The sequence below is a fragment of the Mesorhizobium sp. P2_B5 genome, from assembly GCF_056404775.1.
On sequence record NZ_JBFUDJ010000006.1, the window covers coordinates 222,118 to 332,670 of the forward strand.

Consider the following 110,553-nt stretch of genomic DNA (forward strand, 5'->3'; position numbering starts at 1 on the left):
CGCCCTGGCAGCGCCGGCGGGGGCCTGGTCGAACGCGACGAGGCGCTGGCGATTGCCGATGTCGTCATCGACTTCACCACGCCGGCGGCCTCCGTCGAATTGGCAAAGGCCTGCGCGGCCCGCGGCGGCCCGGCACTGGTCATCGGCTCGACCGGGTTCGAGCCGGCCGAACTCGCCGCCATCGCCACTGCTTCGAAGTCCGTCGCCATCGTGCGCTCAGGCAGCTACTCGCTCGGGCTCAACATGCTGGCCGGGCTGGTCGAGCAGGCGGCGCGGGCGCTTGGCCCCGATGCCGACATCGAAATCCTCGAAGCGCATCACCGCTTCAAGGTCGATGCGCCGTCTGGCACGGCGCTGATGCTGGGCGAGGCGGCGGCGCGAGGGCGCGGCGTGATCCTCGACGATGTGGCGAGACGCGCTCGCGATGGCGTCACCGGTCCGCGCCCTGCCGGTGAGATCGGCTTTGCCGTGCTGCGCGGCGGCAGCATCGTCGGCGAGCACAGTGCGAGTTTCCTCAGCCAAGGCGAGACGCTCACGCTCTCGCATTCAGCCGGCGACCGCTCGATGTTTGCGCGGGGCGCCATTGCAGCGGCACTTTGGGTGGTGGAACGCCCGCCCGGCGAATACGACATGCGCGACGTGCTGGGTTTTACCGCCTTTTGAGATGCAATGGTAACGGCAGCGAGGGGCGGTTACGATGGTCCTTGAGCCGCCTAATCAGTCGAGATACTAAAGAAGCCGAACCGTTCGGTTCGATTCACTTTGACGCACTGTATCGTGATCGATGAACGTCGACTCAACGAGTCGCCGCGCATTATAGCAAGTGCTATAATTTAACTATTTGATATCACTGTAGAAAATTGCAACCGCCGCGTCATTCGGTGGATTTCAAGATCGAACTGAACGGTTCGGTTCACACATTTTAGTGATTGGAAATGGCAGCAAGACAGGCCCATCTCGGGGTGGTCCGAGCGACGCGAATTCCTCCCAAGGCACGCCACTAGACGGACAGGACCAGATATCTGGAGTACTTAAAATGACCAAGATCGCTCTTACCGCTGCTGCTCTCCTCGTTGCCACCGGCACCGCTTTCGCAGGTAGCGACCACTACGGCTCTGACGGTGTCAACCAGCCTGCTGTGACCGCGTCGACCGCTCCGGCCGGCAACATCGACCACAGCTATACGGCCTCGATCGGCAAGCCGGCCACCTTCGGCGGCTTCACGATCAAGCCGGACTCGAACCAGCCGCAATCCGGCCAGGGCATCTGGGGCCGCTAAGCCGGCTCCGACCCGAACCGATCAGACCGTCAATCTCAGATCAGGAGCATTTAAAAAATGACCAAGATCGCTCTTACCGCCGCCGCCATTCTCGTCGCCACGGGTTCCGCTTTCGCGGGCAGCGACCACTATGGCTCGAACAATGCCAACCAGCCGGTTGCCAGCCAGTCGACCTCCGTCGACCACATGTTCATCGGCTCGATCCTGAAGTCCGAAAAGGCACAGGCTGACGCCAATGCCAAGGTTCCCGGTGAATCCGGCCAGGGCATCTGGGGCCGTTAATTTCCAGCGAGATTTACGACCACAAAGAGCGGTGGGCTTGACCCGCCGCTCTTGTTTTTTGTGCAGCCGGCTGGGTTCCGCGAGGAATCCGTTTCGCCCGGGAATAAAACCGGGCGGTTCCGGGTCTTGTTGACAGCGGACCATCCTCCCAAGGCGCCCGCGCAATGAAACGACAGACAAGGAACACTGAAATGACCAGGATTGCATTCGTCGCAGCCGCAATGCTTGTCGCTGCCATGGGCAGCGCCTCTGCCGGCAGCGATCACTATGGCGCCGACAACGCTAACCAGCCGACCGCCGGCGTCGACCGCAGCTTCACCGCCTCGATCCGCAAGCACAGGATGGCCAAGCCTGCGGCTAACGTCGATACGACAACGGGATCGGCAGGATCGAAAGCCTCGCCGGATCTGGCCAGGGCATCTGGGGCAATTGATCATTTGCACCAAAAGCGGCGGGCGTGGTCCGCCGCTTTTGATTTGGACAGCATCAGCCCAAATCCTTCGGCCTGATGCAATGCGTCAGCCGGGCTGTGCCGAAGGCGAGGTCTGCCCAGTCACCGCCGACGACAAAGCGGGCAAGGGCGCCGGTCGGGAATTTCTCTTCAAGCTTCCTCAGAGTTCCGGAATCCGATCGCGGACCGGCAAGCCTGCGCGCAAAATCCTCCAGGCCGGGATTATGGCCAAGCACCAAGAGACAGCCGGCCGATGCGATTGCCTGTTGCACCTCGGCCAGAATGTCGCCAGCCGTGGCCTCGAAGAGCCCCTCGGCAAACTCCACCGGCACTCTCGCCGGCAGTTCTGCCGAGACCAGCCGCCATGTCTCGCGCGTGCGCAGTGCCGGTGACACCAGCGCCAGGTCAGGCAGCCAGTCGCGCCTGGCCAGTTCGCGCCCCATCAGCGGCGCTGCCTTCAGTCCGCGCGGGGCAAGCGGCCGGTCGAAATCGGCAAGCGCCGGATCGTCCCAGCTCGACTTGGCGTGGCGCAGCAGGAGCAGCTGTTTCATAGGTTCGGCTCGTTGTGGGTCTAGGCCCTCAAGGCGTGATCCGCGCCAGATGCTCGAGGTCGCGTTCCTCGCGTAGCGGGTCAGGCGCCATCACCACAGACGTTCCGTTTTCGGCGTCGTCGGCAAAGTGCGCAAGCACGGTGCGGCCGCCTTCCATGCGCGCCTTGCCGTCGGCGACGAGGCCGAGCGCCAGCGCATAGAGCCGGTGTTCGGCCTTCAGCACGCGCGCGGCCAGCGTGTCCTCATTGTCGCCGACCATCACCGGCACCGCGGCTTGCGCTATGATCGGGCCGTCATCCATCTCGGGCGTGACGAAATGCACCGTGCAGCCATGAATGCGCATGCCGGCCCGCAGCGCGCGCGCATGCGTGTCGAGCCCCTTGAAGGCCGGTAGCAGGGCAGGGTGGATGTTGAGCATGCGCCCTTGCCACTTCTCGACCAGGCCACGGGAAAGGATGCGCAAATAGCCGGCCAGCGCCACGATCTCGGCGTTGAACGCAACCAGTGCGGCGTCGATCGCCGCATCATGGGCTTCCTTGCTGGCATGGTCGGAGCGCACGATGACCTTGGTCGGGATGCCGCGCGCGGCTGCGATGCCGAGGCCGGCGGCGTTCACCCGGTCGGAAATGACGCCGACGATTTCGGCGGGATAGGCCGGATCGCTCGCCGCCGCGATCAGCGCCGTCATGTTGGAGCCGCGTCCCGAGATCAAGACAACCGTGCGTTTCCTGCTCATAGGCCGATCGAGCCCCGATAAATGACGCCGGCGTCGCGGCGCGGTACGATGCGGCCGATCGGCGTCACCGTCTCGCCGGCCTCCTGCAGCACGGCGGCGACCTGCGCGGCTTGGCCGGAGGCGACGACGAGGATCATGCCGATGCCGCAATTGAAGGTGCGCATCATCTCTTCCGGCGTCACGCCGCCGGTTTTCGCAAGCCAGGAAAAGACCGGCGGCACATCGATGGCATTGAGGTCGAGCTCGGCGGAGAAATCCTTCGGCAGCACGCGCGGGATGTTTTCGGGGAAGCCGCCGCCGGTGATATGGGCAAGCGCCTTGATGCCGTGCGTGTTGCGGATCGCCTTCAGGATCGACTTCACATAGATGCGCGTCGGCTCCAGCAGCGCCTCGGCCAGCGTCGCCTCATCGTTGAACGGCGCCGGATCGCTCCAGGCAAGCCCACTGACACCAACGATGCGGCGCACCAGCGAAAAGCCGTTGGAATGCAGGCCTGAGGAAGCCAGACCCAGTAGCACGTCACCCTCGACAATATCGTCGGTCGGCAGCAACTGGCCGCGTTCAGCCGCGCCCACGGCAAAGCCGGCAAGGTCGTAATCGTTGCCATGATACATGCCGGGCATTTCGGCCGTCTCGCCGCCGATCAGCGCGCAACCGGCCTGCCGGCAGCCTATTGCGATACCGCCGACGATCGCTGCCCCCTGGTCGGGGTCGAGCTTGCCGGTGGCGAAATAGTCGAGGAAGAACAGCGGCTCCGCCCCTTGTACGACAATGTCGTTGACGCACATGGCGACGAGGTCGATGCCTATCGTGTCATGCTTGCCGGCGTCGATGGCGATCTTCAGCTTGGTGCCGACGCCGTCATTGGCGGCAACCAGCACCGGGTCCGTGAAGCCCGCGGCCTTCAGGTCGAACAGGCCGCCAAAGCCGCCGATCTCGCCATCGGCGCCCGGCCGGCGCGTCGCGCGCACCAGCGGCTTGATCTTCTCGACCATGAGGTTGCCGGCATCGATGTCGACACCCGCCTCGGCATAGGTGAGCCCGTTCTTGCGCTTGGCCCGGTCGCCCTTGCTCATCGTCGGCGCATCCCTGTTTCCTTTGCGGGCTCTTCGCATGAATGGTTTCGGGGGGCAAGGAGGGTGACAGCCAATCTCCCCCACAAGGGGGGAGATCAGGTGCTTCGCCGCCTTGCGACTTGCGCCCACCCGCCATCTCCCTCATCTATCTCCCAACAAGCAAAGCGGGACATGCCTTTGACCATTCCCAACCTGATCACCATCATGCGCTTCGTGCTGGTCCCGGCCGTGGTGCTGGCGATGCTGAACATGCGCTGGGACTGGGCCTTTGCCGGCTTTCTCGTCGCCGGCATTTCCGATGGCGTCGATGGCTTCATCGCCCGCCGTTTCAACCAGCATTCGAAACTCGGCGCCTATCTCGATCCGATGGCCGACAAGGTGCTCCTGGTCTCGGTGTTCGTGGTCATGGGCTTCATCGGGCAATTGCCGCTATGGCTGGTGGTGACCATGGTGTCGCGCGATGCGCTGATCATCTGCGCCGTGTTGTTGTCCACCGTCATGGCGCATCCGGTCGAGATGAAGCCGCTCTATGTGTCGAAGGCCAACACCGCCGCCCAGATCGTGCTGGCGGCCGTGGTGCTGGGTGAACTTGCCTTTGGCCTCCACCTCGACCCGCTCAGGCCCGCGCTCATATTGCTGTCCGGGGTCTTGACCGTGGCTTCGGCCGCGGCCTATCTCGTGGCTTGGCTGAGGCATATGAGCGGCTATGGCGAAGGCTCCACCCCGGGCACCTGATCGAGAATCCATCGAAGTTGCGGCCGAGGCAGCGGCCGCCGGCGAAGCTGCGTCCCTGGCGTTCCGCCGCCAGATCTTTTTCTGGCTGGGCACCGCCGTCTTCCTGGCGCTGTTCCTCTACATCTTCTCCGGCATCCTCTTACCCTTCGTCGCCGGCATGGTCCTGGCCTATTTCCTCGATCCGGTCGCCGACCGGCTGCAGCGCCTCGGGCTCTCCCGGCTGATGGCGACGGTGGTAATCCTCATTACCTTCATCGTCTTGCTGGTGCTGGCCTTCGTCATCCTGGTTCCGGTGCTGGCGACGCAGATGGCCGACTTCGCCAGCAAGCTGCCGGAATATCTGACCCGGCTGCAGTCGTTGATCACCAGCTTCGATCCGAAATGGCTGGAGCAGAAATTCGGCGTCAACGCCAATGGCCTGCGCGATGGTCTGAATTCGCTGCTCACGTCAGGCTTCGGCCTGCTGAGCACCGTTTTTACCTCGATCTGGAGTTCCGGCGTGGCGCTGGTTTCGGTGGTCAGCCTATTCGTGGTCACCCCGGTCGTTGCCTTCTACATGCTGCTCGACTGGGACCGCATGGTGGCGGTGGTCGACAGCTGGGTGCCGCGCGATTATGTCGGGACGGTCAGGGCGATCTTCAGGGACATCAACACCGCGACCGCCGGCTTCGTGCGCGGCCAGGGCACGCTGTGCCTGGTGCTTGGCGGCATGTACGCCACCGGCCTGACGCTGACCGGGTTGAATTTCGCCATCCTCATCGGCTTGTTCGCCGGGCTGATCTCCTTCATCCCCTATGTTGGCTCGCTGACCGGCCTGGTGCTGGCCGTCGGCGTCGCCTTCGTCCAGTTCTGGCCGGACTGGACCATGGTGGCGTTGGTCGCCGGCGTGTTCTTCATCGGCCAGTTCATCGAAGGCAACATCCTGCAGCCCAGGCTGGTCGGCAAAAGCGTCGGCCTGCATCCGGTCTGGCTGATGTTCGCGCTGTTTGCCTTCGGCGCCCTGTTCGGCTTCGTCGGCCTGTTGATTGCCGTGCCGGCCTCGGCGGCGGTTGCCGTGCTGGTGCGCTTTGCCATCGCCCGCTATCTCGAATCGCCGCTCTACAAGGGCCACGCCACTGAGCCCGTCCCGCCGCTCCCCGCCGATCGCGGCGGGGGCCACCGCTCGCCACGCAGCTGAACGTGGCTGATCAAAAGACCGAACCGCCACGCCAGCTGCCGCTCGATCTCGGCCACGGCACCGGCTATTCGCGCGACGAGTTGGTGGTGTCGGCCACCAACCGTGAGGCGGCGGCCCTAGTCGACCGATGGCCGGACTGGCCCTCGCCGGTGATCGTGCTGGCCGGCCCGGCCGGTTCCGGCAAGACACATCTGGGCTCGATCTGGCAGGCGCGGGCCAACGCTGTGGCGGTCGATGCCCTGCGCATCGGCAATGCCATCGCCGGGCTCGGCGGCAGGCCGGCGCTGATCGACGATGTCGACAAGACCGCCATCGACGAGGCGGGCCTGTTCCACCTCATCAATGAAGTTCGCGGCGCCGGGTCCACCTTGCTGTTGACGGCGCGGCGCTTCCCCGCCGCGTGGGGGGTAACGCTGCCCGATCTCGCCTCGCGGCTGAAGGCGGCGGCGACGGTCGAAATCCACGAACCCGACGACCTGCTTCTGGCCGGCGTCATCACCAAACTGTTCGCCGACCGCCAGGTCGAGGTCGAACAGCATGTCGTGCAATATCTCGTGCGCCGCATCGAGCGCTCGCTGGCCACCGCCATGCGAGTGGTCGAACGGCTGGATCGCACCGCGCTCGAACGCAAGACGCCGATTACAAGGGCACTCGCCGCCGAGATCGTCAGTGCGATGGACGAAGGGCAGGGCGAGTTCGAAATTTAGGCAGTGGAAGGAGAAGACTCCGCTCCTGTCCCATTTCGAGAAAAAACCTCTGGCATCCATCTTGCAGCATTACGCCTGCCGGCTGACCCCGGTCCTGATCGCGTTCCTGATCGGGTTGTAGGCTCGCCGGGAGTGATGATTGGGGTTCTCGCCCGGCGAGCTTACCTTCAGGCAGAATGGTCGCCAGAGTGCCTAAAAAGGGCGCCCGCTCCTGTCACGCCCACAACGGGGCCAGATACCGGACCAGCAGGTAGACCGCCGTATGCGCTGCCACGTAGCAGGCGGCAACGACGACAAAGAATGTCAGGCTGGCTGGCCATGAGCGGGGAGCACGCTGCCTCTTGCTCGGCCGGTTGTTCCAGATCCATAGAGCAGCACAAATAATGGCCCAGACGACCACGAACGGAATCGCGATGCCGATATAGGCGAAGTAGGCAGGGCCTATCAGCGACAGCCATGCCTCGAGACCAAGCATCCAGAATCTCCCCTTTGCCAAAGTCTAGACCGACGGCAGCGATGGAAGCGATGGATTATCCGAGCGGAGCGCTTTGCGTCAAATCTTCAGCACCACCCGGCCGAACGGGCGCTCCTAGGCCGTCGGCGGCATCCTCCAGCGCAAAGACCTTCGCCACGACCGGCTTGACCTTGCCCGATACAAGCAGGTCCGATATGACTGACCCGGCTGCTTGTCTGGCTGATGCGCTTTCGGTGAGCAGCAATAACCCTTTGATGCCAGTGCGGCGTTCAAAATCTTACGCCGATGCCGTCCATGACGGCGCCATGGCCTTCGCTGATACGATTGAACCCCTCTGCCCAAATGCGGATGCTCGACGCCTTCAATGGGCAGGATAGCATTCTCGGGAAATGGCAAGCGGACGATCAAGGGCGCACCAGCCTTGGCGAAGGTGGTGCGGCCCTCATTGCCGGCGCCTAGGTCAGCCTGGCGCTCCGGCCGGCAACCGACCGGAGCGGGTCTGCGACAATCGGATCAACCGCAGACCCTGACCTGCTCGATGACCCTGTGATGATGGCGCCAATGCTTGACCAGCTCGATATGGCAGTGGTGGTGGCGCCACTGACCGTCATTGCCCTGATTGTCGCTATATTCATCGTCGTCGTAGACTCTTTGGCGTTCGTGATAACGGCGAATTTGTATTTGATCGTTGTCGGGTGAATATTGATCGCCGTCATCCGGCTGGATGATCACGCTGGCGGCTTGCGCCGGTGCAATCAAAACTGCCGTTCCGGCAAAAGCGATCATGGAAGCGATTATCAGGGTTTTCATTATATCTCACCTTGGGTCGAATAATACTCAAATCGCGGGGAGAGCTTCGCGTTCCAATGCAAATTGCAGGGTAACCGATGCAGGCCTGCGGGGTGCGAACGCGCACCGCCATGCGCCGGCGGCGAGGCCGCCGTTGGCGACCTTTGACCACAAACAAACTTTGCAGGGAGAAAAATGGTCGGAGTGGAGAGATTCGAACTCCCGACCCTCTGGTCCCAAACCAGATGCGCTACCAGGCTGCGCTACACTCCGAGGCCCTGCGGCGTATAAGGTTCCGGGCCCTGCCGCGCAACCCCTAAAACGTCAAACCGGACTCGGCGGTTTGCGCTCCCGCGCAATCCTGGCAGCGATCGCCTTGGCCTGGATGCGGGCGTTGGCGAAGCAGCCGCGGATGCTCGGCCGCATGCCGGTGAACCACAGGCCCGGCAGTTTCGGGTCGCTGTCGGCGCCGTTGAACAGCGGCACGCCCTTTTTGTCGAGCACGCCGAGCTTGCCCAACATGGCCTCGAGACCGGTGCGGTAGCCGGTCGCGGCGATGACGATATCGGGCTGGATCGTCACGCCATTGTCGAAAATGACCGTGTCGCGGGTGAATTCCCGCACCGTCGGCACGACGATGATCCTGCCGTCCTTGATGGCGTCGACGGCGCCGTCATCGGCGGCGATGGCGGTATAATCCGACGCCAGCCGGCTTGCCCCGCCCGAGGGCGTCGGCGGCAGGCCGAAGGCGGTGAGGTCACCGAAGACCAGCCGCTGCGTCGCTGCCATCACCGCATCGGCAAGCTTGAACGGCAGCCGCGCCAGAATCGGCGAAAAGCGGTGGACAGCGATCTGGCCGATGCGCTTGGGCAGCAGCGCCGGGCCGTTTCGCGCTGATAGCCAGATCTGCGCCGTATCCACCCGCGCCAGATGGTTGAGCGTGTCGAAACCGGAATTGCCGGCGCCGACGACCAGAATCTTTCGGCCGGCATAGTCATTGGCGTCGCCGAACTCAGCCGAATGGATGACGCGCCCGGCAAAGGCCTTCATACCTTTCCAGGCCGGAATGACGGGCTGCCGGTCGCGCCCGGTGGCGATGATGACATGGCGCGCCAGTCGAGGCCCGGCGCTTGTCTGCACAAGCCAGTGGTCACCGTCGAAGGCGATCTCATCGACCGAGACGCCGAACTCGACCGGCAGCCGGTGCATGGCGCGGAATTCGTTGAGATGGCGGATGATTGCGCTTCGGTGCGGAAAGGCAGGGGTGCCGGCGGGAAACGCGACGCCCGGAAGTGCCGAGAGATCGCGATGCGTGTTGAGGTGAAGCTGTGGGTGGCGCCGGTGCCATGGCTCGGCCAGCCGGGCCTCCTTTTCCAACACCATCACTTGTACGCCGGCCTTGAGCAGCGCATGGGCTGCGGTCAGCCCGGCCCCGCCGGCGCCGATGACGATCACGCCGTTGAAAATCGCTTGTTGGCCGGTCTCGGCGTGCAAAATCCCTGCGTCCATGCCTCTCTATGTCGCCATCATGACCATGACTTTTGATGCCACGCCAGTGTATCGGGCCTATGCCGCTTCCGAAGCGGCGCGGTTGCAAGCCGCTTCGGCCTTGCCGTCGGCAGTGTTGCACAGTATTGACTGAAATAAGGCGGCGCTACCGCCAACGCAGCCACGAGGTGCCCATGTCCGCGCGTATTTTCAGCCCAGCCAAAACCGCGATGCAATCCGGCAAGGCCAAGACCGGCCATTGGGTGCTGGAATTCGATCCCGCCCAGCGTAAGAAGATCGACCCGCTGATGGGCTACACCACATCGGGCGACATGCTGAGCCAGATCCGGCTCACCTTCGACACCAGGGAAGAGGCGGTGGCTTATGCCGAAAAGCAGGGGCTGACCTTCCGCGTCGAGGAGCCGAAGGAGACCAAGCGCCGGCAGATTTCCTATGCGGAAAATTTCCGCTATGACCGCAGGATACCCTGGACGCATTGACCGGCATCGCCGGGCAGCGTCCGGCACATAGACATCAGCCGGCCAAGATATCAAATGGCTTGTCCGGCCAGCGGTCCCGTAGCTCAGCTGGATAGAGCACCGGCCTTCTAAGCCGATGGTCACAGGTTCGAATCCTGTCGGGATCGCCAACAATTCAACGGTTTAGCTCAGGCGCTGCTCCAAAGTTCCAACATCTCACCCTGTTTCCGCGGGGCGAGAAGTGGACGTCAGCGTCATCCCTGCGTGCTGCCTGAAAGCAGGTCGCCGGCAGATATCGTTATGGTCTTGTAGAAGCAGATATCGTTATGGTCTTGTAGAAAGAGCGCAGCGCTGATAGTCTTTGGTCTGACATTGGCTAGGACTTTGGTCTGATGATTCTGACTGGAGTCTTGGCTTATGCCGACTGGAACTTGGCGCTGGTTTTCACCGCATAGGTCGCCTCGGTTGAGTGGGCGAGATGCGACGAAATCATCGCAACGGTGTATCCAAAGGTCGCGTTTGGCACGGCGCCGGGTGAGCGCGAAAGTAAAAGATCTGGAATCGATGATTTCGAGAACACTTGCCGCCAATGCAGAAACTGTCGCCGCGTTTCTCAACTTGATGGGAAATGAGAAGCGGCTTTTGATCATGAACCACCTGGCCGGCGGCGAACTTTCGGTCGGTGTTCTTGCCGAGAAAGTTCTGCTGAGCCAATCGGCCCTGTCGCAGCATCTTGCCAAGCTCCGCGCCTTCGGCCTTGTCGACACCCGTCGCGACGGCCAGATGGTCTACTATTTCTGCTCGTCCGGTGCGGCGCGCGAACTGCTTTCCATGCTGGATGGCTTCCTGGCGACCGAAAGACCGCTCACGGGGCCAGGCCCGCATTACGTCGCCGAAAGGCTGCGCCGGGCGCGAGCAGCCTGAGGGCAGGCATCGGCCTGGATTGGTTGACTCTTAGGCCGGACTTCATTGTCGTTAACGCGAAGTCGATGTCGGCGCCATACCGGCGCTGATCGCCAGTATTTTCAACGTTTCTGCGCCTCTCCAGCGTTGGGTCGTCCATGCCGGCCAGACCGCACGTCGTTGGGCGCCAACATGGGCGCAGCACCGGTCCGTGCAAAACTTGCGCGATTTCTAATATAAGAGCACAGTTCGAAGCGTTGGGGGGAGAACGGCTCACAGACAAAAAATCGGGAGGAAACCATGGACAGCATGAGCCTCACCACGCTTGAACGCGGCAAGACGACCGTCGACGCTGCGGTCCTTGAAGCGCTTTCGGCACAATTGCGCGGCACACTGCTTCAGGCGGGCGACGCCGCCTACGACGAAGCGCGCACCGTCTGGAATGCCACGGTCGACCGGCGCCCCGGTCTCATTGTGTGTTGCGTCGGCGCCTCCGACGTCATCAGTGCCGTGAATTTCGCCCGGGAAAACAGGCTTCTCGTCTCCGTGCGCGGCGGCGGCCACAACATTGCTGGCAGTGCCGTCTGCGATGGCGGCCTGATGATCGATCTATCGGCGATGAAGTCGGTGCGGGTCGATGTCGCGGCGCGGCGGGCATGGGTCGGGCCTGGCGCCACGCTCGTCGATGTCGACCGGGAAACACAGGCTTTTGGCCTGGTGGTGCCGACGGGCATCAACTCGACCACCGGCATATCAGGCCTGACTCTGGGCGGCGGCTTCGGCTGGATCACCCGCAAATTCGGCCTGACCATCGACAATCTTGTTTCAGCCGATGTGGTCACCGCCGATGGCAAGTTGCTGCGCGCCAGCCAGAAGGACAATCCGGACCTGTTCTGGGCGCTGCGTGGCGGCGGCGGCAATTTCGGTGTCGTCACGGCGTTCGAGTTCCAACTCCATCAGATGGGTCCGCAGGTTCTGTCGGGGCTCGTCGTCCATCCCTTCGCCGATGCCGAAAAGGTGCTGCGGGACTATCGCAAGGCGCTCGAAACCGCGCCCGACGAACTGACCTGCTGGGTGGTCATGCGGCAGGCACCGCCGCTACCGTTCCTGCCGACCGAATGGCATGGCAAGGAGGTGCTGGTTTTGGCCATGTGCTATTGCGGCGACATCCAGGCGGGCGAAAAGGCGACGCAGAAGCTTCGCGCCATCGGCACACCGATTGCCGATGTCGTCGGCCCCAACCCGTTCACCGGCTGGCAGCAGGCCTTCGACCCGCTGCTGGCGCCCGGCGCCCGCAACTATTGGAAAAGCCATGACCTGACCGGGCTTTCGGACGGCGCGATTGGTGCCACCACTGCGGCGATTACCAGTCTTCCAGACCCGGAATGTGAAATTTTCTTCGGTCATGTCGGCGGCGTGGCGGGCCGTGTGGCGGCAGATGAAACGGCGTTTCCGCAGCGCAACTCGCATTTCGTCATGAATGTCCACGCCCGCTGGCGCGAACCGGCAATGGACAAGGCCTGCATCGATTGGGCTCGTGGTATCTACGAGGCGACCAAGCCCTATGCCGCCGGCACGGCTTACGTGAACTTCATGCCGGAGGACGAAGTCGACCGGGTCGAAGCGGCCTATGGCGGCAACTATCGCCGGCTTCTGGAAATCAAGCAGCGCTACGACCCTCTGAACCTGTTCCGCATGAACCAGAATCTGCGCCCGAAAGAAAGCCAGCGCGCTGCTTGAGGTGGCAGCGCGTGATCCCGAACCGGAGATCCGTGCGTGCGAATGTCGGAATAGATTTTGCTGCATTGACCTTCGGTTCGAAGCGGGTTGAGGCCTGGTTGTCGCCTATGGCGCCGGCCTGGACGGCCGGCCTCAAGCTGATTGGCACAAGTTCGAATCCTGTCGGGATCGCCTTTTTTCCTGCGGCCCTTTTGTCAGGAGCTTCAGCTGACCGCTGGAACGTGGCTCGCACTCAGGTGTTTATGGGAGATGGCACCGAACACTCCGACAATCGCCCGCATCTGGCGCGGCAGAACTTTGCCTGACAGAGCAGACGCCTACGAGCGCTACAATTACGAGGTCGGCATCAAGCCGCTGATCGAGAAAGCGCTCGGCGTGCAGACCTTTCGCGAGGACGCGCCGGCGCATTCGGAATTCGTCACGATCTCCTATTGGAAGAGCGTCGAGGCGATGGCGGCCTTTACCGGCGGCGATCCGAGGGATATCCACCATCTCGACCGCGACAAGGAGTTCCTGATCGAATTGCCGAAGGGTGTCCAGGTTCTTCGCATCCGCTCCAGTCACGGCATGGTCGGCGGCGACTGATGTTTTCGGGCTTTGGCGCCAGAACCGTTCAAGTGGAGGAGACATCGATCTTCGTCAGGGTCGGTGGCTCAGGGCCGCCTCTGCTGCTTCTGCATGGCTTTCCCCAAACGCATGTGATGTGGCGCGACATCGCCGTGGCATTGGCGTCACGCTTCACCGTGGTCGCCGCCGATCTCAGGGGTTACGGCCGGAGCGGTTGTCCAGCCTCCGACATCGATCATGCGGCCTATTCCAAACGCACCATGGCGCGCGACATGGTGCAGGTCATGGGCGTACTCGGCTTCGAGCGTTTCATCGTTGCCGGCCATGATCGCGGCGGCCGGGTCGCCTATCGGCTGGCGCTTGACCATCCCGGAAAAGTGTCGAGGATCGCCGTCCTCGATGTCATCCCCACCGCCGCCGCCTGGGATCGCGCCGATGCCAGACTGGCGCTTGGCTTCTGGCCATGGAGCCTGCTTGCCCAGCCTCAACCATTGCCGGAGCGTCTGCTGGCCGCTGCGCCTGACGCCATCGTCGACAATGCGATCACGCAGTGGGGATCGGCTGGGAACGCCTTCCCCGAGGAAGTCAGAGCCGCCTATATCGATGCGCTGCGCGACGCCGCTCATATTCACGCCATCTGCGAGGAGTATCGCGCCGCCGCCGGCGTTGACCGCGAGCACGATGCGGCGGATCAAGCCGTCGGCCGTCGCATAGCATCCCCGGTGCTTGCGCTGTGGAGCGGCGAAGGCGGGCTGGAAAACTGGTATGCGCACGAGGGCGGCCCGCTGGCGATCTGGCGGCAATGGGCCGACAGCGTCGAGGGTGGCGCTGTCGAGGGCGGGCACTTTTTCCCGGAGGAAAACCCCGACGGGACGGCGAAAATTCTGTTGAATTCCTTCGCTGCGTGAGGCCCGGTTGGGCGAAGCGGCGACCAGGCCGACGGTTGCAGGTTCGAATCTGCCAGGATCGCCTGTGCTGCCCGAGGGGTTATTCCGGCCACATTTGAAGGTCAGTATTCGCCATGCCTTCACGGCTCCCGCCCGCCCGCTCGTCCGATCCGATCGCGACCGCAGCCGGGCTCGGCTGCGGCATCGTCCGCGTCGAACCGTCGGAGCCTTGGCTGCCGCAGACCACAGCTCGGCGGTCGGCCTCGAAGGCAGATGGCGGCCTGAAGTCGCAATGAGAGACGTGACCCGTCTCCTGAAGGAAAAGCGCAGCTTTTCCCTGGGAAACTCGTCGGGCACTTGGAGACGGGGCGGGCCCCATGGAGCGGGCTGTCGCCGAAACCGAAGCAAGATGCGAGGTCGAATACGATGCAGTCGAACGGAACTCCGGTATCCATCATCATCCCGAATTACAATTACGCGCGCTTCCTCAACCGCAGCATCGACAGCGCCTTGGAACAGGACTACGGCGACGTCGAGGTCATCGTCGTCGACGATGCATCGCAGGACAATTCCACGACCATTATGGAATCCTATGGCGACAGGATCGTCGCCTGCCCGCGAGCGCAAAACGGCGGACATGCGGCGGCGTTCAACACCGGTTTTGCCGCAAGCTCGGGCAGGATTGTCCTGTTCCTCGACGCCGACGACTATCTCTATCCGCCTGCTGTCTCCAAAATCGTCGACACTTGGGATCCGGCAACCGCCCAAGTGCAATCCAGGCTGCATATCGTCGACGAACAACAGCGCATCAAGGACGTCTTTCCGCCACCCGAACTGCCCTTCGACAGCGGCGACGTCAAGCCGAAACTCCTGCACAAGGGGCGCTACCAGACGACCGTGACCAGCGGGCTGGCTTTTGACCGTGAGACCCTGGAAACGATCATGCCGATTCCCGAGCCGGATTTCCGCCAGGGCGCCGATGGCTATCTGGCAACGTTGGCACCCTTCCACGGACACGTCCAATCCATCGACGAATGCCTCGGCGCCTACCGGATTCACGGCGCGAACCATTCGATATTCGGCGAGCAACTCGCCGAGCGGGCGCGTTGGCGCGTAAGGCACGATTTCCGCCGCCTGGAGGCGTTGTCGGAGCAGGTCTCCGGGACCGGCCTGACGGTTGTCCCGTCGGATGCCGTCCGCCGCGATCCGATCCATCTGGAGGAGCGGCTGGCATCACTCTGCGCGGACAGCCACCAGCATCCGGTGGCCGACGATTCGCGGCTGGCGCTGGCGGCGGCGGGTGCCGTCGCCAGCCTGGAGATGACTGCATCCTTGCGGCGGCGTGCCGTCCTTGCCGCCTGGTTCCTGTCGGTAGGCATGTTGCCGCCCAAAATGGCCATGGCCGTGCTGTCGTGGAAACTCGACGCTTCATCCCGGCCGGCATTTCTTACCCGCCTGTCCAAGACCATCCGCAACGCAATGGGATAGCATCTGGCGGCGCTGCGCACCGCCAGCACGGTGATGACGATCGGGATCACCGAAAGGGCGGCGCTCGCCGGTGCGCAGGCTCGTCGGTATTTGCCGGCACGCGCCTCAGAGATGCCCGAGCGACTGCAGGATCAAAGTGCTCGAAAGACCAAGCAGGGCGATGCCATACAGGCGGTCGATCCAGACGGCGTTTGGCCCAGCCAAAAGCCTCGTCGCCCGCGAGCCAAGCATCGCGTAAAGCATCAGCATGAGGACATCGGCAAGCGCGGCGATAGTGGCCAGGATCGCATATTGGATTGCGATCGGCTCATCTGCTCGGACAAAGTGCGGTAGGATTGCGGGAAACAGCAGCCAGGCCGCCGGATTTGTGACCGCCACCAGAAAGCAGCGCCCAATGAGGGCCTTGGCTGAATGGTGTGTTTCGGGAAGGTTCGGATTGAACGCAGGCCGAGATGCGTTGCGCAGGGTGCCGATGGCGGCGAAGAGCAGATAGAAGGCGCCGAACATCCTGAGTGCCGAGAGATAGAATTCCGAGGCCAGCAGAAGGGCGCCGAAGCCGAGCGCGACGATGCTGATGAGGACAAAATCCGACAGCACAACGCCGGCAATGCCGAGAAATGCGTGTCGAGCCCCGTAGCCCGTTGGTGATGGCGAGCACAACGTCCGGTCCCGGAACCGCCATCCCGAGCACCGATACGAAGGCGAGTGTCACCAGCGGCAGGTTTCCCATGCCGCTGCGTAATGTGCCCCGCGCTCTCCGTCGGTAACGTCGTTCACACAGCTGTTGTTGCTACTTGGCTTGGTGCCCGCCGCGTACCTTGACCACGACGCTGCGCAACGCCAGCACCAACACGGTGATGATGATCAGGATTACCGAAAGGGCGGCGATTGCCGGGTCGATGTTGTCGCGCAGGCCCATCCACATTAGCCGCGGCAGCGTGATGGCGTTGACCGAGGTGATGAACAGGGTCACGCCGATCTCTTCCCAGGACAGCACGAAGGACAGCAGGGCAGCGGTGACGATGCCGAACTTGATGTTGGGCATGATGATGCGCGTCGCGCGCTCCCACACGCTGGCGCCAAGACCGCGCGCGGCGAGGTCGATGCGGCGGTCGAGCTGGCTGAGCGAGACCAGGATCAGGACCGTGGCGAAGGGCACCGTCATCACCGAATGCGCCATGGCGACGCCGAGCCAGGTGTCGTAGCCGAAGAACGAGCTCATGCCGGAGATCGAGGTCAGCAGGAAGTAGAGCGTGATCGCCGACACCACCGGCGGCACCACCATCGGCAACAGCACAAAGCCAACGAGCGCTGCGGTAAAGCGCGGCTGGAACATCCAGACGCCAAGGCTGAAGCAGAGCGCCAGCACGGTGGAGATGACGCTGCTGACGATGCCGATGCGGATCGACAGCAGGATGGCGTCGAGCCAGCGCGGATCCTCGATCAGCGAGCGGTAGTGGCGCAGCGAGAGTTCTCCCGTCGGCATTGCCAGCATGCGGCTTGGCGTCAGCGACACCGGGATGACCGCCAGCAGCGGCAGCAGCAGGAACAGCGCCACCAGCACGGCGAGGATCAGCGAGACGGGACCGGGGCGATAGGTCGGCATCAGATCAGCTGCTTCGGTCTGACATAGCGGAACAGCACAGCCATCAGCGCGCCGACGAACAGCACCAGCACGACGCTGATTGCCGCGCCCAGCCCCCAGTCGGGGCTCTGGAAGATCCTGAGATAAATCAGTTCGGCGATCATCACGCTGCGGCCGCCGCCGAGGATCGCCGGCGTGACGAAGAAGCCGAGCGAGAAGACGAAGACGATCATCGCCGAACCGATGATGCCCGAGCGCGTCATCGGCACGAACACCGTCCAGAAGGTGCGCATGCGGCTGGAGCCGAGCCCGCGCGCCGCAAGCAGCACACGCTCGTCGAGGCTGCGCATGGCCGACGCCAGCGGAAACACCGCGAAAGGAATGAGGAAATGCGTCATGCCGACGATGACGCCGAATTCGTTGCGCACCAGCGCCAGCGGCTCGGAGATGAAGCCGATCGATTGCAGCCAGGTGTTGATCAGGCCGCGGTTGGAGAGCAGCGCTACCCAGCCGAAGGCGCGCGTCAGCACCGAGATCCAGAAGGGGACGAGAATGCAGAATTCAGCGACTATGCGCTGCGCCGGGCTGCCGCGCACCCACACCACGGTGATCGCATAGGCCGCCGCGACAGACACGACGGTGACGATCAGCGCAATGCGCAGCGTGCGGATGAACACCGACTGCACCAGCGCGTCGGTGGCGAGCGCGCCATACTGGCCGAGGCCAGGCGTCGGCAGCGTAACGCTCCATTTGACGACGCCGAGGAACGGCCAGGCATAGGCCAGCACAAGAAACAGGAGCAGCGGCGCCATCAACAACGCCGCGCCCATCCTGTCTGAGAGGGTGCCTCTCATCTGGGGGTCACACCCGGCTTGGTCAGGCCGAGATGATCTTGGTGTATTCGTCGAGCGCTGCCCCGTAATTCTTGGCGTACCAGTCCATGTCGAGTGCGATCTGCTTCTTCATGTTTTCGGGGTCGACCGGGTTGATGCGCTTCTTGTCGGCGGGGATCAGCGCGTCGGCGGCCGGATTGGCCGGACCTTGTCCGAGCTTGTCGAACATCACCAGCTGCTTTTGCGGGTCCTGGGCGCTGGCGATGAATTTCATCGCCGCGTCCTTGCCGCCAGGGTTGCCCTTGAGCACGGCCAGCGCGCCGGGTGAGATCAGGCCCTGGTCCCAGATGAACTTGATCTTGCCGCCCGAGTCCTGCTCGATCAGCGAGGCACGTGTCGACCAGACGATCGCCATCGAGGCTTCGCCATTGAGCAGCACGCTCTGGCTCTCGGCGCCGCCGCCCCAATAGGCCACGACGTTTTCCTTGAAGGCGGCGATCTTGTCATGCGCGCGCTTCAAATCGAGCGGATAGAGCGAGGCCGGCGCAATGCCGTCGGCAAGCAGTGCGGCTTCCCAGCTCGACACGCCCCATTTGTAGAGCGAGCGTTTGCCCGGGAATTTCTTCACGTCGAAGAAATCGGCCATGCCGGTCGGCGCGTCCTTGCCGTATTTCTCGGAGTCATAGGCGATGACATAGGAGAAGAAATAGGTCGATGCGGCGTATTCCCAGCCGAAGCCCTCACGCATCTTCTTCTTGTCGACGATGGTGTAATCGATCGGCTCGAGCGCGCCCTGGGCGCCGAGCGTGATGGCCGAGAACGGGTCGACGTCGACGAGGTCCCAGGTCGGGGCGCCGCTCTTGAACTGCGCGGCAATCGCGCCCTCTGTCGGGCCTGAGCCGTCCATCTTGACGGTGATGCCGGTCTCCTTGGTGAAGGCCTGGCCATAGGCAGCATCGTAAGCCGTGATGGCGTCGCCGCCCCAGTTCACCAGCACCAGCTCCTTGGCCGCGGCCAAGGCTCCGGTCGAGCGCAAGAGCATCGGCGTGCCGGCCAGCACAAGTGCCGCGAGCTGCGTGAATTGCCGGCGCGAAATCTCGCCGCGTCCGGCTCTGGCGGACAGGCCGTCCATGGCTTGTTTCTTGGTTTCGTTTGTCATGTCAGTTCCCCTTTTTTCGTTGATAGTTCCGGTGGTTGTGGCGCGCTCCAGATTCTTTGCTGGAAGACTTCGCCGGTTTGGTCGTCATCCTCCGTCCGGAAGGAGGAAACCTTTTTCCGCTGGCCAGGTCAGCCAGACGGAGTTGCCTTTGCTCAGCGCCGCTGCCGCGACCTCGTTTGGCACCGACACCGTCACCTTGGCGCCCTGGCGCGTTGTCAGGTCGAGCTTGGTCGCCGCACCGAGATAGGTCGAGCCGACGGCGGTTGCGGCAATGCCGTTCTCGCCGACGGCGGCTTCGCGCGCGATCGACATATGCTCGGGGCGGATCGCAAGGATGGCGTTGCCGTTCACCGCCTCGGCATTGCCGCGCAGCGTGATCGCGCGGTCCTCGCAGAGTGCGGTGGCGCCATCATCGGCGCGCTTCACGCCCTTCAGCGGCAGCATGTTGATCTCGCCCAGGAACTCGGCGACGAAGCGGTTGGCAGGACGGTCATAGACCTCGTCCGGCGCGCCGACCTGCAGCAACTTGCCATGGTTGAAGATGGCGACGCGCGACGACAGCGCCAGCGCCTCGCTCTGGTCGTGGGTGACGAAGACAAAGGTGGTGCCGGTCTCCTGGTGCAGGCGCTTCATCTCGGCCTGCATCTGGCCGCGCAGGCTCTTGTCCAGCGCCGAGAACGGCTCGTCGAGGAGAAGCACGCCCGGCTCGAACACCAGGGCGCGGGCCAGCGCCACGCGCTGCTGCTGGCCGCCGGAAAGTTGCGCCGGCAGCTTTTTCTCGTGGCCCTTCAGCCCGACGCGCTCGACCATCTCGGCGACGCGGCGCTTGATCTCGGCTGCCGATTTCTTGCGCACCTTGAGCGGGAAGGCGATGTTGGCTTCCACTGACATATGCGGAAACAGCGCATAGCCTTGGAACACCATGCCGGCCGCGCGCTGCTCGGCCGGCCGCTCGGTGATGTCGACGCCGTCGCTGAAAAGCTTGCCCTCGGTCGGCTGCACGAAGCCGGCCAGGATCATCAGGAAAGTGGTCTTGCCGGAGCCGGAGGGACCGAGCAGGGTCAAAAACTCTCCGCGGCCGATGTTGAGCGACAGATTGTCCAGTGCACGGAACGAGCCGAAGCTCTTGCCGATCCCGATTGCCTTGATCTCTGCGGCCCGGCCGGGTTGCTGCATCCTGCCTCTTCCTTGGTCGTGGCTTGAGCGTAGGGCAGTGCGGCGGCTCACCGCAACCGAATAGTTTTCGCCTGATCGGCAAATTTGATTCACGGATGGGGGGTAGGGCGGCGGCGATGGAGCGCTAATCTCCCCCCTTGCGGGGGAGATGCCCGGCAGGGCAGAGGGGGTGCTGTCCCGCCAGCCTCTCAGCTTTGCCCGGCCAAGACCTTCGTTACAATTCCTTTGGTAAGGGAGTCAAAGGTCGGCGTTCCGTCACACCCCCCTCTGGCCTGCCGGCCATCCCCCCCGCAAGGGGGGAGATCAGCAGTTCCGCGCGCCGCCTCAATACGCCCCAACCCCGTCCTTCGACAGCTTCGACCGCAGCCACCCCGCAAACGCCTCCAGCACCGGGTGGCTGGCCTTGGCATGCTCCGAAACCAAAAAGTAAGAGCGCGGCGAGGGGATCGCGATGTCGAACGGCTTCACCAGCCGGCCTTCGCTGAGCGCCCGGCGGCTGGTCAGCTCGTCGCCCATGGCGATGCCCTGGCCGGCGATTGCGGCCGAAAAAACGAGGTTCATGTCCGAGAAGAAAATGCCGCCTTCGGTGTCGGGGTTTTCCACCTTGGACAGCGCCAGCCAGCGCGCCCAGTCCTCGGTGTCGCCGAGATGCAGGAGGTTGGCGCGCAGAACGTCGGCCGGTTTGGAAAAGCCGCCGACCTTGTTGAGCAAGGTCGGGCTGCAGAGCGGCGTGAATGAGATTTCGCACAGCAACTCCACCGCCCGGTTCGGCCAGTTGCCAACGCCGAAGGCGATGAAGGCGTCGGCGTCGGGATTGCTGACATCGTCCAGCCGCCTTGGTGTCAGGATCGACAGCGCCACATCCGGATACATCTGCCGGAATTCGCCGATATGGGTGCATAAAAACAGCGAGGCGAAGCCTGGCGTGCAGGAGACGGCGAACGAGCCGCCGAGGCCGGTGCCGGCCTGGCGTGTCACCGCGTCGCCAAGCACGGTCAGCGCCTTGCGCACGTCAGCGGCATAGCGCTGGCCGCGTGGCGTCAGCGCGACGCCCTTGCCGATGCGCTCAAGCAGGTCGAAGCCGAGGTCGCGTTCGAGCAGCCGCAACTGATGGCTGACCGCGCTGCGGGTCAAGTGCAGTTCGTCGGCGGCGCGCCAGACGCTGCCGTGGCGGGCAAAGCTATCAAGGGCGCGCAGCGCCTGTGTGGAGGGTATTCGCAAGAGGCCTCAGGTGAACCGAATTTGCACGAACCGGGAAAACATATCACTTTTTGGAAAGCCGCTTCACTGCTTTCTTGGGCCGCATGGAGAAACCGGTGACGACCTCGGCGCAAGCCACCGCGCTTGCCTGTCTCGATGGCATCCAGCCGTCGCTGTCGGCGTGGACGCGCACCATTTTCGATTTCGGCGAGACCGCCTGGCGCGAATACCAGTCGGCCGCCTGGTATGTCGCGCGTCTGAGGCATGAGGGCTTTTCGGTCGAAGAAGGCTCGGCCGGCATGCCGACCGCCTTTTGCGCTCATTGGACGAATGGCCCGGGGCCGACCATCGGCATGTACGCTGAATACGACGCCGTGCCCGGCAATTGCCAGGATGCGGCGACGGTGAAGCGGCCGCGCCCAGGTCTTGGCAGCGAGGCCGGCGGCCATACCGATCCGCATTCCGGACTTGGCGTCGCCAGCCTCGGCGGGCTTCTGGCCACCAAAGCAGCAATGCAGCGCCACGGCATCGAGGGCACGCTGCGCTTCACCGGTGAGCCGGCCGAAAAGGTGAGGGGCTCAAAGCCGATCCATGCGGCCAAAGGTTATTATGATGGCCTTGCCGGGATGATCTCCTTCCACCCCTTCTATATGCTGCCGCTCTGCAACACGGCGCGCTGGGACACGCATTGCGGTGCCGCTTATGCGATGATCTACCGTTTCGTTTGCGACGAACCCGAAAACTGGGTGCGCGCGGGTGATGGCGCGCCGATCCCGCAGGCGCATTCGGCCGTGCGGGCGCCCGGCGCCAACGATGCGCTGATGACGATGTACATGGCCTCCAAGGCGCTGCGCGATTCCATGCTGCCGCACCAAGGCGGCTGGTCGATCAGCGAGGCGATCCTCACCGCAGGACAGGCGACGGCCGACAATCTGCCGGCGGGGCTCTCCGAGATCCAGTACATGATCCGCGTGCCGACCATTGCCATGGCCGAACAGGTTACCGCCGTGCTCGACCGCAACGCACAAGCCGCCGCTGCGATCAGCGGCTGCCGCTACGAGCGCCACTGGGTGTCGAAGTCGCGGCCGGGGCTCGCCAATCACGCCATGGCCGGGATTGCCTATGAAGCGCTGTCCACGGTCGGCCCGCCGCACTGGGATGAGGCAGCGAAGACGGTCGCCCGCGAAGTGCAGGTCAATGCCGGCGGCACGGCGAGCGAAAACCCGTTCATCGACGAGATGGAGCGGCTGATCACGCCGCAAGACGCCGAGGCCATCCTGCGCCGCGATTTGCCGCCCTCGCAGATCAACTCCACCTCCGACGATTACACCGACATGTCGTGGCACGCCCCGACGGCCCGCTTCTATGTCGCCCGCCCGGCGCTGCGCTCGGCGGACGGCCACGCCTATCCGTCCTGGGCGATGAATGCGCTGGGTGGCATATCGGCCACCATCGATCCGATGGTCATGTGTGCCGCCAAGACGGTTGCGCTTGCAGCCCTCCGCTTGCTTGAAGACAAGACCGCGCGCGATGCGGCGATGGATGAATTTACCACCCGCACCGGCGGCGGCATCGGCGGCTCGAACTGGATCGCGCCGCTTTGCGACTACGACCCGCCGATCAATTTCCGCTGGCCGGAATATGTCACCACCGCGCGCGGGCTCGACTGGTGGATTCCGTCCGCCGGCACCGCATGATCGACCACCGATATCACCAAGAGGAGAACCCCATGACCGTCCATGACCGCATCGTCGCCGAACCGTTCTCGCTGCAGCGCCGCAATCCCGCCGGCGGCACCAAGCCGCTCACTGCCTGGGGTTTTGCCAACGAGACCGATGTCTTGACCGACGTGCTGCTCGGCTCGCCGAATTTCCTGCGCCATCTGTCGACCAGCTCGCTGTCGCGCAAACATCTGCGCGAGGCGCCCTGTAACGTCCAGATCGCGCAGGCGCAGCACAAAGACCTTGTCGCCGCCTACGAGCATTTCGGCGTCAACATCCACTGGCACGAGCCGACGCCGGAACTGCCGATGCAGGTCTATTCCCGTGATTCCAGCGTCATGACACCTTATGGCGCCTTCATCACCGCTATGGCCAACTGGTGGCGTCGCGGCGAGAACTATGCCGCCATCCGCACCTATGAAAAGCTCGGCATTCCGATCTACGACATGGTCACTGCCGGCACCTTCGAGGGTGGCGACTTCAATGTGATCGAGGAGGGCGTCGTGCTGATCGGCTGCGGCGGCGCCCGCACCCAGGAAGAGGGCGCCCGCCAGGTGCAGGCCTGGTTCGACAAGGAAGGCTGGGAGACACGGCTAGCCTTCATCGACGAATACTACGTCCATATCGACCTGATGGTCGTGCCGATCGCGGAAAAGCTGACCGCCGTCTGCCTCGCCTGCACCGAGCCAGGCATCGTCGACTGGCTGAAAGGCAAGGGTCACGAGATCATCGACGTTCCATTCCAGGACACGATGGCGCTCGGCTGCAACTTCATGTCGCTGGGCAAGGACAGGGTGATCGCGCCGACGTCGAGCCAGACGCTGATCGGCCAGCTCAAGGCGCGCGGCTTCGAGGTCGCGGCCGTCGACATGAGCGAAATCTCCAAGACCGGCGGCGGCATTCATTGCATGGCGCAGGCACTGAAGCGCGAGCCGGCGTAGGGCCGCATTTGACAAAACAGGCCCGAGCGGGGAAATTGATTCGATCAATTGAAGGGGGATTCTGTGAAAAAAGCCTACGAAAAGCCGAGCCTGGCCAAGGCAGGAAAGCTCGGATCGGTGGTCGCTTCAATCTCATCGAAGCCCGCTCCCTGAGCGCTTGCGGCCGCTGCAGGCCGAAATTCGGCTGTCCTGGCTAGCGACAACCGGATCGAATTGCATGATTTGATGCCAGCCCGCCGGCTTTCGAACGGCGGGCTTTTTGCGTTGGGCGAGAGCGCTGTTGCGCAAAGCCACTCGCGGCGCGTCAGCCGACTAGTCCAGTCTTCCCGAACCTGAATTGAATTTACGCCGGGCGTTTTCCAGATGCGCGCGCATCGCCTGCCCGGCGGCTTCCGGGTCATGGCGCTCGATCGCCTCGAACACCGCCTGGTGGCCGGCAAAACTCTTGCGATTCTCGATCTCGGTGTTGGCCATGTGGATGCGCTGATTGATCAGCCACTCGACCAGTGCCTCGTGCGCGGCGAGGAAGATCGGATTGCCGGGGATGACGGTCAGGACGCGGTGAAACGCGACATCGGTGACGGCGAAAGCCCGCGCCCGGGGAATGGCACGCTCGTTTTCGGCCAGTGCGGCGGCCAGCGCGTCGATCTGTTCGCGGGTCGCCACCTCGGCGGCATGGCGCGCGATCGAGACCTCGAGAAACAGCCGCAATTGCTCGAAATGGCCGATGCCATCGGGCTGGTCCATCAAAAGATGCGCCGTACCCGTCAGCTGCTCCAGCATGTTCTTCGGCGTCGGCCGCGTCACCTTCGGGCGCTCGCCGCTGTTGATGCGCACCAGCCCCATCTTCTCCAGTGCAAACAGCGCCTCGCGCACCGACGGGCGGCCGACGTCGAACATCGACATCAGGTCGCGCTCGGACGGCAGCGAGGCGCCGACCGGATAGACCTCGTCGCGGATCATCGCCTCCAGGCGAAGGCGAACTTCATCCGACAATTTTTTTCGAACTGGCATATTGTGCATGGTCTACCTTTTAAGCTATTAGACCAGTCGCTGCAAGCGATGACTTGGTCGTTCGGTTGACGTGGCCGGACCCCGCAAGGCGCGATCTCAAGGGTTGGAGGCAGTCGCAACGCGCTGATGGGTCTGGACCCTGTACCGCCCGGAGGAGGGCACCCCGATATTCGGCCAAGACCGACAAAAGGCCGGCAGGAAGAACGCAAGGGAGGAGAATTCCATGAGAAGACTGTTGATGAGCTTCCTGTCGGCACTGGCGCTGACGTTTGCGGCCGGCGCCGCGAAGGCCGCGGATGGCGGCACGTTCCGGTCGGCGATGCGCACCGGCTGCATCGAGATGGGCACGCTGCACACCACCTGCGGCCACCGGCTCGATGAGACTGTGCTGCAAGGCCTTGTTCACATCAAATGGACGGGCGACGGCGTGCAGCCGATGCTGGCCGAGAGCTGGAAGACGCCCGATGGCGGCAAGACCTACATCTTCAGCTTGCGCCATGGCGTCAAATGGCATGACGGCGCGCCCTTTACCGCCAAGGACGTGGTGTTCAGCCTCAACCTCTACGCCAACCCCAAGGTCGGCTCGCCCTGGGCGCAGAAGCTGGGCGCGGTCGCCGGATACAAGGCTTTCCAGGATGGTTCGGCCTCCTCGCTTGCCGGAGTGAAAGCACTCGATGACATGACCGTCCAGATCGAGCTCGACAGCGCCAAGCCGCTCTGGGTCGAGCTGCAGCTTATCGCCATCAGCATCTTTCCCGAACACATTCTGGGCAAGGTCGCACCCGGCGACATCAAGGGTAACACCTTCTGGGTCAACCGTGTCGGCACCGGCCCGTTCATCTGGAAGAAATACGAGAGCGACCAGTATGTCGAGGTCGACCGCAATCCCGACTATTTCCTCGGCGCGCCCAAGCTCGATCGCATCATCTACCAGATCTACAAGGACGTGCCGCCGATCATCGCAGCACTCGAGACGCAGGAGGTCGACGCCATGTCCTATGAGGGCGGCGGCGTGCCGGTCTCCGAACTCGCCCGCCTGCAGAAGCTCGACTATCTCACCGTGCTGCCGAAGTTCTCCGCCGGCCTGCCGACCTACCTGCAGTTCAACCTGGAGAACAAGCGCTTCGCCGATGTGCGCGTGCGCCAGGCGATGCTCTATGCCATCGACCGCAAGGCCATTATCGAGACGGTCAAGCAAGGCGCCGGCGAACTCCTGAACACGCTGTTCCCGCAGGACTGGGCGCGCGCCAAGGACCTCGAAGCCTACGACTACAATCCCGACAAGGCCAAGCAGCTGCTGACCGACGCCGGCTGGGACGCCAGCCAGCCGGTCGATTTCATCTACTACTATTCCGACCAGATGAACGTCGACACCGTCACCGCCATCCAGAGCTATCTGGCCGCCGTCGGCGTCAACATCCAGCCGCGCCTGCTCGATCCGGCGGCGATCAATCAGGTCTATGCCGACGGCAGCTTCCAGATGGGCTTCTTCGCGCAAGGCATGGGGCTCGATCCCTCGCTCGGCTCGCCGCTGGTCGTCTGCGGCGCCAAGCCTCTCGCCATGGGCTATTGCAACCCGAAGGTCGACGAACTCTTCAACAAGGGGCTGGAATCCAACGACCGCGCGGTGCGCGCCGCGAGCTATCAGGAAGCCTCGCGCATCCTTAACCAGGACCTGCCAAAAGCCTGGCTGTGGAACGAGGTGCGGCCGCTGGCCTTCAACAATCGCATCGTCGGCCTGGCTCAGCACTTCAAGGAACAGCCGCTCGTGATCTTCAATCACCCGGTCTACAACGAAGTCGAGAAGTGGGAAGTGGCGAAATAGTCACCGCCCTTGCCGATCGTGAGGCTCTGCCCGAGCCTCACGATCTGATGTCTCAGAACCGCCTTCAACTATAGGAGAGGCCGGTGCTCAGCTATCTCCTGCGAAAACTGCTGTTCAGCATTCCGGTGCTGTTCGGCGTCACCGTGATCGTCTTTGCCATCGCGCATGCCATGCCGGGCGATGCCGTGCTGGCGATGATCACGGCGGAGGCGCCATCGAGCGAGGCGCTGATCGCCATGCGGCGCGGCGAACTCGGCCTCGACCAGCCGCTTTACGTCCAATACCTCAACTGGATCGGCCAGATCCTGCACGGCAATCTCGGCCGCTCCTTCGTCAATGGCCGCAGCGTCGGCGAGATCATAGGCGAGCGCTTGCCGATGACGCTGGAGCTGATGGGCGTGGCGCTGCTGATAGCCTTCCTCCTCGGGACCACGCTCGGCGTGATCTCGGCACTGCGGCAATACAAGCTCACGGACTATTCGCTGACGCTTGCCGGCTTTGTCGGCGTCTCCATCCCGGACTTCTTCATGGGTCTGCTGCTGGTCTATGTTTTTGCGCTGGAGCTGCGCTGGCTGCCGTCGTCGGGCATCTCGACCGCCGGCGACAGCTTCTCGTTCATTGACAATCTCAAGCACCTGATCCTGCCGGCGGCGGCGCTCGCTTTGTTCCGCGCCGCCATCTTCATGCGCTATGCCCGCGCCGGCATGCTCGAAGTGCTGAACCAGAGCTATATGCGCACCGCCAAGGCCAAGGGCTTGCGTCCCAGCACCATCACGCTGCGCCATGGCCTGCGCAATGCGCTGATCCCGCTGGTCACCGTCTTCGGCCTGGCGCTGCCCACCTTGTTCGGCGGCTCGGTGGTGATCGAGACCATTTTCCAGTGGCCGGGCATCGGCCTGATGTTCATCGATTCCGTGGTCAACCGGGATAGCCCCGTCATCATGGGCTACGTGCTGATCACCGCCATCATCGTCATGCTGGCCAACCTCGCCACCGACCTGGCCTACAGCGTGCTCGACCCCAGGGTGAGCTATGACTGACGCCACCGCCGCCGACATCTCGGTCACTGCCGGCGCCTCGCGCGGCCTGTGGGACGAGGCGGCGCGCCGCTTCCTGCAGCACCGTCTGGCGACGCTCGGGCTGATCATGCTCGCCATCATCGTGCTCGCTTGCGTTTTGGCGCCGCTGATCGCGCACTACGGGCCAAACGATATCGACCTCAGGGGCCGCAACCAGCCGCCCGGCGGCATGCATTGGCTGGGCACCGACGGCACCGGCCGCGATATCTTTGCCCGCATCCTCTATGGCGGCCGCATCTCGCTGACGGTCGGCTTCGTCGCCGTGGCGATCTCGGCGGCGATCGGCATTTTCATCGGCTGCGTCGCCGGCTATTTCGGCGGCAAGGTCGACCTGTTGCTGATGGGCCTGATCGACATGGTGCTGACCTTTCCTCGCCTGGTCATCATCATCGCTTTCGTCGCTGTCGTCGGACCGAGCATCTTCAACACCATGGTGGTGATCGGGCTGCTCAGCTGGCCGTCCATCGCCCGGCTGACGCGTGGCGAGATCCTGGCCTTGCGCAACCAGGAATTCATTCTCGCCGCACGCTCGCTCGGCACCTCGCCATCGGTCATCATTCTCGAACACATATTGCCCAATGTGCTTAGCCCGATCCTGGTCGCGATCACGCTCGACGTGGCGACCGTCATCCTGCTCGAGGCGTCACTCTCCTTCCTTGGCCTCGGCGCGCAGGCGCCGGCGGCGAGTTGGGGCAACATGCTGCGCGATGCGCGCACTTTGTCGATCCTGGAGAGCCAGCCCTGGATGTGGATCCCGCCCGGCGCCATGATCGCCATGGCCGTGCTCAGCATCAACTTCGTCGGCGATGGCCTGCGCGATGCGCTGGACCCGCAGCACATTATGGGCGGGGGCGGCAAATGATGGGCGCCGACGCACTTGCCGTTGAAAGGACCACCAAGGGGATCGGACAGCAGTACGTGCTTTCCGTGCAAGGGTTGAGCGTCGAGTTCGGTCCGCAAGGCAGCGCCGTCTACGCCGTCAACGACGTCTCCTTCGAGCTTGCCGAAGGCGAGTCGCTGGCCATTGTCGGCGAAAGCGGCTCGGGCAAATCAGTCACCGTGCAGACGCTGATGGGCCTGATCCGCAAGCCGCCGGGACGTGTCACCGCGGGACGCGCGCTGTTTCGTGGCCGCGATCTGCTGGCCATGCCCGACAGTGAGTTGCGCCAGATCCGCGGCCGCGACATCGCCATGATCTTCCAGGACCCGATGTCGTCGCTGAACCCGGTGCTGACCATCGGCCTGCAGCTCACCGAGGCGTTGCGCGAGCATCAGGGATTGAGCGAGGCCGAGGCCGAACGCCAGGCGCTCGACATGCTGGATCTCGTCGGCATCGCCAACGGGCCGCAGCGCATGCGCGCCTTTCCGCACCAGTTCTCCGGCGGCCAGCTGCAGCGCATCGGCATCGCCATGGCGCTGGTCTGCAAGCCGTCGATCCTGATCGCCGACGAGCCGACGACGGCGCTCGACGTCACCATCCAGGCCCAGATCGTCGAGCTGGTCGCCCGCCTGCAAAAACAGCTCGGCATGGCGATCATCTGGATCAGCCATGATCTCAGCCTGGTCGCCGGCTTCGTCGACCGCGTCGCCGTGATGTATGCCGGCTCGATCGTCGAATGCGCTGACGTCGATGACCTCTTTTCGGCAACGACGCACCCCTACACGATCGGCCTGTTGAACTCGATCCCGTCGCTGACGGCTGAGAACACCAGGCTGGTGCCGATCAAGGGCGCCCCGCCCAATGTCACGCTGCCGCCGACCTTCTGCGCCTTCGCGCCGCGCTGCGACTATGCCGAGGCGCGCTGCCGTGAGGCGAAGCCGCCGCTGGAAGCGGTTGGCGCCGGCCACGCCACGGCCTGCTGGCGCTGGCGCGAGGTCGACCATTTGCCACGATCGCCCGCCGCCGCTCAAAGCGTGAAACCGGCTGGTGCGGCCGGGCAGGAGGCGCTGCTCACCGTTACCGATCTCAAGGTGCATTTCCCCATCCGGCGCGGCGTTTTGCGGCGGCAGGTCGGCGCGGTGCATGCCGTCGACGGCGTCAGCTTCGAAGTGCTGCGCGGTGAGACACTGGCGCTGGTCGGCGAGAGCGGTTGCGGCAAGTCAACGACAGGCCGTGCCGTGCTCGGTCTCGAGCGGCCAAGCGCCGGCAGCATCGTGTTCGAGGGCAGGGACTATGCCGGTGCGACGGGCGAAGAGCTGAAGCAGCGCCGCCGCGACATGCAGATGGTGTTTCAGAACCCGTTCGGTTCGCTCAATCCGCGCATGACCGTCGGCCGCATCATCGGTGAGGGCCTGCGTGCGCAGAAGATCGGCACCCGCGCCTCGCGCGATGCAAGGGTCAGCGAGTTGCTGGCGCTGGTCGGTTTGAGGGAAGCGCTGCGCAACCGCTACCCCTTCGAGCTCTCCGGCGGCCAGCGCCAGCGCGTGGGCATTGCTCGCGCGATTGCCACCAATCCGAAATTCATCATTGCCGACGAGCCGATCTCGGCGCTCGACGTCTCGATCCAGGCGCAGATCGTCAACCTGCTTGACGACCTGAAGGTGCGCCTCGGCCTGACCTATCTGTTTGTCGGCCACGATCTGTCCATGATCCGCTATCTCAGCGACCGCGTCGCGGTGATGTATCTCGGCCGCATCGTCGAGATTGGCACCACGGCTTCGGTGTTCGGCAGCCCGCTGCACCCCTATACGCGCGCGCTGCTGTCGGCGATTCCGGTGCCCGACCCGAAGGCCGGCGGCACGCGCCGGCGCATCGTGCTCGGCGGCGGCGTGCCCGATCCGTCGAAGCCACCGTCCGGTTGCCATTTCCATCCGCGCTGCCCGAAGGCAACCGACATCTGCGGCAAGGTGGATCCGCAACCGCGCGATTTCGGATCGACTACCACAGGGCGGCATCTGGTCGCCTGCCACCATGCCGGGGAGGCCTAGCCAATGCCTCCGAACCCAAGTCGGCGGTCGAAAAGATCATGCTGAAACAACGCCATAGAGCCGGAACCGGAATCAGTGGTTCAGGCGCCGATCTCCCCGAGACAATCCTGACAGCACCGAGGGCTTAGCAATGACCAGAGAATTGGCGGGCATGTATGCCGCCTTGATGACCGGCCTCAGCGACGCCGGCGAGTTCGACCCCGAGCGCCAGCGCAACATTAACGATTACGTGCTGCGCCAGGGCCTGGCCGGCCTCTATGTCGGCGGCTCAAGCGGCGAGTCCGGCCTGCTGACGGTGGACGAATTGTTGGCGCAGCAGGAAGTGGTCTTTACAGGCGCCGCGGGGTCGGACGTTAATCTGATCGCCCATGTCGGCATGCCGAACCTTCGTGATTCCATCCGCCTGGCGCGGCACGCGAAAAAGCTCGGCTATCACGCGCTGTCGGCGCTGCCGCCGCATTCCTATCCGTTCTCCGACGAGGAGGTGTACGGCTATTACCAGGCGCTGGCGGCGGCGACCGACCTGCCGCTGATCGTCTACGAGATCCCGTTGCGCACTGGCCGTCCCTTGCCGCTGGCACTGCTGGTCAGGCTGCTCGACCTCGGTAATGTCGTCGGCATCAAATACACCTCCACCGACCTGTTCAAATATTCGCAGCTGCGCAAGCGGCAGCCGCAAAAGCTGTTCTTCTACGGCTTCGACGAGATCTACGCCGCCGCCGGCATGCTCGGCACCGAAGGCGGCATCGGCACCACCTACAATCTGCTTGGACGGCTCTATGTGGCGGTTGATCAGGCGGTCCGTGCCGGCGATCTGGCGCGGGCGAAAACCCTGCAGATGGTGTCGCAGGATTTCGTCGAAGCGCTGCTCGAAACCGGCGTGCTGCCGGGCATGAAAGCGGCCTTCCGCGTCATCGGTGTCGATTGCGGCCCGACCCGCGCGCCGATGGCGCCGGCCGTCGCGGACGCTGAGGATCGTATGCGCGCCGTTCTCGCCCGCCCGGCGATCAAGGCCTGGCTGGCGTGAGATGGCCCCGCTGACGACGGAACGCGATCGCCTCGTCTGGCCCGGCCGGACTCGCGACGGCGTGCAACCGCCCGTCCGGCCGGAATCCCATCTGCTATGCAGGTATCAATACGGCGATGCGATGCACGCCGACCTCCTTGCTTGTATTCGTCGCTTCGTCGGTCTTGCCCTTGGCGCACGTATACATGTCGCCCACCTTGAGCTTGAATTCCTTGTCGGCTTTCTTGATCGTGAATGCACCTGAGGTAATGGTGCACACCATGTCGTTGTCCATCATCATTGCCGGAGCGTGTGCCCCGGGCTGAAACACGACGTCGACGATTGAAATGCTCTTGTAGGCAGGAATGTCGGAGTTTCCTGTGCCGACCTCAACGACTCTGACACCTGGGGCAATCTCCTTGCCCTCCTTCGGGCCATATTTCTTGGTCTTCGCAGACGCTGCCAGGGTGAACAGAGGCGTTACCGCAGCGGTCGCCAGACCGAGGGCAATTGCAGACCTGCGATTCATGGTTTTCATCGCATCCTCCCGAGGCTCGTCATGCATGGATACGCACGACCGGGATATATTAGCACAAACGAATTTACTTGTATGCAAAGCGGCTGTGGCGCAGACCCGCAAAAGGGGGTCGCTCCGCCGGGCAAGGTTGTCTCACTGGACCTTTTGCCGGAACTTCGAATGACAGTTCGAGCAATCCTGCAGGATGAGATGCAGGATATGTTCCGCCGGCAGTTTGGCCGGATCGGCTTCCGCCGGGATCGCGCGTTTGCCGAGCAGGCTGCCGCCGCCCATTGCCAGACCGGTGCCCATGCGCATGTCGTCGGTGATGCTTTCAGGCGCGTGCTCGGCCTTGGCGGCCAGCGCGTCGGCCAGCGTCCCGATGTGATTTGCCAGCGCCTCGAATTCCGCACGCGCCGGATCGATCTCCAGCCTGGCCTGCGAAGGTGGCCCCAGCGAGGCGCTCGGAAACTCGGCAATCAGGGCAGGGCCGGTGCGTGCGCGAAGGGTTTGCGCCGCCGCCTTGAACGTCGCGGCGTCGTAGGCTTGTCTGTCGTCGAACATGCCGGCGATGGTTTTCGCCGCCGCCGCCATCTCCTTCATCGACGCCTGCCGTGCCGTCACGATCGATCCATCGCCGGCAGAGGCGGCCATCGTGAGGGCGCAGACGAGCCACAGCAGCGCCGCTTTCACAGTCCATCTCACGGCGCAATGTCCTCGCCGCCCCATCCAGCCGTGATAAGCCAGCCGCAGCAGGGGTTCGACTTCAGGTCGGATTCTTCTGTCGTGGTGCCGATACTCATCGGTAAATATCCGTGGTCGGAGGCCTCTGTCTCTGAGGCGGATAGACCTTCCAGCCACCGGAAGGTCAACTGCTTGAAACAGCCGATCGGCGGGCAATCAGCCCGGGCTTGCAGCGACCTGACGCAGCGTTTCCTTGACTTGGATCGCAAAAACGGGCAGCAAAGCACAGGTGAGGGAGAGCATTTCTACCGTGGCGCAGACCATGGAGGCTCTTTTTTCGTATCGACCGCCGCACAATGTGCGACCGGTGGAGGGATTGGTTAACCAACTTTGTCCATCTTTTGATTCAATCGGCAACAGACGCGAAAGGTGCAGGGGGCACCAGCGAACTGTGGATGTCACGGATGCGAGGGTCGCAAGCCTGCATGCCGATTGAGAGTGGTTGTATGGCGTTTTTGCGTTTGAAAGACCGGGGCGACAATCCTGAACGGGATTTGACTTCGAAGAGATCCGGCCAGCGCTGGGTGGTGGTGCCGGTTATCGGCGCGGCCCTTGCGCTGTGGTCGGTGGCGACCATGGCCGGCCTCTATTCGCTGGGAACCTCGCTCACCGCCGCTTCCAACACCTTGCCGCAAAGCCTGCTTCTGCCAAACGCCGCGCTGGCCGATTCGCGTCGCAGCCTTGCCAATTCGTGGGCGCCGCGGCTTTCGGCACAAAAGTTACAGGCCTCGCTGCTCAGCCAGTGCGACACTGGATGCAGGCGCACCGCCGCCAGCTTCGCGCATGACGGCAAGACAGCGCGGCTGCACCTCGCCGCGCACGAAGCAGCGCCGGCCGCCACGATGAGTGCAAACACCGGCGCCGCGCCAAACACCAGCATCGCACTTGTCACCCCGCGCGATGCGCGCTTCGACGGCGTGGTGGCCAAGGCAAAGCTGTCGCCGCAAAAGCTGGCTGCCGCCTTCGCCAAGGCCTCGAATGCGCCCTTCATGCTTGCCAGCCTTCCAGCCGCTGCCCGTTTCGCTGAAGTCCGGATGCCCGACCAGCATGGCCCGGCCTCGGAGCGCTTTGGGCCGGAAGTGGCTGAGATCGAACGCTCGTCGCGCCTGGCGCTGGCGCTCGCGAACAGCTTGCCGGAAGGCGCTGATATGCTGGCGCCGCCGCCGGCCGTCGCAGCAATCGCCGACGCACAGGATCCTGAGCAGGCCGAGGTTCAGGTCGCCTCGTTGCCGCCGCAGGATGATTTGCCCGACAACATTGCACTGCCGGGTCGGCGGCCGCGCACCGAAACCGCTCAGCCTGCCGAGGCGCCCAGCAAACCCAAGGCGCAAGCGGCCAAGCCTCGGGCGGCCAAGCCACAGACCGACAGGGCGGCCGAGACCGCGGCACCCCAGTCGCCTGGCTTTGTGTCGCCGCGCTCGCCGCGCAATTCCCAGGACGTCGCCGCACTGCCGGGCGTGCCAGGCAGCGAGACCATTCGCACCAAGCCGGGCAAGCGGATAAAGGCGCCGGCCGGCGAGATGCTGGCCTATGCCAAGCCCGACCTCCCGGCTGGGGGTGTCGGCCGGGCCTTCAAGGATCTGTTCGCGACCCCCAACATGGGCAACGGCGTCGCCATCTATGATATCTCGGCCAAGACCGTCTACATGCCGGACGGCTCGCGGCTCGAGGCGCATTCGGGAATTGGCTCGATGGCCGACCAACCGCGCTATGCCAACCGCAAGAATGTCGGCCCGACACCGCCCGGCACCTATGACTTGAAGCTGCGCGAATCGCGCTTCTACGGTGTCGAGGCGATACGTCTCACCCCAACCAGCGGCAGCAACCAATATGGCCGCGACGGCCTGCTCGCCCACTCCTACCTGCTGCGCGGCGGCCGTGCGGAATCCCATGGCTGCGTGGCCTTCAAGGACTATGCGCGCTTCCTGGCCGCCTACAAGAAGGGCAAGATCAAGCGCCTCGTCGTGGTGCCGCGCATGTCGAAAGCGCTGAAGCAAGTCGCCTCGAATGGCAGCCGCGCCTGAATCGGTTTAGCAGGATGAGCCTCTATCATCCTGTTTAAAATGGTATTTTCCGCACGACCACTCCGAGATCGATGATCTCGACGTTCCCCGCAATTGTCAGCAGCCGGCATTGAAAGCGTTTTCAATTCCGTCTGGGGATACTATGAGTGGACTGCGGCGGCTCCAGCTTCAAACAATCAAGAGGACATCATGACAATACGCGCTGTCGTTTGGGGCGAGAATATCCATGAGCGGACCAATGAAGTGGTCGCCGCCCTCTATCCCGAGGGCATGCACACGACCATCGCCAAGGCGCTGAACACCGACAAGGCGATCTCCGCCTCGACCGCCACACTCGAACAGCCCGAGCATGGCCTGTCGGCCGATCGTCTGGCCGAGACCGACGTGCTGGTCTGGTGGGGGCACAAGGACCATGGCGCCGTTGCCGACGAAGTCGTCGAGCGCGTCGCCCGCCGGGTCTTTGAAGGCATGGGGCTGATCGTTCTGCACTCCGGCCATTTCTCGAAAATCTTCAAGCGGCTGATGGGCACGCCCTGCACGCTGAAATGGCGCGAGGCAGGCGAGCGCGAGCGGCTCTGGGTCACCAGCCCCAGCCATCCGATCGCCGAAGACGTCGGTGAGTTTTTCGAGCTCGAAAATGAAGAGATGTATGGCGAGCAGTTCGCTGTACCGGAGCCGCTGGAGACGGTCTTCATCTCCTGGTTCCAGGGCGGCGAGGTGTTCCGCTCCGGGCTGACCTACCGCCGCGGCGCGGGCAATGTCTTCTACTTCCGTCCGGGCCACGAGACTTACCCGACCTATCACGACGCCAATGTGCACAAGGTGCTGCGCAACGCGGTGAAGTGGGCGCACAACCCGCAAGGCACGAAATCGGCGATCCTCGATGCGCCGAATGTGCCGGTCGGCAAGGCGCTGGAGCCGATCGTCGAGCGCGGCGGCAAGCTGCACGCCTCGGGCGAGGCGGGTTTCCGCTAAAACAACCCCAGGAAAAGGCGCAGCGGCTTTCCGTCTGGAGTTGCGTATGAACAACGCTTGGACCACATTTGGCTCACTTCATTGAATCGAACCAATTTCGCTCGGAGTTTAAAAAAATGCGGCTTTTGATACTCGGTACCGGCTGGATGGCGCAGGAGCATGCCCGCCGCTTTGGCGCCATCGACGGCGTCGAGATCGTCGGCGCTGTCGATGTCGATGAAAAGCGCGCCGGCGAATTCGCCGACGGCTTCAAGATCCCGAAGCGCTTCACCTCGCTGGAGGCAGCGCTCGACTGGGGCGGCTTTGATGCGGTGGCCAACGTCACGCCGGACCGTATCCACCATCCGACGACCATGGCGCTGATTGCGGCCGGCAAGCCGGTGCTGTGCGAAAAGCCGCTGGCCGAAAACTTCGGCAAGGCGAGCGAGATGGCTGACGCGGCGCAAGCCGCTGGCATCGTCAACATGGTCAACCTCACTTATCGCAACGTTGCTCCCTTGCAAAAGGCGCGGCAGATGGTGCTGGCCGGCGAGATCGGCACCGTCCGCCACGTCGAGGCCTCCTATCTGCAGAGCTGGCTGGTGTCGAAATTCTGGGGCGACTGGCGCACCGATCCGAAATGGCTGTGGCGGCTGTCGCGCAGCCACGGTTCCAATGGCGTGCTCGGCGATGTCGGCATACATATCCTCGACTTCGCCAGCTATGGCGCCGCACTCGACATCGACCACGTGTTCTGCCGGCTGCGCGCCTTCGACAAGGCGCCGGGCAACCGCATTGGCGAATACGACCTCGACGCCAATGACAGTTTTGCCATGACACTGGATTTTTCCAATGGCGCCTTCGGCGTGGTGCATGCCAGCCGCTGGGCGACCGGCCACATGAACGAATTGCGCCTGCGCATCTATGGCGACAAGGGCGGCGTCGAGGTCGTGCATAATCTTGAGGGCTCGGAGCTGAAGGCGTGCATTGGCGAGGATATCGAGACAGCCAAATGGCAGGTGATCGACGCCGGCACTGTGCCGACGAACTACCAGCGCTTTGTCGATGCCGTCAGAAGCGGTGTGCAGGCCGAGCCTTCGTTCCACCACGCCGCCGAACTGCAAAAGGTACTGGACCTGGCTGTCGTGTCGGACGAGAAGCGTGCGGAGTTGAGAGCCAGCGCCGACACGCAGTAACGTGTCTCAGCAGCATGATCCCGAAAAGTGGAATCCGGTTTTCGGAGAAGATCATGCTCAAGAAGATGGAGCCCCATCCCGATCCATCGGGATGGAACAGGCTCGGGAGGACGAAACCATGGTCACGCGCCGCGCGCAATGTCTCTGCGGCCAGCTGTCAGCAACCTGTACGGGCGAGCCGGTGCGCATCTCGGTCTGCCATTGCCTGGACTGCAAGCGCCGCACCGGCAGCGCCTTCACCTACAATGTCCGGTTTGCGGAAGGCGATGTATCGATCGAGGGACGGGCGAAGCAGTTCACCCGCATCGGCGACGAGGGTGGCCGCATCATCTACAATTTCTGTCCGGAGTGCGGCGCCAGCGTCCACTACCGGATCGATACTCAACCCGGGGTGATCGCCATTCCCGTCGGCGCCTTCGCCGACCCGTCCTTCCCGCCGCCCTTCCAGTCCTTCTACCACGACAGCCGGCGCTGCGACTGGGTGGAGATCAAAGCCGAGCCGCTGGCGACGTTCGACTGAAGGCCGCTTTCGACACGAAGCGGAACCGTCCGCACGCTCCGCGCATTTCGGAGCATGGACAAGACGATTTCCAACACCGATCGGGGCGGGTCGGGCTGGACGATCAAGCTCGGAGACGGTCCTGTCGTCGGTACAGCCATCCACAGCGGCACCGACGTCGGCAGTGCTTGCCGAGGGCTTATGTGCCTTTCTGATCCAGACCGGCTTCGAGAGGAAGATCCGTTCACTGAGCGCTTCATCGCCGATTTCCCGACCCGGATCATCGTTCATCGGTCGCGCTTCCAGGTCGATCTGAACCGCGCGCGCGACGCTGCCGTCTACTTGTCGCCGGACCAGTCCTGGGGGCTCAAAGTCTGGCGGGAGTTGCCGGCCGAGGCCATCGTGGAGGAGTCTCTGTCCTTTCACGACGCCTTCTACAGTGAGCTGAAGCGTGTCCTCGCCGATATCGAGAAGCGCTATGGCCGGTTCGTTCTCGTCGACGTCCACAGCTACAATCACCGCCGCGATGGGCCGCATTCTGTGCCGACATCTCGCGACGCAGCTCCCGACATCAACATCGGGACGTCTTCCATGGACCGCGAGCGCTGGGCGCCTATCGTCGACGCGTTCACCGAGACGCTTCGCGGCCACCAGCTCAACGGCGAGCCGATCGACGTGCGCGAAAACGTGTCCTTCCAGGGCAAGGGCGAACAGACGCGTTTCGTCCACACCAATTTTCCGGAAACCGGCTGCGCCATCGCGGTAGAGTTCAAGAAAATCTTCATGGACGAATGGAGCGGCGAACCCAACTGGGGAGCAATCGATCAGCTGCGCGCCGCTCTGGCGTCGACGGTGCCCGTCCTTGCTGAGGCGCTGCGGGCCATGCGATGAAGCCCAAGCTTGTCGAGCCCACATCTCCACCGATGCAAATCGAAGCGGACCTTGACGCGCTTTTCCGCGACGGCAAGCCGATCCGCCGCGAGTTCGGCAACGGCAACCGTTTGCACATTGATCGGCCGCTGCCCTTTCTGTGTGTCCATGTCGGGTCGCACCAGGATGCCGCATTCCATGCCGTCTCCGCCAACGCCTCCTATCTGATCGCCGCCGACATCGAGCTCGCCGGCGAGGTCGCGTGGCTGGTGGCGGGCCGGCTACACAATCACTGCGGCGCATTCCTCTTGCTGGACATCGGCGAGTTGGCCGAAGACCGGTTCCTGACCGAGGATGTTCCATTCCTGCCGCCTTTCGAGATTGCGCTGGCCTGCGGCAGCACGGCGCCGGAGAAGGCGGCGCGCAAGCGCTTCGCTGATGCTGCATCCGCGCGTGAAGCCAAATACCGCACGCCCCGCGTCGACGAGCTCAGTCCCACCACACGTGCCGAAGCACGGCTCTGGGACGATCCCGGTGATGTGGCGTGCCTGACGGTGCGCTTCGCACCGATCTACAGGGTGCCCGGCACCAAGCGCGTCTACCCCGAACTCCACGATCTCGTCGTCGCCAACATGGTCGATTCCGCGCTTCAGGCCGTCAGTGCCTTCCTGAAGGCATCGAGCCTGGAACAACCGGCGACCCATCGTTCCCTCGGTCGCCGCGCCTATATCGACGCTGTCGCGCGCGCCGACCGTGCGATCGACAATGTCGCGTCGACCTTCGATTTTCTGCTGGCCGTCACACCGATCAATGCCGAACCCGCCTGGCGGGAATTCCAGGCGGGCGCTTTCGAGCGTGTGCCCGCACTGCTTTACCGGCCGCTCGAGCTTGAGGTCGCCGACCAGAAGCGGAGGCTCTATTCGATCTCGCTCGATCATCTGGAAGATACGCTCCTGACCAGGCTGCTCTCCGAAAAGCAGCAGGAGCTCGATCTCCAGCTGTCGATGCTCGCGGCACGCGAGACGCCGCGGTTCGTCGAACTCGGGCGAGCCCTCTATGGCAGCGTCGAGCCGAGCCTGGCGGCGAGGGCGCGCGCTATTCTCGAAAAGCTGCCGCGCGTTGCCTCGGCCGCCCGGCAGAAGGGCCTCGATGCCGACGCCGTTGCCGCCGCCGCGCGCGACATGATCGCCGGATACCGCGCCGCCTATCCCGATTTCGAGGCTTCGGTGGAGATCCGCGGCGACCTGCCGGCCGGCCTGCTGGTCTCGCGAAACCGGTTGCTGGTCTCGCGCGATACCAATGTTCCCCCGGAGCGTCTGACGGCGCTGCTCAGTCACGAGATCGGTGTTCATCTGCTGACCTATTTCAATGGCGCCGCGCAGGGGCTCGCCATCTTCTGCAGCGGGCTCGCCGGTTATGAGGGCATGCAGGAGGGACTGGCCGTGCTGGCGGAGTATCTGGTCGGCGGCATGACCGCGGCGCGTCTGCGGCTGATCGCGGCGAGAGTGATCGCCTGTCAGGCGATGCTCGAGGGGGCAACATTCGAGGAAGCCTTCCGCAGTCTGCGCAGGGATCTCGATGATCGCGAGGCCTTCAACGTCGTTCTGCGCGTCTATCGAGGCGGCGGTCTTGCAAAGGACGCCATCTATTTGCGCGGCCTGTTGCAGATCCTCGATCACTTGAGGAATGGCGGCAGCCTAACGCCGTTCTGGATCGGCAAGATCGCCGCTGCGCATTTCGGCGCGATCCAGGAACTTAACGCACGCGGTCTGCTACGAGCGCCGCGCCTCGAACCTGCGTTCCTCTCTTCCGACGCGGCGCGGCCGCGCCTCAGGAAAGCGATGGCGGGAATCGATCCGATCGATATGGTTGAAAGCTGAGGGGCTCCACAATGCGCATTGCGTTCTTCGTCAATTCCATTGGAACCGAGACGCCGGGCTACACGACGACGGCGTTGGCGCTGGCTGCCGTCCAGCGCGGTCATTCCGTCGTCTATGTCGAGCCGGGCGATTTCATCCTGCGCCCTAATGATGATCTGGCCGTCAGCGTGACGGCTCTGCCCGATGCTGCCTACAAGACATCAGGCAAGCTTCATGCTGCCCTGCAGGCTGCCGCGAAGCAGAAGAAGACCGTCGCCATGAGCGACATCGACATATTGTTTCTGCGTAACGACCCGTCGCTGGATGGCGCCGGTCGGCCATGGGCGGCCCATGCCGGCATCATGTTCGGTCGGCTCGCAGCCGAACGCGGCACCATCGTCGTCAACGATCCGGGCGGTCTGGCGCAGGCACAGAGCAAGCTCTATTTGCAGTCTTTCCCCGAGGCGGTCAGGCCGGCGAGCCTGATATCGCGCAGCATCGCCGAGATCCGCGCATTTATCGACAAACAGCCGAAGGGCTGTATCGTCAAACCGCTGCAAGGCTCGGGCGGCAAGAACGTGTTCCATATTGCCAAGCCCACCGATTCTAACCTCAACCAGATTTTCGAGGCGGCCAGCGGTGACGGCTATCTCATCGCGCAGGTCTATCTTCCGGAAGCCAAGGCCGGCGATGTGCGCCTGTTTCTGATGAACGGCCTGCCGCTGGTGCGCGACGGCAAATACGCAGCCTTCCGCCGCGTTCCGGCCAAGGGCGACGTTCGCTCCAACATCCATGCCGCCGGCACCGCCCGCAAGGTCAAGGTAACGGCCAAGATGCTGGGCATCGCCGAAATGGTGCGCCCCAAACTGATCGGCGACGGCATGTTCCTGGTCGGGCTCGACATCGTCGGCGACAAACTTCTGGAGATCAACGTCTTCACGCCGGGCGGGCTGACCCGACTGGCCGACATGTACGCGACGGATTTTGCCGCAAGCGTCATCGCTGCGCTGGAAGAGAAGCAGACGCTGCGGCAAGCCTATGGAAAGACCATGACAAATTCGCGGCTGGCGACGCTGTGAGGAGCGCTGGCAAGACGCGATCTGACCCCGAAGCACAGGTGAAGTCGCGCATAACTGCTTTGCGCCTGATGCCGGACGTTGAAATCAGCTTTGCCCCCTTCTGAGAGCAGACATTGCCGGCGACAACGCTGGAGGCCGCGGTTGCGCCAAGTGCTTCTGAGGCGGACACGAGCGACGGGATGGCGTGGCGCGATGGTACAATTCCGGGTCAGTTCCGACTATGGCGGCATATTTTCGGAATTCGGCAAGGCTCCTTCTTTAATAAGTGGAAGCTAATCTAGTGAAGTTACTGTCGTGCAAACGTCACAGACTTGCTTTTCCTTGCTAACGTTAGCGTTTTGGTAGTCCTCCAGACTATAGGTGTATTGCGGGGCACGGTTTCGCGTCGTAGAAAACTCAGAAAGCTGAGTCGGGGGCAGGGGCCTCGGTATTAAAGGGGCCATATCGATGTTTGCCACGCATATTCGTTCGGACCGCAAGCCGGCCGCATCGCTCCGCTCCAGCGCTTCTGCCCTTACGCTAACTGTCGCCCTTGCGCTGAGCGCCGCGCCCGCTTGGGCCGATGGCGGCAATGGCAGCAGCGCGGGTGCCGGACAAGGTGGCGTGGACGGCGCGCCCGCAAGTGCCACGGGTCAGAATGCCGCCAATGGCGCGACAGCCGGTGGCGGCGGTGGCGGCGTTGACCTCACGACGGGCAACGGTGCCGCAGGAGGTTCGGGAGGGACAGCGTCGACATTCGGCTCCCCTAACGGCGTTCCCGGTGCGACCGGTGCTGCGGGCCAGGTCATTTCCACGAGCGGGACTATCTCGAGCAGCGTCAGCGGTGGGACTGGCGCTGCGGGCTCCAATGGCGTTAACGGCACGGTCAGGGGCGGCGGTGGCGGCGGTGGCGGTGTCGGCGTCAGTGCCACGGCGGACACTGTCGTAACTGGCAGCGGATCGGTGGCAGGTGGCACCGGCGGCGTTGCGGGTACCAACTCCGCTGGTGGTGGTGGAGGTGGTGGCGTCGGAGTGTTTTCGTCAACCAATGTCACCGTTGAGGCCGGCGGTAGCGTCATGGGCGGCACAGGTGGCCGCGGTGTCAGTGTTTCCGGGGGTGGCGGGGGCGCAGCTGCCATCGTCCTGACCGGCGGCGGGACAGTCCAGAACAGCGGAAATCTGCTGGGGGGAACTGGCGGAAGAACCATCGCGGCCGGCGGTGGCGACGGCGGAGCCGGTGTTCTGCTGCTGTCGGGCGGAACCATCATCAATGCGTCAGGGGCGACGATTGTTGGCGGGACTGGCGGTCTGGCCGGCTCGAGCGGCATTGCCGGCGATGGCGGCGCGGGAATCAAGGGCGCCAACATCGCCGTCATCAATGCGGGCACGATCAGCGGCGGCGCCGTCGGTGCAGGTGGTGGAACGCCGACAGCCGGCAAAGCCATCGAGTTCACCGGCGGAGTCAATTCGCTGGAGATTCAGGCCGGCTCGACCATCACGGGCAATGTGGTTGCTTTCAGCGCTGCCGATACTTTCAAGCTGGGTGGCGATACCAGCGCCAGTTTCGATGTGTCCCAGATCGGCGCTGGCGCCAAATATGACGGGTTCGGGTTTTACGAGAAGACAGGGAACAGCACCTGGACGCTGACAGGGACGACGACCGCCATCACGCCCTGGACATTGTCCGGCGGTATTCTGCAGATATCGAGCGACAACAATTTGGGCGCCGCTACGGGCGGATTGACCTTCAACGGCGGTACACTGCAGAATACAGCTGCGTTCGCCAGTGCCCGCAATATCGTCTTGGGCGATGACGGCGGCACGTTTCTGACCGATGCGAATCTTGCACTGTCAGGAAACATCACCGGCGACGGGCTCCTCAACAAGGATGGCGCCGGCACGCTGACGCTTTCAGGCAACAACAGCTACACGGCCGGGACGCGCATCCTGGCCGGAACACTGGAGACCGTGGGCGGCAGCGCGATCGGTGATCAATCGTCCGTGTTCGTTCTCGGCGGCACGTTGCGGATTCTGGATGGCGAAACAGTCGCCACCCTGTCGTCGGGGCTGGGCGTGTCCGGGGTTGTCGATCTCGCCGGCGGCGATTTGAAAACCAGCGCGAATTTCGCCAACGTGACCGCTTCCTTCTACGGCAACATCACCGGTGCTGGGGGCTTCATCAAGGATGGCGCCTACGGCCAGGTTTTGGCTGGCGACAGCACCTATGCTGGAACAACGCAGATCCTGGATGGTACGCTTTATGCCGTGGGTGCGGGGCGCAACTCGATCTCCGATGTCTCAGCGGTGACAATTGCCGCTGGCGCCACGCTGTCGCTCGTCCAGCCATCTCCTGCTTTCGCTGGCGAGGAAAGCGACGACGAAACGATCGGCTCGCTGTCGGGCGTCGGCAATGTGAATCTCGGCGACAAGACTCTGACGCTTGGCGGCGACAACAGCAGTACGACTTTTTCCGGCGTGATCTCTGGCGGCGGTTCTCTCGCCAAGGCCGGCACTGGCACATTCACCCTTACAGGCGCCAATACTTATTCGGGCGGCACGACGATCACCGCCGGCACGCTGGTCGGCAATGCGGCTTCGATCCGTGGCAAACTCAGCAATGCCGCAACGGTCATCTTCGATCAAGCAAGCGATGCCAGCTTCGCCGGCGCCATTGAGGGCTACAACGGCGCCGATGGCGCAATGATCAAACAGGGTGCGGGTGAACTCACCCTTACCGGCACGTCCTCGCTCGACTGGACGATCGATCAGGGTGGTCTCGTCTCGGCGGCCGAGCGCTTCGGCGGCGACGTCTCGATCGGCGCGGGAGCTTCCTTCACCTTCGACCAGGCTGCCAATGCCAGCTATGTCGGCGTGCTCTCGGGCGCCGGCACTTTCGTCAAGGACGGCCAGGGCGTTCTGGTGCTCGCCTCGGACAACTCGACATTCACCGGTGCCACCTCCGTCAGTGCCGGCACGCTTGCCGCGGGCGCGGCGAACGCGTTCAGTCCCTCCTCGCAGTTCTCCGTCGCCTCGGACGCCACGGTCGATCTTGCCGGCACGTCCCAGACGATTGCGGGGCTGAGCAACGCCGGAACGGTGCGCATCGCCGGTGGCGGCCTCGGCAACACGCTGACCATCAGCGGCGACTATGTCGGCAATGGCGGCGCCGTCGTTCTCAACACTGCGCTCGGTGGTGACGGTTCGGCGACCGACATGCTGGTGATCTCGGGCAACACATCAGGGACGGGCACGCTCCAGGTTGCCAATTTCGGCGGTTCAGGGGGCCAAACGGTCGGAGGCATCAAGATCGTCGACGTCGGCGGCGTCTCGAACGGCAGCTTCTCGCTCAACGGCAATTATATCTTCGAAGGCGATGCGGCGGTCGTCGCGGGCGCCTATGCCTATAGGCTCTACCAAGGCGGCGTGAGCACGCCCGGCGATGGAGACTGGTACCTGCGCTCCGAACTCGACAAGAGCCTGCTCTTTCAGGCCGGCGCACCTGTGTACGAGGCCTATGCGGGCGTGTTGCAGAGCTTCAACCAGCTGGGCACGCTGCAGCAGCGGCTCGGCAACCGCTCGTGGACCGTAGAAGCGCAAGGCGCCGACGGGATCTCCGACGATGTGAAGGCCGAGGCCGGTATCGGGCTGTGGGGCAGGATCGAAGGCACCAGCGGCTCCTACGATCCGGAAAGCTCCACCACCGCAACGACTTACGATACCTCGACCTGGAGGCTCCAGACCGGCGCCGACATGCTTGTCTCCGATAGCGCGGCCGGTCAGCTCATCGGCGGCGTCGCCTTCCAGTATGGCACGGTGTCCGCCGACGTCTCGTCGGTGTTCGGCAGTGGGTCGATCGATACGACCGGCTACGGCGTTTCCGGCTCGTTGACCTGGTACGGCGCCGAGGGGTTCTACCTCGACGGCCAGGCGCAGGTGGTCTGGTACGACAGCAATCTCGACTCGGCGACCGCCGGACAGCGGCTCGTCGACGGCAACAATGGCGTCGGCTACGCGCTCGGTGTCGAAGCGGGCAAGCGCATCATGCTCGACCCGAGCTGGTCGCTGACACCGCAAGCGCAGCTTGCCTGGTCGTCCGTCGATTTCGATGCCTTCACCGATGCCTTCGGCGCGAGAGTTACTCCCGGCACCAACGACAGCCTGCTCGGCCGCCTCGGCCTTTCGCTCGACCACCAGACGCAATGGCAGGACCGCACGGGCAGCGCCGGCCACACGAACCTCTACGGCATCGCCAATCTTTATTACGATTCTGGGGATGGCTCGTCGGTCGACCTGGCCGGCACCAACCTCTCAAGCCGGGACGAGCAGGTCTGGGGCGGTCTCGGCGTCGGCGGTACGATCAATTGGGCCGACGACAAGTTCTCGGTCTTTGGCGAAGCTCTCGCCCGGACAGGCCTGAAAGACTTCGGTGACAGTTATGCACTGACCGGCTCGCTCGGCTTCCGAGCCAAATGGTGAGCGTTGCCCAATGCGGCCGCACTTGTAAGCCGCTGATCTTCTGCGCGAAAGTCCGTCAATTTGGCGGTGGGACCGCGACCCCGGCGTGGTGACTTCCCAGATGCCAGAGGGACAGCGGAAATCGTCCGCGCTCATCATGAACGAGCAGAAAGCCCGCCCCGCTGATCAGGCGCAATGGATTGCGATTGAGCTGGCAGCCGCCGGCGATTCCTCCCCACGTCCGGTTCAGGCGCTCCTGCCACCTGCGGCAACGCGGCCCCTCTGCTTGGCCGTGCTCGATGAAGATCAGCCGGCCCGTGGACTTCAAGATGCGCCGAATTTCACTTAGCGCCGCCTCAGGGTCCGGAATGGTGCAGAAAGCGTAGGTGACGACGACGGTGTCGGCAAAGTCATCGGCCAACGGCAGGGTTTCGCCTCTGGCGCGGAGGCATTCGACATCGAAAGGCATGGAACGGCTCTTCGGTCCGGCCAACCCGAGCATCGTGCCGTCGGGATCGACGCCCACCAGCCGCTGCACCTTGGCCGGGTCGTAGTAGGGAAGGTTCAGGCCGGACCCGAAGCCGACCTCCACAACAATGCCCTCTGCCTGCGGGATCATTCGCTTTCGCATGTGCGCGAATGCGTTGGCCGAACAGCCCGCGTGGACGAAGTAAGGAGCAATGCAGCGTGCGTACCAGGAGAGGCAGGATTGGCACATGTCTCAGCCTCCTTGCTCGGTGTTCGAGGCGCGGATGGGGCCGCCGGCCTCGGGCATACGCTGAAAGGTGAGAGTATTGACCAGTGACATTTATCGCTCCAAGGGTGTCTTCAGACGGGCCAAATGGCCCAACGTCGTGGGGATAGGTAGAAGGCCTGCGTCCCCTCAACGTCCCCGCTCGGCGCATACGGATCGATGGAGCGATTGCAGTTCCGACTTCTGGGTTTTCCGGAGTTCCGTCTGAACGGGCGGCGGGTGGAGCTTGCCTTGCGCAAGGCAGCCGCGCTCCTCATCTACCTCGCCGAGGCCGATGGCCCCGTAGCGCGCGAGGTTGCCGCTACACTTTTGTGGCCCGAAACCGACGAGGACGCCGCACGGGCGCGCCTTCGGCGCACGCTGTACAAAATCCGCATCGCGTTCGGCAGCGAGATTATCGCCGCCAGCGGAACATCCCTCAGCCTGCATCCGGCGCTGTCTGTCGAGGTCGACTCCAGGGTTTTCGAGCATGCCTGTGATGTCGGGCCTCTCGACGAGGCCGCTGATATCCACAAGGGCGACTATCTCGCCGGCTTCTCACTGCCGGACTGTCTGGAATTCGAGGAATGGGTCTTCTTCAGGCGCGAGGCCCTGCGCAGCCGGCTGGTGCAGGCGCTGGAGCGGCTTGTCGAAGCGAAGATCGCCGGCGGCGAGCCTCGCAGCGCGGTCGTGCATGCGACGCGCCTTGCGGCACTGGACCCCTCGAGCGAAAGCGCACACCGTCACTTGATCCGCGCCCACCTGGCGGCCGGGGACAGGGCGGCGGCCGAGCGCCAGGCCGAGACCTGTGTTCGGTTGCTGCGGGACGAACTCGGCATAGCGCCAGACTCCGCCACGCTTGCCCTGCTGCGTGAACCAACGCGCGATACTGGCTCGGACGTGCCCAGAACGCGCTATGTCGACGTGGACGGCGTCCATATTGCCTACCAGATCGTCGGCAGCGGCCCGATGGATATCGTGCTTGTTCCGGGGTTCATTTCGCATGTCGAGCGGGTTTGGGAAGACAGAAGCTGCCGCTCCTGGATCACCGCGGTTTCGCGTCTCGGTCGCCTGATCCTTTTCGACCGGCGCGGCATGGGACTTTCCGACCGCGTTGGCGCCCGCCCGACCGTCGAAGCGACGGCGCAGGATATTCTGGCGGTCATGAACGCGGCCGGCAGCCGCAGGGCCTTGCTCATCGGTGCATCGGAGGGTGGGCCGGGTTGTATCCGTTTTGCCGTGAACCATCCTGATCGCCTGATCGGCCTTGTTCTCTGGGGCTCCCTGGCGAAAGGCAGCCGCGCGCCCGACTATCCTTTTGCCCTGACCGTCGCCCAATACGACCTGTGGAAGCAACGCCTGCTCGCCGGCTGGGGTGGTCCGGCGGAAATCCAGACATTCGCCCCGAGCCTGGCCGCGGACCGCCAGGCGCGGAGCTGGTGGGCCGGATTGCTCAGGGCAGCCTCCAGTCCCGGCGCGGTCGCAGGTTTGCTCGAAGCGCTGCATGATACCGACGTCCGCCATCTCCTGGCAAAAGTTTCGGCCAGGACGATGGTTCTGCACCGCTCCGGCGACCGTGCCGTGCGCGTCGAGGCCGGGCGGTTCCTCGCAGCCAAAATCCCGGACGCGCGTTTCATCGAGGTCGCCGGTGACGACCACTGGTTCTGGGTCGGCGATCAGCAGCCGCTGCTCGACAGCATCAGCGCGTTTGCACGAGGCAGCTGATCGCCGCCGGGGACGATCAGGGGACACCCCCTGTGTAGGGCGACGCTCACAACTCCTGATGTCTGTTGTGAAGTTTTGCGCCCTGCAGAAGGAACGACCATGTTCGTTGTATCGGAAGACGGAACCCGCATTGCCTATGAGGTGGTCGGGACGGGAAAGCCGCTCGTGCTGCTGCACGGCTTTACAGCAGATCACACGATTTGGCGTCAAGTGGGCTACGTCGAGCGGTTGGCGGGGCGGCAACTGATACTGATCGATGCTCGCGGTCACGGCGGAAGCGACAAGCCGCATGTGCCCGAAGCGTATGATGCCGGGCGATGCGCGACAGATGTCGCGGCGGTTCTGAATGATATCGGCGCAGTCAACGCCGACATCTGTGGGCATTCCATGGGCGGCACGATTGCCCTGGCGTTTGCCGCCCACTACCCGAACCGGGTGCGCTCGCTTGTCGTCAACGGGGCGCATCCCTTCGGTCAGGATCTGAGTCTGCTCAGGGCGGCCGTGAGCGTCGACATAGAAGCCTGGATCTCGTATCTGCGCGCCGAGAGCTGGCCGTTGACAGACGGGAACGTCAGGCAACTCAGAAGCAATGATCTTGAGGCCCTGCGGGCATGCGTTGCACTGGACCGGTCCGATCGGTCGGCATTGTTTGTCGGCTTTGATCGACCGATCCTTGCGATCAGCGGAGAGGCCGATCCGTTGTGTCCGAAGGTCCGTGATTTTTCAGCCCTTGCCGGCGCCGACTATTTCGAACTCGTCGGATGCAATCATTTCCAGGCGTTCTTGGCGGTCGACCCGATATGCGCGCGCATGGAAGAGTTTTTGGCTCTACCCTAGTGCCTGAGAATCTTGCTCAGAAAAGCCCGGCTGCGGTCCGTCTTCGGGGCAGAGAAAAACTCCTCTGGCGTGCCGCTTTCGACGATGGCGCCGGCGTCCATGAAGACGACGCGCTGAGCAACCTTGCGGGCGAAGCCCATTTCGTGCGTCACCACCATCATGGTCATGCCTTCTTCAGCCACCGCGACCATGACGTCGAGCACTTCGGAAATCATCTCGGGGTCGAGTGCGGAAGTCGGCTCGTCGAACAACATGATCTTCGGCCGCATGCCGAGGCAGCGCGCGATCGCCACGCGCTGCTGCTGGCCGCCGGAGAGCTGTGAGGGATAGGCATCGACCTTGTCGGCGAGGCCGACCTTGGCCAGCAAGTCGCGACCGGCCTGCTCGGCCTCGCCGCGCGGGATCTTGCGGACATGGATCGGCGCCAGCGTGACGTTTTCCAGTGCGGTCTTGTGCGGGTAGAGATTGAACGACTGGAAGACGAAGCCGATCTCGGTGCGCAGCAGCGTCATGTTGGTGGCGGGGTCCCCGAGGCGCTGGCCGTCGACGATGAGGTCGCCGTCCTTGATCGCCTCCAGCCCGTTGATGCAGCGGATCAGCGTGCTCTTGCCCGAGCCGCTGGGGCCGCAGACGACGACGACCTCGCGCGGCTCGACGCTGAGTGTGATGTCCTTCAGCACGTTGAGCGCGCCGAACCATTTGTTGACGCCGCGAAAGTCGATCATGCCGGTTTTGGTCTGGCTTGGCGTGCTCATATTCGTGCGCCCTTTGGGGTTCGATGTCACAGCTGCACCTCGCCATGCGCTTGGCCCATGCGCCGCTCCAGCCGGCGGGCGAGCATGATCAGCGGATAGCAGACGATGAAATAGCCGACGCCGACGAGGAAGAAGACCAGCAGGCCGTTGGGCACACGCTGCACCACCAGCCAGCCGACCCGGGTGAGGTCGGTCAGCCCGATGGCCGAGACGACCGAAGAATCCTTGATCAAGAGCACATACTGCCCGACCAGCGGCGGCAGCACGATGCGCATCGCTTGCGGCAGCACCACCTCGCGCATGCGCTGCCAGCGCGACAGGCCTGACGCCAGCGCTGCCTCGACCTGGCCGGTCGGCACCGAACGGATGCCGGCGGCGACGATTTCGCAGATAAAGCAGGCGGCCAGATTGGTCAGTGCGATGATGCCGGCGGTGAAGGCATCGAGCTCGATACCGAATTCCGGCAGGATGAAGAAGATCAGGAAGATCTGCACCAGGAACGGCGTGCCGCGGATCAGGTCGACCCAGGCGCCGATGACACTCGAGATCAGCCGGTTGCCGCCGGTGCGCAAGATGCCGAGGCCGAAGCCGAGCGCCGTGCCAAGCACCAGGCTGATCAGCGACAGCATCACCGTCATGCCGAGGCCGCGCAAGGCGAGGGGATAGCTACCGGCGAGGCTTTGCAGCTGCTGCCAGATCATGTGCTGCTCCTTGCCGGCTGCAGGCCGAGCCAGCGACTGGACAGCCCCGCCAATCCTTTGAGGCAATAGTAGAGCAGCAGATAAAAAGCGGCGATGGTGAGAAAACCTTCCGCCGGCATGAAGCGGTCGGACGCCAGCAATTGGCCGGCGCGCGTCAGTTCGGAAACCGAGATCAACGACAACAGCGCCGAATCCTTGACCAGCACGATCGCCTGGCCGAGCAGCGGCGGGATCGTCACCTTGAACGCTTGCGGCAGGATGACGAGGCGCATGCGCTGGACATAGGTCATCCCCGAGGCGACGCCGGCTTCTACCTGGCCGCGCGGGATCGACAGGATGCCGGCGCGAATGATTTCCGCGACATAGGCACCGCTGTTCAGCGACAAAGCGATGATGCCGACGACAAGCTCGGGCAGCACGAAGCCGAGACGCGGCAGGCCGAAATAGAGGAAGTAGAGCTGCGCCAGCAAGGGCGTGGCGCGCACCGCGTCGATATAGGCCTTGGCCGGCAGGCGAAACAGCTGGCTGCGCTGCAGGTTCATGGCGGCGAGCACGACGCCGACCGCCAGCGCGCCGGCAAAGGACAGCGCCGACAGCCAGACGGTCGTGATCAAACCCTGCCCAAACAAAGGCAGATATTCGACGATGGTGCGGAAGCTGAAATTTTCGAGCATGGGCGCACGGTGGTGAAGAGGGGAAGGGAATAGCGAGTAGCGAGTAGCGAGTTGCGAAGTAGGGAGCAGCACAAAGCATGGCCGGAACGGCCATTCCCTATTCGCTACTCCCTATTCGCTACTCGCTAGCTCCTCAGTGATCCTTCTTCCAGGCGTCGGAATTGACCCAGTAGTCGAGGTTCTTCTGCAGGCGGCCGTCGATGGTGACCTGATTGAGGAACAGGTTCATCCAGACCAGCAGGTCCGGCTCATCATAGCGGGTGGCGAAGGCAAGCGGCTCTTTCGATAACAGGTCCGGCATGATGGTGAAGGTGCCGGCGGGATAAGCGGTCGACTGACCCGTGACCGCCGAGACGTCGTTGACGCCGCAATCGGCCTGGCCGTTGTTGACCGCGTCGAGCAGCAACGGACCGCCACCCTTGTAGCTCTTGATGTCGGCATCCGGGAAGGCGTTCTTGGCTTCCTTTTCGCCGGTGGCGCCCAACAGCACGGCGATCTTGGTGCCCTTGGCCTTGCAGTCCTCGGTGGTCTTGAACTTGCTGTCGGCCTTGGTGAAGACGGTGCTGCCCGTATACATGTAGGGCGTGGTGAAGGCGACCTTCATGCCGCGCGCCAGCGTCGGCGTCATGTCGGCGACCAGCAGGTCGGCCTTGCCGGACAGCAGCGCCGGGATCAGCCCGTCCCAGTCATAGTCGAGGAAGGTGACCTTCACGCCCATTTCCTTGGCCATCAGCTCGGCGAGTTCGACCGAACTGCCGGTGCGTTCGCCATTGGCGCCGACCAGCGAGAAGGGCGGTCCTTGCGTCTGCACCGCGACGCGCAGTTCGCCGCGCTTGGTGATGTCGTCGAGCGTTCCGGCACTGGCAGCGGTGGTAAGACCCGCAAGCGCAAGTCCGGCAATGAAAAGTCTGGCAATCTTCATGTGGCATTCCTCCCTGTTTTGGTTGTCAATTTTTGCCCGCGGATCCCCGTGGGCTGTTTTTGAGCGGCAGCGCCGTTTGCCGGCGGCGCCACCGTTCGAAAATCCTCAGTCCCAGGCCACCGTCTCGGCAACCGTGATGCCGCGCCTGGCCAGTTCGTCGAAGAACGGTCCGTCGGGCACATGCTGCAGCGGGTTCAAAAGCCCTGGTGTGGTGATCTCGCGTCGCGCCAGCATCTGCGCCACGATGCTGGCGGGATAGCCGACGCCGAGGCTCATGCCGAACAGGCCGGAGCCGAGGTCGCGCTCAATGATCAGGTCCGACGTCACCGTCTTGCGGCGACCGCCTTCGAGACCGGAAAAGACATTGCGCATCACGCACAGGTCCTTCTCGTCGGCGCCGTACTGCAGTTGCGGGCCGAGCAGCCTGCCTAGAAATTCGCGCGGGCTGGCACTTGTGCCGGGCACCTTGTCTTCGGAAAGGAAGCCGAGTTCCTTCAGCGGCGCCCAGAACGCCGACCAGCCTGGCCAGCGCAGCGTATAGCGGCCCGAGCGTTGCAGCCCCTTCGCGCCGTCGAGCATCTCGACATAGTGCAGTGCGTCGCCATTGGGAAAGGCTTCCAGCCGGCCGAGCCCCGCAACCTCGATCTCGTGGATGAAGCGGTTGTCGTGCTGTCGGCCGGCCGAGACTTCGACGCGCTTGCCGTCCTCGATCATCACGCTGTCGCGGTTCTGGCTGACCAGAACCATGTCGAAATTCCAGCTCACCTTGTAGCAGAGGGGCTTCGCCATCGCCTTCGGTTCTGGGATGCCGCCGCAATAGGAATCGATCGAGGAGATCGTAGAGAATTGCTTTGCGGCGCGGGCGTAAAGCACGAGGTCGATGCCGGGGTCGAGCCCGCATTCGGACATGATCGAAACGCCGGCCTTTTCTGCCTCCGGCGCCAGATCGGCAATCGCCTTGCCGTAATTGGTGGTGACCAGCGGCGTGCGCGTCGCGATCGCCGCCTGCACCGCCTCGCGCATCAGTGGCTGCGGCAGGAGATCGATGACGGCGTCGACATCGGCCAACACAGTGGCGAGTGCCGGACCGATCGCGCCTTCGGGCACCACGAAACGCACGCGAGAAAGGTCGGTCAGGCCGGCAAGCCGGGCAGGGCCATCAGCTGCTGTATCGACGCAGACGATTTCCTCGACGCCGGCGCTGGCGACGAGATCGGCGATGGCCGCGCGGCCTTGCAGGCCAAGGCCGCCGAGAACAGCCATCTTCATGCCGGCTCCTTGCGTGCCGGCGCTTCTTCCGACCAGCAGCCTTCTGGAAGGCTGACCCATTTGTTGCACGAGGCCATGACGACGAAGGTCTCGCTGCGCACCACTTCGCCGGGAATGCCGGCGCCGGGGATCAACTCGCTGGTGATGCGGTAGAGGTCGGCGACATCGCCGGCGACAGTGACGTCGACAATGATGTCGAAGCGCCCGGTGACCACCGAGGCCGAGTTGACGAAAGGCAGTTCCGAGATTCGCTGCGCCAGTTCGCGGGCGCGGCCTCGGCCTTGCGCGTTGATGCCGACAATGGCCGAGATCAACTCCGGGCGCTCGGTCAGATTGAGCAGCCCGACGATTTTCAGCAGGTTGCGGTCAACCAGATTGCGCAGCCTCGAGCGCACCGTCGGCACCGAGATCGCCATCGTCTCGGCGAGCTTGTTGATGCCGGGTTGGGCATCCTGCGACAACAGCTTGACCAGCCGTCGATCGGTTTGATCGAGATGTTCACGCAAAGGCTAGGCTTTCATAAAGGAGAAAAATGAGGGGGAATTTCTTCCAGATATGAAAACAACCTATGAGAAATTTCTAGTAACAGCAAGAGGGGAGTTATCAGTCGCTGTTGCGCCGCTTCGCGAACGTGGCGATCACCTCACGAGGGTAGATCGCCGGCGCACACTCCTCAACCGCTACGCCGATCGGCCGGCTCGGAAGATCGCCACCGCGGCCGCCACGAGTGCAGCATTGCCTGACGCCACGCTGCCGTCCGGCAATTCCTTGCCGTCCTCCAGCCCGACGCGGGTCGACAATTTCCGCGCCGCCGCCTTCTCGACGAACGGCCACACGGTCGCGTTCTCGCCGTGCAACAGGATGGCGCGGCAGATGCCGGCGCGTTCGAGCACCTTTTCGATGCCATAGGCAACGGCAAACGCCTCGTCCAACGTCTGCTCGGAAATCTCGACCAGCACGCGCAGGACGCGTCCGCCATGGTCGAAGCCGACCAGCCGCTCGGCGTCGGCAATCGAAGCCAGGCCCGCCTCGATGCCGATGCCGCGCTGCCGCAGGCTTTCCATGACGAGGGGTGCTGCCGTCTCACTGAGATTGACCGAGGCATAGTCCGGCAATTCGCGCCAGCCGGCGATGGCGACCAGCGTGCTGACATCGTCGTTCTCGATCCAGGCGCCGGTGGAGACGCCGATCAGCGTACCGGGGCAGGCGCGGCGCAGCGCCGCGATCGTCGGATCTATCGCTGCCGGCGAAAGGCTCTCTCGCTTGTCGGCTCCGCGCGCATGGACATGCAGCTCGGCCGCGCCGGCGGCAATCGAAGCCGCACCGTCGCGCGCCATGGCTTCGGCGTCGAGTGGGAGGGCAGGGTGGAAATCGGCGGCGCGGGCGCCATTGATGCAGGCCTGGACGATCATGATTTCGCGCTCCTGTTGCGGATGGCGCGAGCCTAGCAAAGGGCAGGGCGGAGAGGGAACGGGCACGGTGAAGACTGCTGACAGGCGGATGCGACCCGGCCTGAATCAGACTGGCAGGACGCGCCGCTATCGCGTTGTTCGAAAAAGGTCTTCAGCGAGATCGGTGGCGGCATGGCAAATGGCTAGTGACGAACGCTTGCCGAAGAACTTACTCTTCCTCGGTCCAGATCAGGCGCAGCAGGCGCAGCAGCGTTGCCCGTTCCTTTTTCGTCAGCTGCTGCAGGAACCGGTCCTCGTGCCGGCGCACCTGCCGGCGCCATGCCGGCATGGCCGCTTTGGCTGCCTTGGTCAAGGCGAGCACCTGCACGCGCTTGTCCCGCGCATGGTCGTCGCGTTCGACCAGGCCGCGTTCCTCGAGTTCGGCAAGCAGCGGCGCCATGTTTGCGCTCTTCATGCCGAGCAGGCGGCAGAGTTCGGCGGCACGAATGCCGGGCCTTTCGTCGATCAGCGCCAGCATGCCGTAAGTGACCGGCCGCAGCGCCGCGTCGGCAAGTTCGACCGTGAAATCATTGAGCGCCAGGGCCGAAGCACGCCGCAGATTGTAGCCGATCTGCGCGTCGAGCGTGTCTTCCGGCGCTATCCTGGCCTTGCGGGGTTTGCTGCGGATTGTGGCCTCGTCCATGCTGCAAGCGATCACCGCGATCAAGGCCCTTGTCAAGCAGAAAATACTATGCGACATAGCAATTATGAAAGCTATGTAGCATAGCAATCAATGCAAGGCAGGTTTGGAGCGCGGCTCTTCGCTTGCCATGCACGCAAGCAGGAGGAGAATTGCCATGACCGAAGAGACCGTGGCCTTCGACGTCGAGAACGGCATCGCCTGGGTGCGCTTCAACCGACCCGAAAAACGCAACTGCATGAACCCGGCGCTCAACCGGCGCATGATGGAAGTGCTGGATGGGCTGGAATACCGCGACGATGTCGGGGTGCTGGTACTGTCGGGCGAGGGCAGCGCCTGGTCGGCGGGCATGGACCTCAAGGAGTATTTTCGCGAGACCGAGGCCAAGGGGTTAGGCGCCGTCCGCAAAGCTCAAGGCGAAGCCTATGGCTGGTGGCGGCGGTTGCGCTGGTACCGCAAGCCGACCATCGCCATGGTCAATGGCTGGTGCTTTGGCGGCGGCTATGGCCCGCTGTTTGCCTGCGATCTGGCTTTCGCGGCCGACGAGGCGCAGTTTGCGCTCTCCGAGATCAACTGGGGCATCCTGCCCGGCGGCGGCGCCACCAAGGTGGTGGTCGACCTGCTGTCGATGCGCGACGCCATGTACCACGCGCTGACCGGCGAACTGATCGACGGCAGGAAGGCGGCGGCCTGGAAGCTGGTCAATGAAAGCCTGCCATTGGAGAAGCTGAAGGCGCGTGTCGCCGAGGTGGCGAACATTTTGCTGAAGAAAAACCCGGTCGCGCTGAAGGCGACCAAGGACGCCATCCGCCGCGTCGCCGAGATGACCTACGACAACGCCGAGGACTATCTGGTGCGGGCGCAAGAGGCGGCCAACTCCTACGACAATTACGGCCGCAAGGAAGGCATCCGCCAGTTCATTGATGAGAAGAGCTACAAGCCCGGCCTCGGCGCCTACGACAAGGCAAGGTGATCAGCCAACATCCGATCTGGGAGGAGATGCGAGATGCCGGCCTGGACGACGCCCGATCCCGTGGCCCTGCATGCCGCGACGCAGCCAGAGCGTCTCGCTTGCGTCGACCTCGCTTCCGCGCGGCGCTGGACCTACAGCAGGCTCGACGAAGCCATCCAGCGCGCTGTCGCCGTGCTCGAAAGCGGCTACGGCATCGAGCCGGGGCAGCACATCGCCAGCGTCGCCCGCAACAGCGCCGACCTCCTGATCCTGCAACAGGCCGCCATGCGTCTCGGCGCCGTCTTCGTGCCGGTCAACTGGCGCCTCGCTGCGCCTGAGCAGCAGGCTATCCTCGCCGATTGCGATCCCGCACTGCTGCTGCACGATGCCGCGTTTGATACAGCGCCGCCCAAGAGCTGCATGACGGTCGAGATCGCTGCCTTCGTGGCGGCGATGGCAGCGCAGGCGCCGGCAACGCGCCGGCCCTTGCCGCCGGCCGATCAGCCGTCGATCATCCTCTACACCTCCGGTACGTCGGGTCGCCCCAAGGGCGTCATCATCACCGAGGCCAACGCCTTCGCCACCGCGGTCAATTTCGGCGTACTGGGTCGCGTCGGCAATGCAAGCGTCTTCCTGTGCGATGCGCCGATGTTCCATGTCATCGGCCTCATCACCAGCCTGCGTCCACCCTTGCTGCAGGGCGGCACCGTGCTGATCTCGCCCGGCTTCGAGGCCGGTCTCACCAACCGCCGGCTGGCCGATCTCGAACTCGGCGTCACCCACTATTTCTGCGTCCCGCAAATGGCCAAAATGCTGCGCGAAGATAGCGCGTTCGCGCCGGCAAACTGGACCACACTCACCGCCGTCTTCACCGGCGGCGCCCCCAATCCCGCCGCCGACATCCTCTGGTGGCTGGAGCAGGGCGTGCGCATGGTCGACGGCTTCGGCATGACCGAAGCAGGCACCGTGCTCGGCATGCCGCTCGAGGCCGGCCAGATCGCCCGCAAGGCAGGTTCCGCCGGTCTGCCGGGACCTTCGGTTTGCCTGCGCATCGTCGATGATGACGGCAACGACGTCGCCCCGGGCGAGGCCGGTGAGATCTGGCTCAGCGGCCCCAACATCACGCCCGGCTACTGGAACCGGCCGGCCGAGACGGCGCAGGCCTTCACATCCGATGGATGGTTCCGCACCGGCGACATTGCGCGCCGGGACGAAGACGGCTTTGTCACCCTGGTCGACCGCCGCAAAGACATGTTCATCTCCGGCGGCGAAAACGTCTATCCGGCTGAGGTCGAAATGGCGTTGCTCGAACATCCCGACATTGCCGAAGCGGCCGTCATCGGCATCGCCGATGAGCGCTGGGGTGAGGTCGGACGGGCTTTCGTTGTCGCAAAGCCCGGTCGCGCGCCCGACCTTTCGGCGCTGGCCGCCCACTGCGCGGACCGTATCGCCCGCTACAAGGTGCCGAAGGAATTCCTGCTCGCCGACGCGTTGCCGCGCACCGCCTCCGGCAAGATCCAGAAACACATTTTGCGCGGCTGGCCGGCGCCGGGTTGAGGTAGCGAGTGCATCGTGGCTGCGAAACCGCTTAGGGCCCCTGCTACTCGATCAGCAGCAACCCGCGCTTTTTGTCGCCATCGCTGTCGATTGTGTCCATGGCCGAGAACAGGCGTTCACGCTCGATCAGCCAAGGCTTGTAGCGCTCGTTGACGTCGAGAACGAAAACCAAGTCCTCGGCCTCCAGATAGCCGCCGATCGGTGAAAAATGACCACTGCCGGCGCCGAATATCGTCTCTCGGGTAAAGTTGATGATGTAGCGGCGGCCGGGGTCGTTGGCGTGCTTCATGTGCTCGCGGAACTCGTCGGCGCTCAGATTCCGAAGCACGGAGACTTTGCGCCCGGTTTTCGCCTGAGCGACGTCGGCAAGCTCGTCCAGCGTCAGACCGACGATGCAAAAGCCGGTCCAGCACTTTCCGGTTCCCACGAGCACTTCGGCTTCGGTTGTCTCCTCTTCGCCGATCGAGCGGAATGTGTTTGCAACACTTGCCGGACCGCACCGCGAGCTGTTCGTTTGCCAGTCAAGGCTGGCGTTGAAAGTGGCGGCCACTGGCAGCTTCCAGGCGCTGTTGATCAGCGCAGGGGTGCGGATAACCGACGACTGGATGGCGTCCGGCGAGACTGGGGACGGACCGACAATCAAAAATGCGGCACCGCCGAGCAGGCCAACGCCGGCAATCACAGCCAAAATGAAACTGCGCTTCATTGCTGAACCTCGAAGCAGACGATTTTGTTCGTCGGTCGATGTTGCGATGTCGGCCTCGAGACTACCATATACCGGCATTGCGTGGCAGGGCTCGCCGCCAGGGCGGCTGCGCCTTGCATTTTGCCCGGCCCCGAAAGGATAGTTGAATGGCAGAACTCAAGGTCAGGACCCGAGAAACCGGCGCGCTGGCCGTGATGCCGCCGGGCGGCTTGCCGGTCTTGACAACACCGACCGGCGGCAGCGTCGATGTGGTGACCGGGGTCAACGCTCAGGGCTTCAATCCGCTCGACCTGCTCTATGCCTCCGTCGCCGCCTGCATGGTGCTGAGCGCCCGCATCGCCGCCTCGCGCCTCGGCGTCGCTGCCAACCTCGGCGAGGTCCGCGCCGATGTGAGGGGCGAGAAGGCAGAAGGCGATGTCTCCCGCGTCGGCCGGTTCATGATCGTGCTCGACGTCCAGGGCGATCTCGACGAAGCGACGAAAAGGCGGATTGTCGAGGACGCCGAAACGATCTGCACGGTGAGCAACACACTGCGCACGCCGCCCGAGCTTCACACCACGCTTGCCGGGTAACCAGGACCATCCCATGGCACGCATTTCCCCTGTTGAGTACGACACGGCTTCGCTCGAAATCCGCGCCGAGTATGACAGGGAGCTCAGCCTGCGCGGCCGGATGACCAACATGAAGCGCATCCTGCTGCATTCGCCGGTGGCGCATCGCATCTATGCCGAATGGTTCACCTTGCGGGACCTGCTGCGGCCCGCGCTCGACGACCGCGCCATCTGGCTCTTGTCGCTGGCGATCTCGCAAGTCTGCCGTGCCGAGATTCCGGTCACCTTCTTCCGCCGCGCGCTGATCGATGGCGGCCTTGATCCGGAAGCGATCGAGCCGAGCAAGGATGAAGCGCTGCTGATCGCTTTCGGCAAGGCGGTCGCCGCCAACGCCAATGCGGTCCCGGACAACATCTGGACGGCACTCAAGGCCCGCTACGCCGACACGCTGCTGGTCAATCTTGTCGCCTTCGCCGGCATCATGGTGGCGACCTGCGTGTTCACCAACGCGGTGCGGGTCGATCTTGATCCGGAGTTGGAGGGGTATCGCAAGCGGTGAGGCTGCAGATCTCCCTCACGAGGGGGGAGATTGGCAGCTTCGCCCGTCTCCGCAGGAATCGGGTGGTTCGCACCTCTCATCCGCCCCACTTTGATCGTATCAAAGGAGGCATCCATGACCATCCATTCGATAAGCACCAAACGCGCAACCCGTTCGGCCGAAGCGCGCGTCGCCGCGCAGGACTGGGGCGCTCTTGTCTCGGAGCTGAACAGCTACGGTTCAGCTATCATGCCGGCTCTGCTCTCACCCGAGGAATGCGCCGACATCGCCGCGCTCTATCCGCATGAGGAGCATTTCCGCAGCCATGTGGTGATGGCGCGTCACGGCTTCGGCAAGGGCGAGTACCGCTATCTCCGCTACCCGCTGCCGGATCTTATCGGCGGCCTGCGCACCGCGCTCTACCCCAGGCTGGCCGGCGTCGCCAACGACTGGAACGAGCGCATGGGTGTTGCCCAGCGCTATCCCGCCGACCACGCCGCCTTCCTCCAGCTTTGCCACGAAAACGGCCAGACGCGACCGACGCCGCTGCTCCTCCAGTACGGTCCCGGCGACTTCAACTGCCTGCACCAGGACCTCTATGGCGATCTCGCATTTCCCTTGCAGGTGGCGATCCTGCTCTCCCAACCGGGTGAGGATTTCACCGGCGGCGAGTTCGTGCTCACCGAACAGCGCCCGCGCATGCAGAGCCGCGCCGAAGTGGTGCCGCTCAGGCGCGGCGACGCGGTGATCTTCGCCGTGCACAATCGCCCGGTGCACGGCACCAAGGGCCACTACCGCGTCAATCTCAGCCACGGTGTCAGCCGCCTGCGCTCGGGACGGCGGCATACGGTGGGGATCATCTTCCACGACGCGAAGTAACGGTGCGGCGCTGAAGCTGCCAATCTCCCCCCAAGTGGGGGAGATGCCCGGCAGGGCAGAGGGGGGTGCTGTCCCGCCAGCCTCTCTAGCCTCCAAGTGGTTCAAAAGCGTCCGAATGTCAGCCGCCGCTCGATGCGGTTGCAATCAAACGTCGCGTTCCTTCGCGCCCCCCTCTGGCCTGCCGGCCATCTCCCCCACTTGGGGGGAGATCGGCTGTCACCGTCGCCATCGCCAATTTTCACTGTCGACGCTGCGGCGTTTGCGCTCTTCCCTCGTCGCCTTCATTCGGGTAAGCGCTCGGGCAATCCCGCACATCCCCCTTTACCCTCCCGGACCGCCCCATGATCCGTCTTGAAAATATCGGCAAGCAGAACGGCCGCCAGATCGTCTTCATCGAGGCCTCGGCCGCCTTGCAGAAGGGCGAGAAGGTCGGCCTTGTCGGGCCGAACGGCGCCGGCAAGACGACTTTGTTCCGCATGATCACCGGACAGGAGCAGCCCGACGAGGGCCAGGTGCAGGTCGATCGCGGCGTCACCATTGGCTATTTCAGCCAGGATGTCGGCGACATGGCCGGCCATAGCGCGGTCGCCGAAGTGATGAACGGCGCCGGGCCGGTCAGCGATGTGGCGGCCGAAATGGCCGAACTCGAGGCGGCCATGGCCGATCCTGACCAGGCCGACCGGATGGACGAGATCATCGAACAATATGGCGAGGCGCAGCACCGCTTCGAGGAACTCGACGGCTATGCGCTGGACGGCCGCGCCCGGGAAGTGCTCGACGGCCTCGGCTTTTCGCAGGAGATGATGGACGGCGATGTCGGAAAGCTGTCCGGCGGCTGGAAGATGCGCGTGGCGCTCGCCCGCATCCTTCTGATGCGGCCCGACGTGATGCTGCTCGACGAGCCGTCGAACCATCTCGATCTTGAAAGCCTGATCTGGCTGGAGCAGTTTTTGAAAGGCTATGACGGTGCGCTGCTGATGACCTCGCACGATCGCGAGTTCATGAACCGCATCGTCAACAAGGTGGTCGAGATCGACGCCGGTTCGCTCACCGCCTATTCCGGCAATTACGAATTCTACCAGCAGCAGCGGGCGATCGCCGACAAGCAGCAGCAGGCTCAGTTCGAGCGCCAGCAGGCGATGCTGGCCAAGGAGATCGCCTTCATCGAACGCTTCAAGGCGCGGGCGTCACATGCCGCCCAGGTGCAGAGCCGGGTGAAGAAGCTCGACAAGATCGACCGCGTCGAGCCGCCCAAACGCCGCCAGATCGTCAATTTCGACTTCCAGCCGGCGCCGCGCTGCGGCGAAGACGTCGTAACGCTGAAGAACGTCCACAAAGGCTATGGCAGCCGCTCCATCTATGAGGGGCTCGACTTTCAGGTCCGCCGCCGCGAACGCTGGTGCATCATGGGCGTCAACGGCGCCGGCAAGTCGACACTGCTGAAGCTGGTCGCCGGCGCCTCCGACCCCGATGCCGGCACGGTGGCGCGGGGGCCGAGTGTGAAAATGGGCTATTTCGCCCAGCACGCCATGGAGGTGCTGGAAGGCGAGCGCACCGTGTTCCAGACGCTGGAGGACGCGTTTCCGCAGGCCGGACAGGCGCCGCTGCGGGCACTCGCCGGCTGCTTCGGCTTTTCCGGCGACGAGATCGAGAAGAAATGCCGCGTGCTGTCGGGCGGAGAGAAGGCACGGCTGGTGATGGCGCTGATGCTGTTTGATCCGCCTAATCTTCTGGTGCTGGACGAGCCGACCAACCATCTCGACATCGCCACCAAAGAGATGCTGATCACGGCGCTGTCGCAGTATGAAGGCACCATGCTGTTCGTCTCGCACGACCGCCATTTCCTGGCCGCACTCTCCAACCGCGTGCTGGAACTGACGCCGGAAGGCATCCACACCTATGGCGGCGGTTATACCGAATATGTCGAGCGGACCGGCCAGGAAGCGCCGGGGTTGCGGGGGTAATCCCGCCCGGAAGACGGACGCCTCGGCTCTCGTCCAAAGCGAAGACCGCGCCGCCTAGGGCTTCTCCTCATACGCTGCGATTGCCTTGGCGACGCCGGCAACGAGATGTTCAACATCACTTGCATGTTCGTACGCAATCCCGGTTTGCGCAAACTGCATCGGCGAAAAGTCAGGTGCTATCCGCTTGACCTCTGCCATAATGCGCTGAGCTTCCTTCAGTTCGCCGAGTTGCGCGTGGCACCCCGCCAGCCTTGTCAGTCGCCAGGGGGACTTCGAGGGGACCTTGGACATGCTGACAAGCGCGGCCTTGTAATCTCCAGCCGAGTATTGCGCGATGGCGCGATCATAGTGGTACCAATCAGGATGGATCGGGTTGATCCGTATCGCACTGTCAAGCGCCGCGAGTGCTTCAAGAGGCCTGCCTCTCATCGAGAGCAAGAACCCCATTTGCGCAATCGTATCGGCGTCATAGGGATTGAGGTCGAGCGCGCGCTGAAGGTGATGTTCGGCCGCTTCGAACTGACGGGCATAGATTAAAGCCTGGGCGAGCACGCGATGGCAGCGCGGCTCTTCCGGCGCCAGGGTCACCGCACACTCCGCGCGCTCGATCAGTGAACCAAGCAATTCCGGGGACGCCTCGGCATAGCCGCCGATAATGAGATCGGCGAGCGCGATGTAGGAATGCGCCAAGGCATAGGTCGGGTCCTTTTCGACCGCAGCCTGGAAAAGATCGCGCGCAGCCTTGTTGTCATCATCACCGTAACCGCGCAGCCGGGCCAGTCCACGCAGGAGAAGCTCGTATGCGGCCAGGCTGTCGGGAGGCTTCGGGGTTGCCTGCTTGACACCTGCGTCGTCGAGCCGAGCGACCAGCCGGTTCACCACACGGCAGGCGATTTCTTCCTGCATGTCGAAGATCTGGCCGCCGGACGCAGAAAAAGTTTCGCTCCAGAGGACTCCACCCGTCGAAGCAGTCATGAGACTGACGGTGACCCGCATGCCGTCTGCGCGAGTCGTCGCCCTGCCGCGGACCAGATAGGTTGCGCCAAGGCTGTCGCCAATGGCACGCCAATCGGAAGCGGAATCCGAGGCAAAGGCAAATCCGGAATTGCGTGCCAGCACGTCGACCCTTCCGAAGCGAGCCAACGCATTGACAATGTCCTCGGCAAAACCGTCGACCAAGGGGGTGTCTTCCGGCGCCCCCTCATTGCTGAAACGCAGTACCGCAACGCTCGGGTGTCCGGAGCGCTCTTGCTTTGGCGCCTCGAGAAGAGAGAGGACGTAGCCGCGTTTGGCGACCGTACGGATGATAGTTTGGCTTTCGTCCTGCAGCGCCTTTCGCAACTCCCTGACCGCCTGCGTCAGTGAGTCCTCGGTCACAAAAACGTCTGGCCACACCGCCGACATCAGTTCAGACTTGGTCGCGACACGCCCGACATTCCTGCTGAGATAGGTCAACAGGTCAAACGCCTTGGAGCGCAGAGCGACAGGTTTCCCGTCGCACAACAGTAGCCCGCGGGCAAGATCAAGCTCGCAACTGCCAAGTGCCAGTGGTACGTTCCCTGGGTTTTCTCGCGACATTGAATGCCGATCTGACCAGCTCGACCAAACGCTGCCTGATTGGGGTCCCAATCGGCGCGGACGTCAAGGGATCAGGAGAATTTGATCCGCTTTCACCTTGGCTGGAAGCCATCCGCCTCTCCATGGCGATGATCTCGAGCATTTCGAACATTGTTCCAGGCATGGGCGCACAAGGGGACGCAGCCATGACGGTGGATGCATATTCCAGCAGTTCCTGCCGGGCGGCTTGGCGCGTGCTCTCATTCCCTGACATGTTCGACCTCCTCCAGTTCGTTCAGGAGAACAATGAAGCCAAGGAACGGGCGCGTACCGGAAGATTTCTGAAATTCTGCTGAATCTTTATCTTTCTGTCGATCCATATGTCGAGCGCACGGGGCAGAAGCGCCGGGACTGCGCAGCTAGAGCCATTTCAGGAAACGGTTCTTCCGTCCGCAATTGCGTCAAGCAGGGTTTGTCAGCTCGCCGCTAGCCATTTGCGTGACTGGGCGAATGTCTTGAAGGCTTTTGCGTCCATCGGGTAGCCGAACAGGAAGCCTTGCAGGATATCGCAGCCAAGCTCTTTCAGGATCTGCGCGTGCTCCATTGTCTCGACACCCTCGGCGATCACTTCGATACCGAGCGACTTTCCGATGTCGATGATGGACGACACCAGCTGCCGCTGCGCGGTTGAACTGGTGATGGGGGTGACCAGCTGGCGATCGATCTTGAGGCGACGCGGCCGCAACTTCAGGAGCGAGACGATCGAGGCATGTCCGGTGCCGAAATCGTCGATCTCGATGTCGATACCGAGCCCCTTTATGTGCTCGATGTTCCAGGTGACCAGTTCGTCGTTTTCGTCGAGGAAAATCGACTCCACCAGCTCGAACGACACGGTCCCTTTCTTGATGGCAAGCTTGCGCAAACCCTTGATCAGGTCCTTGTCCTCCAGGCGCCTGGCGGAGACGTTGACCGACACGCGCGGGATGTTGAGGTGGCTGCGCGACCAGCGCTCGAAATTATCAAGCGCCTGCGTCAGGACAGTGCGGTCGATAAGCGCCACGACATTGAGTTCTTCAGCCACCTTGATGTAGGCGTCGGGGGTCAGCATGCCGCGTTGCGGATGGTCCCAACGTGACAGCGCCTCGACGCCGACGATCTCCAGCGTCTTGGCGTCGAACTGCGGCTGGTAGTAGACGACGAATTCGTTCCGCTCGAGTCCGCCCAGAATCTCGTCGGCGGTTTGCTTGGTCCGAACGATCTCGCTCTGCAGCTCTTCGTTGAAAAACTCGTAGCGGTTGCGGCCACGGCCTTTCGCCCGGTACAGGGCGAGATCGGTATTGACGAGCAATTGCTTGGCGTCGACGCCGCTGTTGGCTGCAATGCCGATGCTTACGCCGAACCGGCACTGGTGACCCAGATAGTCGACCGGCTGGCGCATGGCGTCGATGATGTGGTCGGCAAGTGCGGCGAGCTCCTTGTCGTCGCGTCCATGGCTCAGCACGACAAACTCGTCGCCGCCGATGCGCGCAACGAAATCGGCACCGCCGACGCTGGCCTGGATGACTTTCGAAGCATGCACCAGCAATGCATCGCCGGCTGCATGGCCGAGCGTGTCGTTGATCTGCTTGAAACGGTCAAGGTCGAGATGCAGCAATGCTGCGCGGCCCTCGGCTTCGTGGTTTTCGGCAAGCATCTCATCCAGATACCGACGGTTGGGCAGGCCGGTCAGCGAATCGTGCAGCGCGACATGCTCGATGCGGGCCTTGGCCATATTCAGTTCGGCATTCTTCGATTCTGAAAGGCGACGTTCGCGCACGAGATTCTCGTTGAGCAGCACGTCCCAGGTCACGTCCCATTCGGCGCCGATCATTTTTGATCCGCCGTTGATGTCCTGGAAGAAACTGGCGCGTGTGCGGACATGGCGAATGGTGCCGTCCGGTCGCAAAAGCCGATACTGCGAAGAGTAGGGGCCTTGTGTCGCGGCAGCCGAATCGAAGTCCGCTTTCGCCCGCTCGAAATCTTCAGGGTGGATCGCCAGCGCCCAGTCGTCATAGCCGCGGGTCTTTCCGTCGGCAGGCTTGCCATAGATTTCGTTGATGCGGTCGTCCCATACGAGCTCGTTGGTGACGAGGTCGTGCTCCCACACGCCTATCCCCGAGGCTTCCAATGCCAGCTCCAGCCGCCGGGACAGGCGCCTCAGCTCGGCGTCATTTTTCTGTCGTTCACCGAAAAGACGTCCGGCCACGAGGATCGGCAGCACCACCAGCGCGCCGGCGAGCGCCATGAGCCCCCGCAAAAGCCACTCATTTTTCGGACCGGTCGGCCAGCCGCCCTTCGGTATGGCCGAAATCTGCCAGGAGCCTGAAGGCAGCTGCACCTCGGCCATCACCGGATTGCCGGCCACGACATTGTCGCCGCCGAAGAACAGTTCGCCGCCACCCCCCAGCGCATCCTTGCCGATGAGCGCCACATCGATATCGAGCTCAGGGTCGGTCAGTCCGCTCGCGCTGTAGAGCCGATCGATATCGATCACGGCCGAGACAATCCCCCAAAACCGGTCGCCGCCACCCGCCGTCGGCACGAAGACAGGGATACGGCCGATGAAGCCACGTCCGCCTTGCGCCAATTTGACCGGCCCGGCGAGCACCAGCGCGCGCTGGTCGCGAGCCCGAAGCGCAGCCATGCGTTGCGCCTCGGTCTTGCGGTAGTCCAGCCCGATGGCTTTCTCATTGCCTTCCAGCGGGTATATCAGCGTGATGACGAGATCGGGCGCGCCGGCAACGTCACGCAACTGCGATCTTTGCTCGAACAGATTGCGGGCGAGCGCCGCAAATCTCTGCTGGCCCATATAGGGCTCGGTCACGATCGTCGAAACGAGACCCTGAACCAGCTGGAGATTGCCGGTTATGTTGCCTTCGAGCTTGGCGCGTATGATGTTGACCTTGGCCAGGACATCAGCGCGCGCCAGCTGATCGGAAACCTCTCTGTTCCTCTGGTCGGCAACCAGGGCACAGACGAGAAGCACAACAAAGGCAATCGCCGCCGGCAAGTTGGCGGAAGAAAAAATGGCTCGTTTCAACCGGCCGGGATTGAACCTCGTTCCTGCCAATTCGGTCTGGATACCTTTCTAGGGACAGTAGTCCGTCCGTCGACCATAGTAGCTAAAGTTTAAATTTGAACTTCAAGGTGCACTCTGAGAATAGACGTTGAGATCTTGGTTGTCAGCATAGGGGGCGAAAGCTGAGTGCCTTGCGACGGAGACAAAGGTCTAGGGCGGTGCCCTGAAGAATGAAGTGCGCAAGCGGCATCGGGCCGCCACTCGCAATTTTCGTATCCGAAATCGAAAAGGTCGACTGATCTTGCCTCGCGGGGCCTGCTCCGGGAGCCTTACTTTCCCGCCATCTGATCGGCCAGCGCCTGCGCCTGGGCGAGCAGCGCCGGGAAGGCCGGGTCTCCCGGCAAATGATCGCCCATGCAGGCGCGATAGTCGCTATCGCCCTTGTCCCAGGCGGCGTTGGAGGAATCGAACGCCTTTTCGTCCTTGAGCTCCGAAGCTTGGTAGGCCTCCTGGAATTTCTGCGCGGCGGCATCCGCAGCAGCCCAAACGGCGTCGCAGGCGGCGATCTTCGGAACGGCAGGGGCCGCCGGCGCCGCCATGATTCTAACGCTGTCGCCTTTGACGAGCGTAACGATGACTTCCTGCTCGTAGATCGGCCCAACATCCTGCGTCCAGCCGCCGAGCCGGGCGAAGGCGATGTTGGCGCCTTGCGGGGTCTTCAGCGGAAAGTCGAGCGTCCCTTCAAAGGCGGCATCGCTGTTGATCGCCTGGGTATAGAAAGCATCGAGCTTCAGCGCCTCATCGATGCTTGCAGGCAGTTTGAAACTCTCGTCGGTCTCGGCGGCTTTGGCCTTTAGCCAGCGCTCCAGCAGCCCTCGCGTCGTTGCCACCAGGGTGGGGCCGTTGTCGCCTTTGGTGTATCGCAGCCCATCGAGCATGCCGTAGCCGATGTCGGAGTCGCTGAGGCTTTCGATATTGATCGTGCCGGTTGCCGGAAAATCCTTGACAGCCAAGGGGCCGATAATGCCGGAAAGACGCTGTTGCAGGTCGGCCAGCGCCTTCTCGTTCTGGGCGTCGATGGTTTCGATCGCCGTGTTCGCGTTGTTCAGCGCCGCGATGGCCGCAATCGCCTTGTCGCGCGCGGTGATATAGTCATCCTCCGGCGAGGCCGCGAAAGCCACGCTGCTGACGAGCGCGAACAGAAACGTCCACATCAACCGCATGACGCAGTCCCCTCATTGATCATCGACAGGCCTGAGAGCCTCCGGGGACTTCGCGGCTATTGCGTGGCGGAATCAACGAGAAGCGGCTTCGGCGCTTGAAGATCGAAGGCTTCAGCCTGCCTTGCGCTTCTCCACTTCCGCCTTCCTCAGCAGGAAGCGCTGGATCTTGCCGCTTGGGGTCTTCGGCAGTTCGGTGACGAACTCGACCTCGCGCGGATAGGAATGCGCCGAGAGCCGCTTCTTGACGTGTTGGGCAAGCTCTTCGGCGAGCTTCGGATTGCCCTTGTAGGCCGGTGCCAGCACCACGAAGGCCTTGACGATCTCGGTGCGCTGCGGATCGGGCACGCCGACGACGGCCGCCTCGTTGACCGCCGGATGCTCGATCAGCGCGCTTTCGACATCGAACGGGCCGATGCGGTAGCCGGCCGAGGTGATGACATCGTCGGCGCGACCGATGAAGGACACCGAGCCGTCCGGTTCGTACTCCACCGTGTCGCCGGTGCGGTAGTAGCCGCCTGATATCGCCGGCGTCTCGGCCTGATGATAACCCTCGAACCAGCGCAGCGGCGATCTGCCAATGTCGACGGCAAGGATACCGGGCTGGTTGGGGCCGAGCTCGTTGCCGGCCTCGTCGAGCACCACCATGCGGTAGCCGGGCATGGCGAAGCCGGCCGAACCCGCGCGCACGAGATGCGAGAGCCCATGATGGTTGTTGACCATCATGCCGTTTTCGGTCTGGCCGTAATGATCGTGGATGGGGGCGGCGAGATTGGCGTCGAACCAGCGGATCACTTCCGGATTGAGCGGTTCGCCGGCGCTGCTCACCACGCGCAGTTTGCCTTTTACACGAGCGGCAGCCTCAGGCCCTTCCGCCATCAGCAGGCGATAGGCGGTCGGCGAGCCGGCAAGGCTGGTGACGCCGAGCCGCTCGATGATGTCGTAGGTGCTTTTGGCGTTGAAGGCGCCTTCATAGAAGGTCGTGGCGATGCCGAGCTGCAACGGGCCGGTGATGGCGTAATAGAGGCCGTAGGCCCAGCCGGGATCGGCGATGTTCCAGAAGATGTCGTCGGCACGGAGCCCGATCGCATCGCGCATATAGGCTCCGAAGGCCAGCAGCGCGCGCAGCGGCACCGGCACGCCCTTGGGCAGGCCGGTCGTGCCGGAGGTCGACATCATCATGAACAGGTCGTCGCCCTTGCGCATCACCGGTTGGCAGTCGGGCGAGGCGGCCGCAACGGCGGCGCGGAAATCGATGTCGCCTTCCGGCAGCGCCTCGTCGGATCCAAGAATGGTCGCGATTTGCGCAGGTGTCTCGACCTCGTCGAGCTTGCCGCGATTGGCCGGGTTGGTCACCACGATCTTCGCGTCGCTATAGCCAAGACGGTGCTCGATGGCCTTCGGGCCGAAGGCGGTAAACAGCGGCTGATAGACGGCGCCGATCCGCCATGTGCCGAGGATCAGCGCCACCAGTTCGGGGATGCGCGGCAGCATGCCGGCGACGACATCGCCGGCACCGACGCCGGCAGCCTTGAGCACACTGGCGGCGCGACCCGACATGTCGGCGAGATCGTCGAAGCTGAATTCTCGCAATTCGCCGCCGGCCGAGATCGCGCGCAACGCCAGCCGGTTTTCACCGGTGTAGCGTCCGCAGCATTCGACATAGGCATTGATGCCGGTTGCAGGGTTGCCATGCAAGCGGGCGATCTCGTCCTCGATGCGAAAGCGCTGAACGGCATCCTCATAGCGCGGTCTTTTGCTCATGGCGGTCCTCCCTGTCAGCGCCCAACTCCCCCTTGGCGCGCCCGTCAGATTGCCCGAAATCGTTCCGCTGGTCGATTGCGTCGAAAGTCGGGATTAGCCACTTTCTCCCCGTTTTACGGGGAGAAATGCCCGGCAGGGCAATGAGGGGCAGCGTCAGCCTCTGAGGTCGGCGGGAACTCTACGGATCAACGTCGGCGGCAACAGATGGTTGACCAACTCCCTCAACCGGCCGATAGCTCCGCGCAAATTGCTGCTCCGAGACCTCCAATGACCACAGACACCAATCTCAAAGCCGCCGATGCCGACACCGCCTGGCAGGACGACGTCCGCGCGGGCGTCCGCCATGTCCGCGATCTCGCCTCGCTGCCGCTGTCGCCCTTAGAGCGGGCGGCGGCGCAGGAAGCGGCCGTGCGGCACAAAGTGCGTGCCCCAAAAACCTATCTCGACCTGATCGACTGGAACGATCCCGCCGATCCGATCCGCGCGCAAATCATTCCGTCGCCGGATGAGCTGGTGGAAACCGAGGGCGAGCTCGACGATCCAATCGCCGACCATGCCTTCAGTCCGGTGCCGCGACTGACGCACCGCCATGCCGACCGCGTGCTGTTGTTCCCGACCTATCAATGCGCGGTCTATTGCCGCTTCTGCTTCCGCAAGGAGTCCCTGACCTCGATCGGGCGTGGCTATACGCGCGACGCCCTCGAAGAGGCTTTTGCCTATATCGAAGCCCGCACCGAAATCCGCGAGGTGATCCTGACCGGTGGCGATCCGCTGTCGCTGCCGGACAAGACGCTGGCTGAAATCCGCGCCCGCATCGAGGCGATCGCGCATGTGCGGCTGCTGCGCATCCACACGCGTGTGCCTGTCGTGCTGCCGACGCGCATCACGCCGGGGCTGGTTGGCGCCTTGCAGGGCCGGCTGATGGTCACCGTCGTCACCCATTTCAACCACGCGCGGGAGATCACGCCGGCCACCGAGGTGGCCTGTCGCACTTTGCGCCAGGCAGGCTTCGTGCTGCTTAACCAGAGCGTCCTGCTCAAGGGCGTCAACGACACGGTGGAAGTGCTGGAGGAACTCTGCCGCGAGCTGATGTATCGTCTGGGGGTAAAGCCCTATTACCTGCACCACGGCGACCTCGCGCGCGGCATGGCGCATCGGCGCACCACCATTGCCGAGGGACAGGCGCTGGCCGGCGCGCTGCGCGCCCGCCTGTCGGGCATCTGCAATCCCGTCTATGTGCTGGACCTGCCGGAAGGCGGTGGCAAGGTGCCGCTCGGGCCGTGTTATATCGAGGCGCAGGACGGGCAGGACTGGCGCATTCGCGGCCAGGATGGCGAGGTGAGGGTGTATCGGGACGTTGGGGGGTAGGCAGCGCCGGTTCCGCCAATGACCGCTGCCGGCCTGCTGTGGGTCATGATGATTGACCGGCCATACATGTTCGGTCGCATCCCGTATATTGACATAAAGATATCCTTATGTGATGGTTGTCGCCTCAAGGATAAAAAATGTCGCAGAATTCTGCATCGCTGGATGCGTTGTTCGGCCCCGTCGCGGTAAGGCCCGACGGTTCCGAAGTGCTTGCGGCACTCACCGCGGCGGCGCGCGAGCGCATCCTCATCCTTGACGGCGCCATGGGCACGCAGATCCAGGGTCTGGGTTTCGACGAGGAGCATTTCCGCGGCGAGGCCTTCGCCGGCTGCGCCTGCCACCAGCAGGGCAACAACGACCTGCTGATCCTGACGCAGCCCGCAGCGATCGAGGAGATCCACTATCAGTACGCCATCGCCGGCGCCGACATCCTCGAGACCAACACCTTCTCCTCGACCTCGATCGCCCAGGCCGATTACGGCATGGAGGACGCCGTCTACGCGCTGAATCGCGACGGTGCGCGGCTGGTGCGGCGCGCCGCCATTCGCGCCGAGCAGGAAGACGGCAAGCGCCGCTTCGTCGCCGGCGCGCTGGGGCCGACCAACCGCACCGCCTCGATGTCACCCGACGTCAACAATCCCGGCTATCGTGCCGTGACCTTCGACGATCTGCGCCTGGCCTATGGCGAGCAGTTGCGCGGGCTGATCGACGGCGGCGCCGACATTATCCTGATCGAGACCATCTTCGACACGCTGAACGCCAAGGCGGCGATCTTCGCCTGCAACGAGATCTTTCTCGAGAAGGGCGTGCATCTGCCGGTGATGATTTCCGGCACCATCACCGATCTCTCCGGCCGTACATTGTCGGGCCAGACGCCGACCGCCTTCTGGCATTCGGTGCGCCACGCCAGCCCCTTCACCATCGGCCTCAACTGCGCGCTCGGCGCCAACGCCATGCGCGCGCATCTGGCCGAAATATCCGGCGTCGCCGACACCTTCGTCTGCGCCTATCCGAATGCCGGCCTGCCGAATGAATTCGGCCGCTATGACGAGAGCCCGGACTTCATGGCCGCGCAGATAGAGAATTTCGCCAGGGAAGGGCTGGTCAACGTCGTCGGCGGCTGCTGCGGCTCGACGCCGGAGCACATCCGCGCCATCGCCGAGGCGGTCAAGAAATATCCGCCGCGTCCCATCCCCGAGATCGCGCGCAAGATGCGGCTGTCCGGACTGGAGCCGTTCACGCTGACCGACGAGATTCCCTTCGTCAATGTCGGCGAGCGCACCAACGTCACCGGCTCGGCCAAGTTCAGAAAGCTGATCACGGCGGGCGACTATGTCCCGGCGCTCGACGTGGCGCGCGATCAGGTCGCCAATGGCGCGCAGATCATCGACATCAACATGGATGAAGGCCTGATCGATTCGAAGAAGGCGATGGTCGAGTACCTCAATTTGATCGCCGCCGAGCCCGACATCGCGCGTGTGCCTGTCATGGTCGACAGTTCGAAATGGGAAATCATCGAGGCCGGCCTGAAATGCGTGCAGGGCAAGCCGCTGGTCAATTCCATCTCGATGAAGGAAGGCGAAGAAGCGTTCCTGCATCATGCCAGGCTGGTGCGCGCCTATGGCGCGGCCGTGGTCGTCATGGCCTTCGACGAGGCCGGCCAGGCCGACACCAAGGCGCGCAAGGTCGAGATCTGCACCCGTGCCTACAAGCTCTTGACGGAACAGGCCGGTTTCCCGCCCGAGGACATCGTCTTCGACCCCAATGTCTTCGCGGTCGCCACCGGCATCGAGGAGCATGACAATTACGGCGTCGATTTCATCGAGGCCGCCGGCGACATCACTGCGACGCTGCCGCATGTCCATATCTCGGGCGGCGTCTCCAACCTGTCTTTCTCGTTCCGCGGCAATGAGCCGGTGCGCGAGGCCATGCACGCCGTGTTCCTCTACCACGCCATCCAGCGCGGCATGGACATGGGCATCGTCAATGCCGGCCAATTGGCCGTCTACGACACGATCGAGCCGGAGCTGCGCGAGGCCTGCGAGGATGTCGTGCTCAACCGCGCACCTAGGGCCGGCGGCACCGCCACCGAGCGCATGCTGGAGATCGCCGAGCGTTTCAAGGGCGCCGCCGGCAAGGAGGGCAAGGAGCGCGATCTCGCCTGGCGCGAGCTGCCGGTCGAAGGGCGCATTTCGCATGCGCTGGTCAACGGCATCACCGAATTCATCGACGCCGATACCGAGGAAGCACGGCTGGCAGCCGAGCGTCCGCTGCATGTCATCGAAGGCCCGCTGATGGCCGGCATGAATGTCGTCGGCGACCTGTTTGGCGCCGGAAAAATGTTCCTGCCGCAAGTCGTGAAATCGGCACGGGTGATGAAGCAGGCGGTGGCCGGATTGCTGCCGCATATGGAGGCGGAGAAACTGGCCAACGCCGCCAACGGCATCGACAATGGCGAGCGCCAGACGGCCGGAAAAATCCTGATGGCGACGGTCAAGGGCGATGTCCACGACATCGGCAAGAACATCGTCGGCGTGGTTCTGGCCTGCAACAATTACGAGATCATCGATCTCGGCGTCATGGTACCGGCGGCCAACATCCTGCAGACGGCGCGCGAGCAAAATGTCGACATCATCGGCCTCTCCGGTCTGATCACACCATCGCTGGACGAGATGGTGCACATGGCCGCCGAGATGGAGCGCGAAGGCTTCGACATTCCGCTGCTGATCGGCGGCGCGACGACCAGCCGCGTGCACACCGCGGTGAAGATCCACCCGCGCTATTCCAAGGGGCAGACGGTCTATGTCACCGACGCCAGCCGGGCGGTCGGCGTGGTCTCGTCGCTGCTCTCGAACGACGGCAAGGCCGATTATGTCGACACGGTGCGGGCCGAATACAAAAAAGTCGCCGACGCCCATGCCCGCTCCGAGGCCGACAAGCAGCGGCTGCCGCTGGCCAAAGCAAGGGCCAATGCGCACAAGGTCGACTGGTCGGCCTACCAGCCGCCGAGGCCGTCCTTCACGGGCGTGAAACTGTTCCAGGACTGGGACCTGGCGGAGCTCTCGCGCTACATAGACTGGACGCCGTTCTTCCAGACCTGGGAGCTGAAGGGCCGTTATCCCAAGATCCTCGAGGATGAAGCGCAGGGCCCTGCCGCGCGCCAGCTGTTCGAGGATGCGCAGGCGATGTTGAAGAAGATCATCGCCGAAAAGTGGTTTGCGCCGCGCGGCGTCATCGGTTTCTGGCCGGCCAATGCCGTCGATGACGACATCAAGCTGTTCACGGATGAGGCACGCTCGCAGGAGTTGGCGACCTTCTTCACGCTGCGCCAGCAATTGACCAAGCGCGACGGCAAGGCCAATGTCGCGCTGTCGGATTTCGTCGCGCCTGCCGAGAGCGGCAAGCCCGATTATATCGGCGGTTTCATCGTCACCGCCGGCATCGAGGAAGTGGCGATCGCCGAGCGCTTCGAGCGGGCCAATGACGATTACTCCTCGATCATGGTCAAGGCGCTGGCCGACCGTTTCGCCGAAGCGTTTGCCGAGCGCATGCACGAGAAGGTGCGCAAGGATTTCTGGGGCTACGCGGCCGACGAGAAGCTGGCGCCGGACGAACTGATCGGCGAACCCTATCGCGGCATCCGCCCGGCGCCCGGCTATCCCGCGCAGCCCGACCATACCGAGAAGGCAACGCTGTTCAGGCTGCTCGACGGCGAGCGCAATGCCGGCGTCAGCCTGACCGAGAGCTACGCGATGTGGCCGGGCTCGTCGGTCTCCGGCCTCTATCTCGCCCATCCCGAAAGCTATTATTTCGGCGTCGCCAAGGTCGAACGCGACCAGGTCGAGGATTACGCCCGCCGCAAGGACATGCCGCTGGCCGAGGTCGAGCGCTGGCTCGGCCCGATCCTCAACTATGTGCCCGTGGATTACGCAGAGGCGGCGGAGTAGCGCTTACGCTCGGAATTTTCCCAAATTGGGAAAATTCCGCTTGTTCCCAATACGGGAATATCTTATATCGAACCATGCAGATAATTGCCAAGAAGGCACTGAGGGACTTCTGGGCCAAACACAATCAGGCCGAGGCGCCTTTGACTGCGTGGTACGTGACTGTCGGTAGGGCCGACTGGAAGACTCCCGCCGACATCAAGGACGCGTTCGGTGCAACAGTTGATTTTGTCGGCGACAATCGCGTCATTTTCGACATTGGTGGCAACAAATACCGCTTGATCGTCCACGTCGCCTACAAGTTTCACCGTGTCCTGATCAAATTCGTCGGGACGCACAAGGACTATGACAAGATTGATCCGGAGAAGGTGTGATGGAAAACATTCGCCCCATTAAAACCGAAGCCGACTACGATTGGGCGATTGCCGAGATCACCAGATATTTTGAGAATGAGCCCGAGGTGGGCTCTGCCGACGGTGATCGCTTTGACGTTCTCGCAACCCTGATCGAGGCCTACGAGGACAAGCACTATCCAATTGAAGCCCCGGATCCTGTTGAGGCCATTCGTTCTCATATGGAACTGTTCAAGCTCTCGCGTAAGGCTTTGGCCGATGTAATCGGGTCATCGCCTCGCGCGAGTGAAGTGCTGAGCCGAAAGCGTGCCCTCACCATGGATATGGTCTTCAAGCTCAACAAGGAATGGCACATTCCAGCGGAAGTTCTTGTGCGGCCCTACCACCTTGCGAAGGACAAGGAACGCAAGCGCGCTTAGCGCATTTTGCCGCCCAGCAGCCTGACCACGAGCGAACCGGACGGCAACAGGTTCAAGGGCGGCGCCAGATGAACTGGCGCGATCAGTAGATCGAGGCATCCGAGCAAGTCCGGCCACGCCGCTTTTGCTGATTTCTCCCCTTCCAAAAAAATCTCACCGCACCGGGGAATAAAGCACGGCCCTTCCGGGTCTTGTTATCAGCGGGGCCATTCCAGCCCGCGACCCAAAGAAACGAAACAAGGAATTTTGGACATGACCAAGCTCGCTTTCAGCGTGGCTGCGATGCTGCTTGCCTCGAGCGCTGCCTTTGCCGGCAGCGACCACTTCACCAACAAGGCCACCCAGCCTGCCGTGGACACCAATGCCACGGCGTCAATTCCCTACACAGCGCACCAGGACGGCGTCGACGCCAAGGTGACGACCGGGCCGAGCCAGGGCTCGGTGCAGGACATCATTGACCGGCACAACCGCGACAGCATCTGGGGCCGCTGAGTCATGGGCGCCGGCGCCGGATCCGCGCCGCCGCCTCAACCGATCAGGACGGGGAGCCAGCGCTCTCCGTCATCTCTCTTCCGCGACTTCGGACACCACTCACAAGAGGAGATCACCATGTTCAGCATGACACGTCGCACATTGCTTGGAACCACGCTCGCCGCAACGGCCTTCGGTCTTGCCGGCAAGCTCGAATTCACCAGACCCGCCTTCGCCGAAACGCCGGTCGAGCCGTCGATAGGCTTCTACAAATACAAGGTCGGCGATATCGAGGTCACCGCCATCTATGACGGCATCTGGCGCAAGCCCCACGATCCGGCCTTCATTAGGGATGTCTCGGTCGACGACACCAAGGCAGCACTCGCCAAGGCCGGCCTGACCACCGACTTCATGCCGATCCCGCTCACCGTTGTCGTGCTCAAGATGAACGGCAAGCTGATCATGATGGATGCCGGCTCGGGCGTCGGCCAGTGGCAGACCAACGCCACGCATCTGCCGGCCAACATGGCCGCCGCCGGCATCGACTACAAGGCGATCGACACCATCATGATCTCGCATTTCCACCCCGACCATGTCTGGGGCCTGATGGAAAAGGGCACCAACGCGCCGGTGTTCCCCAATGCCGAGCTGATCGTCAACGCCACCGAATACAATTGGTGGACCGACCCCAGCCGGCTGGCGAAACTGCCGGAGGGCCGCAAGCCCGCTGGCAAGCGCATCGCCGAAAACTTTCCGAAATGGAAGAACTGGAAGCTGGTTCAGGACGGCGCCGAAGTCGTGCCCGGCATCCAGATCATCGCCGCCCCCGGCCACACGCCGGGCCACTCGGTCTACCTCGCCAACTCCGGCAAGGAACAGCTGATGATCTCGGCCGACACCATGTATGTGCCAGCGCTTCTCGCGCCGCATCCGGAATGGCAGGGCAGCTACGACCAGGATGGGCCGACGGCGATTACCACGCGCCACAAGATCATCGACCGGGTCATTGCGGACAACATCCGCATTTCCGGGTCGCACTTCCCGTTCCCCGGCACCGGCGTCTTCGTGAAAGACGGCAATGCCTATGGCTTCACTCCCGTGCAGATCTGAGCGCGGCAACCCTACAAAGCGAGAAAGACAATGAAACAAATCTATCTGGGCAGGAACGCCCTGTTCGGCCTGCTCGGCGCCATTGCCGTGCTGACCGTGGTCCCGGTCGCGACTGTCATTCCGGCCTATGCGGTCGATGACGTCGAGGGCACCGACGCGCCCAACCTCACCGCCGTCCAGGCCAAGATCGCAGCCAAGGATTACAAGGGCGCGCTGGCCGATTTGCGCGATCTCGCGCAGGACAACCAGCAGGCCGACGTCTACAATCTGCTCGGCTTTACGCTGCGCAAGACCGGCGATTTCACCACCGCGCTGACCTACTACAACAAGGCGCTGGAGCTGAAGCCCGACCACAAGGCCGCCCGCGAATACCTGGGCGAGCTCTATGTCGAGACCGGCGACATGACCAAGGCCAACGAGCAGCTGGCCTCGCTGCAGAAGCTGTGCCCCGCCGGCTGCGAGGAGCTCGAAGACCTGCAAAAGGCCATCGCCACCAAGGTGACGCAGTAAGCCGCAGCCTAGAAAAGCTTGGGTTCCTCGCCCCCACAAAGTGGGGGAGAGGTGGCTCGGCGAAGCCGAGACGGAGAGGGGGCCCTGGCGCCGACCTCAACCTCAACCCACCACAGTTGGGCGTCCGTGGCCGGCGCCCAAAAAGCCGGAGCCGGCATGCTTCCCTCAGGCCGGCTCCGGCCCCTCAGACATCACCACTTCCAGCGCAGCTCCTGCGCGCCCCACCGGGCGCGCGGCGCCTGCCCATTGCCAAGACCCGGAGCCAGATCATGACACCCACGGACCACGCCGCGAAGCTTCGCCTACTCGCCGCAAAATACCACCTCAAGGACATCACCCTGCTCGCCGGCCGCCTGCTTCTCTCGGTGCTCTTCCTGCACGAAGGCCTGACGCTGGCCACCCATTTCGACGCCGCCGCCAAGGCGATGGCAGCCCTTGGCGTCGGCCTGCCGCTGTTCATCGCCACGCTCGCGCTGCAACTGGGGGCAGGGCTCGCAATAGCATCCGGCCTGCTCACCCGCCTCGGCGCCATCGGCCTTGGCCTGTTTTGCCTGGCAACAGCCACGCTGTTCCACACCAACCTCGCCAGCCAGAACGAACTGCTGCATTTCGAAAAGGACCTGGCAATCACCGGCGGCATGCTCGTGCTGGCCATGACAGGCGCCGGCGCATTCTCGCTGGACCGCCTGGTGACGTGCTATCTGCAGCAGCGCCAGCGCGACAAGGACATGGTGGCCGCGCTGCTGGCGGCGGAGAATGACTTCACAGTGGATGTGCGGCTTCCGGTTTGAGGCACCGAGGCCCTCCAGTTGCCGACCCTTGCCAAATGCTTGCTTGCTGGAACCAGTCCCGATGCTCGGCATTCTATTAGCTGTGGATCAAGGAGTGGGTGATGAAAGCGGTTTTGGCACTGATAGCTGGCTTCGTTCTGACCCTTGCGGTCTTTGCCAGCGGGCTGGCTTTCGCCGCCTGGCTGATTGTCGCCAAGCCCGTGCAGCAGGCCAGGCCCGCCGACAGTGTCTCGCCGTTGTGGACCAAGGACGCACAGAAGGTGGACAAGGCCACGCTAGGGTTGGAGCGCGTGGCCGCCGCGCAACCCGCGGCACCCGACGCCTCCGCCAGGATGCAGTCGCCGGACCCGACCAGCACAGGCGCGGTGGCGCCCGATGCGCGCGAGCAGCAGGCCAGGCTGCCGGCTGCCCATGTCAGCTGGTGCGCGGACCGCTACCGCTCGTACAATCCTGACGACAACAGCTACATGTCCTACAGCGGACAGCAGCGACCCTGCGTCTCGCCCTATCTTGAAACCAGTGCCGCCGACCAAGGCGCGCAGCAACCCGCCGACGTCAGCTATGTTGGCGCCGGCCCTCTGGTGGCAACAGCGGACCTTTCGGACGATCACGTCGAATCCTGCTTCAGCCGCTACCGCTCCTACCGTCCCGAGGACAACAGCTACCAGCCCTATTCCGGCGGGCCAAGGCGCCAGTGCGAGTAGGGTTGCCTGAATCGCGTGCGATCCCTGGCCATTTCGATCACGCAAATTCTTTGGATCAATCTCATCATCGCGGCGTTCTTCCCTGACACCAAGGAGGAACGACGATGGGTGACGAACGGCACGAGAAGATCCAGAAGCGCGCTTACCAGATCTGGCAGCGCGAAGGCGGTGGTGATCCCGAGCATCACTGGCACCGGGCCGAGGCCGAAATCGACCGGGAAGCCGCTTTGCCGCTGACCGCCGACGACGCTCTGCCGCAAACCAGAGAGATCGCCAGCACCGACGTCCTGGCGGTCGAGGAACTGGCCATGCGCACCGGCATATCGGGCGACGAAGCGCAGGAGTTGCTTGACCGCCTGGGCGCCGACAGGGCTGCGGTTGAGCAGGCGGCGCGGAGCCTCAAGGGGAAAGGGCGGCGCACGTCTTGATCGGGGGCCTCACGGCGCCAGAGGCTTGGCGAAGGCATGGATGGCGCGCCATTGATCACGGGGCCGGATCTACTGCTGCGCCCGCGCACTCTGCCAAAGCCAGATTGCGAGCGAGCTGGATCGCCCACGGATCTGGGTCTCCACAGGTCCTCTTAAAGCACCGGATTTGAACAACGCGCAGTCGCGACCGGCGACCTCAAGCATTTCGTAACTCACCGCCACTTCGGCATTCTGGTCGGCAGCGATCTCCATCAAGCGACTTGCAACGTTGACGGTGTCGCCGATGGCCGCGATGTGCTGACGCCCTTCGCCGCCGAGTCGTGAGGCCACGATTGTTCCATGATGGGCTCCAATCTTGAAGCCGATCCGGGATGCGGTCGACGCAGGCAACGAGGCAAGCCAATCGTTGGTGCGGCTGGAGAGCCCGACACAACAGCGGGCAGCATTGAAGGCGTCGTCTGTCGCCGGTTCCGGCAGGCCGAACAGGATCATGGCGCCGTCACCCATGAAACTCGTGACAACGCCACCACAGCTTGTCACTTCTTCGTCCACCAACGCGTGAAAATTGTTCAGGAGTTCGCGTGTGGCGCTCGGTCCCAATGTTTCACTCAGTCCGGTGAAGCCGGACAGGTCGATGAACAGGATGGCGGCTTCTGTCCGGACGGGTTCCGAGAGGAAGTCGCCATGCTTGGCGAGCCATGCCCCCAGTCCTGGGGCTTCAACGCGTTGAAGCAATTGGCTCTGCGTGGCGAAATATTGGGCCCGGCTCCTGCCCAGCCAAAGTTGCGCGGCCCCAAACAGGATTGCCGGCGGAATGGCGGCGGTCATCGGCAGCGCGGCGCTCAGCCAGATATGGTGCAGGAAAGCGGTCATGTTGACCACCAACCAGATCAGGACCACGCCGGCGACCGCCGCGAGGCCGATGGCGTTTCGGCGCCACGCCAACAGGCCGACAAGAAGCATGGGCAGCGCCACTGCAAAGCCCGCGTCTGCAAGGCGAACGTTCTGGTCGCGCACGATTCCGTCGCCGGCCATCAGATGGGCAATCGCCGTCGACATGACCTCGACGCCGGGCAGTATGGGATCGAACGGTGTCGGGAAGACATCGCCGGTGCCGGTTGCGGTCGCTCCTATCAAGACAATTCGACCCCGGATAGCGCCGGGATCGAACTGGCCCGCCAGCACGGTCGCAGCACTGATCGTGCGGATCGTGCCGCGCGGGCCATAGAATGTCAGAGGCAGGATGTGACCAATGTCCGTTCGGATCGACCGTCCGTCCAGCGATAGATCATCGGGCGCAATTCCAGGGTCCTCTCCCGCCGCCATGGCGGCGACACGCAAGGAGAAGGACGCTTGCAACTGATCTCCGGCCCGAAACAGCAACGGCACGAACCGGGGTGTTCCCGTCCTGTCGGTGACCACGTTCACGACGCCGACGGCGGCGGCGTCCGAAAACGCTTTCAGGGGCCACAGGAACCGCTCGGCATTCGGCACGCGGGCGAGGGGGCCTTCGCCCGCGGCCATCGTCCATTGTTTGCCTCCGGGGTAGATCGCCGCTGCGGCGATTACGCTTCTGCTCCTGCCCAGCGAACGCGAGAGCGCCTCGTCAGCGTCCTTTGCCCCGGGGTCGACCAGCAGCAGGTCGAGCGCAATGGCTTTCGGCCCGAGCTGCTCTATCGTATCGATGATCCGGGCAAGCGTGGCGCGGCTGAGGGGATAGCTGCCCTCGCGCCGCACCGTTTCATCGTCTATTGCGACAATGGTGATTAGCTCCGGCGGCTTTGCCGTTCCTCGAACAAGCGTTCGAAGATCGGTCATCGTTGCCTCGACGCGATCGAGAAACCAGAAATTGCCGTGCCAGTGCGCGAAGCCCAGGCCGGCGCCCCAAAGACCCGCCAGAATGAGCGCGATCAGCGTCGGGAGCCTTCGTCGGCTCATTGCAAGCTCATTGGGCAAGCTCACTGGGCAAGCTCACTGGCCGAAACGGGCCAGCAATGCGGAAACGCGCTTGGCGGGCCAGCGCTTGACGATGAGTTTGCCTGTCCCAGCCTCGACGTCCACGCCATCCCCCGGTGCGAGGACCACGACGGCGGTGGATGCGGGTCTTTGCACGGCGACGCGACCTCTCAGGACGAAAACAGACGTCTTGCCATTGCCAACGTCGACTGCCCATTTTGTGCCGCGCACCGCGGCGATCGCCTGCGGGGTGATAACCGCGAAGCCGCCCCGGACCGCGCCGGCCGGAGCATCGAGCAGCAGGGCTTTGCGCCGCAACCTGACCGCGTCGGGACTGCCGTCTCGATCGCGATCCTCCAGCGTAAAACGAGCGCCACCTTCCACAATGACGGCAAGGCCTTCCCGACATCTCAGAATCTGTCGGGACGTACCGGCCACCGGCTCGAACGTACACCCTGCATCCTGCGCATGGGCGGCATCCACCCAGAAGACACCGGCAAACAGGATAGCCACCAGGCTACGGAAAAATCGGCCCCTTGCGCTCATCAACGTCTCCTTGCTTTGCGAAACCCCTGCGGCAGGAAAATCCTCCGCCGTCAGCTTGCCCGCATGTTTGGTCACGAGCCGGCACTTGCAGCCGCGTTGGCTTGAGGGATGCCGACCGGCAATCGTAACACGACAAGCTGCTCCGGCGTTAAGCATGTTCGGCAGGCCGGTCGCGTTCGCCGGGCAGGCAAGGAGGCCTTGAACCAGATCCTGGAGGCTGCTCGGCGCGATCGAACTGGCGGGGCGTCGAAGCTGCCAATCTCCCCACAAGTGGGGGGTGAGGAGTGGTCCGCGCAGCGGGCGGGAAGCCAATTGCTTGGCTTTCCGAACGACGAACGCCGGCAGGGCAGAGGGGGGCGCCGTAGAGCGCCAACCTTTCTCGCTCACGCCCATCCCCGATCACACAAATTATTGGATCGTCGCACCGGCGCGGCGTTCTTCCCTGACACCAAGGAGGAACGACGATGGGTGACGAACGGCACGAGAAGATCCAGAAGCGCGCCTACCAGATCTGGCAACGCGAAGGCGGTGGCGATCCCGAGCATCATTGGCACCGGCCGAGGCCGAAATCGACCGTGAAGCCGCACTGCCGCTGATGGCCGACGACGCGCTGCCGCAAACCCGTGAGATCGCCAGCACCGATGTCCTGACGGTCGAGGAACTGGCCGTGCGCACCGGCATATCGGGCGACGAGGCGCAGGACCTGATCGACAGGCTTGGCACTGACCGCGCCGCGATTGAGCAGGCTGAGCGGGGGCTGAAGGGGAAGCGAAAATCCTGATCGGCAAGGACGAGATCACCACAACCTAAGCGGCTGATTACCGGCGTCCGTATCGGCACCGGCAAGGGGATAGGGAGATTGTGTTGGCGCTGTTGGCAGATGGACGGGCGGGGGGCCGATAGCCAGTCCCGTTTCTAGCGTAACGACGCTATTTGGAACCGAAATGGCCTCAGCACACTGCTTTCAACACACATTGCTTAGTACCTCTGCACGTTCTAAATCTTGAGGCCATAGATTTTTCGCCAACTCGTTGTTGATTCACGTTTTGTTCTCGATAAGATGCGCCTTCGCCGATGACTGCTCCCGCAGGGCTTTTCTTAAAGGTATTGCTAAGGTCAAGTTGCTCTTGAAATGATCCGGTCACTGCCAGATGCATTGTTGAACGAGGTTGTCGAGAGCCATGGTGGTGACTCTTCCAGCGTTCGTTCATTCACGTCGGATGGTCCCGATCTACTGCAGTATGCTACCTTGCTTGCTGCTCGCTCTCACAATGTGGAAGATTTCGGGTCCATCCAAGCGATCTACGAGTGGGACGGCCGGCCACTGATAATTCTTGTGGACGAAACGCAGGTGCGTGATCCAGCACATTTGAGTTTGATACGCCGCGCAGCCGCGATGCGGGGCGATGCGCCTTATCTTGGTGTAGTAGGGTCGGGTAGGTTGACGATTTATGTAGTCGCGCTCGATAGCATCCCGGTTGATGCCGCTCGGCTACAGGCCACGACAGAAGAATCTTCCACACGAGCCCTTATCCCTCATTTGGGGAATACACGTCCCGTTATTTCATCGCGGTGTTGGATCAGTGATATTGTTTTGCGGCTGCTCACGGACACGATCGATGCGATTGTCAAGCAAGGCGTTAGAGACGGAGATGCAATCTCTCTTGTTGGACGAGCTCTATTTATCCGATTTCTAGCAGACCGGGCCTTGCTTAAGGCCGGCACCTTGCCTGCCGGCTTTGATGATCCGGCTACTTTGTTCGATACCCGCGAGGGTGTTGAGGTTACAGCGAAATGGCTTGACGATACCTTTAATGGTGATTTTTTGCCGCTCGCACCAGGTATTGCCAAAACACTGCCAGACGGTGTTCTACTAAGATTGGGAGATGTCCTTCGGCGCGCACCTTCGGGACAGTTATACCTTGGTTGGCAAGAGGCGTGGGACAGGCTTGATTTTGCTCAAATCCCCGTCGGTGTCTTAAGCCAAGCTTATGAGCGGTATTTAAGTCGACATGACCCACTGACGCAGAAGCGTGAGGGGGGATACTATACTCCTCGACACATTGCAGATCTGATGGTCCGGGCGTCTTTTTTAGCGCTTGAAAGGGACGGGCGTGCAGCTGGAGCTCGGGTGCTCGATCCCGCAGCCGGCGCCGGGGTCTTCCTGATCACCGCATTTCGTCAGCTTGTTGCTCAACAGTGGAAAGAGACGGGCAAGCGACCGGACACAGCTGCGCTACGCTCGATCTTGCAGGAAAAAATAACAGGCTTCGATATCAACGAGTCCGCATTAAGATTTGCTGCGCTGGGCTTATATTTGATTTCGATTGAGCTCGATCCTAACCCAGAACCCATACAGAAATTGCGCTTCGAGAATCTTCGACCTCATGTGCTGCGGAAAGTTGAGGTAACGCGTCGAGAAGAGAAAGCCGATCAATCTGATAGGAGTGATGACGATCGACCAGGGCTTGGGAGTCTTGGCCCTGAGATTGGTCAGGAACATCTTGGTGCTTATGATCTGGTCATCGGCAATCCTCCATGGGCTTCCTCAACTCAGCTTCGCGGTTGGAGTTGGCTTGAGAAACATGTAACCCAAATCGCGAGGATGCGGGCGAAAGATAACTCGTTAAAAGCTCCGTTGCCGAATGAAGTCCTAGATCTTCCGTTCTTGTGGCGCTCGCTGGAGTGGGCAAGGCCCGGAGGGCAGATAGCCTTTGCCCTTCACGCAAGGTTGTTGTTTCAACAGGGCGAGACCATGCCTGACGCGAGGAGGACTTTGTTTCAATGCTTAGATATCACGGGGATAATTAATGGTACTGAGCTCCGCCAGACTCGTGTGTGGCCGGAGATTAGTGCTCCGTTCTGCCTTTTGTTTGCCCGCAACTCTAATCCCGCGCCCGGAGCGGCTTTCAAATTCGTTACGCCTAGGCTGGATGATGGACTCAACCAAGCGGGTGCTTGGAGGATTGACGTAACTAATGCCGAAACGGTCTCTCTCGAAGAGGCGCAGCGTCGACCCACCATCTTAAAAACCCTCTTTCGAGGCACTCGTCTTGATGCTGAGGTCCTTGATCGCATCGAAACTCATGGATGGCCGTCTTTGGAGGAGTATTGGGCGGATCTATTCGGCAAATCGAGAGGCAAGCCGAAAGCCTCGGGCAACGGCTTCCAGCGACTCCGTCCCAGTAGTCGTGTCAGGGGGCGTGGGGACGGACTCCCGGGCGCTTCAGCAGCCTATTTGCACGGCTTTCGTTTGGCCGATGCAGAGGATGATCTAGGATTACTGATTGACGCCACCCTCTTGGACGAATTTGCAGAATCTCGTATCCATGATCCTCGCCCTATAGAGATCTTTCGTGGCCCTATACTTATCGTGAGAGAATCGCCCCCGGTCCGAAATGGTAGGATGAAGGTTTCTGTCTCGCAGGATGACATCGTTTACAGCCAGAGCTTTCATGGCTATAGCGCTCATGAGTATGACGATGGCCTGGGTCTGACTAAATACATTGCCCTATTGGTCAGTAGCAAGCTGTCTCTCTGGCGTGCTTTGATGACGAGTGGCCGCTTTGGTTTCGAGCGGGAGGTTGTGGAAAAGTTCATAATCGACAAATTGCCGATCAAGCCTTTTGATGAGCTTACCGGTGTTGATAAAGAAAATATCAACATCCTTTTTGAGAGGGTCAAGCTATACGATGATGAAAGCAGCTGGAGAGATGTTGATCGCTGGGTTTCAGCTTTGTATCAGCTTGAAGAAGCTGATATTCAATGCATAGATGATACATTGCGACTTAACCTTCCATTCGCTGAGAATAGATGGCTGGGGCAAAGCTTGCCAACTCAGTCAGATATGTTCGACTTCTGCACAAAGCTTATTGATGAACTCAAAGAATGGTGGCTTGATGGGCCGCAGTCATTGAAGGTCAATCTGGTGTCCCGATCGCCACTTTCACCTTGGCAGTTTGTGCAGATTGGCGGGCGTGAAGCCGGGCGGGCAAGCTCGATCCTTTAGACCAAGGTCTCATTCAGACTGCGAACGTCATGGCGGCCACGGAGATAGTGGTGGTCGAGAAGAGGGGGAACTGCCTATGGTTGGGCCGATTGAATCAAGCGAGGTATTGGAGCCGGAGCCAGGCGCGTTTGGCCGCACGCCATATTGTGTGGGAACACTCAGACTTTCTCATCGGCGACTTTGAGGCTTAGTCAATATGTCGCTGGTCGCTCGACCTGATCAGGTTGCGGAGCTTACCCGAGGCGTACAGCTCCCCTTACCTGACATTGCTTGGCCTCTCCTTCAGGTTCTTGTTAGTGCGGTCAAGGACGCGTGGAAAGATTTAGTAGCAGCACAGGGGCCTAGTCTTCATGCAAAATCTGAGACCGAGTTGACGACTTTGCTGCAATCACACCTCAATCATGCCCGCGGCAACAGTATAAAGCTCGGACAGATTGTGTCATGTGTTGTGAGGGGCGCCGAAAGTATTAGCTTCGACGGCAGTCATATAGAAAAAAGACCTGATTTGTCGGTGTACATGACGGCCAGAAACGCTAATTTCCCTCTTGTTGTCGAGTGCAAAATTATTGATCACGAACGGGGAAAGGGTATCGATTTATATTGCAGTAAAGGGGTGAAGCGGTTCGTCGATGGTGAGTACGGTTGGGCTTCAGCTCAGGCATTCATGATCGCCTATGTGTGTGATGACTCCTCTGTCGACAACACTCTGACGCCGCATCTCGAAACTGCCGCTGGCTCTAGGGCCGATCCGTTCCGAACCCGAACCTTACCATCGTTCGATAGGCATATGAACGCGCTGACAACGTCGGAGCATGACCGTTCGTTTCGATATATAAACTTTGTTGCGAACGACGATCCTGGCCCAATAGCGATATCTCACGTATGGATAGATGTGCCCGGACCGAATGACTTCTTGTCAGGAGCAGCTTAGGTCAAATTGGGTTCTTGATCGGATGCACCCTTGAGCGCATCGGTTTCCAGATGCGATCTCTCGAAGTGCTTGTTCTTCGCTTAGGGTATCAGCCGGCCGTCCTCGTGTTATATAGATAGAATCGACGCACTATCATCCTTCTGATCGTGCGGAAGCGTGCAGAATGCAGTATATACTGTGAATTCATAGTGGGTTGCAGCGATGAAGATTACGAGACTTAGAGCATTCTATATTGCATTTGGCTTCGACGGTCTGGCGTTTATGGCTGCCGCCTTCGCGGGGAATCTTTTAGTAAGCTATCTTGAAGTAGAGTTAGCGCTATACGTCGTCATAGCTTTCGTGGCAACCTGTATTTACTTGGTTTCGAAATGGTTTATTTTAAATCCTGAGCGGTTGGCGTTGTTGGCGCACAAGTCGCTTGCGGATACTTTGACTGATTCGGCTCAAGCCTACGGCATAGTCGACATATACAATATGCAGCTTCGAAAAGACCAAGACCGTCGGAATAGCGACACGCAGGAGACAATAGACAGTGCGAAGGTCATGCGACTGGCAGCAAATTCTGGCGCCTCATATCTTTCTGTCGGCCTGAATAGGCATTGGTTGAATGTGCGAAATCGACTGGCTGAAAGGACTCCATTTAAGGTTGTGTTGCTTGACCCATTCTCCGCTGAACGACAGCTAAGAAACACCATCAACGCAGCGGGAGAACCGGAAGACAGTAAGTTGCCCTTAGGCGACATCATTCGTGCCTGCAATGAGTTTCCTGAACTTGATATCCGCCTCGCTAGCGAGGGGATGACTTGCACGATTTTCATTACGGATAACGAAGCCTACTTCGATCCCTACCATCTTGGGGCTGAAGGCGGCAGGATTTCCAATCTGTTCATATGCTTACGTGTTGCGAAGATGATTCCTGCCCAAGGCCTTTCAAACTATGAGATGCTAAGCCGGCATTTCGATGCGCTCTGGGCTGCGTCGAAGCCGCTCAACAGATGGCTCGAGGAAAACGAGGCATCACGTGTAAAGCTGCCTGGCCTCAGCGCGCCGCGAGGATAGCTCATGCGGGCGATCATGAATTTTGAACACCGATGTTCGATGAAATGTCGGTGGTGTTATGTGCCGTTCGTGCGCGGGGTGCCGACCTCTTCGGTCAGCGGTGATGTGCTACGCCGCCTTATCACACATGGAATTAATCAGATCACGATTGGTGGCGGCGATCCTACTTCCTATCCTTTTTGGCAAGATTTGGTTGCTCAGGCTAAACGCGCCGGCCTGTTTGTGCATCTCGACACAAACGGCATTGGTTTGCGGCAGAATAACCAGACTGCAGCTGCTTTGTTCTCTCATGTCGACCTCTTGGGGCTTCCGCTGGATGGTTCTAATTCCTCCATTCACGGCGCTATGAGAGATAATCAAAGTCATTTTGAGCTCGTCCTCAACAAAGCGAGATGGGTGCAGCAGCTTGGAGTGGCGACGAAGATCAATACGGTTGTAACGAAGGCGAATGTGGCCGACCTTCGCCAAATGTCTGATCTCGTCCATTCGTTGCGGCCGCACATCTGGAGCATCTACGAGTATTGGCCGCTATCTGTTGGCGGCTTGCAACGAGAGAAGTGGCAGTTGGGAGAAGGCGACTTCGATAGCGCCATTGCGCAACTTCCAGGTTCTCTCGGTGAAACGACTATCGAATTCAATTCGCAGCATGCACGCCGACTAACTTACCCGATCGTCGCTCATGATGGTTCGGTATATATTCATTCGGTCAGCGACGTTGATGGCTTCACCCCGATCGGTTCAGCTTTTGACGAGGGCGTTCTGCAAAGTGCATTCGATTTCTGCAGTGGCGACCGAGAAGCTGCAAAATTCCGCTACCAAAAGCAGAGCTGATTGGCTTGTTGGTGTCTTAGTGAAACGACCAAATTTGGACTGCGGCCTGTCAGGAATTTACCTCCCGCCCACCCTCCCGTTAACCTTTCATTAACCATACCACCGGTAGCGTTTACCTCTCAGTAAGGAATCGCCCGCCGTGACCTTTGCCGCTCCCCTCGAGGCCAAATCCATTCGCTTTCGCGCCCGCTCCTTCGTCGCTTTCACGCTGACGCCGGAGGCGCCTTTGGATGTTTGGCTGGAGAGCCTGGATCGCTGGATCGGCAACTCGCCGGGCTATTTTGCCGGGCGCCCGGTGGTGCTCGACCTGAACGTGCTGAAGCCCGATGTCGTCGCCATCGAGGCGCTGGTCGGCGTGCTCGGCCAGCGCGGCATTCGCGTCTATGCCATGGAGCTCGATGGCGGCGCCGAGCTTGGCGCGCATCTGCCGCCGGTGCTGGTCGGCGCCAAGGAGGCGACCACCGACGGGCTGCTGCAGCCGAGCCGCAAGGCGGGCAGGGCGGAGGATGCGACAGCAGCTACCGATACGAAGCCGACCGCTGATCTCAAGGTCGCACGTGATTCGAAGGCAGGTGATTTGAAGGCGGCGGGCGATGCCAGGCCGTTGTCGCACGACGCCAAGGCGCCGGACGCCGGCACGCTGATGATCCGCTCGCCGATCCGCTCGGGCCAGCTCATCTTCCATCCGCATGGCGACGTCATCGTGCTGGGCTCGGTCGCTTCCGGCTCCGAAATCGTCGCCACCGGCTCGATCCATGTCTACGGCACGCTGCGCGGCCGCGCTTCGGCCGGCGCTCAAGGCAACACGGCCGCCCGCGTCTTCTGCCGCAGGAACGAGGCCGAGCTTCTGTCGGTGGATGGCTGGTATTGCACGGCCGAGGAGATGGACCCGTCAGTCCGGGGCAAGCCTGTGCAGGCATTCCTCGACAACGGCATGCTGCGCATCGCCCCTTTCAGCTAATGCGGCGGGCGCTGCTCGCGCCCGGTCAGCGACATAACGAACAACAACGGAGGCTTTATTGATGGGCAAGGTAGTGGTGGTCACCTCGGGCAAGGGGGGCGTCGGCAAGACGACCTCGACCGCGGCTCTGGGGGCGGCGGTCGCCAAGACCGGCAAGAAGGTGGCGCTGGTCGATTTCGACGTCGGCTTGCGCAATCTCGACCTGATCATGGGCGCCGAGCGGCGCGTGGTGTTTGACCTCGTCAACGTCATCCAGGGCTCGGCAAAGCTGTCGCAGGCGCTGATCCGCGACAAGCGGGTCGAGACGCTGTTCCTGCTGCCGGCCTCGCAGACGCGCGACAAGGATGCGCTGACCGAGGAGGGCGTGGCCGAGGTCATCGGCAAGCTGCGCTCGGTCTTCGACTATGTCTTCTGCGACAGCCCGGCCGGCATCGAGCGTGGCGCGCAGCTCGCCATGCGCTTTGCCGACGAGGCGGTCATCGTCACCAATCCGGAAGTGTCGTCGGTGCGCGATTCCGATCGCATCATCGGCCTGCTCGACGCCCGCACCTTGCGCGCCGAACAGGGCGAGCAGATCGCCAAGCACGTGCTTGTGACGCGTTATGATGCCGCCCGCGCGGCTCGCGGTGAAATGCTGTCGATCGACGATGTGCTGGAGATCCTGTCGACGCCGCTGCTCGGCATCATTCCCGAGAGCCAGGATGTGCTCAGGGCCTCCAATCTTGGTTCGCCGGTGACGCTGTCGGAGCCGCTCAACGCCGCCGCCAAGGCTTACATCGATGCCGCAAAGCGGCTCGAGGGCGAACAGCTGCCGGTCATTGTGCCCTTCGAACGCAAGGGCTTCCTCGACCGTCTTTTGGGAAGGAGGGCGGCATGAACCTGCTCGACATCTTCAAGCGGCGCACCAGCGCGCCGGTGGCGCGCGAACGGCTGCAAGTGCTGCTCGCCTATGAGCGCCGCAACCGCAGCCAGCCAGACCTCGTCTCCATCCTGCGCGAGGAGATCATGGCGGTCATCGCCAAGCATGTGCAGATCGACCAGGACTATCTGCAGGTCTCGATGGACCGCGGCGAGACCATGTCGACGCTGGAGATCGACATCCAGATCCCGAACAAGAGCCCGGTGCCGCTGGCAATGGCGGGGTGAGAGAAACTGCTAATCTCCCCCCTTGTGGGGGAGATGGCCGGCAGGCCAGAGGGGGGCGCTGTCCCGCCGGCCTGTCGATAAGGTTTAGCAGCATCCGAGGTCAGTCCTAACCGATACGACCTGCCGAAACATAGCGATCCTTCGCGCCCCCCTCTGTCCTGCCGGACATCTCCCCCACGAGGGGGGAGATTGCGCTCCCCCCAAAAACATTCAACCAAACGGTTGACTATCAAAAAGCCCGCCTCTATATTCAACTACATGGTTGAATTAGAGACGCCCCAGATGGATCAGGTTTTTCACGCCCTTAGCGACGCCACGCGCCGCAACATGCTCAACAGCCTCGCCGGCGGCGAGCGCACGGTGAGCCAGCTGGCCGAACCCTTTGCCATGTCGCTGGCCGCCGCCTCCAAGCACATCAAGGCGCTGGAGCATGCCGGGCTGATCCGGCGCGAAGTGCGCGGCCGCACCCATGTCTGCCGCCTCGAGGCCCGCCCGCTGGCCACCGCCTATGAGTGGCTCGCCCAGTACGCGCGTTTCTGGAACAGCCGCCTCGWTGTCCTCGAACAGCTTTTGCGCGAGGAGCGCAAAACGCCGATAGCGCAGACGACGCCGGCGCCGGCAAAGCCAGAATCATCCCAGCCAGAATCATCCAGGCCGACATCGCCCAAGCCAACATCATCCGAGGGAGAAGACCAATGAACCAGATGAACAGCTTCGACGGCTACGCTGAGTTGATCCAGCCCGCCACCTTGAGGATCGAACGGCTTTTGCCCGGAACCAGGGAGCGCGTCTGGGAATATCTGACGCAGAGCGACCTGCGCCGCCAGTGGCTGGCGGCCGGCGACATGGATATGGAGGAAGGCTCTTCCTTCGAGCTGGTCTGGCGCAACGACGAACTGACCGACCCGCCCGGCCAGAGGCCGGCCAGCTTCGCTGCCGGCGAGCAGCGGATGCACAACCAGATCGTCGAATGCGATCCGCCGCGCAAGCTCACCATCACCTGGAACGGCAGCGGCAATGTCACGTTCGAATTGGCGCAACGCGGCGACGACGTCCTGCTCACCCTGGTCCACCGCCGCCTGCCCAACCGCTCGAGCCTGATGATGCATGCCGCCGGCTGGCACATGCATCTCGACATCCTGGCCGCCCGCGTAACGGGCGAAAAGCCGGAACCGTTCTGGGACGGATGGAGCCGCCTCATGACGGACTACGACCAGCGCCTGCCGGCCTGACCTGACGCAGGACCTGACCTGACGCATCGTCCGGTCTAACCGGGCGGGGCACCATCGATCCCTTGCGCCGGATGCCGGCGCAAGGGCCGGCGAAACACGCGCCTTCGCCAGCCATCGAGGCGCACACGCAAACTGATGAAACCAAGCAACGTGCTTGCATCCCGCAAGCCTGAAGGAGGAAGTCATGCGTAAATTGATCACTGGAATGAAGATCTCCATCGACGGCAAGATGGAAGGACCCGAAGGGTTCGCCGACTGGGTCGACAACTGGTCGGAGGAATACGGCCTGATGCCTGAGATCGACGCCTGCCTGCTCGGCGGCGTCATGTATGCCGGCTATGAGCGCTACTGGAGCGCGATCCTTGAGAACGAGCCGGATCAGCCGCTGCCGATGACCGGCAAGCTGGTCGACCCGGCCGAGCTCGAATGGGCCCGGTTTGCCGCGAAAACCCCGCACTATGTGTTGTCCAACACCATGACTTCGGCAGCCTGGCCGTCGACGCGCTTCCTGCGCAGCCTCGACGACATCGCCGCGCTGAAGCGCGAGCCCGGCAAGGACATCTACCTCATGGGCGGCGCCCGCATCACCGCCAGCCTCATCGAGGCCGGCCTGGTCGATGAAATGCGGCTCATCGTCTATCCGCTGCTTGCCGGCGACGGCAAGGCGCTGTTTGGCACGGTGCACGCCCGGCACAAGCTGGAACTGCGCAAGGCCGAGGCGCTTTCGGATGGACGGGTGAGCCTGGTGTATGGGGTGGCGTAACCTCGCCAGCCTTGGGTTCCTCGCCCCCGCAAAGCGGGGGAGAGGTGGCCGCGAAGCGGACGGAGAGGGGGCTGCGACGTTGGTGATTTCTCTCTCGTTGAAGGCAGCGCCATTCCCCTCTCCGTCGCGGCTTCGCCGCGCCACCTCTCCCCACTTCGTGGGGCGAGGAACATCCTGCAAACGTCTTCGCTAGCACCCCCACCTGGACCTTCGGTCCGACCTCCCCACAAGGGAGAGGTGCGCAAGTGAACAGATGGGATGTCGCCCTGATGCCGGCCGGCATCGTCATCGTCGAGGCCAACACCAGCCCGGGGCTCGACATCCATCAATGCCATGGCAGCCTGAAACAGACCGCCGAACAGCGCGGTTTCTGGGCCGGAATGGGGATGTGAGACCGATGCCATGGTCAGCCGGTCGCGTGTCCGGTTGCTCAAGAGCCCGCAGCATCGATATATGGCTTGTCGCAGGAGATCCAAATGAGCACAGCGAGGGCCGACAGCATTGCTTGAGCCGTCCGTGATCAAGGCACTGCTCCTGGTCGGGCTCGCCGCTGTCGTTGCGGCTCTCGCCTGGCGGCAGGCGCGGTCGCGTCGCAAGGCCCGGCTGCGTGAAAATCCTGCCAACGACTACGCCGTGCGCCAGGACTGGTCGGGCAACCACGGCAAGCTCAATTACTCTTCCTTTGTCTATTTCGATGCCGATCGCGACGGTCGCTACGGGCTAGGCGACCGGCCGATGGCCGGCATCATGGTCAGACTGCATGATGGCGACGGCCGCTTCGTCGCCGCGGCGCGGAGCAATCGCGGCGGCTTTGCCAATTTCCTGGCGTCGACGAAACGTCGGGCCGCGCCCATTCATGTGCCGGGAAGCTACCGCTTCACCGTTTCGGTGCCGCCCGGCTGGCGGTCGAGCAGCGCCAACGAGGTCCAGTTGCAGCACCTCCGGCCGCTGCCGGGCTCGCCCACCGGGCTGGTCTCGGAAGCGATGCTGCAGCCGGTCGGCCTGTTTCCAATACGCCGGCTCAGCGGCCGCGTGGCGGACGGCGTTTCGGCAAGCGTCTCAGTGATGGCGAAAGGGCAAGAGGTGGCGGTGCATCCGCTCAGTGATGGCGCCGCCTTCCGCCTCGACCTGCCCAATGACGCTGACGCGATCGACATTGCCGGCTGTGGCTTGGACCGACGACTGGCCTTGTCGGCCTATCCGACCGAGCTTGGCCTGCTGTCGCCCGAGAACACGGCTGTCGAGAGCGCAGTGCCTTTGCAGACCATCGGTTTCGACCATGTCACCACGCGCGGCCTGCGCAAGGTGCCGTCCGGTTATGCCGGCTTGACCTGGTTCAACCTGAACGCACTTGCGCGCGATCATACCGAAGGCAGCGAAGGCTACGTCAACGGCAACATCTCGGGAGACCATGTCTGCTATACGAGCAGCGGACACCCCGCGGAATTCTCAAGCGAAAAACCGTTCGGGTTCCATTCCGTAATGCTGACCGCGGCGTGGCTGAAGTCCGAAGGCGAAACCGCACTGGTGGAGAGCTGGCTCGGCGACAAGCTGATCGCCAGCGACACGATCATCCTGTCGGCGCTTGCGCCCGTGCACTACGCGCCGATGCTGGCGGCGGTGACACGCGTGCGCCTTTCCACGAGCCACTATTGGCAACTCGTGCTCGACGATCTGGTGGTTGCGTGCTGAATTTCAGAAAGGATCAGGCGCCCGACTCTGTCCGGACGACTTCGATCAATCGGGATGAAAAGGTTCAGCCCGGGGTAGGGTTGGAAGCACCATTCGCGGTGATTTGCGAGAGCTTGCCCTTCTTGACCAGCACCGGCTTGGAATAGGTCTTCTTCATGCGGCATCTCCAATGTCAGGCTCTAGGCTCAGGCGATAGAAAGACGGAACGATTTCACTCGACCGGGCCGGAACCGGCGCCATTGGTGACGGCCGTAACCCGCGAAAGCTTGCCTTTTTTGACCAGCACCGGCTTCGAATAGGTTTTCTTCACAGTGCATCCTCCACGATCACGCGATAATGCCTGACAGATCGACACTGTCAACCTTTGCGGTACCGTCATCCCGTCTCGACTTTTCTTGTCGCCGATGCGCTAACCCGCAAATCCACCTTCATCTAGAAAGCATTGTTCTTGGCTTTGCATGGCGCGGCCGAGGATCGGGTTGCGGTGCGGAAAGCGTCAACACCATCGTGCCGAAAGTCGCGTTGATGGATGCGGGCCTGGCCTGGCTGGTCGGCATGCTCAAACAGACCGGATGCAGCTAGAGGTTGCAAAAGATAGACTTAAGTCTGACAATTTTACAAAAAAGGTCTGTATTTGCCGAGACAAGGGTCGTAAGCCGCTTTCGCAAGGCCGTCGATTTGTGCTGTTTTAGTAACAACGCCATTCCGGTTGTGGACAAATCGGATTGGTCTTCGCTGACCGTCAGGGGAAGAACAGATTACGCGATTGCGCCAACTCTGCTGGCTTTCCTTGCGGGTGTCCACAACGCTCGCCCTGATTCTTGTGCCCTACCACCTCAGCTTTGACGGCGCCGCCAAGATTGCCGCCAGCAATGCCTTCGCCAAGGATGGCGGCAATGGCGGCGGCGGCGGGGGTGGCGGCGGCAATGGCGGCGGCAATGGGGGTGGCGGCGGCAACAGTGGCGGCAACGGCAACAGCGGTGGAAACGGTAACAGCAACAGCGGCGGTAACGGCAAGGGCAAGGGCAATTCCGGCGCCGGCAAGGCCAGCCATGTGAATTCTGCAACCGGCGACCAGGTCGAGGTCGACGCCACCGGCATCACGGTCACCCATCCCAACGGCATGAAGGAACGGATCCAAAATGGTCGGTTCACGATGAAGGATGCGCTCGACCGCACCATTATCGAGCGGGCGGCGACCCCCGCCGATGTGGCACGTTTGAAAAGTTTGTGAGGCTGGAGCAATTCCAGGAAAAGTGTGAGCGCTTTCCCTAGGGAATTGCGTAAAAACAAAGAGATAGAGCGGTTCGCCGTTTCCGTGAAACGGTGAAGCGCTCTAGCCGCTTTCGCGCGGATGTGTTTTGCCTTAGTGCCTGGCGCGGATGGGTGTCTTCCTTGCGCCGCGCGTCAACTCGCGCGCTCCCGCGCCTCGCGCATCAGCAGCGCCGCCTCGGTGCGGTTGCGGACATTGAGCTTGGCCAGAACCCGCGTCATGTGATGCTTGACCGTCTTCTCCTGCAGCGAAAGCCGTGCGGCGACTTCCTTGTTGCTCAAGCCTTCCGCCACCAGGCGCAGAATATCGGTCTCGCGGCCGGTGAGCTGCTGGAGGGGTTCGGCCTTGCGATTCGCCGGCTGCAACAGGTCCGACAGAAGCCGGGCCGACAGTGTCGGCGAGACATAGCTTTCGCCAGCCGCGACATTGCTGAGGATTTCGGCCAGCGCCTTCGAACCGACACCTTTCAGCACATAGCCGCGTGCGCCGGCATTGAGCGCCTGGGCAACGTCGGCATTGGCTTCCGACACGGTCAGCATGACGATTTTCTGGCCGGGGTGCCCGGCCATGATGTTTGCCGCGGCGGCGAGCCCGCCGCCCGGCATGCTGATGTCGAGCAGCACGATGTCGGGCCGCATGGCCGCGACCAGCCTTTCGGCATCCTCGGCGCTGGCGCCTTCGCCGACCACTTCGAAACCGCCGATCTCGCCGAGGCTGCGCGCTACGCCCTCGCGAAACAACGGATGGTCGTCGACAATGGCAATGCGGATGGCTTGGGTCACGATTGCTCCTCAATGGACAATGTTATCACCAGTCGTGTGCCTTGTGGGCCAGATACAGTTTCAAACTGGCCGCCGATGCTCTCGATACGCTCCCTGAGACCGGCAAGCCCAAGGCCCTCGCTTCTTGCCGGGTCGAATCCGGGACCGCCGTCGAGGACCTCGACGAACAGCTTGCCGCCTTTCATTGCCGCTTTCACCGCCTGATCCCTGCCTTTCCCGTGACGATAGGCGTTGTTCAAGCCTTCCTGGACAAAACGATAGATGCTGATCTTCTCGGAAGGGCCGGGTTCGCGCAAGCGCTTTGGCAGCGTCAGCGAAACCGAGGTTCCGGTCCGCCGTTGGTGTTCGGCGACCACCAGCCGCAATATGTCGAGCACCGCCGCCGTCTCGATCTGCGGCAGGACGAGACCGTTGCAGATGCCGCGTATCTCGCGGATCGCTTCATCAAGCGTTTTGTGGATGTTGGCGATCTCGGCTTCGCGCAGCGCGGTGGGGGCGCCGGGATCAAGCAAGATCGGGCTGTCCATCCTGAGTGCCGCCAGCGCCACGAGCTGGGCCGGCCCGTCGTGAAGATCGGCGCCGATGCGCCTGAGATAGCGTTCGTTGAGCGCGGTGGCGCGGCGCGAGGCGTGCTGCACGCGCTGGCGCAGCGATGAATTCTGTGACAGCAGCGCCCGCAATTCGGCGATCTTGGCCTCGAGTGCCGCCCGCTGGGTTTGGATAGTACGGCTGCCGCGAAAGACGATGCCCGACAAAAGCGCCAATGCCGCCGCCGTTGCGCCGGCCACAACCAGCCAGCTTTGCCATAGGGCGACGTTCAGCGTCGACTCGAAGCCGTCGGCAACCTCGTAGAACTCCGAAACGGCGACGACTTCGCCCGACCAGGGTTCGCGTACCGGATTGTAGATTTCCAGCAGCGGCCCAGCTTCAGTCTTTTTCTCGTATCGGCTCTCGGCATCGTCGTCGAGGTCGTTGTACTCGGCCACGACATTGCCGCTGAAGGCGGCGACCAGGTTGGCGTTGGGCTCGAACACCTTGCCGATCAGCGTCGTATCCTTGGCGTAGAGGATCGTGCCGTCGCGCCGCCACAGCTTGAACGACGCTAGCCGCTTGCCGAGTGCACCCTGGTCGAGCGTCTCGTCGAGCGCCCGCTTGACGGTATCGTCGAGCTCGCGGCTTTTGCGCATGTCTGGCAATAGCGGTGCGATGACGCTGTCGACATAGAGCGCCGTGGTCGCGGCGGAATTGCGCATGACGCCTTGCCGAATTTGCGAGGTCACCCACAGGCCGACCACCAGCATCACCACCAGCAGCCCGATACCGCCGGCAATGAGGAACTGCAGGGCCAGCGACAGTCTGCCCCAACGCTGCAAGAACTCTCCCAGGAAAACCCCAAGCAATCGCACGTCCTGCCTTTCTCGACCCAAGCCTGTTATAGAGGCAGTGCAGCGTTTGCGACATTGCCTGTGCAACTTTTTGCGCCAAGGAAAGGTTTGGCTGCCAAGGATGATGCTCCTGCCGTTCCTGCGTTGGCCAATGCGTCGCCCCCACGGCAGGTCGGGCAGGTTGAGATGGCTGGCCATGCTGGTCCCATTCATCCTGTTGTTCGGCTACATCGTTTCCGGCTTCCTGGGCGTTCGGTTCGACTCGCCCTGGGCCGTGCTCAGGCACCTTGCGGCATTTCCGAACTGTAGCGTTGCCCGTGCCGTCGGCCTGGCCCCTGCGCATATGGGAGAACCGGGCTACTGGCCGACGCACGACGCCGACCATGACGGCATAGCTTGCGAGCCCTGGAATGGGAGAAATGCAAGCGGCGTCAAGGTGCATCGCTATTGGCGCACCGGCCGATAGTTTTCACAGCTCCTTTTCCGCCAGTTCGCGGAAGGCGTCGGGGACCGAGCGCCGGGCTTCCAGCGCCACCGCGCCATAGCCGACCGCCTCTCTGCCAAAGCGCTGGCGGATCTTGTCGATGGCACGGTCGGCGCCAAAGCGCGCCAGGCCCTTTTTGCTGCCGGGCCGCTGCTTCTCGTCATCGAGGCCGAGCGGCAGCTCGAGCTGCAGCTCGGCACTTTCTTCCAGCTGCGACACCGAGATCGCCAGCAGCGAGATGGTCTTCTCCCGAGGGTTGGCGGCCAGCACGCCGCGCACCAGTTCCTCGGCGATTTCGGCCAGCATCGCGGTCGCCGAAATCGGCTGATCGAGCGTCACCGAGCGCGTGACCGCGTGCAGATCGGCGAAACGCACCCGCACCGTCACCGTGCGGCCGGGCCGCGATTTTGCCCTGAGCCGGCTGGCGACCCGGTCTGCCAGATGCAGAAGAACAGGTCCGAACACATGGGCCTCGGCCGGCCGCTTGCCGAGCGCCGATTGCGCGCCGGCCGAATGCGCCCGCCGGTGCGTCTCGAGTTTTCGCGGATCTCGGTTCCACGCCAGCGATGCCAGCTTCTCGCCGGCGGCGGGGCCGAGCAGCCGGCGCAACGCGCCGCTGTGGGTCTTGGCCAACTGGCCGATGGTCTCGATGCCGATCTCGGCCAGCCGCGCTTTGGTCGCCGGGCCGACGCCCCACATCAACCCGACCGGCAGGTCGTGCAGGAAGGCGAGCTCCGTTGCCGGATCGACCACCACCAGCCCGTCGGGTTTCGCCACTTGCGAGGCGATCTTGGCCAGGTGCTTTGTGCGCGCCACGCCGATCGAGATCGGCAGGCCAAGCTCGGCCCGTACACGCCGCCGCACCGTGGCGGCGATCTTGGCCGGCGACCCGAACAGATGCGTGCAGCCGGCGACATCGGCAAAGGCCTCGTCGATCGAGATGCGCTCGACCAGCGGCGTGAAATCGTCGAGCACTTTGATCGCGGCGTCGCCCAGCCTCTGGTACTCGCCGAAATTTCCGCCGACAAAGATCAACTGCGGGCAAAGCTCCCGCGCGCGCCGCCCCGGCATCCCGCCGCGGACGCCAAAAACCCTGGCCTCGTAGGATGCGGCCAGCACCACACCGCCGCCGACGGCAATCGGCTTGCCCCTGAGCGACGGGTCGAGCAGCTGCTCGACCGAGGCATAGAAGGCATCGAGATCCGCATGCAGGATGGTGGGTTCCATCCCGGCCGTTCCTTTGGGCGTTGCAGCATTAGCCGCGTCTGTTGCTAGGGTGGTTTTGACGAACAAATAGAGAACAAACAGGGTCCGCTGTCAAGCGAGGCGCTTGCCTCCAGTGAATTCGCTGGAGAACCGGCCGTGATTGATCTGCCTTCCCGCCGGGCGCAGGGAACATTGTCTCTCGCCACGGCGTTCATGGTCTCGTTGGGACACTGTTTCGTGGAGGCTGGTATGGGCCAGTTCGAGATGATCGACCTCGTCAGCGTCGTTGACGCCTGCACGAGCGATCGCGTTGCCGGGCACTGCGTGTCGATGGCCAAGGCGGTTGAAGAATTGCGAGTGCTGACTGGCGATTTCGTGTCGCCGGACGAGGCGGTGGCCAATGCCCTGTCTGCGGTGGCGCTGAGGCGCGGCTGCGCCGTGCTGTTCGACGAACAGCCGGGCGCCGATATCCTGCTGATGCCATAGGCCCAGATGCCGCAAGCGCTTGAAAGGGCCGTCCTTCCCGGGCGGCCCAATCGACCATCGGCGGTGTTCCGAAAGCCTGCGTTCTGGCGCTCAATCGATCCGCCTCAGCGGCTCTACCGGAAGCTCGATCACCACGTTGGTGGCTGCCCGGTGATGTCGTATCTAGCATTCGACGCCTGCTCGATAAGTTACGCCACGACGGTCGCGGTTCCGGTGGCTTCGACCTAAGTATCACAGCCAATAGGGCCTAAGGTCTGATCAGTATAGGGCGTCAGTCGCGCAAAGGGCCGATCTGCTCTCCGATTTTCATATTTATCTTATATTTCAATTAGTTACGAACCAGTCTCCAGCCTTTTGCAGGCCGATTGTCGCGTATCGCAACCACATTTATCTAAAGTTTACTCCATCGAATTAGCAAATTCTCATATGGCGCTGCTATAGCGAGTCGGCGGAGGTGGGCTATCCCCCGAGGAGGTATTATGACATCCCGAAAAACTCTTTTGGCGGCGCTTGCCGCGTTTGCGCTTCTGGCCTCTCCGGCCCTGGCTGGTGCTGGTGGCAACGGTAACGGTGGAGGCCACGGCCATGGTGGTGGCAACGGCGGCGGCAACGGCAATGGCAGCGGCAACGGCAATAGCGGCAGCGGCAAATCCGGCAACAGCGCTTCGCATGGCAAATCGGCATCGGCTCATGCCGGCAAGAAGGCCTCGACTGACGACCAGGCTGTCGATGACGTCGAAGTCGCCGCGACGCCCAAGGAAAAGAACATCCACGCCAAGCTTGGCCGGCTGAACTCGCTGCAACGCAACATCAACGCCTATATGAACTCCAAGAGCAAGAAGTTCGCCGGCGTTCAGGCTTATGTGACGGCGTCGGCAGTTGCCAAGAACGCCCAAGCCGCGGTTGACGAGGCCAATGCGGCGGTGACGGAGGCTCAGGCCGCGGTGGTTGACCAGCAGGCACTATTCGACGCCGCGAATGCCATTACGCCTCCAACGCCCGAGGAGCAGGCGGCCCAGGACGCAACGATGGCGGATCTGGAGGCCGCGGTCACGGATGCTGAAGCGGCGGCTGCCGCGGCGCAGACGGCTGCCGATACGGCTACCGGCAACATCCCATCGCTCGATGACGCACTCGCCGATATGGCCAACAAGCCGGTCGACCCCGAGGTCACCGACTGGGCCAACGGCGTGCTTGCCGACAAGATCGACCAGATGGCCGCCAAGCTGGCTCCGGCAACGCCGTAAGCCGATCGCGGCTGAAACGGCCCAATAGAACGACCATGCCGCCGGGGTTCGCCCCGGCGGCTTTTTGACGGGCCGAGGGAACTGCCGGTCCTAGGGGAAAGGCGTTACTAACCCCAAGTACGGTATGGAAAATCTTCACTCCTAAGTGTAGCCTTCGCAATGCTGGGGTAAACGGCATCGGGGGAGAACGACATGCCTAAGGTTTCAGAACTCTTTTTCAAAACCGCCATCGTGTTCCTCATATTGGGAATTGCGGCCGGCCTGCAGATGGCCATCTCAGGCGATCACAGCGCCTTCCCGGCGCATGCGCATATCAACCTGCTGGGCTGGGTGACGAGCGCCATCTTCGGCGGTTACTACGCGCTCAATCCGCAAAAGGCGGCGCGCCGCATCGCCATGATTCACTACTGGCTCTATACGGTTGGCGTGGTGATCATGCTGCCGGCGCTCTACGTGATGTTGCAGGGAAACCCCGCGATTGAGCCTGTCGTTGCCGGCGGCTCGCTCATCGTCGCCGCTGCCGTTCTGGTCTTCGCTGTCGTGGTGTTCTCGCCAGAAACTGCGCGCTCGGTCTCTGGCGTGCCGTCGCCCTCTCGCTGACCGATCGCGCAACGCGATTGCAGTCCGACCTGCGTCGCTAACGGCGACGCGGGGATGGCGTGGCTTGACGGCCGCAGCCCCTGGTTGCGGCGCCAGTCACCGGTTCTAGACTCCCGGCCCTCCCGTATTATTTCGTGACCATTTTATGCTGGAACCTTCCCTGGTACCGCGCGTTGCCGCGACTGTATTCGTGCTGCCTTATAAATAGGCATCTCTGGGTACAGCTAAGCGAGCAGAGGCAAAACCAAGCATGGGTTGGGGGAGGAGCACGACGCCATGTCGAAAAGAGAAATCGGAACGTCCGCCTCACTGGGCCGACGCGTTGCCGATCTGAAGGCCCGGATGCAAAATGCCAGGATTACCGAATACGAGATGCAGACCTTCCAGAAGGTCGCAGCCATTATGGGGGGTAGCGAAGGCTCCCTACGCCTCGACGCCGACGACCTGATCGCTGCGTCCTTCCTCACCGAAGCGCTGGGCGATTCCGCGTCGAACTGAAGGCCGCTCGCGCGCCCGTCGGCCTCAAGCGCCGACGGGTTGCCCGGCGCCGGCCGCCGTCGGTGCCGGAGCGTGCACGCAGCACACGCTCAGCGTCGGGCGATTGCCTGCGCGCTGAAGAGGTCGGGGAGCGATCTCAATGGCGCTTGAAATACTGGACTTCGCGTTCGTGTTTTTCGGCCGCCTCGCGGCTGTCGAAGGTGCCGAGGTTGCGTCGTCGTCCAGTCTTTTCATCGACCTTGCGCGAATAGAGGCGGTATTTCCCTGATTTGAGTTTTCTGATCATCGGTCTCTCCCTGATCACCAGAGCGCCGCTGAAGCCAAACCGCCAGGGCGCACCTGGCGTGCCGAACGAAGGGCCCGGCCGCAGCCGGACCCTTCGAAAATATCAGTCGCGATGCTCCGGCATCGCCTTGAGCTGGTCCTTGGTCCAGCTGGTGACGGCGTGGACGTCGCCATCCTCGTCGCGCATGAAATCAAGCTGGCTGGTGGTGACCGCCACCGGCTTGGCGCCGATACCAAGAAAGCCACCGACGTCGATGACGACCTGACTGCCATGCAGATGATCGACAGAACCGATCTTCTCGTCGTCAGGGCCGTAGATGGTCGCGCCTTCGAGTATGTCGGGCGTCAGTTCCGTGCTGGCAAGTCGTGCGTGACTGGTGTGATCCATGACCGGTCTCCTCTGGGTTGGACAATTTCCTAACCAGCGAACAAACGAAGAGTTCCGGTAAAACGCCACGAAAGTCCGGCGCAGACTGCTTCGAGCCTACACCTCGTCGAAAGGACCACCGCGCCGCGCCGGGTCGCGACCAATGGCGGCTTCCTCGGCATCGTCGGGCAAGGCATGGTCACTATCCTGATAGGGGTTGTCGTCATCTTCCTCGGGCAGGTCGCCTTCCTTCTCGACACCGGTCGTGTCCGGCAGGCTTTCTTCATCTGCTCCGTCGGGCAGGATCCTTGCGCCACGCAACGCATCCCAGTCCTGCTGGCGCGGCGTCGGGGCTTCCACTTCGTCGCTTGGTTTTCTACGCGGGTCCATAATTTTCTCCCTGGTCAGTGCTTGCATCGAATAGGTGGAACTCGGCGCCGGCAAGCAGGTTCCCGAAACCGGTCCCAGCTTGTTTGTGAACCGCTTAGCAACCACGTGGGGGATCACTTGGGGAACCAATTGCCGCTGGGCTGCATTTGCCAAAAGAAGACGATTCCAGACGGAGACCGGACAATGAAAATCTTTGTTTTCTTGCCGTGCGCGCTGCTGGCACTTGCCGGCCCTGCCGCCGCGCAAGACAGCGGCGAGGGTGCTCCTCCCGTGCCTTGCCAGGCGCAGCCCCAGGATGGCGGCCAGCAGCCGCCTTCCTCCGATGAGGGCAATGGCAATTCGACCGCCGATCTTGGTTCTTGCGGCGGCGTGCTGCAGCCGCCGCCCAGCGGTGACCAGGGCATGACGCAGCCGCCGCCGGACCAGGGCAAAACACCGGTGATCAAGCCCGGCGAGGTGCCTGTGCAGCCACCAAAGCAATGATCTCGCTTGAGGGTCTCTACAGTGTGGACCGGGGCCGGCCAGGTCCAGCCTTGGCTAGGCGCAGCGCGGTCACCGGATCAATGCCGGTCCAGGCAATGCCGACCGCCTCGGTAAAGGCTGCGAAAGCCCGCCGCGCCTGGTCCTTGGTCACGTGTCCAGCCCTGGCCATTTCGCAGGCCCTCAGCGCCGTTTCGTAAATCTTGCCGCGCCTGGCGTGCGGCCATTCCCGAAGAAAATTCTGCATCTCGGCCAGCGTGGTGATGTCGCGTCGGAAGCCGGCGCCGACGGCAATTGCCACGGGATTTTGCAGCCGCATATCGTCCATTTTGAAAGCCTCCTGAGGGATCGTCCTTCAATGCGAATCATGCCGGTGCGGTTCCGGCAATAATGGCTGGTCGGGCCGATCAATTAGTCTCCACTTACGGAACAAGACCGTACCGGAGGCGTTTGCCTCCAGGAGCCCGCCAATTTGATCCGTGATGTTTTCGCCTCGTGCGGGAGCTCGGCGGAGCTCGCCAACAACGACAGGAGACGAAGATGAAATCCGTCCTTATTCCAGCAGTCGCCGGGCTCGCCATGATCGCAGGTCTCGGTGTTGCCGCGGCCGACGAGGTCATTGTCACGCAGCCGGCGCAGCAGCAGGTGATCATCACCCCCGAACAGCGCACGGTCGTGCACCAATACGTAAAAAAACATCCGCTCGCCTCGGTCAGCCTGCTTGGGGTCGAATTGAATGTCGGCTCCGCCTTGCCCGACACTGTCGAGCTGCAGGAGGTTCCTGACGTTCAGTACAGATACGCTGTTGTCGACAACCATACAGTGTTGGTCGATCCCAGCACGCGCAGGATCGTTGAGGTGGTCGAATAACGCTGGCCACAACTGACCGAACCACCAATACGGCCCTGTCGTTCATCCCAATAAGGGGCGGCAGGGCCGAATGATGAAAGGAGCATTGCCCATGTTGCCGCATGTCGAGACCAACGTGGCGGCGTGTTGCGACAAGCTGTTGGCTGAGCGCAGCACCGCGCTGTTGTCGATGAAGGAAGCGATTGCGCTCTTGCGGGAGCGCACCGGCACGGATCGGTCGGATGCCGACCTCGCCGGGCTGATCACCAAGAAAGCGGCGCTGCTCGGCGTTGCGGTCGTTTCCGATCCGCATTGAAAGCAGCTCGTCACTCAAGACGCCGGCTCAAATTTCGGCTAATGTTTTCGTGGAATCTGGACCTAACCATCGGACCCAACCACGGAGGCTTAAGTGACGGACGACAGACAGGACCGCATTCGCCAGCGCGCACATGAGATTTGGGAACAGGCCGGCCGCCCGGAAGGCGCGCATCAGGAGCACTGGGAACAGGCCACGGCCGAAATAGATGGTGCGGCCGCCAAACCGAAGAAGACGGCGAAGAAGGCTGCTGCGAAGCCCGTCAAGGCCGACGCCAAGCCCAAGGCTGCAAAGCCGGCGGCCGCAAAGTCCGGCAAGGCCAAGTCGAAATAGGCAAGGGCAGAATTCGCCTGGGCGGCCCCGTTCTGGACGTCGCCGTTCGGCCCGCCAGGGTCTCTTAACCCGACGAATTGCGCCTCCACGGGGAGCGCAATTCATTGTGCATGAAGATCGCGTGATGCTCTATGCCTCCCAGGCATAACTCGAGAGGGCAAAGCGGATACCGGCAGCTGTCATGACCAGTTCGCATTCGGTGATCTGGCGTAGGTGGCGCAGATAGCGCGCCACCGTCTGGGGCAGCCAGCCGGCGCAGGCTTCGACATAGGCGCGGCTGTGAACGAGCGTGCCGGTCGACAGCCTCTCGTCCTTCTCGGCAATCACTTTCAAATATTGGCGGATGAAACGAATATCGTCGGCGATGTCCTGGCTGGCCATTCGCCATGCTCCGGCAACGCGTTCGCGCTGGTCGAGCGACAAGGGCGGCAGCAGCGGCAGTGACAACAGCGGGCGGGAGAGGTCGGCGAAGGCGCCATGGTTCGCTGTGCTCACGGAATTCCCCTTGTTGAAAGGAAATATCGTACTTTATGTACGATATTTCGTCAAGGATGACGCGTACAATTTGAACGAATTCAACTTTCGAAATGATGCGGATTTTCCTGAAGCCAACAAACCTGGCCCAACATACTTCGCGATGCCAGTCGAAAAATACTCTTCCCCAATGCCTCGAACAGTGCTTTAACCCGCCCATCCACAGGGGTGCTCCGTACGGTCGGGGCTGAGATGAGGGCGGCAAGCCTTCGGACCCTAAAGCTGATCTGGATAATACCAGCGGAGCGAGGCGGGCGATGTTTTCCGGTGCACAGATTTCCCTTTATCCCATGACCGACGATTTCGTCGGCGTCATCCTTGGCGCGCTCGGCGCGCTCGATCCCTGGCGCGACCGGCTGAGGATCGAGACCGACGACATCTCGACGCTTCTGGTCGGGCCGCCCGAGGTGTTGTTTCCAGCCATGCGCGACCTGTTCGTGGCGGCGGCCAAAAGCGGCAAGCACTGCGTGCTTTCGGCCGCGGTTTCGCGCGGTTGCCCGGGCGAGCCCGACGATCCGATCTGCCGCTCCGACGAGACCGGCGGACCCGCCATTGCGCTGGACGAGCGCAAGGTCGCCGCGATCCGCGCCGTCCAGGCCACGCCATCGACCGACCAGCCGGTGGCGGCGCAGTTATCGCTCTATGTGATGGGTACGGGCGACCATATGGACGAGATCTATGGCTGCATCGATTTCCTGAAGCAGTCCGGCGTCTTTGAACGCTCGAAGAACTTCTGCACCAAACTGCGTGGCGATGCCGGCGCGGTGTTTGCGACCCTGGGTGAAGCCTTCTGCCGCTTCGGCCCGGGCGCCGGCCACGTCACCCTCGACATCACGATTTCTGCGAACAGCCCGACCGCCGTCTGAGCCGCGGCTCAAGCGTCGTTCATCGAGGATATTGCCGTGGCTGTTTCGTTCAACCCATCGCGTGGGGGAGATGCCCCCGCATTCGACCTCTCCCGGCAGAAGGGAGGGGAAGCTTCGGCGATTGGCGAAGGCGGTGATGACGTCCAATCTCCCCCCTTGTGGGGGAGATGCCTGGCAAGGCAGAGGGGGGCGCTGTCCCGCCGGCTTTTCAGTTGGTTGCGTCCGCGGCCTTCACCCGTTGCTTCCGAACAGGTTTCGCAAGTTGGTGATCCTTCGCGCCCCCCTCTGTCCTGCCGGACATCTCCCCCACAAGGGGGGAGATCGGCTGTCCCCTCCGCCGTCACCAAAATCGGCCCCGCCGCCATCTCCTTCACCCTGCTCCTCGCGGCCTGGGAGCTCTACGCTCGCTATGGCGGCGTCACGCACGGCATGCTGCCGGCGCCGTCGCGCGTGTTGCTGCAGGCCTGGGAGAACCGCGCTGCCCTTGCCGACAATACGCTTCCCACCATCCGCGCCACGCTTGCCGGCTTCGCCTGCTCGTTGATTGCCGCCTTCGTGCTTTCGGCGCTGGTCGATTTTCTGGCCCCGCTGCGCCGCGCGCTCTTCACGCTGCTGATCGTCAGCCAGACCTTGCCGCTGGTCGCCATCGCGCCGCTCATCGTGCTGTGGTTCGGCTTCGGGCTGATGCCGAAAATCCTGCTCGTTGCACTGGTCACTTTCTTCCCGATGATGGTGGCGCTGGTCGAAGGCTACGCTGCCACGAGCAAGGAGATTGCCCAGATGCTCGCGGCCATGGGGGCAGGGCGCTGGCGCATCTTCTGGCTGGCGCGTTTGCCTTCGGCGCTGCCCTATTTCTTCGCCGGTTTGAGGATCTCGATTACTTACGCCGTGGTTGGCGCGATCTTCGCCGAATATGCAGGGGCGGCGAAGGGATTGGGCATCTACATGCTCAACGCCAAGAACAATTTCCGCCCCGATCTGGTGCTCGCCGCGGTCGCCGTCAGCGCGGCGCTCACACTTGCTTTGTTCGGCCTTGCGGTGCTCATCCAGCGCCTCGCCATGCCCTGGGAAAATGCGGGGAGCGAGAGCCGCGGCGGCAAGCCTTCGGGAGAGAGCTCCCAATGACACGGCTCGAACTCCGCGATATCAGCAAAAGCTTCGGCGCGCTGGAGGTGCTCGCGGGCATTTCGCTTCATGTCGCGGCCGGCGAGTTCGTGTCCATCCTCGGGCCCTCCGGCGCCGGCAAGTCGACACTGTTCCAGCTGCTGACCGGTGCGCTGAAAGGCGAGGGCGACATGCGCTTCGACGGTGCGCCACTCGATGACCATGGCCGCCATTTCGCCTTCATGCCGCAGCGCGACGCGCTGATGCCGTGGCGGCGCGTCATCGACAATGTGACGCTGGGGCTCGAAGTGCAGGGCATGCCGCGACGGGCGGCACGCGAGCAAGTCGCGCCGCTGTTCGCCGAATTCGGCCTTGCCGGCTTCGAGCACGCCTGGCCGGCAGAGCTCTCCGGCGGCATGCGTCAGCGCGCTGCGCTTTTGCGCACAGTGGTGCAGCAACGCGACATGCTGCTGCTCGACGAGCCCTTTGGCGCGCTGGATGCGCTGACACGCGCGGCCATGCAGCGCTCGCTGGAAGGCACGTGGCAGCGTCATCGCTGGACGGCACTGCTGATCACCCATGATGTACGTGAAGCGGTGTACCTGTCGGACCGCATTTATCTCCTGTCGTCACGGCCCGCCCGCATCATCAGCGAGATTACCGTGCCGCTGCCGCGCCCGCGCACCACCGGCAGCGATGCCGCGCGCCAGGCCGCTGTGCTCGAAGCCGAAATCCTCGACACGCTGCTCAATCCCGGGGCTGACCGAGCCTCGTTCCCGAAGACCGCTCAAAGGAGATCATCATGACCGAATTCACCCGCCGGCAAGCGCTGCTTTTGACGCTGGCTGCCGGACTGCCGCTGGCCTCGCGTGCTCATGCGGCTGCGCAAAAAGTCACCGTCGCGCTCGACTGGACGGTCAACACCAACCATATCGGCC

116 protein-coding genes, 2 tRNA genes, 2 pseudogenes and 1 riboswitch (2 of these 121 cut by a window edge) are annotated in these 110,553 nt (G+C 62.8%); of the genes and pseudogenes, 77 read left to right on the top strand and 43 right to left on the bottom strand.

Annotated elements, in window-relative coordinates:
• From dapB to AC1D1N_RS21080, 4 genes are all read left to right on the top strand, one after another.
• A protein-coding gene (gene dapB / locus AC1D1N_RS21065; protein ID WP_477350769.1) for a 4-hydroxy-tetrahydrodipicolinate reductase crosses the window boundary here: on the top strand, window positions 1-663 show its 3' portion. Its footprint begins 111 nt before the window's first position; 663 of the gene's 774 nt are visible here — the last part of the coding sequence; its start codon lies beyond the left edge, outside the window; it ends in the stop codon at window positions 661-663.
• Window positions 664-1,036: 373 nt separating this feature from the next.
• Window positions 1,037-1,279 (top strand): DUF680 domain-containing protein, encoded by a 243-nt coding sequence (locus tag AC1D1N_RS21070; protein ID WP_112560856.1) that lies wholly within the window; start codon window positions 1,037-1,039, stop codon window positions 1,277-1,279.
• A 57-nt stretch (window positions 1,280-1,336) separates the two neighbouring features.
• Entirely contained in the window at window positions 1,337-1,561 is a 225-nt protein-coding gene (locus AC1D1N_RS21075) for a DUF680 domain-containing protein (RefSeq protein WP_477350771.1), read from the top strand.
• 191 nt (window positions 1,562-1,752) lie between these two features.
• Window positions 1,753-2,070: a DUF680 domain-containing protein gene (locus AC1D1N_RS21080; protein ID WP_477350773.1), complete on the top strand. Its 318-nt coding sequence runs from the start codon at window positions 1,753-1,755 to the stop codon at window positions 2,068-2,070.
• Here the strand turns inward: AC1D1N_RS21080 and AC1D1N_RS21085 are convergent.
• Genes AC1D1N_RS21085 through purM form a run of 3 tightly spaced genes read right to left on the bottom strand, consistent with a single transcriptional unit; the run spans window position 2,048 to window position 4,375 of the window.
• A complete protein-coding gene (locus AC1D1N_RS21085) occupies window positions 2,048-2,563 on the bottom strand; it encodes a SixA phosphatase family protein (RefSeq protein ID WP_477350775.1) in 516 nt (171 codons plus the stop codon). The two genes, AC1D1N_RS21080 and AC1D1N_RS21085, sit on opposite strands and share 23 nt — an antisense overlap.
• Window positions 2,564-2,591: 28 nt before the next feature.
• On the bottom strand, window positions 2,592-3,299 hold the full coding sequence (gene purN / locus AC1D1N_RS21090) for a phosphoribosylglycinamide formyltransferase (protein WP_477343360.1): 708 nt from the start codon (window positions 3,297-3,299) through the stop codon (window positions 2,592-2,594).
• Window positions 3,296-4,375: a phosphoribosylformylglycinamidine cyclo-ligase gene (purM, locus tag AC1D1N_RS21095; RefSeq protein ID WP_477350777.1), complete on the bottom strand. Its 1,080-nt coding sequence runs from the start codon at window positions 4,373-4,375 to the stop codon at window positions 3,296-3,298. The genes purN and purM overlap by 4 nt, the downstream gene beginning before the upstream one ends.
• 177 nt (window positions 4,376-4,552) lie before the next feature.
• Here purM and AC1D1N_RS21100 point away from each other — a divergent pair, with 177 nt between their 5' ends.
• From AC1D1N_RS21100 to hdaA, 3 genes are read left to right on the top strand one after another with little or no spacing between them, the layout of a single operon-like run.
• Complete coding sequence (locus tag AC1D1N_RS21100; RefSeq protein ID WP_436261944.1) at window positions 4,553-5,110, top strand: CDP-alcohol phosphatidyltransferase family protein; 558 nt, start codon at window positions 4,553-4,555, stop codon at window positions 5,108-5,110.
• Complete coding sequence (locus AC1D1N_RS21105; RefSeq protein ID WP_436259167.1) at window positions 5,082-6,287, top strand: AI-2E family transporter; 1,206 nt, start codon at window positions 5,082-5,084, stop codon at window positions 6,285-6,287. The genes AC1D1N_RS21100 and AC1D1N_RS21105 overlap by 29 nt, the downstream gene beginning before the upstream one ends.
• Window positions 6,288-6,289: 2 nt before the next feature.
• Entirely contained in the window at window positions 6,290-6,994 is a 705-nt protein-coding gene (hdaA, locus tag AC1D1N_RS21110; protein ID WP_477350779.1) for a DnaA regulatory inactivator HdaA, read from the top strand.
• A 214-nt stretch (window positions 6,995-7,208) separates the two neighbouring features.
• Here the strand turns inward: hdaA and AC1D1N_RS21115 are convergent, their stop codons facing one another.
• The 4 genes from AC1D1N_RS21115 to AC1D1N_RS21130 form a co-directional block, all read right to left on the bottom strand.
• Window positions 7,209-7,469 carry a hypothetical protein gene (locus AC1D1N_RS21115; protein WP_352585194.1) on the bottom strand — a complete coding sequence of 87 codons (261 nt, stop codon included), beginning with the start codon at window positions 7,467-7,469 and terminating at the stop codon, window positions 7,209-7,211.
• Window positions 7,470-7,982: 513 nt separating this feature from the next.
• On the bottom strand, window positions 7,983-8,279 hold the full coding sequence (locus tag AC1D1N_RS21120; RefSeq protein WP_477350781.1) for a hypothetical protein: 297 nt from the start codon (window positions 8,277-8,279) through the stop codon (window positions 7,983-7,985).
• A gap of 175 nt (window positions 8,280-8,454) precedes the next feature.
• Window positions 8,455-8,531 (bottom strand) — tRNA-Pro (locus AC1D1N_RS21125).
• Window positions 8,532-8,582: 51 nt separating this feature from the next.
• A complete protein-coding gene (locus AC1D1N_RS21130; protein WP_436259171.1) occupies window positions 8,583-9,767 on the bottom strand; it encodes a flavin-containing monooxygenase in 1,185 nt (394 codons plus the stop codon).
• 173 nt (window positions 9,768-9,940) lie between these two features.
• Between AC1D1N_RS21130 and AC1D1N_RS21135 the strand changes: the two genes are divergently transcribed.
• From AC1D1N_RS21135 to AC1D1N_RS21175, 9 genes are all read left to right on the top strand, one after another.
• Complete coding sequence (locus AC1D1N_RS21135) at window positions 9,941-10,246, top strand: ETC complex I subunit (protein ID WP_112560867.1); 306 nt, start codon at window positions 9,941-9,943, stop codon at window positions 10,244-10,246.
• A 72-nt stretch (window positions 10,247-10,318) separates the two neighbouring features.
• Window positions 10,319-10,395, top strand: a tRNA-Arg gene (locus AC1D1N_RS21140).
• 394 nt (window positions 10,396-10,789) lie between these two features.
• A complete protein-coding gene (locus AC1D1N_RS21145) occupies window positions 10,790-11,149 on the top strand; it encodes an ArsR/SmtB family transcription factor (RefSeq protein WP_203278147.1) in 360 nt (119 codons plus the stop codon).
• A gap of 279 nt (window positions 11,150-11,428) precedes the next feature.
• Window positions 11,429-12,868, top strand: a complete 1,440-nt coding sequence (locus AC1D1N_RS21150; RefSeq protein WP_477350783.1) for an FAD-binding oxidoreductase — start codon at window positions 11,429-11,431, stop codon at window positions 12,866-12,868.
• 32 nt (window positions 12,869-12,900) lie between these two features.
• On the top strand, window positions 12,901-13,173 hold the full coding sequence (locus AC1D1N_RS21155; RefSeq protein ID WP_436262095.1) for a hypothetical protein: 273 nt from the start codon (window positions 12,901-12,903) through the stop codon (window positions 13,171-13,173).
• Window positions 13,118-13,453, top strand: coding sequence for an antibiotic biosynthesis monooxygenase family protein (locus AC1D1N_RS21160; protein WP_436259173.1), 336 nt, complete (start codon window positions 13,118-13,120; stop codon window positions 13,451-13,453). The genes AC1D1N_RS21155 and AC1D1N_RS21160 overlap by 56 nt, the downstream gene beginning before the upstream one ends.
• Window positions 13,453-14,343, top strand: a complete 891-nt coding sequence (locus AC1D1N_RS21165) for an alpha/beta fold hydrolase (protein WP_436259174.1) — start codon at window positions 13,453-13,455, stop codon at window positions 14,341-14,343. The genes AC1D1N_RS21160 and AC1D1N_RS21165 overlap by 1 nt, the downstream gene beginning before the upstream one ends.
• A gap of 113 nt (window positions 14,344-14,456) precedes the next feature.
• Entirely contained in the window at window positions 14,457-14,618 is a 162-nt protein-coding gene (locus AC1D1N_RS21170; RefSeq protein WP_436259175.1) for a hypothetical protein, read from the top strand.
• 130 nt (window positions 14,619-14,748) lie between these two features.
• A complete protein-coding gene (locus tag AC1D1N_RS21175) occupies window positions 14,749-15,810 on the top strand; it encodes a glycosyltransferase family 2 protein (protein ID WP_436259176.1) in 1,062 nt (353 codons plus the stop codon).
• Between the two features lie 105 nt (window positions 15,811-15,915).
• On the opposite strand, the gene AC1D1N_RS21180 is transcribed toward AC1D1N_RS21175, so the two are convergent.
• From AC1D1N_RS21180 to AC1D1N_RS21205, 6 genes are all read right to left on the bottom strand, one after another.
• Window positions 15,916-16,470, bottom strand: coding sequence for a LysE family translocator (locus AC1D1N_RS21180; RefSeq protein ID WP_477350785.1), 555 nt, complete (start codon window positions 16,468-16,470; stop codon window positions 15,916-15,918).
• A gap of 130 nt (window positions 16,471-16,600) precedes the next feature.
• Entirely contained in the window at window positions 16,601-17,416 is an 816-nt protein-coding gene (locus AC1D1N_RS21185; RefSeq protein WP_112560884.1) for an ABC transporter permease, read from the bottom strand.
• The gene (locus tag AC1D1N_RS21190) at window positions 17,416-18,249 is read right to left on the bottom strand and encodes an ABC transporter permease (RefSeq protein ID WP_436259179.1); all 834 of its coding nucleotides are present in this window, start codon (window positions 18,247-18,249) and stop codon (window positions 17,416-17,418) included. The genes AC1D1N_RS21185 and AC1D1N_RS21190 overlap by 1 nt, the downstream gene beginning before the upstream one ends.
• Before the next feature lie 22 nt (window positions 18,250-18,271).
• Window positions 18,272-19,387, bottom strand: coding sequence for an ABC transporter substrate-binding protein (locus AC1D1N_RS21195; protein ID WP_477350788.1), 1,116 nt, complete (start codon window positions 19,385-19,387; stop codon window positions 18,272-18,274).
• Between the two features lie 84 nt (window positions 19,388-19,471).
• Window positions 19,472-20,563 carry an ABC transporter ATP-binding protein gene (locus AC1D1N_RS21200; protein WP_477350790.1) on the bottom strand — a complete coding sequence of 364 codons (1,092 nt, stop codon included), beginning with the start codon at window positions 20,561-20,563 and terminating at the stop codon, window positions 19,472-19,474.
• 324 nt (window positions 20,564-20,887) lie between these two features.
• Window positions 20,888-21,784 carry a LysR substrate-binding domain-containing protein gene (locus tag AC1D1N_RS21205; RefSeq protein WP_436259182.1) on the bottom strand — a complete coding sequence of 299 codons (897 nt, stop codon included), beginning with the start codon at window positions 21,782-21,784 and terminating at the stop codon, window positions 20,888-20,890.
• An 83-nt stretch (window positions 21,785-21,867) separates the two neighbouring features.
• Here AC1D1N_RS21205 and AC1D1N_RS21210 point away from each other — a divergent pair, with 83 nt between their 5' ends.
• Together AC1D1N_RS21210 and AC1D1N_RS21215 are read left to right on the top strand one after the other, a co-directional pair.
• Complete coding sequence (locus tag AC1D1N_RS21210; protein WP_477350792.1) at window positions 21,868-23,460, top strand: zinc-binding metallopeptidase family protein; 1,593 nt, start codon at window positions 21,868-21,870, stop codon at window positions 23,458-23,460.
• Window positions 23,461-23,492: 32 nt separating this feature from the next.
• A complete protein-coding gene (locus tag AC1D1N_RS21215; protein ID WP_436259184.1) occupies window positions 23,493-24,425 on the top strand; it encodes a dimethylarginine dimethylaminohydrolase family protein in 933 nt (310 codons plus the stop codon).
• A 312-nt stretch (window positions 24,426-24,737) separates the two neighbouring features.
• On the opposite strand, the gene nanR is transcribed toward AC1D1N_RS21215, so the two are convergent.
• Window positions 24,738-25,448, bottom strand: coding sequence for a transcriptional regulator NanR (gene nanR / locus AC1D1N_RS21220; RefSeq protein ID WP_436259185.1), 711 nt, complete (start codon window positions 25,446-25,448; stop codon window positions 24,738-24,740).
• Window positions 25,449-25,662: 214 nt separating this feature from the next.
• On the opposite strand from nanR, the gene AC1D1N_RS21225 reads away from it, so the two are divergent.
• The 5 genes from AC1D1N_RS21225 to AC1D1N_RS21245 all read left to right on the top strand — a co-directional run bounded on the left by AC1D1N_RS21225 (window position 25,663) and on the right by AC1D1N_RS21245 (window position 32,298).
• Entirely contained in the window at window positions 25,663-27,264 is a 1,602-nt protein-coding gene (locus AC1D1N_RS21225; protein WP_477350794.1) for an ABC transporter substrate-binding protein, read from the top strand.
• An 83-nt stretch (window positions 27,265-27,347) separates the two neighbouring features.
• Entirely contained in the window at window positions 27,348-28,304 is a 957-nt protein-coding gene (locus AC1D1N_RS21230) for an ABC transporter permease (RefSeq protein ID WP_436259187.1), read from the top strand.
• Window positions 28,297-29,205, top strand: coding sequence for an oligopeptide ABC transporter permease (opp4C, locus tag AC1D1N_RS21235; protein WP_477350796.1), 909 nt, complete (start codon window positions 28,297-28,299; stop codon window positions 29,203-29,205). Before AC1D1N_RS21230 ends, opp4C begins: the two co-directional genes overlap by 8 nt.
• Window positions 29,202-31,271: an ABC transporter ATP-binding protein gene (locus AC1D1N_RS21240; RefSeq protein WP_477350798.1), complete on the top strand. Its 2,070-nt coding sequence runs from the start codon at window positions 29,202-29,204 to the stop codon at window positions 31,269-31,271. Before opp4C ends, AC1D1N_RS21240 begins: the two co-directional genes overlap by 4 nt.
• 130 nt (window positions 31,272-31,401) lie before the next feature.
• The gene (locus AC1D1N_RS21245) at window positions 31,402-32,298 is read left to right on the top strand and encodes a dihydrodipicolinate synthase family protein (RefSeq protein WP_477350800.1); all 897 of its coding nucleotides are present in this window, start codon (window positions 31,402-31,404) and stop codon (window positions 32,296-32,298) included.
• Between the two features lie 94 nt (window positions 32,299-32,392).
• Here the strand turns inward: AC1D1N_RS21245 and AC1D1N_RS21250 are convergent, their stop codons facing one another.
• The gene (locus AC1D1N_RS21250; RefSeq protein ID WP_477350802.1) at window positions 32,393-32,815 is read right to left on the bottom strand and encodes a cupin domain-containing protein; all 423 of its coding nucleotides are present in this window, start codon (window positions 32,813-32,815) and stop codon (window positions 32,393-32,395) included.
• 132 nt (window positions 32,816-32,947) lie between these two features.
• Complete coding sequence (locus tag AC1D1N_RS21255) at window positions 32,948-33,499, bottom strand: cytochrome c (protein WP_477350804.1); 552 nt, start codon at window positions 33,497-33,499, stop codon at window positions 32,948-32,950.
• 533 nt (window positions 33,500-34,032) lie between these two features.
• Here AC1D1N_RS21255 and AC1D1N_RS21260 point away from each other — a divergent pair.
• The 8 genes from AC1D1N_RS21260 to AC1D1N_RS21295 all read left to right on the top strand — a co-directional run bounded on the left by AC1D1N_RS21260 (window position 34,033) and on the right by AC1D1N_RS21295 (window position 46,474).
• A complete protein-coding gene (locus AC1D1N_RS21260; RefSeq protein ID WP_477350806.1) occupies window positions 34,033-35,562 on the top strand; it encodes a DUF2778 domain-containing protein in 1,530 nt (509 codons plus the stop codon).
• Between the two features lie 189 nt (window positions 35,563-35,751).
• On the top strand, window positions 35,752-36,537 hold the full coding sequence (locus AC1D1N_RS21265; protein WP_477350808.1) for a ThuA domain-containing protein: 786 nt from the start codon (window positions 35,752-35,754) through the stop codon (window positions 36,535-36,537).
• A gap of 116 nt (window positions 36,538-36,653) precedes the next feature.
• Window positions 36,654-37,712, top strand: a complete 1,059-nt coding sequence (locus AC1D1N_RS21270) for a Gfo/Idh/MocA family protein (protein WP_477350810.1) — start codon at window positions 36,654-36,656, stop codon at window positions 37,710-37,712.
• 118 nt (window positions 37,713-37,830) lie between these two features.
• Window positions 37,831-38,232: a GFA family protein gene (locus AC1D1N_RS21275; RefSeq protein ID WP_477350812.1), complete on the top strand. Its 402-nt coding sequence runs from the start codon at window positions 37,831-37,833 to the stop codon at window positions 38,230-38,232.
• 54 nt (window positions 38,233-38,286) lie between these two features.
• Entirely contained in the window at window positions 38,287-39,102 is an 816-nt protein-coding gene (locus tag AC1D1N_RS21280) for an N-formylglutamate amidohydrolase (protein ID WP_477350814.1), read from the top strand.
• Window positions 39,099-40,961: a flavohemoglobin expression-modulating QEGLA motif protein gene (locus AC1D1N_RS21285; protein ID WP_477350816.1), complete on the top strand. Its 1,863-nt coding sequence runs from the start codon at window positions 39,099-39,101 to the stop codon at window positions 40,959-40,961. Before AC1D1N_RS21280 ends, AC1D1N_RS21285 begins: the two co-directional genes overlap by 4 nt.
• Before the next feature lie 11 nt (window positions 40,962-40,972).
• Window positions 40,973-42,019, top strand: a complete 1,047-nt coding sequence (locus AC1D1N_RS21290; protein ID WP_477350818.1) for a glutathione synthetase — start codon at window positions 40,973-40,975, stop codon at window positions 42,017-42,019.
• Between the two features lie 447 nt (window positions 42,020-42,466).
• The gene (locus tag AC1D1N_RS21295; protein WP_477350820.1) at window positions 42,467-46,474 is read left to right on the top strand and encodes an autotransporter outer membrane beta-barrel domain-containing protein; all 4,008 of its coding nucleotides are present in this window, start codon (window positions 42,467-42,469) and stop codon (window positions 46,472-46,474) included.
• 55 nt (window positions 46,475-46,529) lie between these two features.
• Here the strand turns inward: AC1D1N_RS21295 and AC1D1N_RS21300 are convergent, their stop codons facing one another.
• Window positions 46,530-47,072 (bottom strand): class I SAM-dependent methyltransferase, encoded by a 543-nt coding sequence (locus AC1D1N_RS21300; RefSeq protein ID WP_477350822.1) that lies wholly within the window; start codon window positions 47,070-47,072, stop codon window positions 46,530-46,532.
• Window positions 47,073-47,366: 294 nt separating this feature from the next.
• On the opposite strand from AC1D1N_RS21300, the gene AC1D1N_RS21305 reads away from it, so the two are divergent.
• Both AC1D1N_RS21305 and AC1D1N_RS21310 read left to right on the top strand, forming a co-directional pair.
• Window positions 47,367-48,911 (top strand): bifunctional AfsR/SARP family transcriptional regulator/alpha/beta hydrolase, encoded by a 1,545-nt coding sequence (locus AC1D1N_RS21305; protein ID WP_477350824.1) that lies wholly within the window; start codon window positions 47,367-47,369, stop codon window positions 48,909-48,911.
• A gap of 99 nt (window positions 48,912-49,010) precedes the next feature.
• Window positions 49,011-49,748 carry an alpha/beta fold hydrolase gene (locus tag AC1D1N_RS21310; protein ID WP_477350826.1) on the top strand — a complete coding sequence of 246 codons (738 nt, stop codon included), beginning with the start codon at window positions 49,011-49,013 and terminating at the stop codon, window positions 49,746-49,748.
• Here AC1D1N_RS21310 and AC1D1N_RS21315 read toward each other — a convergent pair.
• The 8 genes from AC1D1N_RS21315 to AC1D1N_RS21350 form a co-directional block, all read right to left on the bottom strand.
• On the bottom strand, window positions 49,745-50,473 hold the full coding sequence (locus AC1D1N_RS21315; RefSeq protein ID WP_477350914.1) for an amino acid ABC transporter ATP-binding protein: 729 nt from the start codon (window positions 50,471-50,473) through the stop codon (window positions 49,745-49,747). The two genes, AC1D1N_RS21310 and AC1D1N_RS21315, sit on opposite strands and share 4 nt — an antisense overlap.
• Window positions 50,474-50,529: 56 nt before the next feature.
• Entirely contained in the window at window positions 50,530-51,204 is a 675-nt protein-coding gene (locus tag AC1D1N_RS21320) for an amino acid ABC transporter permease (RefSeq protein ID WP_436259205.1), read from the bottom strand.
• Window positions 51,201-51,878, bottom strand: coding sequence for an amino acid ABC transporter permease (locus tag AC1D1N_RS21325; RefSeq protein WP_436259206.1), 678 nt, complete (start codon window positions 51,876-51,878; stop codon window positions 51,201-51,203). The genes AC1D1N_RS21320 and AC1D1N_RS21325 overlap by 4 nt, the downstream gene beginning before the upstream one ends.
• Window positions 51,879-52,011: 133 nt before the next feature.
• A complete protein-coding gene (locus tag AC1D1N_RS21330; protein ID WP_477350829.1) occupies window positions 52,012-52,800 on the bottom strand; it encodes an ABC transporter substrate-binding protein in 789 nt (262 codons plus the stop codon).
• Between the two features lie 105 nt (window positions 52,801-52,905).
• On the bottom strand, window positions 52,906-54,069 hold the full coding sequence (locus AC1D1N_RS21335; protein ID WP_477350830.1) for a saccharopine dehydrogenase family protein: 1,164 nt from the start codon (window positions 54,067-54,069) through the stop codon (window positions 52,906-52,908).
• A complete protein-coding gene (locus AC1D1N_RS21340) occupies window positions 54,066-54,575 on the bottom strand; it encodes an Lrp/AsnC family transcriptional regulator (protein WP_477350832.1) in 510 nt (169 codons plus the stop codon). The genes AC1D1N_RS21335 and AC1D1N_RS21340 overlap by 4 nt, the downstream gene beginning before the upstream one ends.
• A 174-nt stretch (window positions 54,576-54,749) precedes the next feature.
• The gene (locus AC1D1N_RS21345) at window positions 54,750-55,481 is read right to left on the bottom strand and encodes a 3-keto-5-aminohexanoate cleavage protein (protein ID WP_477350834.1); all 732 of its coding nucleotides are present in this window, start codon (window positions 55,479-55,481) and stop codon (window positions 54,750-54,752) included.
• A gap of 208 nt (window positions 55,482-55,689) precedes the next feature.
• A complete protein-coding gene (locus AC1D1N_RS21350; protein ID WP_477350836.1) occupies window positions 55,690-56,163 on the bottom strand; it encodes a MarR family winged helix-turn-helix transcriptional regulator in 474 nt (157 codons plus the stop codon).
• A 154-nt stretch (window positions 56,164-56,317) separates the two neighbouring features.
• Between AC1D1N_RS21350 and AC1D1N_RS21355 the strand changes: the two genes are divergently transcribed.
• Both AC1D1N_RS21355 and AC1D1N_RS21360 read left to right on the top strand, forming a co-directional pair.
• Window positions 56,318-57,133 carry a p-hydroxycinnamoyl CoA hydratase/lyase gene (locus AC1D1N_RS21355; protein ID WP_477350838.1) on the top strand — a complete coding sequence of 272 codons (816 nt, stop codon included), beginning with the start codon at window positions 56,318-56,320 and terminating at the stop codon, window positions 57,131-57,133.
• A 33-nt stretch (window positions 57,134-57,166) separates the two neighbouring features.
• The gene (locus tag AC1D1N_RS21360) at window positions 57,167-58,669 is read left to right on the top strand and encodes an AMP-binding protein (protein WP_477350840.1); all 1,503 of its coding nucleotides are present in this window, start codon (window positions 57,167-57,169) and stop codon (window positions 58,667-58,669) included.
• Between the two features lie 43 nt (window positions 58,670-58,712).
• Here the strand turns inward: AC1D1N_RS21360 and AC1D1N_RS21365 are convergent, their stop codons facing one another.
• The gene (locus AC1D1N_RS21365) at window positions 58,713-59,375 is read right to left on the bottom strand and encodes a phytochelatin synthase family protein (RefSeq protein ID WP_477350916.1); all 663 of its coding nucleotides are present in this window, start codon (window positions 59,373-59,375) and stop codon (window positions 58,713-58,715) included.
• A 146-nt stretch (window positions 59,376-59,521) separates the two neighbouring features.
• Here AC1D1N_RS21365 and AC1D1N_RS21370 point away from each other — a divergent pair, with 146 nt between their 5' ends.
• The 4 genes from AC1D1N_RS21370 to AC1D1N_RS21385 all read left to right on the top strand — a co-directional run bounded on the left by AC1D1N_RS21370 (window position 59,522) and on the right by AC1D1N_RS21385 (window position 63,307).
• On the top strand, window positions 59,522-59,947 hold the full coding sequence (locus AC1D1N_RS21370) for an OsmC family protein (protein WP_477350842.1): 426 nt from the start codon (window positions 59,522-59,524) through the stop codon (window positions 59,945-59,947).
• Window positions 59,948-59,960: 13 nt separating this feature from the next.
• Window positions 59,961-60,485, top strand: a complete 525-nt coding sequence (locus AC1D1N_RS21375; RefSeq protein WP_477350844.1) for a carboxymuconolactone decarboxylase family protein — start codon at window positions 59,961-59,963, stop codon at window positions 60,483-60,485.
• 114 nt (window positions 60,486-60,599) lie between these two features.
• Entirely contained in the window at window positions 60,600-61,343 is a 744-nt protein-coding gene (locus AC1D1N_RS21380) for a 2OG-Fe(II) oxygenase (RefSeq protein WP_477350846.1), read from the top strand.
• 341 nt (window positions 61,344-61,684) lie between these two features.
• On the top strand, window positions 61,685-63,307 hold the full coding sequence (locus AC1D1N_RS21385) for an ABC-F family ATP-binding cassette domain-containing protein (RefSeq protein ID WP_112560919.1): 1,623 nt from the start codon (window positions 61,685-61,687) through the stop codon (window positions 63,305-63,307).
• A 54-nt stretch (window positions 63,308-63,361) separates the two neighbouring features.
• Here the strand turns inward: AC1D1N_RS21385 and AC1D1N_RS21390 are convergent, their stop codons facing one another.
• Window positions 63,362-64,885, bottom strand: coding sequence for a winged helix-turn-helix domain-containing protein (locus tag AC1D1N_RS21390; RefSeq protein WP_112560920.1), 1,524 nt, complete (start codon window positions 64,883-64,885; stop codon window positions 63,362-63,364).
• On the opposite strand from AC1D1N_RS21390, the gene AC1D1N_RS21395 reads away from it, so the two are divergent.
• Window positions 64,885-65,220 (top strand): hypothetical protein, encoded by a 336-nt coding sequence (locus AC1D1N_RS21395; RefSeq protein ID WP_436259218.1) that lies wholly within the window; start codon window positions 64,885-64,887, stop codon window positions 65,218-65,220. The genes AC1D1N_RS21390 and AC1D1N_RS21395 overlap by 1 nt on opposite strands.
• A 119-nt stretch (window positions 65,221-65,339) precedes the next feature.
• Here AC1D1N_RS21395 and AC1D1N_RS21400 read toward each other — a convergent pair whose 3' ends face one another.
• The 3 genes from AC1D1N_RS21400 to AC1D1N_RS21410 form a co-directional block, all read right to left on the bottom strand.
• Window positions 65,340-67,943 (bottom strand): bifunctional diguanylate cyclase/phosphodiesterase, encoded by a 2,604-nt coding sequence (locus tag AC1D1N_RS21400; protein WP_477350849.1) that lies wholly within the window; start codon window positions 67,941-67,943, stop codon window positions 65,340-65,342.
• Between the two features lie 308 nt (window positions 67,944-68,251).
• Window positions 68,252-69,145, bottom strand: a complete 894-nt coding sequence (locus AC1D1N_RS21405; RefSeq protein WP_477350851.1) for a hypothetical protein — start codon at window positions 69,143-69,145, stop codon at window positions 68,252-68,254.
• Between the two features lie 111 nt (window positions 69,146-69,256).
• On the bottom strand, window positions 69,257-70,906 hold the full coding sequence (locus AC1D1N_RS21410) for an acyl-CoA synthetase (protein ID WP_477350853.1): 1,650 nt from the start codon (window positions 70,904-70,906) through the stop codon (window positions 69,257-69,259).
• 267 nt (window positions 70,907-71,173) lie between these two features.
• On the opposite strand from AC1D1N_RS21410, the gene AC1D1N_RS21415 reads away from it, so the two are divergent.
• The 10 genes from AC1D1N_RS21415 to AC1D1N_RS21460 all read left to right on the top strand — a co-directional run bounded on the left by AC1D1N_RS21415 (window position 71,174) and on the right by AC1D1N_RS21460 (window position 81,004).
• Complete coding sequence (locus tag AC1D1N_RS21415) at window positions 71,174-72,274, top strand: KamA family radical SAM protein (protein ID WP_112560923.1); 1,101 nt, start codon at window positions 71,174-71,176, stop codon at window positions 72,272-72,274.
• A 137-nt stretch (window positions 72,275-72,411) separates the two neighbouring features.
• Window positions 72,412-76,221, top strand: a complete 3,810-nt coding sequence (gene metH / locus AC1D1N_RS21420) for a methionine synthase (RefSeq protein WP_477350855.1) — start codon at window positions 72,412-72,414, stop codon at window positions 76,219-76,221.
• A gap of 74 nt (window positions 76,222-76,295) precedes the next feature.
• Entirely contained in the window at window positions 76,296-76,592 is a 297-nt protein-coding gene (locus AC1D1N_RS21425) for a type II toxin-antitoxin system HigB family toxin (RefSeq protein WP_112560925.1), read from the top strand.
• The gene (locus AC1D1N_RS21430; protein WP_112560926.1) at window positions 76,592-76,990 is read left to right on the top strand and encodes a helix-turn-helix domain-containing protein; all 399 of its coding nucleotides are present in this window, start codon (window positions 76,592-76,594) and stop codon (window positions 76,988-76,990) included. Before AC1D1N_RS21425 ends, AC1D1N_RS21430 begins: the two co-directional genes overlap by 1 nt.
• Before the next feature lie 252 nt (window positions 76,991-77,242).
• Window positions 77,243-77,482 carry a DUF680 domain-containing protein gene (locus tag AC1D1N_RS21435; protein WP_112560927.1) on the top strand — a complete coding sequence of 80 codons (240 nt, stop codon included), beginning with the start codon at window positions 77,243-77,245 and terminating at the stop codon, window positions 77,480-77,482.
• A 117-nt stretch (window positions 77,483-77,599) separates the two neighbouring features.
• Window positions 77,600-78,571 carry an MBL fold metallo-hydrolase gene (locus AC1D1N_RS21440; protein ID WP_477350858.1) on the top strand — a complete coding sequence of 324 codons (972 nt, stop codon included), beginning with the start codon at window positions 77,600-77,602 and terminating at the stop codon, window positions 78,569-78,571.
• Window positions 78,572-78,601: 30 nt separating this feature from the next.
• Window positions 78,602-79,081: a tetratricopeptide repeat protein gene (locus AC1D1N_RS21445; RefSeq protein ID WP_477350860.1), complete on the top strand. Its 480-nt coding sequence runs from the start codon at window positions 78,602-78,604 to the stop codon at window positions 79,079-79,081.
• A gap of 269 nt (window positions 79,082-79,350) precedes the next feature.
• Entirely contained in the window at window positions 79,351-79,872 is a 522-nt protein-coding gene (locus AC1D1N_RS21450) for a DoxX family protein (protein ID WP_477350861.1), read from the top strand.
• A 98-nt stretch (window positions 79,873-79,970) separates the two neighbouring features.
• Entirely contained in the window at window positions 79,971-80,576 is a 606-nt protein-coding gene (locus tag AC1D1N_RS21455) for a BA14K family protein (protein WP_477350863.1), read from the top strand.
• 104 nt (window positions 80,577-80,680) lie between these two features.
• Window positions 80,681-81,004 carry a DUF2934 domain-containing protein gene (locus AC1D1N_RS21460; RefSeq protein WP_477350865.1) on the top strand — a complete coding sequence of 108 codons (324 nt, stop codon included), beginning with the start codon at window positions 80,681-80,683 and terminating at the stop codon, window positions 81,002-81,004.
• Between the two features lie 69 nt (window positions 81,005-81,073).
• Here AC1D1N_RS21460 and AC1D1N_RS21465 read toward each other — a convergent pair whose 3' ends face one another.
• Together AC1D1N_RS21465 and AC1D1N_RS21470 are read right to left on the bottom strand one after the other, a co-directional pair.
• Entirely contained in the window at window positions 81,074-82,942 is a 1,869-nt protein-coding gene (locus tag AC1D1N_RS21465) for a CHASE2 domain-containing protein (protein ID WP_477350867.1), read from the bottom strand.
• Window positions 82,943-82,975: 33 nt separating this feature from the next.
• On the bottom strand, window positions 82,976-83,506 hold the full coding sequence (locus AC1D1N_RS21470) for a FecR domain-containing protein (protein WP_477350918.1): 531 nt from the start codon (window positions 83,504-83,506) through the stop codon (window positions 82,976-82,978).
• Between the two features lie 464 nt (window positions 83,507-83,970).
• Between AC1D1N_RS21470 and AC1D1N_RS21475 the strand changes: the two are divergent.
• From AC1D1N_RS21475 to AC1D1N_RS21535, 13 genes and pseudogenes are all read left to right on the top strand, one after another.
• Window positions 83,971-84,287: pseudogene (locus AC1D1N_RS21475) on the top strand (DUF2934 domain-containing protein).
• Between the two features lie 378 nt (window positions 84,288-84,665).
• Entirely contained in the window at window positions 84,666-87,515 is a 2,850-nt protein-coding gene (locus tag AC1D1N_RS21480; RefSeq protein WP_477350869.1) for an HsdM family class I SAM-dependent methyltransferase, read from the top strand.
• 196 nt (window positions 87,516-87,711) lie between these two features.
• Entirely contained in the window at window positions 87,712-88,446 is a 735-nt protein-coding gene (locus AC1D1N_RS21485) for a hypothetical protein (protein WP_477350871.1), read from the top strand.
• A gap of 201 nt (window positions 88,447-88,647) precedes the next feature.
• Window positions 88,648-89,505 (top strand): hypothetical protein, encoded by an 858-nt coding sequence (locus tag AC1D1N_RS21490; protein ID WP_477350873.1) that lies wholly within the window; start codon window positions 88,648-88,650, stop codon window positions 89,503-89,505.
• 3 nt (window positions 89,506-89,508) lie between these two features.
• The gene (locus AC1D1N_RS21495; protein WP_477350875.1) at window positions 89,509-90,336 is read left to right on the top strand and encodes a radical SAM protein; all 828 of its coding nucleotides are present in this window, start codon (window positions 89,509-89,511) and stop codon (window positions 90,334-90,336) included.
• Between the two features lie 139 nt (window positions 90,337-90,475).
• A complete protein-coding gene (gene minC, locus AC1D1N_RS21500) occupies window positions 90,476-91,297 on the top strand; it encodes a septum site-determining protein MinC (RefSeq protein WP_477350877.1) in 822 nt (273 codons plus the stop codon).
• Window positions 91,298-91,358: 61 nt separating this feature from the next.
• Complete coding sequence (gene minD / locus AC1D1N_RS21505; RefSeq protein WP_029869303.1) at window positions 91,359-92,174, top strand: septum site-determining protein MinD; 816 nt, start codon at window positions 91,359-91,361, stop codon at window positions 92,172-92,174.
• Window positions 92,171-92,443, top strand: coding sequence for a cell division topological specificity factor MinE (minE, locus tag AC1D1N_RS21510; RefSeq protein WP_112560940.1), 273 nt, complete (start codon window positions 92,171-92,173; stop codon window positions 92,441-92,443). Before minD ends, minE begins: the two co-directional genes overlap by 4 nt.
• Before the next feature lie 258 nt (window positions 92,444-92,701).
• A complete protein-coding gene (locus tag AC1D1N_RS21515) occupies window positions 92,702-93,142 on the top strand; it encodes an ArsR/SmtB family transcription factor (RefSeq protein WP_477350920.1) in 441 nt (146 codons plus the stop codon).
• Window positions 93,139-93,675 carry an SRPBCC family protein gene (locus AC1D1N_RS21520; RefSeq protein WP_477350879.1) on the top strand — a complete coding sequence of 179 codons (537 nt, stop codon included), beginning with the start codon at window positions 93,139-93,141 and terminating at the stop codon, window positions 93,673-93,675. The genes AC1D1N_RS21515 and AC1D1N_RS21520 overlap by 4 nt, the downstream gene beginning before the upstream one ends.
• 184 nt (window positions 93,676-93,859) lie before the next feature.
• On the top strand, window positions 93,860-94,438 hold the full coding sequence (locus AC1D1N_RS21525; RefSeq protein ID WP_112560971.1) for a dihydrofolate reductase family protein: 579 nt from the start codon (window positions 93,860-93,862) through the stop codon (window positions 94,436-94,438).
• Between the two features lie 245 nt (window positions 94,439-94,683).
• Window positions 94,684-94,830 carry a hypothetical protein gene (locus tag AC1D1N_RS21530; protein WP_477350881.1) on the top strand — a complete coding sequence of 49 codons (147 nt, stop codon included), beginning with the start codon at window positions 94,684-94,686 and terminating at the stop codon, window positions 94,828-94,830.
• Between the two features lie 124 nt (window positions 94,831-94,954).
• A complete protein-coding gene (locus AC1D1N_RS21535) occupies window positions 94,955-96,130 on the top strand; it encodes a hypothetical protein (protein ID WP_477350883.1) in 1,176 nt (391 codons plus the stop codon).
• Between the two features lie 64 nt (window positions 96,131-96,194).
• Here the strand turns inward: AC1D1N_RS21535 and AC1D1N_RS21540 are convergent, their stop codons facing one another.
• From AC1D1N_RS21540 to AC1D1N_RS21550, 3 genes and pseudogenes are all read right to left on the bottom strand, one after another.
• On the bottom strand, window positions 96,195-96,287 hold the full coding sequence (locus AC1D1N_RS21540) for a putative RiPP precursor (RefSeq protein ID WP_477350884.1): 93 nt from the start codon (window positions 96,285-96,287) through the stop codon (window positions 96,195-96,197).
• A 54-nt stretch (window positions 96,288-96,341) separates the two neighbouring features.
• The gene (locus AC1D1N_RS21545; RefSeq protein WP_477350886.1) at window positions 96,342-96,440 is read right to left on the bottom strand and encodes a putative RiPP precursor; all 99 of its coding nucleotides are present in this window, start codon (window positions 96,438-96,440) and stop codon (window positions 96,342-96,344) included.
• Between the two features lie 99 nt (window positions 96,441-96,539).
• Window positions 96,540-96,626, bottom strand: a pseudogene (locus AC1D1N_RS21550) (DUF924 family protein); the annotation flags it as partial.
• Between the two features lie 300 nt (window positions 96,627-96,926).
• Here AC1D1N_RS21550 and AC1D1N_RS21555 point away from each other — a divergent pair.
• The gene (locus AC1D1N_RS21555) at window positions 96,927-97,364 is read left to right on the top strand and encodes a hypothetical protein (protein WP_477350887.1); all 438 of its coding nucleotides are present in this window, start codon (window positions 96,927-96,929) and stop codon (window positions 97,362-97,364) included.
• 173 nt (window positions 97,365-97,537) lie between these two features.
• Here the strand turns inward: AC1D1N_RS21555 and AC1D1N_RS21560 are convergent, their stop codons facing one another.
• Both AC1D1N_RS21560 and AC1D1N_RS21565 read right to left on the bottom strand, forming a co-directional pair.
• The gene (locus AC1D1N_RS21560) at window positions 97,538-98,185 is read right to left on the bottom strand and encodes a response regulator (protein ID WP_477350889.1); all 648 of its coding nucleotides are present in this window, start codon (window positions 98,183-98,185) and stop codon (window positions 97,538-97,540) included.
• Window positions 98,182-99,486: a sensor histidine kinase gene (locus tag AC1D1N_RS21565; RefSeq protein WP_477350922.1), complete on the bottom strand. Its 1,305-nt coding sequence runs from the start codon at window positions 99,484-99,486 to the stop codon at window positions 98,182-98,184. Before AC1D1N_RS21565 ends, AC1D1N_RS21560 begins: the two co-directional genes overlap by 4 nt.
• A gap of 280 nt (window positions 99,487-99,766) precedes the next feature.
• Between AC1D1N_RS21565 and AC1D1N_RS21570 the strand changes: the two genes are divergently transcribed.
• A complete protein-coding gene (locus AC1D1N_RS21570) occupies window positions 99,767-100,036 on the top strand; it encodes an excalibur calcium-binding domain-containing protein (RefSeq protein WP_477350891.1) in 270 nt (89 codons plus the stop codon).
• Between the two features lie 3 nt (window positions 100,037-100,039).
• Here the strand turns inward: AC1D1N_RS21570 and dinB are convergent, their stop codons facing one another.
• Entirely contained in the window at window positions 100,040-101,281 is a 1,242-nt protein-coding gene (gene dinB, locus AC1D1N_RS21575; RefSeq protein ID WP_477350893.1) for a DNA polymerase IV, read from the bottom strand.
• A 135-nt stretch (window positions 101,282-101,416) separates the two neighbouring features.
• Here dinB and AC1D1N_RS21580 point away from each other — a divergent pair, with 135 nt between their 5' ends.
• From AC1D1N_RS21580 to AC1D1N_RS21595, 4 genes are all read left to right on the top strand, one after another.
• Window positions 101,417-101,746: a hypothetical protein gene (locus AC1D1N_RS21580; protein WP_436259248.1), complete on the top strand. Its 330-nt coding sequence runs from the start codon at window positions 101,417-101,419 to the stop codon at window positions 101,744-101,746.
• Between the two features lie 479 nt (window positions 101,747-102,225).
• Window positions 102,226-102,993 (top strand): hypothetical protein, encoded by a 768-nt coding sequence (locus AC1D1N_RS21585; RefSeq protein ID WP_436259249.1) that lies wholly within the window; start codon window positions 102,226-102,228, stop codon window positions 102,991-102,993.
• 192 nt (window positions 102,994-103,185) lie between these two features.
• Window positions 103,186-103,593, top strand: coding sequence for a heme-copper oxidase family protein (locus AC1D1N_RS21590; RefSeq protein ID WP_112566770.1), 408 nt, complete (start codon window positions 103,186-103,188; stop codon window positions 103,591-103,593).
• Between the two features lie 276 nt (window positions 103,594-103,869).
• Window positions 103,870-104,091 (top strand): hypothetical protein, encoded by a 222-nt coding sequence (locus tag AC1D1N_RS21595; protein ID WP_352587464.1) that lies wholly within the window; start codon window positions 103,870-103,872, stop codon window positions 104,089-104,091.
• Between the two features lie 136 nt (window positions 104,092-104,227).
• Here AC1D1N_RS21595 and AC1D1N_RS21600 read toward each other — a convergent pair whose 3' ends face one another.
• The 3 genes from AC1D1N_RS21600 to AC1D1N_RS21610 all read right to left on the bottom strand — a co-directional run bounded on the left by AC1D1N_RS21600 (window position 104,228) and on the right by AC1D1N_RS21610 (window position 105,133).
• Window positions 104,228-104,377: a hypothetical protein gene (locus AC1D1N_RS21600; RefSeq protein ID WP_142870100.1), complete on the bottom strand. Its 150-nt coding sequence runs from the start codon at window positions 104,375-104,377 to the stop codon at window positions 104,228-104,230.
• Between the two features lie 102 nt (window positions 104,378-104,479).
• Window positions 104,480-104,764, bottom strand: coding sequence for a PRC-barrel domain containing protein (locus AC1D1N_RS21605; RefSeq protein ID WP_436259250.1), 285 nt, complete (start codon window positions 104,762-104,764; stop codon window positions 104,480-104,482).
• A 96-nt stretch (window positions 104,765-104,860) separates the two neighbouring features.
• A complete protein-coding gene (locus tag AC1D1N_RS21610; RefSeq protein WP_477350896.1) occupies window positions 104,861-105,133 on the bottom strand; it encodes a hypothetical protein in 273 nt (90 codons plus the stop codon).
• A 183-nt stretch (window positions 105,134-105,316) separates the two neighbouring features.
• Here AC1D1N_RS21610 and AC1D1N_RS21615 point away from each other — a divergent pair, with 183 nt between their 5' ends.
• The gene (locus tag AC1D1N_RS21615) at window positions 105,317-105,616 is read left to right on the top strand and encodes a hypothetical protein (protein WP_477350898.1); all 300 of its coding nucleotides are present in this window, start codon (window positions 105,317-105,319) and stop codon (window positions 105,614-105,616) included.
• A gap of 16 nt (window positions 105,617-105,632) precedes the next feature.
• Here the strand turns inward: AC1D1N_RS21615 and AC1D1N_RS21620 are convergent, their stop codons facing one another.
• Window positions 105,633-105,941 (bottom strand): DUF982 domain-containing protein, encoded by a 309-nt coding sequence (locus AC1D1N_RS21620; protein WP_477350900.1) that lies wholly within the window; start codon window positions 105,939-105,941, stop codon window positions 105,633-105,635.
• Between the two features lie 212 nt (window positions 105,942-106,153).
• Between AC1D1N_RS21620 and AC1D1N_RS21625 the strand changes: the two genes are divergently transcribed.
• From AC1D1N_RS21625 to AC1D1N_RS21635, 3 genes are all read left to right on the top strand, one after another.
• Complete coding sequence (locus AC1D1N_RS21625) at window positions 106,154-106,483, top strand: DUF1236 domain-containing protein (RefSeq protein ID WP_112566817.1); 330 nt, start codon at window positions 106,154-106,156, stop codon at window positions 106,481-106,483.
• Between the two features lie 91 nt (window positions 106,484-106,574).
• Window positions 106,575-106,778, top strand: coding sequence for a hypothetical protein (locus AC1D1N_RS21630; RefSeq protein ID WP_112566786.1), 204 nt, complete (start codon window positions 106,575-106,577; stop codon window positions 106,776-106,778).
• Window positions 106,779-106,871: 93 nt separating this feature from the next.
• Entirely contained in the window at window positions 106,872-107,111 is a 240-nt protein-coding gene (locus tag AC1D1N_RS21635; RefSeq protein WP_112566789.1) for a DUF2934 domain-containing protein, read from the top strand.
• A 129-nt stretch (window positions 107,112-107,240) separates the two neighbouring features.
• On the opposite strand, the gene AC1D1N_RS21640 is transcribed toward AC1D1N_RS21635, so the two are convergent.
• Entirely contained in the window at window positions 107,241-107,606 is a 366-nt protein-coding gene (locus AC1D1N_RS21640) for a hypothetical protein (RefSeq protein ID WP_192248771.1), read from the bottom strand.
• 193 nt (window positions 107,607-107,799) lie between these two features.
• Window positions 107,800-107,912, top strand: a riboswitch (TPP riboswitch).
• Here AC1D1N_RS21640 and AC1D1N_RS21645 point away from each other — a divergent pair.
• The 4 genes from AC1D1N_RS21645 to AC1D1N_RS21660 all read left to right on the top strand — a co-directional run.
• Window positions 107,903-108,511, top strand: a complete 609-nt coding sequence (locus AC1D1N_RS21645) for a YkoF family thiamine/hydroxymethylpyrimidine-binding protein (protein WP_477350902.1) — start codon at window positions 107,903-107,905, stop codon at window positions 108,509-108,511. (Overlaps the previous riboswitch by 10 nt.)
• Before the next feature lie 429 nt (window positions 108,512-108,940).
• Window positions 108,941-109,636: an ABC transporter permease gene (locus tag AC1D1N_RS21650; RefSeq protein ID WP_477350904.1), complete on the top strand. Its 696-nt coding sequence runs from the start codon at window positions 108,941-108,943 to the stop codon at window positions 109,634-109,636.
• Complete coding sequence (locus AC1D1N_RS21655) at window positions 109,633-110,421, top strand: ABC transporter ATP-binding protein (RefSeq protein ID WP_477350906.1); 789 nt, start codon at window positions 109,633-109,635, stop codon at window positions 110,419-110,421. Before AC1D1N_RS21650 ends, AC1D1N_RS21655 begins: the two co-directional genes overlap by 4 nt.
• Window positions 110,418-110,553, top strand: the 5' end (the start) of a protein-coding gene (locus AC1D1N_RS21660; protein ID WP_477350908.1) for an ABC transporter substrate-binding protein. 869 nt of this gene lie beyond the right edge of the window; 136 of the gene's 1,005 nt are visible here — the first part of the coding sequence; the start codon lies at window positions 110,418-110,420; the stop codon falls past the right edge of the window. Before AC1D1N_RS21655 ends, AC1D1N_RS21660 begins: the two co-directional genes overlap by 4 nt.

Bases quoted from the DNA above. Each gene is read 5' to 3' on its own strand.
- AC1D1N_RS21460 (WP_477350865.1), top strand. From the start codon at position 80,681: ATGGGTGACGAACGGCACGAGAAGATCCAGAAGCGCGCTTACCAGATC.
- AC1D1N_RS21595 (WP_352587464.1), top strand. From the start codon at position 103,870: ATGTCGAAAAGAGAAATCGGAACGTCCGCCTCACTGGGCCGACGCGTT.
- AC1D1N_RS21295 (WP_477350820.1), top strand. From the start codon at position 42,467: ATGTTTGCCACGCATATTCGTTCGGACCGCAAGCCGGCCGCATCGCTC.
- AC1D1N_RS21360 (WP_477350840.1), top strand. From the start codon at position 57,167: ATGCCGGCCTGGACGACGCCCGATCCCGTGGCCCTGCATGCCGCGACG.
- nanR (WP_436259185.1), bottom strand. From the start codon at position 25,448: ATGCACAATATGCCAGTTCGAAAAAAATTGTCGGATGAAGTTCGCCTT.
- AC1D1N_RS21490 (WP_477350873.1), top strand. From the start codon at position 88,648: ATGAAGATTACGAGACTTAGAGCATTCTATATTGCATTTGGCTTCGAC.
- AC1D1N_RS21435 (WP_112560927.1), top strand. From the start codon at position 77,243: ATGACCAAGCTCGCTTTCAGCGTGGCTGCGATGCTGCTTGCCTCGAGC.
- AC1D1N_RS21430 (WP_112560926.1), top strand. From the start codon at position 76,592: ATGGAAAACATTCGCCCCATTAAAACCGAAGCCGACTACGATTGGGCG.
- AC1D1N_RS21185 (WP_112560884.1), bottom strand. From the start codon at position 17,416: ATGCCGACCTATCGCCCCGGTCCCGTCTCGCTGATCCTCGCCGTGCTG.
- purM (WP_477350777.1), bottom strand. From the start codon at position 4,375: ATGAGCAAGGGCGACCGGGCCAAGCGCAAGAACGGGCTCACCTATGCC.
- AC1D1N_RS21380 (WP_477350846.1), top strand. From the start codon at position 60,600: ATGACCATCCATTCGATAAGCACCAAACGCGCAACCCGTTCGGCCGAA.
- AC1D1N_RS21240 (WP_477350798.1), top strand. From the start codon at position 29,202: ATGATGGGCGCCGACGCACTTGCCGTTGAAAGGACCACCAAGGGGATC.
- AC1D1N_RS21310 (WP_477350826.1), top strand. From the start codon at position 49,011: ATGTTCGTTGTATCGGAAGACGGAACCCGCATTGCCTATGAGGTGGTC.
- AC1D1N_RS21130 (WP_436259171.1), bottom strand. From the start codon at position 9,767: ATGGACGCAGGGATTTTGCACGCCGAGACCGGCCAACAAGCGATTTTC.
- AC1D1N_RS21520 (WP_477350879.1), top strand. From the start codon at position 93,139: ATGAACCAGATGAACAGCTTCGACGGCTACGCTGAGTTGATCCAGCCC.
- AC1D1N_RS21290 (WP_477350818.1), top strand. From the start codon at position 40,973: ATGCGCATTGCGTTCTTCGTCAATTCCATTGGAACCGAGACGCCGGGC.
- AC1D1N_RS21465 (WP_477350867.1), bottom strand. From the start codon at position 82,942: ATGAGCCGACGAAGGCTCCCGACGCTGATCGCGCTCATTCTGGCGGGT.
- AC1D1N_RS21300 (WP_477350822.1), bottom strand. From the start codon at position 47,072: ATGATCCCGCAGGCAGAGGGCATTGTTGTGGAGGTCGGCTTCGGGTCC.
- AC1D1N_RS21265 (WP_477350808.1), top strand. From the start codon at position 35,752: ATGACAATACGCGCTGTCGTTTGGGGCGAGAATATCCATGAGCGGACC.
- minE (WP_112560940.1), top strand. From the start codon at position 92,171: ATGAACCTGCTCGACATCTTCAAGCGGCGCACCAGCGCGCCGGTGGCG.
- AC1D1N_RS21445 (WP_477350860.1), top strand. From the start codon at position 78,602: ATGAAACAAATCTATCTGGGCAGGAACGCCCTGTTCGGCCTGCTCGGC.
- AC1D1N_RS21145 (WP_203278147.1), top strand. From the start codon at position 10,790: ATGATTTCGAGAACACTTGCCGCCAATGCAGAAACTGTCGCCGCGTTT.
- AC1D1N_RS21075 (WP_477350771.1), top strand. From the start codon at position 1,337: ATGACCAAGATCGCTCTTACCGCCGCCGCCATTCTCGTCGCCACGGGT.
- AC1D1N_RS21175 (WP_436259176.1), top strand. From the start codon at position 14,749: ATGCAGTCGAACGGAACTCCGGTATCCATCATCATCCCGAATTACAAT.
- AC1D1N_RS21620 (WP_477350900.1), bottom strand. From the start codon at position 105,941: ATGGACGATATGCGGCTGCAAAATCCCGTGGCAATTGCCGTCGGCGCC.
- AC1D1N_RS21275 (WP_477350812.1), top strand. From the start codon at position 37,831: ATGGTCACGCGCCGCGCGCAATGTCTCTGCGGCCAGCTGTCAGCAACC.
- AC1D1N_RS21605 (WP_436259250.1), bottom strand. From the start codon at position 104,764: ATGGATCACACCAGTCACGCACGACTTGCCAGCACGGAACTGACGCCC.
- AC1D1N_RS21170 (WP_436259175.1), top strand. From the start codon at position 14,457: ATGCCTTCACGGCTCCCGCCCGCCCGCTCGTCCGATCCGATCGCGACC.
- purN (WP_477343360.1), bottom strand. From the start codon at position 3,299: ATGAGCAGGAAACGCACGGTTGTCTTGATCTCGGGACGCGGCTCCAAC.
- AC1D1N_RS21350 (WP_477350836.1), bottom strand. From the start codon at position 56,163: ATGGACGAGGCCACAATCCGCAGCAAACCCCGCAAGGCCAGGATAGCG.
- AC1D1N_RS21195 (WP_477350788.1), bottom strand. From the start codon at position 19,387: ATGACAAACGAAACCAAGAAACAAGCCATGGACGGCCTGTCCGCCAGA.
- AC1D1N_RS21150 (WP_477350783.1), top strand. From the start codon at position 11,429: ATGGACAGCATGAGCCTCACCACGCTTGAACGCGGCAAGACGACCGTC.
- dinB (WP_477350893.1), bottom strand. From the start codon at position 101,281: ATGGAACCCACCATCCTGCATGCGGATCTCGATGCCTTCTATGCCTCG.
- AC1D1N_RS21570 (WP_477350891.1), top strand. From the start codon at position 99,767: ATGCTGGTCCCATTCATCCTGTTGTTCGGCTACATCGTTTCCGGCTTC.
- AC1D1N_RS21085 (WP_477350775.1), bottom strand. From the start codon at position 2,563: ATGAAACAGCTGCTCCTGCTGCGCCACGCCAAGTCGAGCTGGGACGAT.
- AC1D1N_RS21565 (WP_477350922.1), bottom strand. From the start codon at position 99,486: ATGCTGGTGGTCGGCCTGTGGGTGACCTCGCAAATTCGGCAAGGCGTC.
- AC1D1N_RS21485 (WP_477350871.1), top strand. From the start codon at position 87,712: ATGTCGCTGGTCGCTCGACCTGATCAGGTTGCGGAGCTTACCCGAGGC.
- AC1D1N_RS21190 (WP_436259179.1), bottom strand. From the start codon at position 18,249: ATGAGAGGCACCCTCTCAGACAGGATGGGCGCGGCGTTGTTGATGGCG.
- AC1D1N_RS21645 (WP_477350902.1), top strand. From the start codon at position 107,903: ATGTTTTCCGGTGCACAGATTTCCCTTTATCCCATGACCGACGATTTC.
- AC1D1N_RS21525 (WP_112560971.1), top strand. From the start codon at position 93,860: ATGCGTAAATTGATCACTGGAATGAAGATCTCCATCGACGGCAAGATG.
- AC1D1N_RS21540 (WP_477350884.1), bottom strand. From the start codon at position 96,287: ATGAAGAAGACCTATTCCAAGCCGGTGCTGGTCAAGAAGGGCAAGCTC.
- AC1D1N_RS21315 (WP_477350914.1), bottom strand. From the start codon at position 50,473: ATGATCGACTTTCGCGGCGTCAACAAATGGTTCGGCGCGCTCAACGTG.
- AC1D1N_RS21590 (WP_112566770.1), top strand. From the start codon at position 103,186: ATGCCTAAGGTTTCAGAACTCTTTTTCAAAACCGCCATCGTGTTCCTC.
- AC1D1N_RS21080 (WP_477350773.1), top strand. From the start codon at position 1,753: ATGACCAGGATTGCATTCGTCGCAGCCGCAATGCTTGTCGCTGCCATG.
- AC1D1N_RS21610 (WP_477350896.1), bottom strand. From the start codon at position 105,133: ATGGACCCGCGTAGAAAACCAAGCGACGAAGTGGAAGCCCCGACGCCG.
- AC1D1N_RS21225 (WP_477350794.1), top strand. From the start codon at position 25,663: ATGAGAAGACTGTTGATGAGCTTCCTGTCGGCACTGGCGCTGACGTTT.
- AC1D1N_RS21630 (WP_112566786.1), top strand. From the start codon at position 106,575: ATGTTGCCGCATGTCGAGACCAACGTGGCGGCGTGTTGCGACAAGCTG.
- AC1D1N_RS21495 (WP_477350875.1), top strand. From the start codon at position 89,509: ATGCGGGCGATCATGAATTTTGAACACCGATGTTCGATGAAATGTCGG.
- AC1D1N_RS21625 (WP_112566817.1), top strand. From the start codon at position 106,154: ATGAAATCCGTCCTTATTCCAGCAGTCGCCGGGCTCGCCATGATCGCA.
- AC1D1N_RS21215 (WP_436259184.1), top strand. From the start codon at position 23,493: ATGACCGTCCATGACCGCATCGTCGCCGAACCGTTCTCGCTGCAGCGC.
- AC1D1N_RS21270 (WP_477350810.1), top strand. From the start codon at position 36,654: ATGCGGCTTTTGATACTCGGTACCGGCTGGATGGCGCAGGAGCATGCC.
- AC1D1N_RS21425 (WP_112560925.1), top strand. From the start codon at position 76,296: ATGCAGATAATTGCCAAGAAGGCACTGAGGGACTTCTGGGCCAAACAC.
- AC1D1N_RS21245 (WP_477350800.1), top strand. From the start codon at position 31,402: ATGACCAGAGAATTGGCGGGCATGTATGCCGCCTTGATGACCGGCCTC.
- AC1D1N_RS21615 (WP_477350898.1), top strand. From the start codon at position 105,317: ATGAAAATCTTTGTTTTCTTGCCGTGCGCGCTGCTGGCACTTGCCGGC.
- AC1D1N_RS21335 (WP_477350830.1), bottom strand. From the start codon at position 54,069: ATGAAGATGGCTGTTCTCGGCGGCCTTGGCCTGCAAGGCCGCGCGGCC.
- AC1D1N_RS21355 (WP_477350838.1), top strand. From the start codon at position 56,318: ATGACCGAAGAGACCGTGGCCTTCGACGTCGAGAACGGCATCGCCTGG.
- AC1D1N_RS21390 (WP_112560920.1), bottom strand. From the start codon at position 64,885: ATGTCGCGAGAAAACCCAGGGAACGTACCACTGGCACTTGGCAGTTGC.
- AC1D1N_RS21285 (WP_477350816.1), top strand. From the start codon at position 39,099: ATGAAGCCCAAGCTTGTCGAGCCCACATCTCCACCGATGCAAATCGAA.
- AC1D1N_RS21440 (WP_477350858.1), top strand. From the start codon at position 77,600: ATGTTCAGCATGACACGTCGCACATTGCTTGGAACCACGCTCGCCGCA.
- AC1D1N_RS21450 (WP_477350861.1), top strand. From the start codon at position 79,351: ATGACACCCACGGACCACGCCGCGAAGCTTCGCCTACTCGCCGCAAAA.
- AC1D1N_RS21280 (WP_477350814.1), top strand. From the start codon at position 38,287: ATGGACAAGACGATTTCCAACACCGATCGGGGCGGGTCGGGCTGGACG.
- AC1D1N_RS21365 (WP_477350916.1), bottom strand. From the start codon at position 59,375: ATGAAGCGCAGTTTCATTTTGGCTGTGATTGCCGGCGTTGGCCTGCTC.
- minD (WP_029869303.1), top strand. From the start codon at position 91,359: ATGGGCAAGGTAGTGGTGGTCACCTCGGGCAAGGGGGGCGTCGGCAAG.
- metH (WP_477350855.1), top strand. From the start codon at position 72,412: ATGTCGCAGAATTCTGCATCGCTGGATGCGTTGTTCGGCCCCGTCGCG.
- AC1D1N_RS21370 (WP_477350842.1), top strand. From the start codon at position 59,522: ATGGCAGAACTCAAGGTCAGGACCCGAGAAACCGGCGCGCTGGCCGTG.
- AC1D1N_RS21415 (WP_112560923.1), top strand. From the start codon at position 71,174: ATGACCACAGACACCAATCTCAAAGCCGCCGATGCCGACACCGCCTGG.
- opp4C (WP_477350796.1), top strand. From the start codon at position 28,297: ATGACTGACGCCACCGCCGCCGACATCTCGGTCACTGCCGGCGCCTCG.
- AC1D1N_RS21655 (WP_477350906.1), top strand. From the start codon at position 109,633: ATGACACGGCTCGAACTCCGCGATATCAGCAAAAGCTTCGGCGCGCTG.
- AC1D1N_RS21105 (WP_436259167.1), top strand. From the start codon at position 5,082: ATGGCGAAGGCTCCACCCCGGGCACCTGATCGAGAATCCATCGAAGTT.
- AC1D1N_RS21250 (WP_477350802.1), bottom strand. From the start codon at position 32,815: ATGAAAACCATGAATCGCAGGTCTGCAATTGCCCTCGGTCTGGCGACC.
- AC1D1N_RS21200 (WP_477350790.1), bottom strand. From the start codon at position 20,563: ATGCAGCAACCCGGCCGGGCCGCAGAGATCAAGGCAATCGGGATCGGC.
- AC1D1N_RS21115 (WP_352585194.1), bottom strand. From the start codon at position 7,469: ATGCTTGGTCTCGAGGCATGGCTGTCGCTGATAGGCCCTGCCTACTTC.
- AC1D1N_RS21165 (WP_436259174.1), top strand. From the start codon at position 13,453: ATGTTTTCGGGCTTTGGCGCCAGAACCGTTCAAGTGGAGGAGACATCG.
- AC1D1N_RS21470 (WP_477350918.1), bottom strand. From the start codon at position 83,506: ATGAGCGCAAGGGGCCGATTTTTCCGTAGCCTGGTGGCTATCCTGTTT.
- AC1D1N_RS21325 (WP_436259206.1), bottom strand. From the start codon at position 51,878: ATGCTCGAAAATTTCAGCTTCCGCACCATCGTCGAATATCTGCCTTTG.
- AC1D1N_RS21210 (WP_477350792.1), top strand. From the start codon at position 21,868: ATGGAGAAACCGGTGACGACCTCGGCGCAAGCCACCGCGCTTGCCTGT.
- AC1D1N_RS21345 (WP_477350834.1), bottom strand. From the start codon at position 55,481: ATGATCGTCCAGGCCTGCATCAATGGCGCCCGCGCCGCCGATTTCCAC.
- AC1D1N_RS21070 (WP_112560856.1), top strand. From the start codon at position 1,037: ATGACCAAGATCGCTCTTACCGCTGCTGCTCTCCTCGTTGCCACCGGC.
- AC1D1N_RS21135 (WP_112560867.1), top strand. From the start codon at position 9,941: ATGTCCGCGCGTATTTTCAGCCCAGCCAAAACCGCGATGCAATCCGGC.
- AC1D1N_RS21330 (WP_477350829.1), bottom strand. From the start codon at position 52,800: ATGAAGATTGCCAGACTTTTCATTGCCGGACTTGCGCTTGCGGGTCTT.
- AC1D1N_RS21305 (WP_477350824.1), top strand. From the start codon at position 47,367: ATGGAGCGATTGCAGTTCCGACTTCTGGGTTTTCCGGAGTTCCGTCTG.
- AC1D1N_RS21120 (WP_477350781.1), bottom strand. From the start codon at position 8,279: ATGAAAACCCTGATAATCGCTTCCATGATCGCTTTTGCCGGAACGGCA.
- AC1D1N_RS21650 (WP_477350904.1), top strand. From the start codon at position 108,941: ATGCTGCCGGCGCCGTCGCGCGTGTTGCTGCAGGCCTGGGAGAACCGC.
- AC1D1N_RS21160 (WP_436259173.1), top strand. From the start codon at position 13,118: ATGGCACCGAACACTCCGACAATCGCCCGCATCTGGCGCGGCAGAACT.
- AC1D1N_RS21375 (WP_477350844.1), top strand. From the start codon at position 59,961: ATGGCACGCATTTCCCCTGTTGAGTACGACACGGCTTCGCTCGAAATC.
- AC1D1N_RS21410 (WP_477350853.1), bottom strand. From the start codon at position 70,906: ATGAGCAAAAGACCGCGCTATGAGGATGCCGTTCAGCGCTTTCGCATC.
- AC1D1N_RS21405 (WP_477350851.1), bottom strand. From the start codon at position 69,145: ATGCGGTTGATGTGGACGTTTCTGTTCGCGCTCGTCAGCAGCGTGGCT.
- AC1D1N_RS21320 (WP_436259205.1), bottom strand. From the start codon at position 51,204: ATGATCTGGCAGCAGCTGCAAAGCCTCGCCGGTAGCTATCCCCTCGCC.
- AC1D1N_RS21385 (WP_112560919.1), top strand. From the start codon at position 61,685: ATGATCCGTCTTGAAAATATCGGCAAGCAGAACGGCCGCCAGATCGTC.
- AC1D1N_RS21600 (WP_142870100.1), bottom strand. From the start codon at position 104,377: ATGATCAGAAAACTCAAATCAGGGAAATACCGCCTCTATTCGCGCAAG.
- AC1D1N_RS21585 (WP_436259249.1), top strand. From the start codon at position 102,226: ATGACATCCCGAAAAACTCTTTTGGCGGCGCTTGCCGCGTTTGCGCTT.